Origin of the sequence: Nostoc sp., assembly GCF_036917755.1 — a bacterium.
Classification (GTDB): domain Bacteria; phylum Cyanobacteriota; class Cyanobacteriia; order Cyanobacteriales; family Nostocaceae; genus Nostoc.
On sequence record NZ_JBALFC010000092.1, the window covers coordinates 1 to 89,733 of the forward strand.

Below are 89,733 nucleotides of genomic sequence, written 5' to 3' on the forward strand. Positions count from 1 at the left end.
AAGCAGGGTCTTAACTTACTGCAAGTTATTACTCAGGCGCTACTTGGTAATGTCTGTGTTTTTCTCGCCTCAATTACTACTAGCTAGGCAGTTACGCGCTGCGACCCTAGCTGAATCAGAAAAAATTTGTCTTTTTTGCAACAAACAGATAGCTACTGCTTATGGATTGATGAGCAAAACATCTCTGCCATCAAATGCTGTTAGTTCTCCAGTCATCAACTTGTCCCCTGGAACATTTGTATCCTGGGATGGCAAGGGCTTAAGTATTATTCACGTTGGGGAAACCGAAGTTATCCTACAAGGAGATTCAGAACAGCTAATTCAGCTAAAAAAGACTTTATTTTTAAGCCTGGTTCAGCAAGGAAAAGTAAAAAACCTTCAAGCATTTGAAACACCAGTTATTAAAGCAGAGTCTTGGAAACAATTTTATACAGCAAGTCCAGAAGACCAAGCAGAAGCTCTCCGTCGCTACAAAGTTATTGAGCCATATTTAAACGGATATCCACCTGAAAAAGAAACAGTTTCAGAAAGAACCATTCGGCATTGGAAAGCTAAGTATTTAGCTGCACAACAACAGTGCGGCTGTGGCTACATAGGACTTCTCTCGCATCGTGGTGATAAAGGTAATCGTAACCGGAAGCTACCTGAAGACACCTTGGCTATACAGGAGAGATTTATCCTGGAGGATTATGAAACACTTAAACAAAAGAAAATGTGGGAGGTTTATGGCGCTCTAATTCGGATTTGCGAACAACAAGGTGTTATCGCCCCAAGCTACAAAACATTTACAAAAGAAGTTAAAAAACGTTCGAGTTACGAACAAATCAAAAAACGCCAAGGTCGTCGGGCTGCATACAAGCAAGAAACTTTTTATTGGGAACTAAACAGGACAACACCTAGACATGGCGATCGCCCATTTGAAATTGCTCATATTGACCATACAGAATTAGATGTTGAATTAGTGTGTTCCCGTACTGGTCGTTCATTGGGTAGACCTTGGGCAACTTTCTTGATAGATGCTTATTCCAGAAGATTCTTAGCTGTTTATTTGACTTTTGACTCGCCTTCCTATCGCTCTTGCTTGATGGTGTTACGATTGTGCGTTCAACGCCACAACCGTTTACCACAGATAATTGTGGTAGATAACGGTGCAGAATTTCATAGCGTTTATTTTGAAACGCTTTTAGCCACTTTTGAATGTACGAAAAAAAATCGGCCTCCAGCCAAAGCGCGGTTTGGTTCTGTATGCGAACGTCTATTTGGTACTTCCAACACTCAATTTATCTATAACTTGCTCGGTAATACACAGATAACTCGTAACGTTCGCCAAGTAACCAAGTCAGTTAACCCAAAAAATCAAGCTATCTGGACACTGGGCTTGCTTTACGAATATCTTTGCGCTTGGGCTTACGAAGTTTACGATACAGATGAACATCCTGCTCTTTTCCAGAGTCCGAGGGATGCTTTTGCTGCTGGTATAATGATTAGCGGCAGTCGGCTTCACCGCATGATTCCTTACGATGAAAACTTTCAAATTCTTACCTTACCTACAACCTCAGAAGGAAAGGCGAAAGTTCAATCTGGAAGCGGCATAAAAATTAACTCAATCTACTACTGGTCTAATATTTTTCGTGACCCGCAAATTGAAAATACTTCTGTTCAGGTAAGATACGACCCATTCGATATTGGTATCGCTTACGCCTTTGTTCTAGGACAATGGGTACAGTGCATTTCTCAATATTATGCAGAATTTCAAGGTCGTTCAGAAAAAGAACTGAAGTTAGCTAGTGCCGAGTTACGCAAACGCTCCTCAAATCATGCGCGACAATCAAGAGTTTCAGCCAAGAATCTAGCGGAATTTCTAGCTTCGGTAGAAGCCCAAGAAGCCTTATTAGAGCAGCGTTCTTATGATGCAGAAGCTAAGGAAGTCTTTAGGGTAATTGAGGGCGGGAAAGCTACTTTCAGTCGCAACGAACAACCAAAAGTTATTTAAATTCCTTTTGGCAACATCGACAATCAAGTGACTGAAGTTGAAGCAAACACTCCAGAAACACTTGTAGTTTACGAGGAGTTTTAGTTATGACAATACTTACCGGATTTCCTCTCAAGCTCCTCGAACAATCTGCCACAGAAAGGCTTGCCTATTTTGAGAATTACACGGTAGCACATCCCCGCCTTAAAGAGGTGTATGAAACTCTGATGCGGACAATTGCCGAACCAGCAGGTGCGTCATTTATTTTTGTTTATGGACCTAGCGGTATCGGTAAAACAACTTTACGACTGCGGGTTGAGCAGAAATTAACAGAGTTAGCATTACCTAAGTTGGAAAGCGATCGCGGTTGCGTTCCTGTTGTTGGAGTTGAGGCTGTAGCTCCAGAATCGAGAAACTTTAACTGGAAAGATTACTACACACGCGCCTTAATAGCTTTAGAAGAACCGCTAATCGATCACAAGTTTAATTACGGTGTACGGGGTATCTATCGTGATATTTTCGGAAAAATTAATGTTGAGTCGAAAGTGGTCGCACCTGCTCTACGCAGAGCTTTAGAAAACGCTCTCAGCTATCGCCATCCAGATGTATTTTTCATAGATGAAGCGCAACATTTTGGGAAAATGGCAAGCGGACACAAGCTACAAGATCAGCTAGACTGCCTCAAATCTGTGGCAAATATGACAGGCATCTTACATTGCCTTTTAGGAACATACGAATTACTAACATTCCGTAATTTAAGCGGTCAACTCTCACGCCGTAGCGTCGATATTCATTTCCGCCGTTATTGTGCTGACACCCCAGAAGACGTACAGGCTTTTAAAAGTGTATTGTTGACTTTCCAACAGCAGATGCCACTTGCAGATCCTCCAGATTTAGTTACTCATTGGGAATATTTTTATGAACGTACTTTAGGATGTGTTGGTATATTGAAAAATTGGCTAACACGCGCTCTTAAAGATGCTCTAGATCGAGAAGCGACAACCGTCACTCTAAAAGACTTACAAAAACGTGCTTGGTCGGTTGCTCAGTGTCAGAGAATGTTCAAGGAAATTCAAGAGGGCGAACGACAATTATCTGAAACAGAGACAGACGTGCAACACTTACGCTCTGCTCTAGGGCTTGGAGCAAAGACAATCGCACAGCCAGAAGAAGCTCCAAAAAAGACTCTTCCACAAGGAAAAGTTGGCAAACGCAATCCCAAAAGAGATCCTATTGGAGTGAATCAAGATGTTAGCTAATGGATTAACAACATACGAATGTTGGGATTTAAAAAAGGTTTCTATTCCATCTCGTAGTCGGTTGTATCAATTAGAGCCTGTTGGTATTGGTACTTCATTGGTAGAAAGCTTAACTGGTTATATATCTCGACTAGCAGAAGCTCATTGTGTAACCCCAAAAGTTTTAATATCTAGAGAACTTGTGTCCTTTATACCCAAGACTTACAGAACTACAAATCTTTTTGAAATGCGAAGCTTGACTGGGGCACTCAATGGATTAGGGACGATGGCATTTGATTTAGTCACAGTGCTAGAGTCGATGACTCTACGTAGTGATTTGCGCTTCCTCACTCTACTAACATGGACTAATATCTTTCCCCAGAGGAAGTTACTTCGTTCTAGACGAGCTTGGTGTCCCTATTGTTATGAGGAATGGTATTCCTCGAAAGATCAAGTAATTTACGAACCCTTAATTTGGTTTTTTGAGGCAGTTACAGTTTGTCATTGCCACAATCAGTCTTTATGCCAGAGATGCCTTCACTGCAAACGAGATATTCCTCCACTAGCTTCCTATTCAAGACCAGGTTATTGTCCGTATTGCTTAGAATGGCTTGGTGTTACTGCTGATTACCCGTCTTCTGATAACACCCCACCGAGCAAGGAAGAGATTATTTGGCAAACGTGGGTTATCAAGACTATTGGAGAGTTACTCGCTACTACGCCTCGCTTATCAAAACCTTTGCAAAGGGAAATAGTTGCCCAAGCCTTCTGTAGGTACGTAGAGCAATTTGCTGAAGGAAACACGGCTGCTTTTGCTCGTATGCTTGAAATTCCCAAAAACAAGGTTTGGATGTGGCAGATGGGAAAAGTCTTGCCAGAACTGAATGTGATTTTGAAAATCTGTTTTACTCTTCAGGTATCTGTGCTGGATTTTTTGACTCAAGAGACTCTTAAGGAGAATTCTAGTCAATTTCCTGCTACGCCTCAAAACCAAGCGAGAGATAGCAGTACAAAAAAGCTTGAAGTAAAGTTTGATAGCGATCGCACTCAACAGTTACTCGAAAATGTGCTTCAAGTGAATGAACAACCGCTACCTATGACAGCAGTAGCGAAACGCCTTGGGTATCCTAAGCGAGTTCTTTACAGGCATTTCCCAGAGCTATGCCGAGCGATTTCAGCCGAGTACGTTAAGTATATGAAAGAATCTCGCATCAAACGAATCGAACAGTCTTGCGAGGAAGTAAAACAAGCTGTTAGGCAAGTTCACACTGAAGGTATTTATCCTAGTGAGGCAGCTATTTCAAAGCTATTGGCTAAACCAGGATGTTTTCGTGACAAACAAGTTCGCGCCGCTTTAAGGGCAGCGCGAAGAGAAATTTGTTTGGAACCATAACTTTGCCACCCTTTATTGGAAGCATAAGCTTGCCGTTGCGGCAAAGTTATGGGTAAAGTCACAATAGAAGTCTTTTGGCATTTTAGATTTTTAGTGGGGGTGGAGGGACTTGAACCCACACGACCGTTTAAGATCAACGGATTTTCATTCTCCCGCAGTTTTCACTGCTACCTGATGGCTTTAGCAAGGCCAGGTTTTGAGAATTGGACTCTCCCTTTACCCTCGACTTAACGTTAGGGTAGCTCCCGTCGGGTCTCTGCACCTTCCCGCAATTTTGGATTTTAGATTTTGAATTTTGGATTGAAGACTAATCGTAAATCTAAAATCACAAATCTAAAATTTTTGGGCTTGGCTCAGGATTGCCATGTCTGTTGTCAGATTTAGGTTTCCCTGAGTTTGAGAGCTTCCACTTGAGGGATTTCTCCTTCAAGGCTCAGTTTTCTAAGTCCGTAGCGTCTACCATTCCGCCACACCCCCATTGGTGTTTGGCAACTAGTATAACTAGTTATTTTGTGGAGACAGTAAATACCTCCTCATCTATTCCACCATCAATTGTGTCTTTTGTCCAACTAGATTGAAAATATTTTTTCCAGAGTAGGAAGTCTTCTTAGTTTCCTCCTAATCAATCTGGATGAGTTTTCGATCTCGTCTGACTAGAGCCTTGTTTGCTAGTGCGTTTCCTATTATAGCATGATATCGTCAATTTGGACATAGACAGGGAATTCTGGTGCCGTGATGTTGAAAGCATTTATGACTTACTTCTCTGAGTCTGGCTCTTCAGCCTATGATGGAAAACAGATGCTTAAGACTTGAAAGTTATGATTGTCGCCCTGCTGTATCTGATTTTGGCTGGAGCTTACCTTCTAGTAATCCCGATTGCTATCTTGCTGTACCTGAAGCAGCGTTGGTATGTAGCTACCTCCATTGAGCGTGTCTTTATGTACTTTTTGGTGTTTTTCTTCTTTCCAGGTTTGTTGGTTCTATCGCCGTTTGTAAATTTTCGACCCCAACGGCGACAAATTCAAGTTTAACGAGATTGGTAGGTCATAACTCTCATGCGACGGATTGACGCTATTGGAATTGGCTTGGGTGTTTTTATTGCTGGCGGCTTGGCATATATAGGATTGCAGCTAGTCGGTTTGGATAATCAGCAAGCTGGTATATGGAGCCAAGTCTTACTAGTCAGTGGGTTAATTGGCTGGTTAGCCACCTATTTTTTCCGGGCGGTGGGACAAAAAATGACCTACCATCAGCAGAGGGAACAATATGAGCAAGACTTTCTGCAAAAGCGGCTAGAAGAGCTTACTCCCGAAGAACTAGCACGAATTCAAGCCCAAATAGAACAAGAAGAGCAATCTCAGGTGTAAAGTTATCATTGATGAGTCAAGAGTTCAAAATCTAGATTTGGACTCTTGACTCTTGACATTTGACTCTTGATACTTGACTAAATGACTGCGATTTCTGATTGCTTTGAAACCCTTGGGCGTAATCGTGAGTGCGCTTTGATTCCGTTTATCACTGCTGGCGATCCAGATTTAGAAACAACAGCAAAAGCTTTGCAGGTTCTAGATCGTAGCGGAGCAGACATAATTGAACTAGGTATACCCTATTCCGATCCTCTAGCGGATGGGCCAGTAATTCAAGCTGCTGCTACCCGCGCCCTGCAAAGGGGAACGAAATTGGAGCAGGTGCTAGAAATGCTGCAAGAGATTACTCCCAAATTGCGATCGCCCATTGTCCTATTTACCTACTACAACCCAATTTTGCACCGGGGAATTGACAAATTTCTCCAGGAAATTGCTGCGGCTGGAGTAGCGGGATTGGTAGTACCAGACTTACCTTTAGAAGAAGCTGCAAGCTTGCTGGAACCAGCTAGCGCCATCGGAATTGATCTGACGTTGTTCGTAGCTCCCACCAGTTCAGATGAACGAATAGAAGCGATCGCTCGTTCTTCCCAAGGATTTATTTATTTAATCACTGTGACAGGGGTAACAGGGATGCGATCGCAAGTGGAAAACCGCGTGTCCAATTTACTCAAACAAATTCGTGGTGTTACTGATAAACCCATTGGTGTAGGCTTTGGGATTTCCGAAGCTGCACAAGCCCGTCAGGTAAGGGAATGGGGCGCAGATGCCGTGATCGTGGGCAGCGCTTTTGTGAAACGGTTAGCCGAAGGCACCCCAGAGCAGGGACTAAATGCGATCGCCCAATTTTGCCAAAGTCTTAAAGCAGCCATTAAGACCACCAACACCAGCACAAATACTCCTCTTGATTAGATCGGGAAAGTAGATTAAAAAAGTATAACAGTGTAGTTTTTCTATCCTTGTTTAGTAGACAATTTGACCATTATGGTCTTGAATATTAACATCAGATATGATCATGTAAAAAAACTAGCTGATACAGTCGCTTATAGTTCGAGTATTATGTGAAATCAAGTAGGCATAATTTATGAGTGTGAGAGTGAGTCAGTCACAAATGGTTATAGTTACGTCGCAATTGAGGAGCAAAGGCGATGAGTGAGAGTATGGCGTTTATTGGTGGTGTCGCCGTAGCTGGGCTGGCGGCTCTCGTATTGCTCAAAGGAACAAATACCCCCCTACAACCTAACTTTGCTGTTGCTTCCCAAATGCCAGGGACTGTAGTAGCGCCTCAGGGAATGCAGCCACAAATGTATCCTTACGGGCCTTATGGGCAACCAATGTATCCCAGTCAGGTTCAGCCGTCAGTTGCTCCCAATACTGACCAGCGCCTAGAGGTGGAGAAGCTAAACACGCAGATGCAGTTGGAGCGTTTAAAAAACGACAATGAACAGCTGAAGTTGCAAAATCAACAACTCCAAGGCCAAGTTCAAAATTTTAATACTCAACAGCAGTGGCAATTAGCCCAGCAAAATAACCAACCAAAAGCAGCAGCATTCCAGCCGCAAAATTCTTGGTGGTCTTCACCCGTGCTTTGGGCTGTGGGAGGCGCAACTCTCACTATTGGTGGTGGTGTAGTCGTCGCTGGGGTATTGGCTTTATTCTCACCACGGCAGCGTCCAGCCCGTACTGTACAAGTGATTCACCCCTACCAAGGAAATACACCGCCCTTGATTCCAGTCCGTCGGGCTGAGTTTCTGCCTGCTTCGCGGATGGAAGCAAGACGAGTTGAAGCCCCAGAATACGACGAAATGCACGGATGATTTGACAGCTGACAGCCGTTCTTGCTTAGATGGCATCTGTGGTAGGCGTACAGCAATGCTCATTAGTGTCAATTAAGCCCAAACTCCTTTAAAATCTCGTTTCCAGCTTCTTGCTGGAAATGCTGTTTCTGGTGGCTCTGCCGCGAGTTACAGAGGCGGAGTCTCAATGAGGGGCATTCCCAGTCGGAGACTCTTAACGAGATAATGAGATAATCTGCTAAAGGCTGGTTTTCACCTTAAGTTGAGACGCATGAGCTTTTTCGATGCCCCTATTTGGACGCGCGTTAGTTCATAGATGCTTAAACAGCATAGTTAGTCAGTTAGTCAACCTTGATATTACAAACCGCTTTTCGGAGTTTCTGTAGTATTAGGACTATCTGTAGTGGCAGGTTGCTTAGTATCGGGAAGTTTGTGTTGGGTATTTTTCTGACTACCTTGATTTTCGAGTTTAGATAGTGCCTGTTTTGCCAGATTTTCGGCTGCTTGTTTAAATAATGGTTCGATTCTGTTTCGCCAATATTGAGTATTAGGCAACTTTTCTGGATGGTTTCTATAATCTAAAACTTTATCCCATTTCCCATCATCCAGGGCTTTGTTGATCTCATTAGATATCGCCTCCGCTTTCGCCCAATCTAGCTGCCACTGGGCAATTATTTTACCTGTCTGTTGAATACTGGAAGCAGCGTTTGCCGGAACCGATTTCAAAAGTGCGATCGCACCAATTATATCTCCTGATTCATACTTCTGTCTAGCTTGTTCTATAATATTGGCATTGTTATCAGTAGGCTGCGATCGCTCTGATTTGGCAGCATCGTCAGTTGACCGCTCCGACTTTTCTGGTAATGGAGTTGTTAGATTCCTCAATTTTGGTTGTGGCTTGGGAGTTGGTCGAGTCGCAATCAAGGTATCATCATCTACTGTCTTAGTTGCAATGCCCTTTTCGCGCAGGCAAGAACCCCATTCTTGATTATTGGTGATCACATCCGAGGATGCCCAAGCCAAACGACCAGATTTAAGTTTAACTTCTATCCAACCTCGTTTTGTCCGCTTGCCTGTTACCTCGAAACTGGTATTATCAGTAACAGTTTGCAAAATATTATCAGAATTAATCGAACTAGGTTCAGAACGAATATTAGAATTTCCGACGACAACAGCCGAGCATTTGTTTATTAAGGTGGTATCTTTACCTGTAAGATTAGCAGCTAAATTTTTTACATTTGGATATACATTTGTTACCAAGGCAGCCGCACCACCTGCCAATAATATGCCAATTAATATCGGCCATGGGTCGGATTTACTAGAGTCTTTAGGGGCAGATTTGACAGGATTTGCTGGTGCAACTGCAACCGTTTGCAGCCGAGATACTTGAGGCTGGGATTTGGCGGATTCTTGAGGTGTGGAAAGTGCAGGTACTGGATTAATCGCATCTTTACATGCTTGCAGTGCTTCCGTGGCGTTTTGGTAGCGGTCTTTGAAGTGATAATGTACCATCTTGGACAACACTGCCGCCAGTCGATGGTTTACGATTGCTGAATGCCGCCAGATGATTTCCCCTGTTGCCGGGTCTTCTTGCAATTCCGTTACTTGTAATCCTGTTAATGCTTGAATGGCGATGATGCCGAGAGAATAAATATCACTGTTAGGGCGGGGTTTACCTTGCCCTTGTTCTGTGGGCATATAGCCAGGAGTGCCAATAACTACAGTAGCAGAGGGTTGTCCGCCCACTGTTACTAGCTGTGTACGCAGTTGCTTCACTGCTCCAAAGTCTACTAAAACTAACTTATGATCTGAGGCGCGACGAATAATATTATCCGGTTTGATGTCGCGGTGAATCACGCCTTGGCGATGGACAAATTCGAGAATTTCCAGAACTTCTTGCAATAGTTGAATTACTTGGCTTTCACTCCAGCGCTTACGAGGTATAAGTTCCTCAGCTAGGGTATGTCCTTCAATATATTCTTGTACTAAATAAAATTCTTGGTTTTCGTCAAAGTATGCTAGCAGTCTGGGTATTTGGTCATGGTTGCCCAGTTTTTCTAAGGTTTCGGCTTCGCTGTTAAATAGGCGTTTAGCAGTATCAAAAACTCTGGGGTCAGTTCCGGGTTTGAGGTGCTTGACAACGCAAATAGGATTGCCGGGACGCCTAGTATCTTGGGCAATATAGGTTTGACCAAATCCTCCCATTGCGAGGACTCGAATTACTTGGTAACGATGGTCTAGTAGTTTGCCGATCATATTCCCTCACCAGAGTTATTACCTAATTTTCTAGCTGGTAATAAATATCTCCAAATTTTCTTCAATGAAATCCGCTATCTTGAGAAAAGATTTAGATTAAAAACACAGCTTTTTAATAAAAACAGACTGTTTATTTTTCTTTTAGTGTCCCTGTTTAGTACCAATGCCACCTAAAATAACAAACTCAGTTGCATGGCAGCAGGCTGAAATCCTCATGCAACCTGCTTTCATTCGCGTTATCGATAATCTTCGCAAGCTGCTTGATGAATCTTCCTGGACGGGAACTTACCACGATGTCCTGATTTGGCCGGCTAGCACCACTGATGAAATCAAAGCATTGGTGACTGAACTGTTGCAAGCAATGGAAACTGCAACGCCCCAAGAAGCAGATGAAATCAGAGAAACTCTGGCTCGTCTGCCGATGCCCCATCCAGGATATCATCTACGTTTGCAGCGTCAACAGCAACAAGCGAGTATCGATTTGTGGGAACTGTGTTATCAGGTGTGTTTTCTTGAATACAGCCCACAGGAGGAAGCTGCTGATATTGATACTAGTTTAATTGATGAATTGGGTGAAGTCGATTGGTTGCGTTTGGATGCTAAGGCAAAGGAGTTAGTTGAACAGGCGTTTGCTAAATTGCCTGAAGGGTAACAAATAAAATGCCCTCAGAATAGAATTCTGGGGCTATACAAACGAAACCCACCTGCGTGGGTTAATGAAGTCAGGCGATCGCGTTTTCTTCAAGCAGCAAAATCTTCACTCATGCGGCTGTAGTCAATTGAGTTAGTAGGTTTTGACTGTGTTTTCAATTTGTCCATAAATTCTTCCATCCCTGGTATTTCTAATTGATGGAATGTGATTTGATTGTCTGGACTCTTAGCCGAAATATCTGTAATAGCTTGTAGAGTCATCTTGGTTGTTTCTGAGACAGTTTTCTTTTGGACAAGAAATGGCTCCATTCCTGGTATTTCTAATTGAACAAATCTAGAATCATTTTCCATTGGTTCACTCAAACACTGCTGTGTATATCATGCTCATTACGCAGATACGCAAAGCAATGGACACCCATAAAGCAAATGTGAATACGCGCAATACGCAAACTACGCAGATTAAGGGAAATGCGGTATTCTAAAAAATATGAATAGTCCGCAGTTTAATGAAGCTCTGGAAAAGCTAAGGAAAGCACCTCGTAAGGTAGAGGTGTTGAAGTTATTGCTGGCTGGACAGACTAATGATCAGATTGCTCAATTGAGGGGACGTGCGAAAGGAACTGTACGCAAGCAAATCTCAGAATTATATAAGGATTTTGGTATTAAAAGCGAATTTCCAGGCGATCGCGTTTTAAGAGACAAGTTAAAGGATTTATTTCTCAAGTACAAACCTGAGTGGGTAAGTAATTGTTCTCCTGCTGTTACTAATGAAGCTAGGAACCAATCAGAAAAGAGAAACTATGACGGCGTGCCTTATTTAGTTTCATCAGGTGAGGAAATTTTTGAAGAACCTGGGGAAGAATTGATATTTTTGGCTATCAATATACTTGACGAGATTGGTTTTGAGCAAAAGTTTAAGATGAGCCAGGCATCGCAATATATAGGGTATAGACTTAAAAATCCTGGAAAAAGAGATAAACGATATCAAATATTTTTCTACCAAAGTATATGCGGTTTAAGTGTTTCTATTAATAAACTGATTTTAGATCGATATTTGCTAAATTTACACTACTGGGTATATATTCTGGAATCTGGAGTTTTCTCGGATAAGATAGCAGGGAGATTTTTAGTATTACCAGGTAAAGAAAATTTATTTTTAGATTCACTTAATCCTAAATATTGGAACATCTTAGAAATTGAAAGAAAAACAGTCGGTGATTTTTATCTTAATAGTCAACAGAATCCAGAGTTTTATGATCCTAATACAAACGAATTAACTACAATATGTTTGGATGGATTTCGGGAATACGATTTGAGTGACGGTGAAAGTTATCTGTGTATTTCGGAAGATAAAGAATTCGATTATACATGGGAAGCTTTTATATATTCGAGAGAGGTATTACAAGAATTTATTATATACTTTGGAAAAATTTTACTAGATAGAAACTGGTACGACATATCTGATAATATTGATATACCTTTTTAAGGAAGTCAATAAATATAAACTTGATAGTTTATCTAGAGCACAGTAGGGAAAGACAAATTATTTCTGGCCGTCTAGCTACTCGCACAGAAAGAAAGTTATATGAACAAGCCTGAAGAAGAACTAGAATTACACTTAAGACCCCGTGCGACAGAGACAGTATCAATAAAGATACCAACAGATACATTGCGATCGCTCAAAAAAGTTGCAGCTAATCGAGATATGACACTTGATGCATTACTCAAATTTTACATTGGGCAGAGTTTGCGCCAAGATAAGGAGGACTAAGGGTAGGCTGTTGACTTTGTACCTTTTTAGGGGGTCAAAATTCATGCAAAATATGTGGTGTCTATTTGGGCAAAAGCTTATTTAACATAGACTTTGCGCTCACAGGGACACAAAAGTTGCATGAACCAAAAATGGAGAAATTCCATCAAAGTCAACACCCTAGACTATGCACCTTAACCAAATCGGATTCGGCTAACTTGCTAAAATTTGCGTAGGCGTAGCCCGGCGTAGGCATCGCCCGGTTTTTTCGATGCTTTCTACGTTCAGAACTTACGCATTGATAAATTAGAGAATAAGTGCATTCATAAAAGTAAGAAAAGAATATGCGGAGGAGCTTTGTTTTTGGCTGCGGTATATCCCCGTATTTTTACTATTACTCTACACAGTAATTAATTACCAGAATAGAAACTATACAAATCATAAAAATACTCAAATAGATGGGATCGCTAACAAGGCAAGAGCAAGTAAGTCAAACTCAAGAAATTTTATTACATCGCATTGCGAGTCGTATCCGGCAATCTTTAGAACTGCAAGAAATTTTGTCGGCGACAGTTGCAGAAGTACGCTCGTTTCTAGACACTGATCGCGTCAAAATTTATCAGTTTCAACCCGATGGTCATGGATTAGTCATTGCTGAATCGATTCAGTCAGGTCGGTTGCCGCCTCTTGTAGGGTTACATTTCCCCACAGATGACATCCCACCCTATGCCCGTGAACTGTTTGTCCGAGCCCGCCAGCGAAGTATCGTTAATTTGACAACACACGAAATTGGGATCAGTCCTCTCTATTGCTCAGAAACAGGCAACCTCTTAGACCAGCAAGATATTCGCTATCGTCCCGTCGATCCTTGTTATGTAGAATATTTGACGGCAATGGGCGTAAAGTCTTCAGTAGTAGTACCGATTGTTTTAAAAAGCAAGGAAACAGGGAAAGATTTATTACCTTCTCTGGAGCAATCATCTCAATTATGGGGACTATTGGTATCTCACCATTCAGAAGCGCGAGTGGTGACAGAACAGGAATTATTATTAATTCAGTCGGTGGTCGATCAGCTGGCGATCGCCATATCGCAATCGATTTTACTCAGCCAAGTGCGAGAGCAAGCCCGTCAAGAAGCAATTATTAATCAAGTTACCGAGCAACTGCATACTAAGCCTACTGTCCAACTGCAAGCTGCCCTTGAAGAAACAGTCGCTGCCTTTCAAGGCTCTGGAGGACGAGTCTACTTGCTGCCAGATGGCGAACTAACAACAGAAATCTACACTTGTGGGATACAGCCTAGTCAACTCGATATCGGACAAGATAGACCGATTGAGGAGCATCGATTGTGGCAGAAATATCTCTATTCCACCACTGTCTCATCCCCCGATAATTCAGAAAAGCAAAAGAACAAAACATGGTCAGTGAATTGGATGAGAGCAGTTTACGCTTTGGCTCCTCCACCTAACGAACTCAGTTGTGACTCAAATTTGTGGGCGATCGGCGATCTTTATAAAGAACCCTTATTGCGATCGCTCGCCCCCAGCTTCCAAGCAACGCAAATTCGGGCTTTGTTGATTATCCCTCTACAGCATGGTGCCACCGTCGTTGGCTGTTTAACCATCTTCCGAGATCAGGTAGATACTGAAACTATTTGGGCAGGCTGTGTTGATACCGATTCTCGCCAACTGATGCCGCGTCAGTCATTTGCAGCATGGCGCGAACTGAAAACCGGGCAAGCCCAGCAGTGGACAGAATCAGAAGTTAAGCTGGCGCAAGCATTAGGCGAACGCTTTGCAACGGCAGTAAAGCAGTATCGACTTTACGAACAAGTGCAGGCCCTGAATACAAACCTAGAGCAACAAGTGCGCGATCGCACCGCCGAACTGCAACAGACTAATACCGATTTGCAATGCTCGACTATTGAGCTACAGCGCTCGATGGAACGGCAGCAAGCTCTGGCTCGGATCATTGCTAAGATGCGACAGTCGCTGGACGTTAGTACTATTTTCCGAACCACGACTAAGGAAGTTTGCCAATTACTTAAGAGCGATCGCTTAAGTGTCTATCGTTTTAATGCCGACTGGGGAGGTGAATTTGTCAGTGATTATGAATCTGCAAATCCCCAATGGCAGAGAAATGGTAAGCTGGCAGTAGGTACGGTGTGGGACGACACATACTTACAGGAAACCCAAGGCGGACGCTACCGCAATAATGAAACTTCTGTAGTTGATGATATCTATAGCGTCGGATTTACCCAGTGCCACTTTGAGATACTTGAACAATTTGATGTCAAAGCCTTCATGATTGCGCCGATTTTTGTAGGGCAAGAACTATGGGGTTTATTGGCAGCCTATCAACATTCAAGCCCTCGGCATTGGGAAGCTTTAGAAGTTGAGTTTTTCACCCAAATAGCAACTCAGCTGGGAGTGGCGTTGCAACAAGCCGAGTATTTAGAACAAGTGCGATCGCAAACCAGACAATTGGCGCTTGTGGCAGAGCAACAGCAAACTTTAGCCAGTGTAATTACCAAAGTTCGGGAACCACTGGACTTGAACGCGATTTTTGAAACCACAACCCAAGAACTCCGCCGAGTACTCAATGCCGATCGTGTTGTGGTCTTTCGCTTCTATTCTGAATCTAACCATAACGGCGGCGAAATCATTGCAGAAGATGTTGCATCGCGTTTCCCATCGACCTTAACGGCAAAGGTGTACGATCACTGCTTAGGTGAGAAGTATACTAAGAAATTCTCCCAAGGCTACATTCATGCAGTCACTGATATTTATAACAGCGAGTTAGACGATTGTTATATTTCGATGCTGTCTCGCTTCCAAGTCAGGGCAAACTTAGTAATTCCCATGATCAAGCAAGGGCAGCTATGGGGTTTACTGTGTATTCATCAATGCCAAAAATCCCGTGAGTGGCAAGAGTCTGAAATTGAATTTGTGAGCCAAATTGCCTCTCAATTAGGAGTTGCTTTACAACACGCGGTACTGCTCAACCACACACAGCAGCAAGCCAGCCAACTTTCCGAAGCACTTGAACATTTGCAGCAAACTCAAGCTCATCTACTTCAGACTGAAAAGATGTCGAGTCTGGGATTACTAGTAGCAGGGGTTGCCCATGAAATTAATAATCCAGTCACCTTTATCTCCGGCAATCTCATTCATCTTCATGAATATACGCAAAACTTGATTGAGATGCTTAATGTCTATCAACAGGTATATCCTGAACCTAATCTGGAAATTCAACGACAAGCAAAATTAGCAGATTTAGAATTCATCGCTGAAGATTTGCCTAAACTATTTTCTTCGCTGACATTAGGTGCTGAACGAATTAGTGAAATTGTTCTTTCCTTGCGAAATTTTTCTCGTCTCGATCAAGCCGAGGTAAAACCTGTTGATATTCATGAGGGACTCGATAGCACTCTATTAATATTGCAGCATCGTCTTAAGGGTAATTCATTGCATTCAGGCGTTAAGATTGTCAAACACTACGGCGAGTTACCGCTTGTAGAGTGTTTTGCTGGACAACTTAATCAAGTGTTTATGAACCTGTTAGCAAATGCAATCGATGCGCTGGAGGATTTATGCGGTCAGTCTGCGAAATCAGGTGCAAATAAACATCATCCTCTGATCACTATGAAAACACAGCTTATAGCAAATGATTGGGTGCAAATCTCCATTAAGGATAATGGAGTTGGCATTACAAAAGAGTTACAGGCTAGACTATTCGATCCATTTTTCACAACAAAGCCTGTGGGTAAAGGTACAGGTTTGGGACTCTCAATTAGTTACCAAATTGTAGAAAAGCACGGAGGCAAATTACAGTGTCTATCCCAACCTGGTGAGGGGGCTGAATTTGTGATTGAAATTCCAATTAAACAATCTGAGGTGAAAGTAGTAAACCTCGGAGGCGATACAGAAGGAATCTACAAAGCTGATTGGTACGTCCGTTCTCATTAAATATATCGGAATTGAGTGAACTACCCACACTCACCTGACGGTACAGTGTAGACTTCCAACTTCACCGAGGAATGCCGCATCTTAGGCTTACGCCCGCGAATTGGTCTTATTTCCTCTCCATTGGCGTTAGCCTCCCCTGTCCCAGAGGAGGACAGTCTTTATTGTTCGGCACTTTCTGTTGATTTGATTATACCTAGAAGAAAACCAGAGGTGCATTGAAGCCGCAAACGCTTATTTGCTAAGATTTTCAGTGCGACAACATTGAAACAGGGCAACTTTTCATCACCATGTCAACATCTAGAATTGACGATAAAGACGCAGCAGCTATCCAAGCCGCAAAAGAAGGGGTTGCTATATGCGATCGCACCGCCTGGGGACGCATCAAAGTGTCTGGCGACGATCGCCTCAATTTTTTGCACAACCAAAGTACTAACAATTTCCAAATACTCAAGCCAGGACAAGGTTGTGATACGGTTTTCGTCACCTCCACAGCTAGGACAATTGATTTAGCAACCGCCTACGTTAGAGAAGATGCGGTAATCCTGCTGGTTTCACCCAACCGCCGCCAATACCTCATGGAATGGCTGGATAAATATATTTTCTATGCCGACAAGGTGGAATTATCTGATATCACAAAATACACCAACACCTTCAGCCTCATTGGCCCAGGAAGCGACGCTGTTTTAGAAAAGTTAGGTATTGGCGAACTCATCGGCCAACCTTACGGTAGTCATAAAGTATACACAATTGCTCCCGCCGAAGGAGTGCGGATTGCTGTGGGTAGTGGGTTAGCGGCTCCCGGATACACTTTGACTTTCCCCTATACTGACAAAGAAACGGTGTGGAACAAATTATTAGAAGCTGGGGCAGTAGAAATGAGCGATCGCGCTTGGGATACCTTGCGAATCTTACAAGGCCGCCCCGCCCCAGATTCCGAACTTACAGATGATTACAATCCTCTGGAAGTTGGTTTGTGGCAAACAATTTCTTTTAATAAAGGTTGTTATATTGGGCAAGAAACCATTGCTCGGTTAAATACATATAAAGGTGTAAAACAACACCTATTTGGTGTACGTCTCAGTGCCCCTGCGGAAATTGGAAGTGCGATCGCAGTTGGAGATGAAAAGGTCGGCAAACTTACCAGTTACACCCAAACTGCTGATGGTTACTTTGGGCTAGCTTACATTCGCACCAAAGCTGGTGGCGTAGGCTTGAAAGTCCAAGTAGGAGAAACTGAGGGGGAAGTAGTAGAAATTCCGTTTGTTTCTCACGAATATCCGTAATTCGTAATACTTCGGCTCCTTTCGACTTCGCTCAAGGCTAGTCGCTCAGTACAAGTTCGTAATTAAGAAAGAGTAGAGACGCGAAATTATACTTTGTACAGCTTTGCTAACGCGTCTCTAGTAGTAATCGTTTTTTGGCGCTCCATCTATTGTTATCGTTCTTCAAATAAAAATATCTTCCTCTCGCTCCCATTTAGTGCCATGACAAAATTCATCTACCCAAGAAGCTAGACTACGGGCATTAGTGGTTGGTAAATTTACTTTGCTTTTAACGTGTTCTAGTTGGATATTCGGATGTTTGCCGTTGTTCTTAAGCTCGGTAGTAATTGCTAGCGATCGCACTGGTTTGCCGTTGCTGTTAATCTCGGTAGTAATTGCCAACGATGCGCCTAAAGGGAATCGCCCAGATAGCGATCGCACTGTTTTATCATTGCTCTTAACCTCGGTAGCTAATGCCACAGATGGCATAGTTTTGGCTTTGCTATTAACCTCAGCGATCGTTGTCAGCGATGTTCCTAAAGGGAGGCGTTCAAGGAGCGATGTCTGACGAGAAGCTGCAAACGAGCTACGTACTGGTTTATCTTCGCTTAATAAACCGGAGGATAGCTTGGCTGAGTGTGAAGTTTTTACGGGAGTATCTGGAGCAATTTTAGTGCCAAATACACCAAACAACTCAGGTTTGTGTGTGTGAGCTACCTCAGTAGTAGCTGTAAATAATGGCACTGATTGGTCGGCGCGTGGCAACTTCGAGTGTAAAGTCTTGGCAAGAGAATGAGGCGCAATTTTGCTGGCATTTACAACCGATGACATAAGTTTATCCTCAAAATGCTTCTCATCTGGCGACTCGCTTTCAACTTGGCTTGTAGCCATAAAATGTTCTGATTTTATTAAACGTAACTCTTCATCAGGATTGAAGTTAAGACCTAAAGCGGCGACTATTTTATCTGGATCGTTATTCAGATCCAGCATAAAAGAAAGTATTTCATCAAACTGGGGTTCCAAAACAGACAGTGTTGCCAAAATAAAACCGGACAAAGGACGCCGCAGACCTTCATAAGTGCCCCAAATTCGTATTTTTACCAGCCAGGGAATATTTTGCTCGTAGTAAATCAGCCACTTTTGTTTTAAGGATTGACGCAGCTGCTGGATATTCATTGGATGCCTCGCTTCAGTCAACAAGATTGCAGACATTGATATCGTTAATTAGTTTGATTTCTGGGGATGAAACCGATAATAGAGCATCTGTTTGACTATTTGACCACCTAGTAAATGATCTTCTACCAGTAGAGATACTTCATCGGGTTGAACTGCGCTATACCAGACTATATCGGGTAATATCAGCACCATCGGCCCATTGCCACATTGTCCCAAACAGCTGCTAGCCGTTACCGTTACACCAGGGATTGGCAAAGCTGCAAAAGCTTCTAATACCTTGAGGGCACCTTGCTTTTTACAAGTGCGATTTTGACAAACTCGCACACATCTAGGAGAAGACGGTTGGTCTATTATCGGGAAGTTTGATGGTTGAGTTATGTTGATCATTTTTTAATAAATCACAGAGGCGCAGAGGAGATAGGGGAGAGGGGAGTAGGGAAAAAGCAGGGGAGCAAGGGAGAAATAACCAATGCCCAATGCCCAATGCCCAATGCCCAATGCCCAATGCCCAATGCCCCATAACTAATCTATTGAAAGTCCTTTTGAGGCTAGCCATTCCGGGTTGAATATCCGCGACTGATACCGGGAACCACTATCACATAAGATGGTGACAATAGTATGTCCTGCTCCCAACTGCTTCGCTAGGGCAACAGCTGCGCCAACATTGATACCCGTTGAACCGCCCATTAACAGCCCATCTTTCCTCAGCAGTTGGTAAACTACCCGTAAAGCTTCTTTATCATCGATTTGGATAGCATCATCAGCAGGTGCGTCTTCCATATTGGCTGTAACACGACCGTTACCGATGCCTTCGGTGATGGAACTGCCTTCTATTGTGATTTCGCCAGTTTTGACATAGCTATAAAGTCCACTACCTAGCGGATCGGCAACAACGCATTTAATCGCCGGATTTTGTTCTTTCAAGTACAACGCCACACCAGCAAAAGTACCACCAGTACCAGTTGCAGCTATCCAGGCATCTATTTTACCATCTGTCTGTGTCCAAATTTCCGGCCCTGTGGTTTCGTAGTGGGCGCGGCGGTTGGCTAAGTTATCAAACTGATTCGCCCAAATCGCATTTTCTAACTCAGCAGCGACTCTCCCAGATAGCTTGACGTAGTTGTTCGGGTCTTTGTAGGGTACAGCAGGGACGGGACGGACTTCTGCTCCCAGCGCTGTTAGTGCATCTATCTTTTCTTGTGACTGAGTATCAGGAATGATAATTAGGCATTTGTAGCCTTTGGCGTTGCAAATATGTGCTAGTCCAATGCCAGTATTACCAGCAGTTCCTTCTACAACGGTGCCACCAGGTTTGAGTAGACCTTTCTCTTCGGCGTCTTCGATGATGTAAAGTGCGGCGCGGTCTTTGACGGAACCACCAGGATTGAGGAATTCTGCTTTACCAAGGATTTCACACCCTGTTTCTTCACTAAAGCTGTTTAGGCGAATTAGGGGTGTGTTACCAACAGTGCCGACGAAGCCATTTTTAATATCCATTTTGACTGTACCTGTGTGAGTATCTATAAAAATTTTGGCTTATAGACTGCCTACTCCTAACAAAGCACCGGAAATGTTGGATTTCGTTACTCAAACGCCACTTGCTTCTCCCAAGGGGAGACGCTACGCGAACAAGTCGGCGGAGCCGCCCAAGGCAGTGGCTCCCCAACCTACGCAGTTTCAGGTTTTTGGCGCTAACCCAAGCGTATTGTGCCGACTCCCACCTAATACGGCGGATAAGCAAAATCATCTTCATCAGCATAAACGTAAGAGTTGGAAACTCCTGCCATTGCCAATTTAGGCGTTTCAGCTTTTAAAGGTTCCTTCCCAAAATCTTTGTATTCTTCAAAAGTCTTGCAAATCATTGCAGACTCAAGAGAATCTGAAGCAATTAAATATTCTGTTAAAGTCCCTACCGTGGGATGTTTGTAGTCTACAGTTGAAGCTACCAGAACTGTCTTTGGTTCAATACCTCTTTCTTCAGACTCAATTATCGGGCAAAAAATCCCGTGAGCATGAAACAAAGGGCCTTTTGGTGTCAAAGGTTGCTTGCGGTAAACAGCATAAGCTTTTTCTAGTTCAGCGACGAATCCACTAACTACTTTGCCTTGTTGATATTCGCAATAGGTTTTGCTGAAACTCGCTCCGGCGGCACCATTAAGAGTTAGTTGTAGTGGTGATTCATGTAAAAACTTTTTATTCTCTCCCACTATAAAAATTAGATAGCGAGTAAAGGTTTTAAATTTAAGTTTGTCGGCTAAAAAAGCATCGTAATTCTCTTTGAGCGTACCCAGTTTTAGACCACTTTCTCGGTCTTTGACAGACAATGGCCCCCGACGCACTATAACCAAGTGTGGAGTACTGCTAATAAAGACCGTTTCGACTCCAGAGCTAAATTCATGCTCCACTTGCTGCCAATTCTCATCTGGTACAAAGCCGACAGCATTGGCATTATCTAGCCTAAGCGCCAAACCGTGGGATTGCATACCATCTGTGCCAAACCGAGGATTAATCATCTGACACCAGGGGATGACTTGAGAAGGCGGTGCATTGAATTTATCGTCTTCAAAGTCGAAATTAGCAGATGCTTTCATCGTTTTAGGCTATCAAAGTGTTTTGTTAAACAAGTTTATCGGCAGAAGGGCGAATGTGCCGTTAAACTGGCGTAGTAGTTTTTCCAGATTAAAGCAGAATCAATCTATGTTGCAATCCCTGTTTCGTTTTTTGACATACTCCCCGGCGTGAACGCACGGGGATTCTAATTCATGGTTCGCAGAAAACCGAAGAGCTATATCAAGTTGCCCATCAATAGTAGAGACGATTTTCTCCCCATGCTTTCCCGCTTGCGAGGCAGATTCCCAATGCCCTTGGGTACTGTTGTTTTGCCATTCCATGCCCAATTCCTTCATGCCTTTCTTTAAGATGTTAATCGCCGCATTGGTATCGCGGCATATTTCCACCTTGCAGTTAGAACATGAATGAGTCCTGGTGCTGAGTGACTTTTTCACTTGATGACCGCAATTAAAGCAATCTTGACTTGTGTAAGCGGGCGATACTGCGATCACTACCTTGTCCCAGACTTTGCCGTAGTAGTCCAACCATTGAGTAAACTGATACCAGCTAGCGTCGGAAATTGACTTAGCCAAGTGATGATTCTTAACCATGTTTGCAATCTTCAAATCTTCATAGACAATCACATCGTTAGAGTGAACTACGCATCGGGCAAGCTTTATAGCCCAATCTTTACGCTGTCGTTGGATTTTTAGATGAACTCTACCTAATCGTTTCCGCGCCTTGTGATAATTGATTGACTGAGGTTTTTTACCTTTAACAAACTTTTTACTCAACCGCTTCTGAGCTTTTTTTAGCCTGCGTTCTGACTTTCTCAAGAATTGGGGATAAATTACAGCATTATCATTTTGGTCTTTGGTGAAATATTTTAACCCCAGATCCAACCCAACAACATTGCCTGTATATACCCCCTCTTCCTTGCGTTCGGCATCAAAGCAGAATTGGGCATAGTAGCCATCTGCTTTCCTTACCACTCGCACACGGTTAATTTTGAGTCTGTGAAGGTCTTCCCGCGTTTCGTTATTGCAGAATAAAGACAAAGATCCAACTTGAAATCCATCTGTAAAATTAATGCTCATGCAATCTCCAGATAGTTTCCACCCTGATACCTTGTACTCTACAGAGCGACAATGCTTTTTAAACTTGGGATAACCTTTCTTTTTCTCCTGTTTTTTGCAACGCTTATAGAAACTTGAGATAGTAGCCCAAGCTCTTTCGGCACTGGCTTGCCTTGCTGCGGAGTTTAACTTTAAAGCGAAGTCGAATTCGGCTGCTAAGTCTTTGCACAGCTTGTATAAGTCAGCTTTACCAACTCCTTGATTATCCATCCAATAACGAACTGCTTTATTTCTAATAAACTGGGCAGTGCGAATGGCATCATCAAGAGCTTGGTATTGTTCCTTACTTCCGTTTAGTAGCTTGGCTTCTCTGACTATCATCTCTATATTTTATCATAGAATATTGCAGATAAAAGAATAGAATACAATATAAAGCCGTGTTAGAAGCACGGGGCTTTAGACCCAAATTTTCGGTAACAATAAATTCTCATCGAAACAGTGTTAGGCACTCAGCATTTACTGCTCAGTATTGTTTCGGTGAACTCAAAGCAGCGAGAGTCTTTAAATCAGGTACTTCTAAGTCAGGTTGACTGATTGCTGATCTTGTGGAATTAGCTCCTTTTTGATCTGCTCGGCGGTTTACCCAGACTGTTGATAGTCCCAGAGATTTGGCTGTAACGATATCGTGATATACACTAGCAGCAACGTGTAATATCTGCTCTAACGGCAAATCAATTCTCTCGATCGCTACTCTGAAGTTGTTTAAGGAGGGTTTGTAGCTTTTTGCCTGTTCTGCTGTAATTATCTGATCAAATTCCACCTGCAAGTGCTTTGCCGAGAAAGCAAAGAGATCGTCATCTACATTTGAGATAATTACTAGCTTAAAGTTTTGCTTCAAAGCTCTAAGTGCCTCAATTGTATCGGGGAAAGGCAGCCAATGCTGCATTGAATCAGCAAGTGAATTTAGTTCGTCAGCAGTTGGCTCAAAGCCAAATTGTTCACCAAATTTCTGGACTACTCTCTTCAAAACTTCTCGATATTTGATATATTCTCCTTTTTCCAGTTCTGCTTCCAATTCCGCAAAAAGCTCCAGAATTTGATCGTCATCCAAATTAGTGTTATGTGCCAGCAGAAGTGGCTTTAGCACCCCTAAGATGCCGTTTTCCCAATCAATCAGGGTTCCGTAACAATCGAAAGTTAAAGCCTTGTACTGATGGAAGTCAATCACCTTTTTATACTCCAGAGCTTGATTAATAGTGTTCAGTTTTCATAAACTAAAATATGGGTCAACCCATCTGCGTTGGCGCAGCCCGCCGCAGGCATCGCCACATCCACTGTCCTTGATGTCTCTGAACATTTCTTCTATATCAGGGAAACGCGGAACTTCTCAGCTGCTAAAAGATTGGCAAGGTGAACCGCGAGAGCCATCCCTAACTTTTTCGGTAGCAGAGGCAGTAGTAAAAATAATACCTCCAATTCAACTAAATTCTCATGCTTATATCTTGAGAATCAACCAGGGTGGAATAGTTCGCAAATCTACTTTTCTTTCCTCAATGGCAAGGCTCGAATGAGTTCTCGAATCACATCCGTTGCTGGTCTGCCTGTCTGTTCACAATAATTTTCAAGGTTCTTGGCTTCATTTGATGCCAGGTTTATCGTGATTCGCTTGACTGCCCATTTTTTGTTCATGTTGAAATAGATAAATCGTGTAATTATAGCTTCAAATTCTGATTTTATCTTCCTTCCCAACTGGAAAGTAACCTAAATTTGGGATGTGTGAAGATACCTGATTGAAATCAATTTAGAATTCACAATGTTAACTCATCCCCCGGCTTGAAGCCGGGGGCAAATCGAAGTCATTAGTCATTAGTCATTAGTCATTAGTACCAATGACTAATGACTAATGACTAAATCGGCGGGCGGCTATCCCTCCCACCCCTCTTGTTGGGATGGGATTCCCGCCGATTTTCGTTGAAGAAAGCCTTAACCTAAATTTGTACTAACTTTAACTCAACCTTTGCTTACGCTGTATGCCTTAGTAAGAAGATTGTGTAGTAACTCTAGTAAAATACAGTATCCCCATCGGTTTTTAGGAGTATTACTGCCATTCACTCAGAGTCAGAAGTCAAATTGGAGGTTCTTAGGAGTTGCTGTTGACTGCATTCAGGATTGGAGATTCATGAAACTGCAACTGACCCAATTACATATACTCTGAGCCAAATTAACTGGAGCGTAGACCCATGAGACGCATTGGTGCTGCTTGCATAGCGGAAAACCAGGTGTCTACGCCGACAGTATGACATTTGCATATTTTCTGTGGAGTTTTCTTAACTTACTTGAGGAGTACAAATGCTTGAGGCTATAGCTGTTGTTTGGTTATTACTGTTTTTCGGCGATTTTCTATCTACATTCATTTACCACGTACCCGAACACGTTTTTGGTAGCCTTCATTTAAAAACGCACCACTCCTGGAAGAAGGACTTCCGCCACTACGCAATTTTGACTTTTAATCCCCAGGTTCTTTTAGATGGTATCTTGGGAGCTTTGCCTTATGTACTTATAGCAGTAGTCTTGTGGCCTTTCTCTCCCATTGGCGTGATCTCTGGATTACTGCTTGGTCAGTTTCATGTGTGGTGGAGACATATAAGTGTACTGGGTTGGCAAACTCCAAAGCCTGTAAATATTTTGTGCCAAATTCTATTTATTACGACTCCTGAGAGACACTGGTTACACCATCACAAAACTAATTTGGGTTTCGGTGATATTTTCACCTTCTTTGAACAACCTGCACAAATATGGTTACGCTGGCTTCGGTTACTCAGACTTCGTTTTCGCTACTCTCGGATCTAACTGAAGCTACCGCTTACCTAAATACTTTTTAAAAGTAGGAAAATCAGCTGCGTTAGCGAAGCTTACCGAAGGTATCGCAGCTGATTTTCCTACTTTATTCTTTGTTTCGCCTTCGGCTTTAACTTGACACCAATGGCGAGACGCCCACCCCACAAGAAGTAGTTGAGTATTTTTTTATTTGTCAGTGACTTACACAGACGGAAGGACGCCTCTGGTACGGCGTTTAAAGGTATTTGCTACCGATCAACTTCGCTGTTATATCGCCAATGTTTTTGGGAAAACTAATCTTAATTAGTAAATTATTATATTACTAGATTTTTATGACAATTCCTTTCTTTTCTGGAGATGCTGGACGTAGCTTAGTTATCCGAAGGGGTACGGATAGCTACGGTGACGAAGGCAGAAGGTTGCAATACAGTGTAGGCAACTCTTGGAGACGCTACGCGATCGCGCAACTGGTAGAAAGTGAGAAAATGTCTGTCTTGGGAAACTTAGCGGCAGAGGTGGCAGCTAAAATTACAGCAGTTTTCATTTATTTGAACCATATATATTGTCGGGGCACAGCATTGCTGTGCCCCGACGGCGTGGTGTATTTACCTGGAAATAGCTGTAATAATCCAGTTGGCTTGATTGTCGTAAATTTGCAACCTGCTCTAGATGAGGTGTTTCATGCCCGCAGTTAGCCTCAGAAAGATTCTCAACAAAAAAGAGCTGCCATCTATCCTTCATAACTTAGTCTATCAGCTCAACATGGCGATTGATGTTGAACTGGTAGACGGCACAAAACTAATTAGCATTGGGGAGCAAACTGGGGAAAACCGATATCCAATCGAGGTGTTAGGAGAAATCATCGGTTGGGTTGTTGGGGGAGAACAGGCAACTCTAGTTGCGACTTTGCTCTCGTTTGCAGCAAAACAGGAAACTGAGAAGAAAGAACTCGCTATAGAATTGCTGGAGCGATATCAGGAAATTGATTTGTTTGAGGATATCTCGACTCAACTGGCAACAAGTTTAGATACGCGACAGATTGCCCAACTTGTGCTTCAGGAATTGAGTCAATTAATTGAATCGTCTGCGGGGATGATTCTGCTTCTGAGTCCAGATGCAACTGCATTTGAAATCATTGCCGAATTTGGAGTATTTTTTGACCACAGTCAGGCGGAACCAGATAAGGGAATTATTGGCAACATTGTCCAATCCAACCGGGCAGAACTCGTCAATGATGTGCAAGCCGATCCTCGATTACAGGGGCAAGAAAACGTTAACGCCATGATTTGTGTACCGTTGCGAGCCAAAGGGCGGGTACTGGGAGCGATCGCCATTGGAACGCCCAAAACTGACTCATACCAGGCTAAACACCTGAAACTTGTCAGTATCTTTGCCTCTCAAACTGCGATCGCTATTGACAAAGCTGTAATTTATGAACATAGCACTCAAACAGCTGTCCAGGCAAAAGCCCAGACACAGAAGCTTCTGCAAGCTCTCCATGAATTGCAATTAGCCCAAACTCAGTTGATCCAAAGCGAAAAAATGTCCAGTCTAGGGCAACTCATTGCCGGAGTTGCCCACGAAATCAACAACCCGCTTAACTTTATTTGCGGCAATTTAAAATATGTTGCCGAGTACGCCAATGACTTGTTGCATCTGGTGCAAGAGTATCAGAAATTTCTACCTGTTGCTCCTCCAGAGTTGGAATCAGAGCTAGACAAAATCGATCTGGAATTTATCCTGGAGGATCTCCCCAAACTGCTGAATTCGATGGAGGTGGGCACTGATCGCATTGTGGAAATTGTGCAATCTCTGAAAAACTTCTCCCGCCATGACGAAGCCGAAATGAAAGCCGTCAACATCCACGATGGCATCGACGGAACGCTGATGATTCTTCAACATCGCCTGAAAGCAGATGGTTGTCGCCCGGCAATTGAAATTATTAAAGACTATGGCAAATTTCCCCTGATTGAATGCTACCCCGGACAGTTGAATCAGGTATTTATGAACATCCTGGCAAATGCCATTGATGCTGTAGAGGAGGAAATGGGCGACACTTCTCTACGAGAGGCTGCGCCAACGGCTACCCTCAGTAACCATGAAAAAATATCTCCCCAAATCACCATTCGTACTGAAGTCCTCGACAACCAGTTTGTGGTCATTCGCATTGGCGATAACGGCTCAGGGATGAAGGAGGATGTGATCCGACGCATTTACGATCCGTTCTTTACCACGAAAGAAGTTGGTAAGGGAACCGGATTGGGTATGGCAATCAGTTACCAAATTATTGTGAACAGACACCGGGGATTTCTCAAGTGCCGTTCTGCGTTAGGTGAAGGAACAGAATTCTGGATTCAGATTCCAGTGAATTGTGCAGTGGTGGACGCTGTTGAAAATCACAATTTCACAATCTCTGACGCGAAGATGGCTTACACCTCTTTCCCAACCGAATCATCCCCCAGTCCCGATGCAGACGGCTTCATTCCCTCACCAACTCCAAAGCTCAAACCAACTGATCTACTAATCCGCCATAATCAACTGATTCAACGACTTTCACAGCAGAGTCCAAACCTGGGCGCGGCATCACCAGAGCAAATTTACCAGATATTCCAACGCCACCCAATTTCGTTAAAGCTTTACGCTACCTTGTTGTCCTGGTTCTCTTGTCCTAACCCAACCGACATCGATCACTCTGACTTTTCACGTCATGTGGAAAAGCCCACGAAAGACCTAACCCCCTAGCGCCCTTCCCGACACGGGAAGGGGGAAAATTCAAAATTGTTTGACTCCTACAGGATTATTTCATGCTCAGAAACTTTGAATTCTTAAAAATCGGTCATCAAGGAATCCTCAAACAATTCTTGATCACTTTTTTACCACTGTCCATCCTGGTTGGGGGCGTGCTGCTGATCATTCACCAGGCAGAGAGTAAAGCTGAACGGGGCGAAATTTCCATCAACGAAACCCGGAACGTTGACCTGGAAGCCAAAATAGCTGCTAATGACTTCAATTTAATTAAATCTGACTTGATGTTTTTGGCTACCCAAAACGAGCTACAGTCCATGCTCAACAGACCTGGGGGTACAACTGAAACACTGGAGTTGAGACAGGCGATCGCTAAAGAGTATTTTTCCATATCTCAGCAGAAGCAATTCTATGACCAGATTCGCTTTCTTGACACAACTGGTAAAGAAATTGTCAGGGTCAACTTTAATAAAGGTCAGCCCAGCGTTGTCCCTGACGAAAAACTGCAAGTCAAAGCAAAGCGTTACTGGTTTAAAGACACCTTGTCCTTGCAATCAGGCGAGGTGTTTATATCGCCACTGGATCTAAATATTGAGCAGGACAAGATTGAACAACCGCTCAAACCAATGATCCGTTTTGGCACTCCTGTATTTGATTCCCAGGGGCAAAAACGCGGCATCGTTGTGCTGAACTATCTAGGTGAGAAATTTATCCAGAATCTGCAAAAAGAAAACTCGACAACTTTAGGCGAAATGCTGCTACTCAATGCTGATGGTTACTGGCTTAAGGGACCAAAACCAGAGAATGAGTGGGGCTTTATGTACGAAAACCGCAAAGACCAAACCTTGGCAAAAGCCTTCCCGAAAGTCTGGCAGCAGATGGCCACAACGGAGTCGGGACAGTTTCAAACGGCTGAGGGATTATTCACCTTCAAAACCCTGTATCCGCTGCTGGCAGTTCAAAAAGCTCAATCCAGTACGGGGGCGACCCGTGCCTTCGATTCCAGTCAAGGGAAGGTGGATGCCAAGTCTTACCGTTGGAAAATCTTGACTCATGTTCCTCCTGCGATCTTAAATGCGCGATCGCAAAGTTCTTTTAAGCGACTCCTGCTGTTTTATCTGGTTATGACTGGGTTGATTGGGGTGGTTTCTTGGCTATTAGCCCTATCCCACTTACGACGACAACAGGCAGAGACAGAACTGCAAGCAACATTCGCTCACCTGACTGCAATTATTGACAATTTAGCAGATGGGTTATTGGTAACTAACACCAGCGGCCAAATTACCCGCTTTAACCCGGCGCTGCTCAAAATGTTCCACCTTGGCGACATTGACCTCAAAGGAAAAGACTGCGGAGAAATTTCTCAAGCTGAAATCGCTGATTTGGTAAAGCAGACCCACAAACAATCGCGAGAGATATTCACGGCTGAGATATATCTAGCAAAAAGCCGGGTTGGTCAAGCTTTAGCAACCAACATCTTCAAAGAAGCCTCTAAGGATGGGGCGGCGAAGTGGCTAGGTTCAGTGATCTTGATTCGGGATATTACGGCTGAGAAAGAGATCGATCAGATGAAAACCGATTTCATCTCTACGGTTTCCCACGAGTTGCGGACGCCACTAACTTCTGTCCTCGGTTTTGCGTCGATCATTAAAGAAAAGCTGGAAACCGATGTTTTCCCCCTACTTTCTACCGAAGATCGTAAGCTTCAGAAAACCATTAAGCGGGTGGGTGACAATCTCAATATTATTGTGTCGGAAGCAGAACGGCTGACGTATTTGATTAACGATGTCTTAGATATTGCCAAGATGGAAGCAGGTAAGGTGGAATGGCAGATGCAGCCCATTGATCCCAGTGAATTACTCAATTTAGCAAGCAATTCCACCGCCGGGTTGTTTCAAACCAATGGCTTGGAGTTGGTGTGTGAGATTGAACCTGGACTGCCTCAGATAGTAGGCGATCGCAACCGTCTACTGCAAGTTTTAATCAATCTGATTTCCAATGCCGTTAAGTTTAGCGAATCAGGTTCTGTAATCTGCCGCGTCAAACGAGAAAACAACGGTGTTTGCATCAGTGTCATCGACACAGGCGTTGGCATTGCACCTGAAGACCAGCCGAAAGTCTTCGAGAAATTCCGCCAAGTTGGGGACACCCTCACCGACAAACCCAAAGGTACAGGGTTAGGACTGCCCATTTGTAAAGAAATCGTCGATCATCACGGTGGTAGAATCTGGGTTGAGAGTGAACCAGGCAACGGCAGCACATTCTCGTTCATCATTCCCACCACTGAGAGCGATCAAAAAACTACTGCTAATCTGAATCTGGATGCGCTAGTCAAACAACTCAAAGAACACGTTATCACCACAAACACTGTGCTGAACCAAAACCACAAAACGATTTTGGTTGTAGATGATGACGCTAACATTCGAGAATTGCTCCGTCAACAACTGGAAAACCAAGGCTACAACGTTCGGGAAGCGAAAGACGGTGTGGATGCGATTCATCAAATCAAAACAGCCCGTCCCGATCTGATTCTCTTGGATGTAATGATGCCCCAAATCAACGGCTTCGACGTGGCAGCCCTTCTTAAAAATAATCCCCAAACCGCAAATATTCCGATTATCATTCTGTCAATTATTGAAAACAGAGAACGGGGCTATCAAATTGGCATTGATCGCTATCTCACCAAGCCCATTAATACAGAGAAACTCCTCAACGAAGTTAGCTCAATGCTTTCCCAGGGCACTTCTAGTAAAAAGGTATTGGTTGTAGATAAAAATGCATCCACTTTAAAAACCCTATCGGATGTACTGCAAGCTCAGGGATACAGCGTGATTGAAGCCTCCGATCCCCAAGAATGCATCAATAAAGCTCGGTCAGCCAAACCTGACATAATCATCATCGATTCTATCTTCTCTGAAGAAAGCGATTTGGTGGAAACCCTACAGTTTGAGAAGGAGTTAGAAAATGTATTTTTTGTTATGCTATCGGATCAGTAATCGCTGCTACTAGTACCGCTTGGCGTAATTCGTAATTCGTAATTCCCTTTTAGCAAGGGTTTCAGACATTACAAATGGGTGGCTTATTTACGCCGTACTGTACTAGGGAATTCCTACTCCCCACTCCCCAATTCCTATGACCCAGAAAATTCTGATTGTTGACGATGAACCGAACATCTTAATTTTGATGGAACAAGCCCTAGAAGCATTAGAAGACGAGGGTGTTGAACTTCTAACTGCCAGAAATGGAGAAGAAGCTCTCGAAATTATTAAAACTGAAAAACCAAATCTAGTTTTTCTCGATGTGATGATGCCTAAAATGAATGGTCTGAAAGTCTGCCAAATTGTTAAACACGACCTGCAAATGAATGATGTCTACATTGTGATCTTGACAGCTAAGGGACAGGAGTTTGATAAACAAAAAGGAATTGAGGTTGGTGCAGATTTATATCTAACTAAACCATTTCGCCCCAAAGAAGTACTTGAAAAATCAAAGCAGGTGTTGGGTTTTTCAGGAACGTCGTGAATGGGTTTCAGGTGCGATCGGAACAATCGGCACAAATCTGGTTACATTTCGTTGATAGATCAACGGTTAACAGTACTCATCAGGACTTACGCAACTGGCACAGCGCGATAGCTTCGCTCGCCGCAGGCATCGCATTTAGATAGTATTTATGTACTATACAGGAAAGTGGCGTACCTAGAGGGCATTGCTGAAATTAGTAACAGTAATCGGGTGTGTTAAGTATTCTTCAAATCATGAGAAAATTAGTTGAGGATGCATGAAATAAAACAATAGTAGTTTATGAGATTTACTAAACTTAACTATTGCCAGTACTTGTTAAGTAGTCAGATTAATTATACTCTGACAAATTTGGCAAAGCAGAAGCGAGCAGATCAGTCATGATAAAATCAACCGTTATTTAAAAAATGAAAAATTAACACCTCGGATTCTTTGGGATAACGTGACAATTAAATTTTTCACATTATCCCAAAGTAGACGAGGAGTTAGCTTTTCATTTTTTAAATAATAATTAATTTTATCATGACTAATATTTTCTAAGTGTTCTGCTAAATTAATAAGAGTGTAGTTGATTTGACTACTAAGTAAATATTGACAATAATCGAGTTTTGTAAATTTCATATTAAATCATCAATCAACACTTAAAAGATATTTATTATTTTTCCGCTCCAGGGGGGAGCATAAATATCTTATTACTTATGATGTTTGTAATTAATAGGACTTACGCATTGAGAGGAAATGGACTATGTGCATTGCCTTAAAGGGAAGTGAAGCGGCATGAATTAGCATAGGTCAAAGCCTCATGCTGGGGAGCCTACTCCCAGTATACTTTGCCTAAAAGAAGACATTCTCGGCAAAGTTAAGCATCTAAAAATCCTTGAGTGAAACACTTGTCTAGTTATGTTTGAATGTCTAGATTGCAATAGGTGACAGCTTCCCTAGCATTACGCCAAGATACAAGCGAGAACTAACTAACTTAACACCAATCTCATTCTTTAGTTAGATGTTAGGTTTAGTTGAAAGCTTTAAGGTTCAGATGTTGATTTGTAGTAGTTAATTTTTTTAGTAGTCTAGAAGGCTGATACGAAGGGTAAATTTTTTCAAGAGACTTCTACATGCCTCTCGCTAATAAGCTTTTATTCTACACTGTTCTCCGCTCCTGGTATTAGGGTTTGGACAAACAAATTTGTCCAAACTGCGATAAACAAAGCACCATACAGCAAGCACGGGAGACAATAGACATGAGCCAACCAATTAAAGTTGAAAAGACGGTAACGATTAACAAACCAGCAGAGGAACTCTACCGCTTTTGGCATAACTTTGGGAACTTGCCGCGCTTCATGAAGCATCTCAAAGACGTAAAAGTACACAATAATAAGCGATCGCACTGGACGACCAGTGGGGTGTTAGGTGGAAGTGTTGAATGGGATGCAGACATCATTGAAGATCGGGAAAACGAATTGATTGCTTGGGCTTCGGTTGAAGGTGCAGATGTTGATAACTCTGGTTCTGTCCGCTTCCAGCCAGCACCCGCCAATCGCGGTACAGAGGTAAAGGTCGTCACGGAATATAACCCGCCTGGTGGTGCGATTGCATCTGTGTTTGCCAAACTCTTCGGCGAAGAACCAGAACAGCAGATTGGAGATGATTTACGCCGCTTCAAAATGCTGATGGAAGCAGGCGAGATTGCAACAACAGAAGGTCAACCAAAGGGAGGTTAAAGATTATGAAAGCAGTTTGCTGGCACGGCGCTAACGATGTACGAGTTGAAACAGTACCCGATCCAAAAATCATCAATCCGCGTGATGCAATTGTTAAAATCACGTCAACAGCGATTTGCGGTTCTGATTTACATCTTTATGACGGTTACATCCCCACGATGGAAAAGGGCGACATCCTTGGTCATGAATTTATGGGGGAGGTCGTCGAGCTAGGCAGTGCCGTCAAGAATGTGAAGATAGGCGATCGCGTTGTCGTCCCCTTTACCATTTCCTGCGGCTCCTGTTTCTTTTGTCAAAAAGATTTGTGGTCGCTGTGCGATAACTCCAACCCCAACGCCTGGATACCGGAAAAACTCATGGGTTATTCTCCATCTGGTCTTTTCGGCTACTCCCATATGATGGGTGGCTATGCTGGAGGTCAAGCTGAATATGCCCGCGTTCCCTTTGCCGATGTCGGTTTATTCAAGATTCCTGATGGACTAACAGACGAACAAGTCCTGTTTCTGACGGATATCTTCCCCACTGGCTACATGGCAGCGGAAAACTGCGATATCCAGCCAGGAGATACTGTAGCGATCTGGGGCTGCGGTCCAGTCGGACAGTTTGCCATTAGAAGTGCATATATGCTAGGTGCCGAGCGCGTCATTGCTATTGATCGAGTTCCCGAACGCCTACAGATGGCGAAAGACGGCAAGGCAGAAGTCCTTAACTATGAGGAAGTTGATGTTGGTGAAGCCCTCAAAGATATGACCGGTGGGCGCGGTCCAGATGCTTGCATGGATGCTGTGGGAATGGAAGCCCACGGTACGGGTCCTGATGGGTTTTACGACCAGGTAAAGCAAGCCGTGCGTATGGAAACCGACCGACCCACTGCCCTAAGGCAAGTGATTGTTGCCTGTCGCAAAGGTGGCACTGTTTCAATTCCTGGTGTTTACGGCGGCTTTGTAGACAAGATACCGATGGGTGCTGCCATGAACAAAGCCTTAACATTTAAAACGGGACAAACGCACGTTCATAGGTACTTGCGCCCGTTACTCGATCGCGTCCAAAATGGCGATATCGACCCATCTTTTGTAATCACCCATCGTCTGCCGCTAGAACAAGCACCGCACGGCTACGAAATTTTCAAGCACAAGAAGGACAACTGTATCAAGATCGTGCTCAAGCCAGGTCAGGCTGCCTAAAACCCCACAAGAACACGAAAAAACCAAGTCTAGCCAACACTTTAGGAGGTAGAGATGACAGAAGAACTCACAAATAAGAAAGTTGCCATTCTGGTTACAGATGGCTTTGAGCAAGTTGAAATGGCTCAACCCAAGCAAGCCCTTGAGTCAGCAGGTGCTCAAACCCACATCATTTCACCTAAGAGCGATCGCGTTCAGGGCTGGAACCATTATGACAAAGGGGATTTTTTCCCGGTAGATGTCCCCCTCGATCAAGTAAATCCAGCCGACTATGATGCCCTCCTGCTTCCCGGTGGTGTTGCCAATCCAGATCAACTTCGGACTAAAGCTAAGGCGATCGAGTTTATAAAGTCCTTCTTCGATACTGACAAGCCGGTAGCGGTGATCTGCCACGGACCTTGGACTCTGATCGAGGCAGATGTGGTGCGCGGACGGCGGCTCACCTCGTGGCCGTCGCTCAAGACCGATCTCCAGAACGCAGGTGCCCAGTGGGTAGATCAGGAAGTTGTAGTTGATAGCAACCTCGTGTCGAGCCGCAAGCCAGACGACATCCCAGCCTTCAACCGGGAAATGATCGAGCTGTTCAGCCATGCAGAGCAGGTACGGCAGATGGTGTGAGGACTCGGAGCGTTAATCAGGAGGACAGGTATGGAACAGCATCGATTTGGTTCCACGCAGCGCGAGGTGGCAGCGATCGGTCAAGGAACCTGGTACATCGACAACGGTGACCGCGCCTCTGCGATCGCCGCTTTGCGCCAAGGACTCGATCTCGGCATGACCCACATCGACACGGCACAGATGTACGGCAGCCCCGAGGAGGTGGTCGCAGAGGCGATCGCTGGACGACGCGATCGGGTTTTCCTGGTTTCCAAGGTTCTTCCTGGAAATGCTTCTCGGAGAGGGACGATCATAGCCTGCGAGAAATCCCTCGCTCGACTTCATACCGATCGGCTGGACTCTTATCTGTTGTACTGGCGCGGTCAACACCCACTGGAGGAGACGATCACTGCCTTCGAGCAGCTTCAGCACGAGGGGAAGATTCTCTGCTGGGGCGTGAGCAACTTCGATGTGCCTGACCTTGAAGCAGTCCAGAAGATCGCCTTAGAGGGTTCTCTCGTCTGCAATCAAGTCCTTTACCATTTGAGAGAGAGAGCGATCGAACACGCTGTGATCCCCTGGTGTGAGAAGCATGGGGTCGCCGTAGTCGCATACAGCCCGTTCGGTCATGGGGATTTTCCCAGATCGCGCACAACCGCAGGTCGCGTACTACAGGAAATCGCCGCCGCCCATAACGCCACCCCTCGCCAAGTCGCGCTCCGATTTCTGGTGCGGCATTCCTCGCTCTTCGCAATCCCCAAAGCATCCAATCCCGAACACGCCGCTGAAAACGCGGGAGCCGGGGAACTCAATCTGACCCAAACCGAACTCGATCGAATCGACGCAGCCTTCCCGACCGGATCTCGTCCCCGCGTGCTTCCCATGCTGTAAGCCTGATTGGCTCGCCTGCAGGCTGCCTGCCCATAAATTGAAGGCACCGCGCGAGAAGACTTCCGAGCTTTTTGCCTAGCCGCCCACCATTGAGGAGGTTGACATCGTTAGCTAGTCAAGCTTCCTTGATGGGGGAAAGTAGCGAAGATACCGTTGGCGAAATATTTCTTAACGCTGAAAATCCTTGTGCTGTCGTGGAAACCCGTCAAAGAAAGTTACCGAAAATCACCCCTCCAATGAATTCGCCAACGGTATCAGCGAAGCTGTCACCAGCCGCCACGCAATGGCTGAAACCGTTTCTCCAACAACTTCAGACAATTAGTTATGAGAACAGTGATAATTGCTCCATCTTAGTATTACTTTCAGTTGAAGTTGCTGTAACAGGGTGTTTGTTGTTATTTGAAGACTTCTTACCCCATCCCTCTTTCGCCGCGTGTTTGACTACACGAGAACGAATATCAGCAGCCAGGGTTTCATAATCAGAGCGGATTTTGTCATACAAAACCGGAGTTGTACCAATCTTCTCCCAAAGGTTTTCATAGTTGAAATTCTTGAAAGGTCTGTGCCTGACGAGGGCATCATAACTTGCCCAGAGGTAAACATCTGTCCATTCGGATGATAGCGGCACTTCAAAAGCAATTGGCATCATCAGTGTAACAACTTCGCTACTAGAGGCGAGTTTACCTACTTCTCCCTTGTCTATCTCTTGTAAAGCTGCATCTAATCTATCAACTGCGTTCGCGTAGCGTGCCGGAGGCATTCGCTTTTCCTACCCAAGTGGGAATTGACTGTTGCCAGCCGTTCTGCTGAGTGACAATTGGCCCAGCGATGTATTGAACAATTTCACGACTTGCTCCTGCTAGATCGAGTAGGCTGGCTGTTACAGCTTTGTTAATCCCTTGGCTGGTTAGCCCTGTTTTGTCACTCTGGGAAAATAAAAATCAAAGCCAAATTTTGAACTGTAGATAGAACGGGCATTTGAGCTGGTATTTTTGTACAGTATCTTTGCTATTGCATGAGAATGTTCTATTATCTGTTGTTCTTCTTCGGGAGTCATGGATGCACCTAGTATCGATGAATTTATCAAGAAAGGCAGAGGGCAGAGGGCAGAGGGCAGAAGGCAGAAGGGATTTATCCCTTCACGGAAATGCCCGAACCGTCTGCGCAACGGTCGGTTACAAGGGTTTAAGACCCCCACCAAATTAAAAATTTGGTGGCTCTCGTTCAGGTGGGGTTTGAATCCCCATCTGAACGAAACCTTCTGCCCTCTGCCTCCTGCCTCCTGCCTCCTGCCTTCTTCAATATCCCTTTCTTGTGTCCCACTACTTCTGGACTTCAAATTTCTATCACAATCCTTTGCTCTTATTTATTCTTGCTGAGAGAATAAAAAGTTGGATGCACCCATACCAAAACTTATGGATTAAGAGAACATCTTGACCCGATTAAGCCAAAGCTCTCCGATGTCATTCATTCCTGTGCGATAGATGCACTCCAATATACACCAGAGAAACGCGTACACAGATTTTTTCCTTTGGAAAAAGATGATTTTTTCTATCCACAGGGTCGAACCGAGCGTTATTTAAAGGCACTCCTTTCAACCGAGAAAGATAGACGTGTAAAGGTGCTTGGGCTGTGAAATCAAGCTTATTGTAGGTGCGGCGTACTTGTCCCCACTCGCAAGCGCGATAAAGGGTGTTTTGTCCATCTTTGTGCGTCAGATTACTAAATGTACATAGCAAAGTAATCATTGTAGATTTCGGTATTAGTCATAACTGTGAGTTCTATTTGTTTTTGTTCTGCATCTGTAGCCGGACTTGTGGCGGAATCTAAGCTTTCTTGAGGAATAAAATCACCACAGTATTCATTTGCAGGTAGTGCAGCATTCATCTTTTGGGGATAACTCAATTTGAGATTATTCATGATAGTAATGAATTGACTGCGGCTGCGATAGCGAAGCGCTCCGTAGGAATCGCTAAATCTGGGATTAAGGCGTTTTTCTTCGCCAATGGTAGAAACTGTACGTCCTTTGTAGTCATGAGCCGGATACACCAAAGTCTCATCTGGCAAAGTAAATAAGTGTTGCGTCACTGCATCATATAGAGTTCCTGCATCGCCTCCTTGAAAATCTGTGCGTCCACAACCACGAATCAATAAAGCATCACCAGTTAATAAGCAGGTATTATCCACTAAATATGCGATGTGGCTAGCAGTATGGCCTGGTGTGGAAATTGCTTCGATGCTTACCGAGCCGACTTCGAGGATTTCGCCACCAACAAGAGAGCGATCGGCTTTTGTTACAGCAGGATTTTGTGGCACAATCACCTGGCAACCTGTTTTGCGTCTGAGTTGGCCTGCGCCTGTGATGTGATCTGCATGGAGGTGCGTTTCAAGACAGTAGCGTAGTTTTAATCCTAGTTCATCTAATGCTTGCAAATCGCGATCGACTTGCTCTAATACAGGATCGACTAAAACAGCATCTCCAGTTTGCCGATCGGCAATTAAATATGTATAGCTACTGCTTTCTGGGTCAAAAAATTGCCGAAATAGTAAGGTTGAGTGGGAAATTTCCCAGTTGCGAGTGCTTGCGTCACTATCTAACAAAGGTATCACCGGAATAGAACTTACACGCACTGGCAATGACTGCAACAACGTCTGAGATAATTTTTGTGCTTGTACGCGTAATTCTGGAACAGCGATAGTTTCCCACAAGTCGCCCTTGCGAAGAGTTCCCAAGGTATAAAGCAAAGTTGAAACTTGATCGTCTGCTGTATATAAAGCACCGTGAATATCTGCATCTAATCCTAAACCAATGGCATTAGGACGGATTAATCGCTGCGATCGCAAATTAGCAATTAGCGGATGAGGCGATCGGCGATAATCTGCGGCTACCCCTGTACAATTCACTACTCGCTGAACTTGTAAGACAGTATTTGTCTGGGTTTTGCGCCCAGATATAGTCACTGCTACGCCATCTGACAAGGGTTGATATGCTTGAATTCGCCCTGGGGAAATAGTCAGTTGACCAGAGTCCAGCATTTCTTGCACCACATCTGCTACTTTTTGAGCAATACGGTGTCGATGAATATCCCAATAGGATGTTAGATGACGCAAAAAACGCTGCTTTTCTACAGTTGGTAGTTTTTGCCACATTTTTTGAGTAATTGGGCGTAACGAATCAATCACGGCTCGCCAATCGTAACCTTGAACATTCGCAACTTTTACTTCGTCACGCAACCGACTTAACCAACCGCGCGATGTGTTGGGTGAAGTTTCCAGAGAGACGAAAGTAGGATAAGGCTGAGATGCTTGATGTTTTAGCGGAAACAACCCTCTTCGAGACACTGCATAAATTTTGCCCCGATGTTGGCGATCGTGAAGAGATAAAACCATATCCACCATCGTCAGTCCTGTACCAATGAGCAATACCGAAGCATCAGGATCAATCTCTGCTAGGGCATCGGCTGACCAAGCATTCCGCCGATAACTTTCATTGTTAGTATCTGCACGATCAATTGCGGGAGGTGCAAAGGGCGAGTTTCCTAATGCCAACACAACTCTGTCTGCGTTAAAACAACGACCACTACGCAAAGAGATGATTGCACCGTTTTCTGCTGGCTCTATTCCTACTGCTTCATCGTTCAATCTTTCTAGTCGGACATCAGTAGGTGCTGTAGCTTCGGCTTCTGCCAAAATCGACTGAATGTATAAACCATAAACTTTACGTGGTATGAAGCTACTAGCATTAACTTCTTGAGAAAAAAATGTAGCTAACTCGTTATGGTTGTACTGAAGCCACCGCATTAGATGTCCCGGATCGTGAGCAAATGCACTCATGTTACCTGCTGAGACATTTAGCAAGTGACAGTTAGTATCTGTGCTGTAGGCAATGCCTTTACCAATTTGAGGACTACGCTCAATCAGTTTAATAATGAGGGGTTGGCTGGCTGTTTTTAATAGGTGTGTAGCGACTAGAGAACCACTAAAGCCTCCGCCAACAATAACTATCGTGATTGGAGTATGAGTAGTGAAAGAATTAGCCTTCATAGTAGTCTCGTATCAAGAGTTACAGAGAATTTATCAAGTCTGTTTACTAGGAATAAATTTATTTCCAATCCAGCCAATAGAATTTAGATTTAATATCATTTAAATTTTTATAATACTCTGATTTACCACATAAAGTACACCTAATCGCTAGAAAAACCGTATTTTTGATTAGATAGCTGTATCATTAGAGTCACTCCCGATTCCACAGTTTTTGCCACAACAACCCAACGGTAAAGATAACAGCGAGAACAAACACCAAAATCTGAGATTCTTCAAGAAAAGCTTGACTTGCTTTATCTAGCCTTGTAAAGTGTTTCCTAGTTTATAATTTAACATCTTTAAGTCTATCGACTTATCGTAGTTTATGAAACTAGTTTAAGTTTGCCAGTTTTTTTTAATGTCTATTTAATAAATAAAAATAGTATGCGTGAAAAGCATGATTTTGTTTATGAACATAAAAAATGGATATTTGGCTCTAAAATTTGTAGTCTTTTGAGAGTTTTTTAATTAGGATTAAGCAGCGATCGCAGATGTTTTGAATAACTGATTGTAACTGGTAGTTCTCATTGAAATTGGAGCAAAGCGACCATGACTGAACCACGCTATGGAATTTGGATTCCGGTCTATGGAAACTGGGGGCCGCTAAATCAACCCGAAGATCCATTTGATGCCAGTTATGCCAGGGCGCGATCGCTCTTGATTCAAGCGGAACGAGTAGGTTTTTCATCTACTCTTCTCGCACAACACATCATCAATTGTTACGACCAAGATTTCGATCAACTAGAAACCTGGACAGCAGCAGCGGCCCTCGCCGAAGCCACTGAAAAAATTGAGATTATTGCAGCAATTAAGCCCTTATTATTTCATCCTGCTGTCTTAGCAAAGATGGCACTGGGTATTGATGCTATTAGTAATGGCAGATTTTCCATTAACTTGGTTAGTGGCTGGTTTCGCACAGAAATGGAAAAGGCTGGTATTCCCTTTCCTCAATATGATGAACGTTACGGTTACTCTGAAGATTGGATTAAAGTTGTCAAGGCTCTGTGGAGTGGGGAAAGAGCAATTCAACCATCATCGCCACTGGCGCAACGCTCGCACTCATACTTTACACGATCCCGTGCGCTGGAAGTATATCAACGTGGGTAACTATTACCTCAATGGCGTTAATCCTCCTCGTCATGGTGCATTTTAATTCGTGGGTATGGGCAATTCACAAATCAGAAAAACTACTACAAACTCACTGACTTACCGTATTTAGAAGCTATATCTAATTTATTCTAGAAAACTCAAAATTCATCAATAAGGATACTGAATATGGTTGTAGCAGCATCGAGAGAATCAAAAGAATATATCAAAGAACGGGGCGAAGTTGCCGTTACCGTTGCCACAGCGAAAGTATTCAGCACACGAGTTGCCCTAGAGACAACTAGCAAGATTTTTGAAGTGACAGGCACTCGTACTGCTGCCAAAAAATATGGCTTTGATCGCTTCTGGCGCAACGTCCGTACTCATACCCTACACGATCCAGTAGTTTACAAAGTCCACGAAGTTGGCAACTGGGTACTTAACGAACAAATCCCAGTTTTCACTTTGTATACGTGAAAAAGGCAAAAGACATGAGATTGCATAGCTGCCTTTCAAGCTAAAGCTTGAATTTTAAGTAAAAAATACTACTATCTATTCCCAATCCCCAATCCCCAATCCCTAATGACAAAACAACTGCATCTAGCCGGATTTCTGATTGCCTCTCACCTAACTCATAGTCATCCTGCATGGCGACATCCTCTCAATGACTTGAACTTTTTGCGACCGGAGTTTTACCAAAATCTAGGTCGAATTCTCGAACGAGGCAAGTTTGATTTTGTGTTCTTTGCAGATGGATTGATGATTCCCAGCCGTTACGGTGCAGGTATCACAGACACTCTGCGCTATGGCTCTCAAGGTGCTGCTTTTCTTGACCCCGCTTTTGTTGTGGCCACGATGGCAGTTGCAACCAAATACATCGGATTGGGCATTACCCGTTCCACCACCTACTCGGCTCCTTTTGATTTGGCTCGTGCCTTTGCATCATTAGATCATCTCTCACGGGGGCGTATTGCTTGGAATGTGGTGACATCCCACAATACAGCTGAGGCGAAAAACTTTGGTTTTGAAGAACATTTAGAACATGAAACTCGTTATGACAAAGCAGACGAGTTTATCGAAGTCGCTTATAAACTCTGGGATAGTTGGCAAGAAGACGCATTAGTTTTAGATAAAGAAACAGGCTTCTTTGCAGACCCCACCAAAGTTAGACACATTAACCATGAAGGGCGATGGTTCAAGTCACAGGGGCCATTGACAGTGCCGCGATCGCCTCAAGCTCGTCCAGCAATCATGCAAGCTGGCTCGTCTGACCGAGGTAAGGAATTTGCCGCTCGTTGGGCAGAAATTATCTTTGAAATTGACCCGACACCAGAAGGTCGCAAAGCCTACTATGATGATGTCAAGTCACGGGCTGTGAAATATGGGCGAAATCCTGATGATATCAAGATATTTCCGGCAGTGATTCCCTTTGTTGGCGAAACAGAAGCGATCGCAAAAGAGAAACAAGCCTTTCATAATCAACTAGTTGATCCCATTGCAGGACTGGTTACTCTCTCCAGCCATATGGACTATGACTTTTCCCAACTTCCCTTGGATGAACCAGTCAAAGATGTGCAAGTTGGTGGGATCAGAGGACTTTTTGAACTGGCTCTGAGACTAAGCAAGAAAGAGGGTTTGACCCTCAGAGATATTGGTAAGCTTTACGCTGAAGGCATATTGCTCCCTCATTTGGCGGGAACACCCACTCAAATTGCCGATCAGCTAGAAGAAAGTTTTAAAAATGGCGAAGCGGATGGCTTTATTATTTCAGCAGCTTATCTTCCTGGTGCATTTGAAGAGTTTGTCGAATTTGTCGTGCCTGAGTTGCAGCGCCGGGGTTTGTTCCGCAAAGAGTATACAGGCAAGACCCTGCGCGACCATCTCTTACTGGGCAAAGCTAGCTTAACACCTCCTGTCAGGCAACCTGAACCAGTGGGTATTTGAAAGAGGTTTCGGAATTTGTCTTAAGTTTGATCCTCTATCACGCCAAACAGTTACGGCAATTGCAAGCTGCTCATGACCAACGTACTTGGCGAAAAAGCTGGTTAGTACTGCCAGAGTTGGCAAATTCAACTGTATTAATTCTTGGTACTGGAAATATAGGCCAAGCGATCGCAGCTCGTATTAAACCATTTGGAGCGAGAGTTTGGGGTGGTCGTCGTCGTCCTGAACCTCTAACAAATTTTGATAAAACTGCAACTCCCAACAACCAAGCCGATTTGGTCAAATCGTATACCAGCCAAGGAATAGTTAACTGCTGGGTCATAAATGTTCCAGACATTGATAGTAACTGTCCGCCAAAAAACAGGCGAAAATTACGCCAGCGCAAGGCGGGTAAATAGTGGTAAGTGATATTACTGATGCTTTCCCCGAGTTGTCTATTCCAAATTTTCATGAGGAAAATTTTATTATGGTTTACTAATAATTAGATTAACTAATAATTATCAAATAATCGCGTAGTTTACTACCCAGGCATCGCTGATCTTTCTGAGCTAAGGCTTTTGCACATTGACATCGGATCGCTATAGAAGATGATTGGTCTGCAAAAACGTAGGAAGTTACTATTTAGCAACTGTATACTACGTTAAATCTATCGGAATACTGTATAACAATCTCAGTTATGCTCCCAGGATGGGAATGTTGCTATCAGATATTGGATATCGGCAAAATTCCCAAGGAAATAGGCGAGTGTGAACACCTCCTGATAGATCAAACTCTGGAGAATCCTAATGGGCTACAAACATATAGAAGTTAAACAGGTAGCTGGTTTCATCGGTGCAGAAATCGGCGGCGTAGACCTTTCCCGCTCTCTTTCTGAGGATCAAGTCCAAGAAATTCGCAAAGCGCTATTAAAGTGGAAAGTCTTGTTCTTCCGTGGCCAGAACATCGATCATGCTGCCCAGGTGGAGTTCACATCTCGTTTTGGCGAAGTGACTTTTGCCCATCCCTTGGGAGAGCCTGAACCAGTTCTGGGATTTCCCCAGATCAAACCCGTAGACCGTAAGCTTTATGAGCAGCAGTATGGTTTTCGCACTGGCGGTCCTTGGCACACAGATGTAACGGCAGCGATTAACCCACCAGCAGCGTCAATTTTACGCGCAGTTAATGTCCCTAGTTTCGGTGGTGACACCCAGTGGAGTAATCTCGTTGCCGCTTATGAGGGACTCTCAACACCCCTGCGATCGCTAGCTGATACATTAAAAGCGGAACATCGCTTCAATGGAGGCGGTTATCAACCCCGCAATAACAAATTCGACGATCGCATTGCTGTCAATCCACTGGTTTCTATTCACCCAGTCGTCAGAGTTCATCCTGAGACTCGTGAGCGTGCCTTGTTCGTAAACCCTGGCTTCGTCTCCCGCATTGTTGATGTGTCACCAGAAGAGAGCAGACTGTTGCTAGAGTTATTCTTTAACCAAGTCACCAAACCTGCCTATACCACCCGCTTCCGTTGGAACAACGGTGATATCGCCTTCTGGGACAACCGCGCTACCGTGCATTTAGCTCCTCAAGATTTGGATCATTTGGATGTTGAACGTCTCCTTTATCGCACCACCATCACAGGCGATGTTCCAGTAGGGGTTGATGCTTCCCGTTCAGAAGTGGTTCAAGGTGAAGCTTTCAGCGCTGAAGTACCAAGCGTCTTCAAGCAGAAAGCTGAGTTTAAGGAAGCACAACCAGTCCTTTCCTAAAGCTGAGTTATAAGTCATGAGTGCTGAGTAAATTAAAAAGTACTCAGTACTTATGAACGCAGACATTAACCCTTGTTGCTCTACAAGGGTAACTTTTGCATGACCAGTTGCTGGTATAGCCCTAAATCTAAGGAGACCTGATTATGACATTCACGGCAAGCCGGATTGAGATTACACCCACCGAAGCGGCTCTTGGTGCAGTGATTACCGGATTTGATGTTAATTCTGTGGAACCAGAGGTAATTCTACAGCTAAAACAGGCATGGCGCGATCGCCATCTTCTCATCTTCAAAAACCAAATATTAACTGACGATCAGTTGTTAGCCTTTGCCAATTACTTTGGCGATATTCTTCAACAACCTGCTTATATTCGCAAAGGAGAAACAGAAGAATACCTGCCGCCCCTAGTTCTCACTCTCGCAAATGCTGCTCCTGAAGAAAGTTCAGTCAATATTCGACCGAACTATCAGGAACTTTTACCCCACATCGATCACTACTGGCTTCCTGTGCCATCTAGCGGTTCTTTCTTATATGCAGTAGAAGTACCTGAGAATGGCCCCAATACCTATTGGGTGAATTTGGCTCAGGCTTACGACGAGCGAGACGATGCCACCAAAGAGCAAATTTCTGGCTTACAAGTTCGTTACTTCAATTCCTATGGCAGTAAGGATCGGGATGAGTATGGTCAGCCTAAATATGCAGCTGGTCGCGCTCCAGAACCAGGCGAACGAGTAGCAATTCATCCTCTGGTTCGCACACATCCAGATACAGGTAAAAAGATCCTCTTTTTCAATGCAGCTAGCGATGTAGACATCGTGGATTATGACCATGTAGAAGGAGCAAAACTAGTTGCAAAGTTGCAAGAGCATATCAAACAACCCCGATTTGCCTATCGTCACCAATGGAGCAAGGGCGACCTACTTTATTGGGATAACCAAGCAACGGCTCACTATCGCCCTGAATTTGATGCCAATGCCACTCGTATTCTCAAACGGGTTAGCCTTCGGGGTAGTCGTGCTTTCTAAAGGTTTAACAATTTAAGAATATAGAACGAAATGAGGTCGTTGACCGTTGACTGTTAATTGTCAACGGTCAACAGGAGCCATTGCGTTGGGCGGCTATGCCGACTTGTAGCAAATGGCGTTCAACAGTCAGCACCACGGGATTGAGAGCCATGATTAAACCTTATGTCAGGAAACGATTAATTTCCAGGCGAGATTTGCTTTATACTTTGTATGGGTTCGCCTCTTTCGCTACATTGGTAGGCTGTGGAGCAAATGCTGGTAGTGGAAACAAGAATACGATAAGTAACAATAACAACACTATTGGCAGTAATAGCGGTAGCAATAATAGCAAGTCTAAACTTATTCGGCTTGGCTTCACATCATTTGGCGATCTAACAAGAGAAAAAGGTGTAATCGAAAAGCGTTTAGCTCCTTTGGGAGTAGATGTTAGCTGGTCAAAATTTATCTCCGGGCCACCCCTGCTGGAAGCCTTAAGTGTGGGTAGCCTTGATGGGGGACAAGTCGGGGAAACGCCGCCTATCTTTGCTCAGGCTGCTGGTAACAATTTGGTTTACCTAGTGAATATCCCGGCGGGTACGGGGGAAAGTTATGGGATTATTGTGCCAAAGGATTCTTCCATTAAAACGGTGGCGGATCTTAAAGGCAAAAAGGTTGCCTATGCTAGAGGAACTGCTCTGACCTATTTTTTGGCGAAAGCGTTGGAAGAAGTTGGGCTGAAGTTTAACGATGTTCAAGGTGTGAATTTAACTGTTGCTGATGGACAAGCAGCATTTTTAAACAAAACTGTTGATGCCTATGTAGCGATCGACCCTACACTGATCAAGCTTCAACAAGAGGGAACGATCCGAGTGTTGCGGGATGCTCAGGGAATTAAAACACCAGGATCTTTTTACTTAGCTGCCAGGGAGTTTGCGAGTAATAACCTTGAACTCTTCAAAGCAATTCTAGAAGAGTACTACCAAGTTGGAGAGTGGGCAAATCAAAATAGGCAAGCAGCCGCCCAAATCCTTGCTCCGAAGTTAAAGGTTGATGTGCCAACGATGGAAACAATGTTGTCTCGACGAAAGTACGATATGCAACCTATTAATGAGCAAGTGCTGCGAGATCAACAGCAGGTTGCCGATCTTTTGTACCAATTAAAAATCGTGCCAAAACAAGTCGATGTCCGGGAAGCAACTCTGACTTCTGAGCAGTATGCGGCAATTATACCGGATAGTATCAGAAATAAGGCATGATTTAGCGATCGCAACTAGCTAAACGAAAATAAAGAGGCTGTGTCAGAAGATGCAAGACTGGGTGAAAAAGAGGATAACTAATGCTGAATAGCTAATATGTCCTTTTCCTGACAGCTATTGCCTTTTTTCCACATCTATGGGATTTTTATTTTAAGGAAGTACGGTTTGGCGACCAAATTATCGTAGTTTAAATCGGGAAAATCGTCAGAAACACGCTACAGTATTTGGTTGCTTGTTAGCGGTAAATTTGACCCTTTAGCTTAAATCCCTAGAAACAATCCAAATGTGCATATTCAATAAATTCAGTAGGGGTCAGATTTTTGCTCAGTCGTTGCTGGGCATTTTGTTGTTAACTGCTTGTTCTTCCCCAAATTCTCAGTCTTCAACCACCTCTACTCCCAGCGCGTCTAATCCAACAGCAGCGAGCAATACTTTAAAGCTTCTCTATTGGCAAGCACCAACTATTCTTAATCCCCATCTAGCTCAAGGTAGCAAAGACTTTGAAGCTAGTCGAATTACTTATGAACCTCTAGCCAGCTTCGATAAAGATGGTAAATTAGTCCCTTTTCTCGCAGCAGAAATCCCCTCTTTAGAGAACGGTGGAGTAGCTAAAGATGGTAAATCAGTAACTTGGAAACTCAAAAAAGAAGTTAAATGGTCTGATGGTAAACCTTTTACGGCTGCGGATGTGGTGTTTACCTACCAATTTGTGAGTAATTCAGCTGTCGGTGCAACCACTGCTGCTAATTATCAAGCTGTCAAAAGCGTTGAAGCCGTGGATGACTATACTGTTAAAATCAATTTTCAGGAGCCTAACCCAGCTTGGTCATTACCGTTTGTTGGTTCCAACGGGTCAATCATCCCCCGTCATATATTTGAGAAATACAACGGTAGCAACGCCAGAGAAGCACCAGCTAATTTACTTCCTGTAGCAACTGGCCCCTATAAAGTGGTGGAATTTAAGCCTGGTGACATTGTTATTTATGAAGCAAATTCCTTTTTCCGCGAAGCAAATAAACCTTTCTTTAAACGAGTAGAACTGAAAGGTGGTGGGGATGCAGCCTCAGCTGCTAGAGCAGTATTGCAGACTGGAGATGTAGATTTTGCCTGGAACCTTCAAGTAGAAGCCCCAATCCTGAAGCAGCTGGAGGCAGCCGGAAAAGGTAGATTAGATATCAGCTTTGGATCTTTTTTGGAGCGGATTGCGATTAATCAGACTGACCCTAATAAACAGACCAAAGACGGTGAACGTTCCAGCATAGAGTTCCCCCATCCCTTTTTTAAAGACCTGAAAGTTCGTCAAGCTTTTAACTATGCGATTGACCGTGACACTATTAATCAACAGTTATATGGTAAAACTGGTCGTGCTGTTACAAATATTCTAGTAGCGCCAGATATTTATAACTCGCCCAATACGAAATATGAGTTTGACTTGAAAAAAGCTGCTACTTTGTTAGATGAAGCTGGATGGAAAGATACCAACGGTAACGGCATTCGGGATAAAAATGGTGCAGAACTCAAGGTTTTGTTTCAAACTTCAGTTAACCCAGTCCGCCAGAAAACTCAGGAGATTATTAAACAATCATTAACTTCTATTGGCGTGGGGGTAGAACTCAAGAGTATCGATTCAAGTATTTTCTTTTCTAGTGACCCTGCTAACCCAGACACTCTTGCTCACTTTAACGCTGACTTACAAATGTTTAGTGGTGGCAATAGTAACCCAGACCCAGGTAGTTATCTGAAGGCGTGGACTTGTAATGAGATTCCCCAAAAGAAAAATAATTGGTCGAAACCGAATAGTTCTCGTTACTGCAACCCTGAATATGACAAGCTTTGGCAACAATCTAATACAGAATTAGATCCACAAAAACGCCGACAATTAATTATACAGATGAACGATTTGTTAATTAAAGAACAAGCTGTAATTCCTCTAATTTCTCGCGCCAATGTTAATGGAGTTAGTAACAGAATCACTGGTATAGATGTAACTCCTTGGGATGATCGTACTTGGAATATTAAAGATTGGCGACTGAAGTAATACCAATTCGCAATTACGTATGTGAAGAAATATAAATTTTCTGTAGGGTGTGTTATGCCGTAGGCTAAGGCACCTTATACCAATTCAAAATTAATAAATAAAGTCACAAGCTAACGCACCTTTAATTGTTGATAGTGCGGCGCTTGACGACAACACACCCTATATTTCATAAATTCCGATGGATTGATTTAAGAGAGCCTGGGATCTAGTGCATCTCGTAAAGCATCACCTATATAGTTAATGCTTAACACCGTGAGAAATATGGCTGTACCAGGGAAAATAACTATGTGGGGAGCATATTCTAGAAAGTTTTGCCCTTCGTTCAGCATTCGCCCCCAAGTTGGGACATCAGATGGAAAACCTAAACCAAAAAAGCTCAGGGTTGATTCGGTAAGAATCGCAGTACTAACCGAAAGAGTAGCAGCAACTAGTACAGGACTAATGACATTGGGCAAAATATGAACCCAAATCAACCGTGCAGGGGAAGCACCAAGGGCGCGTGCTGCTGTGACAAATTCTAACTCCCGCACTGTCAAAAAACCGGCTCGCACTAATCTAGCCACAGACATCCAGTTGAGTCCACCAATCACCAGTACTATCAACACAAATATACCTATTTCTGGCCCAGCGATCGCCTTGAGTGCATCCCGAAACAAAAATATCACCAGTAATAATAATGGCAGTCGTGGTAAAGCTAGACACAAATCTGTGAAACGCATTAAAACAATATCCAGCCAGCCGCCATAAAATCCAGCAAGTGCGCCGATGAGTGTACCGAGAGTTATGGCTACTAACATCGAAAAAAATCCTACTGCGATCGATATTCTCCCACCATGCAAAACTCTGGCTAATATATCTTGACCTAAATCATTAGTACCAAATGGATGCGCCCAACTGGGGCCAAGAGTAGATTTGGCAAAGTCAATTTTGTTGAAGGGAATTTGATAAATAAAAGGCCCAAAAATGACACTTAACACTATGATGAGCAAGATTACCATCCCAAACATAGCTTGACGATTACGCCGAAACTTGCGCCATGCTTCTTGAGTAAGTGTTTCTGGCTGAGAAACAAAATTGGTGGATGGTGGAGAAACTGAACCCTTGGATGCTTCGGAAGTTTGATTAAGCGATCGCTTCAACATAAAAGATGTTATAAATTTAATTTGTATACTGCCGGGTAGAAAGTTAAAACCACTTTTGAATAGACTTTTTATAACCTTTAGGCATTTTCAAAATATTGACTTGTTCAAGGGTAAAAAGCCCTACGTCTTTTTTATTCATTTTTAATTATTTAGCTACTTCGTATACTTGACGCGAGGATCTAGTAAACCATAAAGAATATCGGCAACGAGATTAAAAATAACAATCAAAATTGCATATATAAATGTAACTGCCATGACTACTGGTGTATCATTCTTATAGATAGAATCAATTAATAAAGCACCAATACCTGGAACACGAAAAACCTTTTCTGTTACTAGAGCGCCTGTAAACACGCTAGGAATATCCAAGGCCACCAATGTAACTACAGGAATTAATGCATTCCGCAAAACATGACGATTGATCACCAAAAATCTGGGTAATCCTTTAGCATAAGCAGTACGCACATAGTCTTGATGGATATTTTCTAAAATTTCTGAACGCACAAAGCGCATGAGCATCGCTGTCTGCCAGATTCCTAATACAGATATAGGCATAATAGATTGTTTAACTTGAGCGATCAAACTCTGCAAATCTGTTACCTGTAAGGTACTGTTATAGATGAAAGGAAACCATTTTAACTGGATACTGAAGATAATAATAAATAGTAAACCAGTAAAAAATGTTGGTAAAGAAAACCCAAAGAAGACTAAAGTCGTCAAAACTGTATCAACAATGGTATTACGTTTGAGAGCCGAAATTACTCCCAAAGGAATAGCTAATAATACACCAACTAGGTAAGCAGAACCCACTACCCACAAGGTTGTTGGTATGCGTTGGAGAATTAAACCAATTACGGGACTACGGCTAGTAAAAGAATAGCCCATATCTCCAGTGATAAAAGCGGTAAACCACTTGACATAGCGGATGTGAATTGGTTGATCTAAACCTAAAGATTTTCGGATATTTTCTCGCACTTCAGCTGTGATGGAAGGATTCATGGCAAATTCTCCCATTGGATCGCCTGGTGCTAATGCCAGAATAGCAAATATCACAATACTGATGGCAATTAAAGTCGGAATAGCAATTAGTAATCGATTGATTAAATATTTACTCATTAGTCATTACAAAATCAGCTTGACCGATAGGATGCATCTGGCGATTCAGGGGTATCATCTCTCAACTGCACGATTTTATAGGTTTACAACGCAATCCCAATATTAGTAGGTAGACGTGCAATATTGGTAAGATTACCCTTATCACCGAAGTTTTCACTGTAAGTAAGATTAGCGGCCAGAACTTCTTCTACAATTTGGCTCATTTTTAGTATGTGTAGGCAAGCAGTTGATTAGCAAACCAAAAGCTAAATTTATATCTATTTACTCTAGTTTCGATAAAACTATGAGTATATACTACAGTAAATCGATAGGATTTTGCTGTTTTATCAAGAGTAATTTGCCACAAATTAATACAAAAGGCAAGTTACAGAAAGTTGGCGCTTGATTGCCCATGTCCCATTTCCAATGCCCAAAAACTTCACGCATAAGGGGATGGTGTTTTTCATTGTTCCCTATTCCCCACCCTGAAGGGGTTTCTAATACATCAGGTGTGCTTTACCACTTTTGCTCAGGAACCCAGTTGTAGTTTTTATCTTTAACATCAATTTTCTTGGGAATAACCTTGAGTTCGTAGAAGCTGTCTGCCATTTTTTGTAACCCTGTGAGAACTTCATCAGTCACAGGTAATACTTTGCAATCGCCTCCGCGTTCCTCTACAATTTCCATTGTGGCTAAATCAACTTTGTAGAGTTTGGAAAGTAGTTTTGCTGAGTCTTTGTTGTTGTTTTTAGCCCAGCTACCTGCTTTTTCCAGTTCTTGCAAAATTATTTTCAAAATATCTGGATAATCGCGGACAAAATCTGGTGCAGCATAATAAAATCCAGGGCTTTCTACAGAAGCTTTATCACCAAATACCGTAGTATTATCTGCCAACAGACAAGTACGCAGCTTACGTTCAGCTTCCGCAGTATAAGGGTCTCAAATTACCCATGCGTCAAAATCATTGCGCTCAAATGCTGGTAAAGCTTCGGCTGGAGTTAGATAGACAGGTTGAATATCTGTATATTTCAAACCTACTTTTTCTAAAGCACGTACAATTATATATTGTGAACTTGAGCCTTTAGCAAAAGCGACTTTCTTACCTTTTAAGTCAGCAAGAGTTTTGATAGGTGAATTTTCTTTCACCAAGATTGCTGAACTCCTGGTACTACTCGTACTCGCAGCCACTCGCAGGAAAGGTTTGTCACTGGATTGAGCAAAAACACTACCTGTACCGCCGCCACCACCAAAAATAATCGCACCTACACCCATTCCCTCAAGTAAAGGTGCAGTCGAGGAAAATTCATTCTAGGTTACAGAAATACCTTGAGGTTGTAAGCGCTTCTCTAGACTACCTTGAGCTTTGAGGATATTCAGCAGCGCCATCTCTTTTTGATGCCCCATTTTCAACACAGTTAACTTGCTAGCTTGGGGTTTTTCTGTTGGTGCATTCGCTGAATTACTGGGAGCGCAAGATGCGATCGCTAAACTCAAGCCTAAACCCATGACAAATAGTAATGCAAACGAGCGAATTCCAGGTTGCTTAAAAAACTTAAACAAACCTCTCTTATTGAGCCAATCTAAACACTGATTTAGCTGTTTATTGAACATATTTATTCCTTTGCATTCTGGCACTAAATTTATATTGAATTATATTTTTTATGCATATTAAAACTTTTATTTTAATTTTAATAAATTAAAAGTTAAGCATTAAGTATAGGGTGTGTTGTGCCGTAGGTTAACGCACTGTAAAATGTTTGTTGATAATGAGTCGGTACGGCGCTTGGTGCAACACCAATACCTTCTACTATTGCAGCAAGTTGAGCTTCCCGACGACGTGCCACTTGTGTTGCGATTTGGTGTTCATAACCTTGGGTTGATGGTTGGTAAAACAATTGACCTTGCAAGCTGGTGGGTAAATATTGCTGTTCTACCCAATGATCTCGATAAGCGTGAGGATAGAGATAACCCGCTCCATGCCCAAAACCTTTTTTATCCCGATTGGCATCTTTAAGATGAGTGGGACTTCTGCAACATTTTCAATTTCTACTGCGGCTAAAGCATCAAAAAAACCCATCAGGCTATTGGACTTTGGTGCAGTTGCTAAATAAAGTACTGCCTGCGCCAAATGATAACGTCCTTCCGGCATTCCCACGCGATCAAAGGCTTCGGCACAAGCATTTATAACGACAACTGCTTGTGGGTCAGCTAATCCGACATCTTCGCTTGCAAGAATTAACATCCGACGGAAAATGAAACGTGGGTCTTCACCGGCATAAACCATTTTGGCTAGCCAGTAGAGTGCTGCATCTGGGTCAGAACCTCGTAAGCTCTTGATAAAAGCACTGATAGTATCAAAATGGGCATCCCCTTCTTTGTCGTATAAAACAGCACGTTGTTGAATTGATTCTTCTGCTACTGCTAGAGGAATATGAATAACACCTGTAGCATCGGGGGGTGTAGTCTCTACAGCTAGTTGCAAAGCATTCAATAATGAACGAGCATCACCATTGGCAACATTAACTAGATGAGCTAAAGCATCTGTGTCAATTTGTACTGTTAACTTGCCATAACCGCGTTCCGAATCAGCTAGTGTTTGCTCAACAATTTTGTATAAATCTTTATCAGTTAATTGCTGAAGTTGAAAAATCCGCGAACGGCTGACAAGTGCCTTATTGACCTCAAAAAAAGGATTTTCGGTGGTAGCACCAATGAGAATGATTGTACCATTCTCTACCCAAGGCAATAGAGCATCCTGCTGAGACTTATTAAAACGATGGACTTCATCGACAAAAAGAATAGTTCGTTGATTATGGAACTTGCGCTGTTGTTGAGCTATTTCAATTGCCGCTCGAATTTCTTTAACTCCCGAAAGTACGGCATTGATAGCGATGAAGTGAGCGCGGGTGCTGTTGGCAATAACCCGTGCTAAAGTAGTCTTGCCAGTTCCTGGTGGCCCAGAAAAGATTAATGAAGACAGTTGATCCAAACTAATAGCACGCCGCAGTAGCCTTCCTTGCCCGATAATATGATCTTGACCAACAAATTCATCAAGTGTCCGTGGACGCATCCGAGCCGTTAGGGGTGCTTCTTCTTCAGTTATTTTTGCAAGATGCTGGTCAAATAAATCCATTATTTAATACGTCTTTGGAGGTGGGGTTTTTCAAGCCATAGAAGATGTATGCTTTTTTCAAGGTAAAAAACTATAATGACAATTAACATCTAAAAAGAAATTACTTTACGATCTCGCAAAAATTTACCGTTTATATTGCGTGGAGCATCAGTAGCGAGCCAAATTGCAGTGTCGGCTCCAAGTTCTGGCGTGCGCGGTGCTGATGACCCACCCATATCTGTTTTAACCCACCCCGGACAAATGGAATTGACAACAATTCCAAAAGATTGTAAAGCTTGTGCCAGCATAATTGTTGCACCATTTAATGCCAGCTTTGATAAGCAGTAACTTGGGACATCGTAAGACAAGCCTTCTAATGCTCCATACCCACTTGAAACGTTAATAACTCTGGCATCGGGGGATTTTTCCAACAAGGGTAAAAATGCCTGCACCATCCGAATTGCGCCAAAGGTGTTGGAATTCATTGTGGAATCAAGTAAGTCACGGTCAATGGTAAGAATATTTACATCTTTGTCTGGATACACACCAGCATTATTGATCAAAACATCTAACCGAGCAATTTTCTGGTGCAGGGTTTTTACTGCTTGATTGATAGAGGGATCATCAGTGACATCCAATTCGAGGGGAATAACCTTTGGTTGAAGTTTCTGGGCCGCAAGTTTTGCATTATCAAGTGAGCGTGAAGTGATAATTATCGAGTAACCTTTTGCCAGTAGACCTTGAGCGATGGCAAACCCAATCCCTCGGTTCCCACCTGTGACTAATGCCCATTTGTCTTGTGTGGATTCCATCTGATGTTCTACCTTGTGTTAAGAATGGTTGCTTTTGTTGAATCAGCAAATAGCAAGTCGTTGGTTTGTGTACCGTGATTAATTGAAATTTCTCTAAAATCGATTTTGGTAGTGGGGTGACAAAAGTTTAGCGATATCCTCATCGTCGTTCCATTGTCCTGGCATAGACCAGTTGTGAGAGTGCTGTAGTTGCTTTACTGCAAAAACGAAAAAGTTGGCTCTGCTGACGACCTTTTGGTTGATGATGATGGGCACATTCGTTATCTGGTGATAAACACAGGCATCTGGATTTTTAGCAAAAAAATTCTGCTGCCAATCCGATGTTCCCAGGTAGACTATGATACCCACCGGGTCTATGCAGTCAACCTGACTAAAGCCCAGGTAGAAGCGCTACCTGAGTTTACGGATGGTATGACTGTTGATTTTGATTATGAACATCCAGCACTGCTGTTGACCACTGCGATTCCTACACATATCAACAAGATCCCTGCTTATATTTTATAGGACTTACGCAAAGGTAACGGAAAACGAACCACAGAGGACGCAGAGGTCACGGAGGAATGAGAGTTTGAGAGGGTTTTTGCGTAAGTCCTATATTATATGAACGAGCAAAATCATCAACGGCTGAAACTGTATGAAAAACGGCTAGTGGCAAACAGAAAACAGCATAAGGAGTCTGTTAATTCTGATGTGACTTGAAAATTTTAAAAGTCATTATCCGTAAAGGGAACTATGGATGGTGAAAACCGTTTTAGCGATGGGTAAAATTCCAACCTTGCTGTATAATCATCTGTTCGAGATACTGATAGTTCAATTTTTTGCTGATTTTTTTCATCAAAAAGCAATTGGATTTGATAATCTGTCCAGAATTGCTCACCTAGTTCATCTTCTAAATCAAAAAGCTGTTGTTCATCTCCCCATATATTTGACCAAAGGACTATCTTATTAGCCCGAAAATGATTTTGACCTGTTGTATCTGTAATGACAAAATATGCTTCGACATTTAAATCAAATCCCAAGTCATCAACCTCTACCTCTGCTATTTGACAGTTAACCACTATCAAGGTATCGGGGTTAACGTTTACTACCTGCTGTTGGCGCTTGAATAATTCTTGAAACACGAAATCAGGCAACAACTGGGAACTCTCCTCAAGTAATTGTTTTTGAGTTCCTGGGGAGTAACGAGTTTTTAATTCTTGGGTGATTAAAGTTAAAATATCTTCAGTAGCTAAATTGACAACTATCTTTTTATCTGCGGGATTAAGGAAACTTCCAAGATTCAGATTAATGTGTTTTTTAATTGGCATAGTTCTGTAAAATTATTTTAAGTTGAGCAGAGCATTCACAAATAAAGCGAAAACTTTTTCCGAAAAAACTACTATCTCATTAATTCTGACAACATCTGCTCAAGAATATCTGACATAATTTCGTCGTCTAAGGAGCGTAGAGTTGGTGGGCCACCAAGAAATTCTTTGATAGTGATCTTCTGTTCTCTAAAGTCCTTGACAAAATCCCGAATTTGAGAAACAACATTTATTTGATTGTCTATCGTTTCTACCATCAAAGCCATAACATCAATGCCTTTCTTAGCAGCTTTGCGAGAATCAGAAACCATCGTTCCAACGTGAGTATTTTTTGCCAAACGTAGTTCCCGTTTCAAGTTTTCATATTGAGTCAGGAGAATTTGATTTTGCTGTTCTATAGTTCCACATTTTCGAGTTAAATCATCTTCGCTATTAAGATCAATAATTTCTCCCACTTGGTGAAGTCGCTCAATTTCTAGAAGTCTTGCCAAATCAGCCTCTTGGTAGGCTTGATTAATTGATTTCATAATTTCTGTATTATATGTCTGTGTCTCGCTGTCTTTTACCTTGTCAGGGTGGAAGATTTCAGCTAACCTCAGAAATGTTTCACGAATTTTTCTCTTATCTTCTGTTCTAGCTTCACCATGAGATTCTTCTACAGATTCTTGTGTTTGCCAATGTTGATAGCGACCTTTAGCAGTTTCCCTACAAAAATCTGATTCTGGTTCGGGGTTGTCAAACAATTCGTCTAGCTCTGTTGAAAATTGTTTGCCATTGGTTTTTTGACTAATGATTCCTGTCAACTGGAGTTGAAGGTAAACTGCTTCTATATTTTTGAAGGTTTGTTTACCAAACTTTCTAGTAGTGAAAATTTCCTCAAAAAGAGTATGAATATCCTGGTCTAACTCAGCCATTTTTTGGAAGCTAGGACTGGCTTTATGAAAGATTTCTGTGGTGAAAATTCGCATCTGTTCAACAAAGTTATTCAGCTCTGTCCGTTTTCTCTTAATCTGCTTGAGTAGCGATTGGTGTGATTTTTCTAGAAACTGTAAGCGTATATGTAATTGAGAGAGAGCCAGTGGAGTTGTAACAGTCGAGTGGGATAAAGGTGGGGTTTTTCGAGGCATAGAAGATTTATGCTTTTTCAAGGGAAAAAAACTCTAACGACAATTGACACCTCAATGATGATACACGAATGTCTACTGAGATTAATTTTCTAGAGACAGTTGTGCCTGTAAGGGACTTGCGAAAAAATAAAGTACCAGCCATTCTAGAATATTTAGGAAGCGCGGATCTATCAGCCCCCACTAAATCTGTAGAATGGAAATCCCTCAAGTTATGCTGACCGACACTATCAAATCTACCTTTAAAGATGCAGCCAAAAAACTAACTGGCAGTCGCAAAAGAGACTTCATGGCAAAAGTCACCGAAGATTACTTCGATAGTTTAGCCCGCAAAGCAGAAACAGTGTTGGGGTGGAATCGCTCCTGTGTACAACTTGGCTTGGATGAACGGCGGACGGGGATAGTGTGTGTAGATAACTATCAGGCAAGAGGAAGACACAAAAGTGTTGAGATTCTACCCAATTTAGAATCGGATATTCGTTCATTGGTAGATGCTCAAGCTCAAGCCGACCCAAAATTTCAATCAACCTTTCTGTATGCGCGCATTAGTGCCAGAGCAGTAAGAGAGGCATTGTTGAGTGAAAAGGGATACGACCAGAGCGAATTACCCTCTCGCCAAACCCTGGGGACGATTCTTAATGGCTTAGGGTATCGCCTAAAAAAACACAAAAAACCAAGCCCTTGAAAAAGATTCCCCAAACAGATGCCATATTTGAGAATGTGTTCCGGGAGAATCAGGCATCAGATGAGAATTCCAAATCGTTGAGAGTGTCTATTAATACTAAAGCCAAAGTGAAGATTGGGAACCTTTCTAGAGGCGGTAAAGCCCGGACACTGGAGGCAAAAGCGGCGGATGATCATGATACTCAGTGGCAAGAAGTCTTAGTTCCCTTTGGTATTCTCAACACACACAGCCAGCAGCTATCAATTTACTTCGGTCAGTCGGCTGAAACTAGTGATTTTATTGTCGATTGTTTAACCGCTTGGTGGCGTGAGAATCAACACAATTACCTTGAACTCGATGAATGGGTGATTGATCTCGATGGCGGTGCGGCGACTCGCAGTGACCGCACACAATTTATCAAACGCATGGTTGAGTTATCTCAAGCAATTAATCTCAAAATCCGACTGATTTATTACCCTCCATACCATAGCAAGTACAATCCCATAGAGCGGTGTTGGGCTGATGAAAGAAAACTATTGGAATGGCGCGATTTTAGATTCTGTTCAAACCGCACTACATTGGGCTTCTAATATGACTTGGAAAGGTATTGCACCCATTGTACATCTGGTTGAAACCACTTATGAAAAAGGAATTAAGGTTCTTTCACAAGAGTTAGAACAGTATCAACCCCAATGGCAACGTTCTGAAACATTACCCAAATGGGATATTACTATCGTCCCTGTTTAGCTGGTACTTTATTTTCCTGCTAGTCCCTAACGGCAATCAAAACATGAATGCAACAGTTGCAAACTGCAAAAGCTGGAGCAGTGTAAATCAGAAGTCAGGATTCAGAATGCAGAATAATTCTGATTTCTGACTCCTGACTCCTGAATTCTCAACACCAGAGGAATTAAACCATGAAAGTCATCGTCACAGTAGTAGATAAAATCACCAGCGAAGCGCACCTAAATCATTCCTGATGGACTCTCCGAGTCGGCAATCAAGCAGCATATTACAGACTTATACAACAGTGGTGAAATGCTGATTGATTTGAGCCTCGCCGGAAAACGCCTTGCATCGAAAGACGAGCGTAACCTCTTCGGGGAATTCAAAAGAATCCTTCGCTGTGTTCGACCGCACTGGGCGATTGTGGAAAACGTTCCCGGACTGCTCACTGCTGAGGGAAGTGAATTTTTCCGTTCCATACTCTGGCAGTTTACCTCGTTGGGGTTCGATGTCGAATGAGGAATTGTTTCGGCAAGCCAAGTGGGAGCCGTCCACTTGCGAGAACGAGTTTGGATTATTGCTACCAACTCCCAAAGCCCAAGACGGGGAACATCCTGGTACAAGTACACACAAACCGGGGCAAACGCTGCATCTGTCGGCGGCGGTAATCATTGCAACTTCTAGAGATCATCACAAAGTCACAACTCAGTTGAATACGGAGCCAGAGCGATCGCTCAACGTACATCTAGTAGCGGCGATGATGGGTTTTCCCCAAGGTTGGACAGATGTCTCCTTACCCACGCAGGACTTACAGATTGGCTATGTGCATCCACAGTCCCCAGCTTCAGTCGGCTCAGTCGTAGAGAAATTGCAGCGCTTACGCTCTATTGCCAACAAGAATATCGCCAACTCTGGGCAGAATACCAAGCCATCAGAAGACAACACAAACAACAGTTGATCGCTCTGGGCAATGCCATTGTCCCCCAATTCCCCACCTTGGGGACAAACAATTTCACCTGTTGCAGTTAATTTACTGGAGAGGGTTTTCCTGCGAACCACAAGAACATTCGGTTATTGCTGCGGTATGCAATGGAAACACGAATGTTGGATTTATTCAATTGATTGCCGTAATGAAATACTTCACGCTACACAAAACCAAATCATCGGGACTGGAGAATTAGAAGTCATCACTGTACAAAAACCTGCTTTTGTTTTGGGCGAAAGAGTAATCCTCTGTTCTCACGACAAGGGAACAAAGCAACGGCTGATTTTGGGGATTGCGCTGGTGCATAATTCTTGGTTTTACGTTGTTGAATTGATGTCGCCAACCTTAACTAAATCACCGACTAATGAGAGTCGTTTCTCACTGGTCGGTGAAAAAAGTTTGATGCGGGTGAAAGTCTAAAGTTTTGAAATTCAGTTAGGAGTCAACATGAGTTTACCTTTAAATCAAAGTGTTTTAGTCGAGTCTCCATCACTAAGAACCTCTGCACTTTCTAACCTAGATGATTCACGCGCCCAAGAAGTTTTAAACAAAGCAAAGGCAATAGTGTTCGCTCTTTGGAATGGGGAGGGATGGGCCACAGTTGAACAGTTAGCCCAGTACTTTCAATCTTCTATACCAGCTATTAAGCATATATACGAGATAAACAGTAAGGAGTTTCAGGCTAACGAAACCAAAAAATTAACTGGTAAAGACTTATCTGATGGTCGCTCCACATTGGGTCTACCATCCCGAACATCACAAGCCAGGGTATTTTCACCTTCTGGAACACTCCGCATCGCAATGTTGCTCACTGAATCGGAAATAGCTGCAATCGTGCGTACCATCATCTTAGAGCTAATTGCAGGAGTACCTAATATTACACCAAAAGTTGACATTCTCACTGCGCCTGCCCTCCCACCGGTTGAGCAGCGCCTACAAACTTTGGTAGAGGCGATGAAGACTTTAGCTGAACTCACGGGGGGCAGACTCAACCCATACATGGAGCAGCATTTTCAAGATTTCGCCGCTAATCTCTTAGCCCAACACAATCAACAAGTCGTAATCGGTAGCAAAGAAAAATGGATGGGCGTGGTCAATTTTGCTGAAAGCGAACTGGGAAAGAAAGTCCCCTTAAGCGGTTCGCATTATCGCGGTCATCTCGGTACTTGGGTTAGCACATTTTACCCGCAACTGGGAGAGCGTCAGGAGATGCGGCTAGTCAACGGTACTCAGCAGTCAGTCTATGTTTACGCTTGCCATGACCCAATTGTTGCAGATGGGCTGACCAAGGCGATTGAAGAATTTTTCGCTCACCCAAACCCGACTGCTGCACTAAAAATTGCGGGGGCTTTCGCTACTAAGAAGCCACGGGTAATCGTGAAAAGTTAAAGCGAACGTACACCAGTTTTTTCATTCATCAAAAATAACAACTTTCCTATCATGCAACAACTTAATTTATTCAATGAATCAGCACCAGTTTTACCAGTCACTTACTACCCTGATTTCTTAAGTCTTGAACAAGCAAACTCACTCTACCAACACTGCTTGAAATTGGAGTGGCAGCAAAATCAAATCAGGATGTTGGGTAAAACTCTACCCGTCCCCCGCCTGGAATGCCTGTACGGTGACAAAGGCTGTGACTATATTTACTCCAATAGCGTGTTTTTGAAACCCCTGACCGAACAATTCGCAATTCGCAATTTGCAGTTCGCAATTATGGAGGAATTTGTAAATTTATTCATTTGGGATACAGAGCAAATAATTTCAATTATGAAAAAAATAAACACGTATTATCAATATTCAGAGCAAGCGCATTTATGGGTACGGTAATAATTGCGAATTGCGAATTGCGAATTGGTCGTTGAGGTATGACGTGCCGATGCCAGAACATATTACCGTTACCGAAGATGGTGAAGCTTTAGGGTTTTGGGCTTGGCTAATGGCTCACCCGAAATCCCGGTATGCCTTACGGAGGGAGAAAAGAAGGCTGCTTGTCTCCTAACTTTAGGGTATGTAGCGATCGCACTCCCTGGAATCTGGAACGGTCGGGTTGGCAAGGAAGACTTGGAATACCTGCACCCCGATTTAGTCCCAATGGCTCAACCCAAGCGGAAATTCGTTATTCTCTTCGACTACGAAACCAAACCCAAAACCAAACAGCAGGTTTTTAGTGCTACTCGTCGTACCTGTCAAGTGATTCTCCAACTTGCTGGAGAGTGTGAAGTAGCGCTGCTGCCTGGCCCCGAAAAAGGAATTGACGATTGGGTTGTGGCACTGGGGAAAAAAGCTGATAAAGCAGTCAGCACGATGATTGCTGATGCCTTGAGAGTCAGCGAGTTAAACCAAAGATTTTTCATTGATCGCGCCAGGGGGCTTCGCAAATTCAAACCCAATGTAATAGTCAATACCCGCTATCTTTCCACGGTCATCCGCTCCTTGCCTCAATCTGGGTTAGTTGGTTTGGCTTCTGACATGGGGACTGGCAAGACCGTGATGGTCAGCGACAGCAAGCGGTTTATCAAGAAGTTGGAACGCGCTTTGAATGACGGGACATCGATAGATGATACCGACGAAACACCGGAATCAGCCGAAGACCGCAAGTTAAGGGTGTGGGCTATTCATTCCGAGAACAGTGGCAGTGAAGAAAATGTGATTTTCATCAGGGAGATTAACATTGCTATTCTTGATATCGATGCTTTTTTAATTACTCCCAGTCTCAGTACAGGGGTTGACATTTCCAGCTATCATTTTGATGCCGTGTTTGGTGTATTTCATGATGTCTCGCAATCGGCTACAGAATGCGCTCAACAGTTATGGCGGTATCGTCCTGATGTCCTTAACCCAGACAAATTTGCTCAACTGGTGGCAGATGCGCCCGATTGGGTGGAGTGGATAGGCTGAGAAAGTGGGGCTTACTATTAACCACTTTACTTATTAGGTTCAAAATACTACTTGGTTTCACGGAAGCTCGCACCGTACTGGTTGGCAAGACAATTGGTACTGCCTCATAGCGGGACTTAAACATTTTTTCGGGATAAACAAGCCTCAAACCCATGCAGGGTAAGGGAAATACACCAAATGCTCAAAAACGGCTCAAACCCAGATATATCAATCAACCAAGCAAAACGATGTCAAAGTCTCTCTGTATATAGATTTGAGGCTTTTTTATGGGTGTTTTTTGTCTAAGTCCCAATAGGTGAGGCGTTTTGTCCAAAAGAGGCTTAACCGAGCAGTATTGGGTTGGTATGATGCTGGAGTTTGAGGATGCTAGCCCAGACAACTTTGCTCAATTGGTGACAGATGCTCCACAGTGGACTGAATGGATGGCTTGATTTGCCATTCGATATAGACCAGTTGACTGTTAATTCCTCAAGCATCATTTGAGTGCAGATGACATAGAACAGTCGTGCAATATCCTTTTCTTCATTAATTGGCTTATTTTTGAAGCCCAGCTAATTCTGAAACTTCAGAATCCGGCGAAATTTCTAATACTTCGGCGTTGTTAACCTTTACAGCGCTTCCGGCTATTATGCAATATAGTTTTCTCCTTGTCCCTCTCCTATCATCGCTTTCAGCTTTTAGGATGTACCTCATAGCTGCCGGAAGTGCTGTAAAGAACGCAGTAATTCCCGAATTAAGCTGTTGTACTTTTAATTTGCATAAAATGGAAATTGGATAAGTATTGCATTTACTGCCATGCCAGCTAGAGGTTTTCTCACACAGGGTCAACAAGAAAGTTTGCAACAAGCCGTCAGAGAAAGTGCGGACAAGCATCTACGAGAACAAGCATTAATGCTGTTGTTGATGAATGATGGACTTTATGCACGAATATTGTTGCCTGGAACCCTTATAAATTCGTTGTCAGAATTTCATCTTATCTGCAAACCCACATCTAATTAAGTCGGCTGCTTTTTCACCAATCATGATTGTAGATGCGTTCGTATTTCCAGATGGAATAGTTGGCATTACAGAGGCATCGACAACGCGCAATCCTTCAATTCCGTGAACTCGGAGTTGAGCATCAACCACCGCCAGTACATCGTTGCCCATTTTACACGTACCCACAGGATGCCAATAGGTATTAGCCGTTTGTCGAATGTAAGCAGCGATTGCTTCATCACTGGTTATATCTTTACCGGGAGCCACTTCCTCTCCCAATACTTTATCAAAGGCAGCAGAATGAGCAAGTTGACGGGCGATTTTAATGGCTTCTACCAGCACTTGTAAATCAGTCTCACACTGAAGATAGTTCGCTTGAATAACAGCTGGATCAAGCGGATTTGTTGAGCGCAACGTCACAGTACCATGACTTTGAGGTTTGATCAGGCAAGCAACCAATGTGGCTCCCGAAACTTCATGGGTAAGGGTTGGAGACAACAGAGCTGGGCTAAAGAGAAACTGTAAGTCTGGTGCAACTTCGTTACTTTTACCGCTATGCAGAAATAGCCCAGCTTCGACTATATTACTGGTAGGTGCGATCGCGGGTAGCGCTTGGGTAGACTTGTAGCCAACAGCAACCAATGGGTGATCGTGCAAGTTCTCACCTACACCGGGTAAATCAGCAACCACAGGAATGTTGAGCGGGAGCAGATGCTCTGCATTCCCAATTCCAGAAAGCATCAGCAGTTTAGGAGAATCGAATACACCCGCCGACAAAATCACTTCCTGATTGACATAAACTTGTTGCAGCGTTCCTTGGTGCAGATATTCTACCCCAATTGTGGAAGTTCCTTTAAACAAAATTCGAGTAACTAATGCACCAGTTTGAACCGTTAAATTAGGACGATTAAAAATTGGTAGTAGAAATGCGGCGGCGGCACTGTGCCGCTTCCCGTCTTTAATAGTTAATTGATATAGTCCCACACCTTCTTGTTGTGTGCCATTGAAATCGGGATTGCGATCGTAGCCGAGTTGCTCTGCTGCTTCGATAAATTGCTTTGACATGACAGCAGGCGCGATCGGATCGGTGACGCTCAAAGCTCCATCAACACCGTGAAATTCGGACGCGCCTCGCTGCTGGTTTTCTGATTTTTTGAAGTAAGGCAATACCTTTTCGTAACTCCAGTCGGAATTGCCGAGTTCTTGCCAACGGTCAAAATCGTGGCGATTGCCTCGAATGTATATCATGGCGTTGAGTGAACTAGAGCCGCCAGTGACTTTGCCACGCGAACACAAAATTTTCCGCCCATTGAGGTGTTGTTCTGGTTCACTCCAGTAAGCCCAATCAACCTCCGTTCCTAGCAAGCTTGGCCAAGCTACAGGAATTTGAATCTCAGGTTTATTTACTGGATTCCCTGCTTCGAGCAACAACACGGTTGTTTCACCATTTTCTGTCAAACGATTGGCAACGACACAGCCTGCTGAACCAGCACCAATCACCACATAATCGTATTGAGCCATGATATCCTTGCTTGTGTATTCAACTACTTCAATAACTGCAACTAAGACTTTTATTCAACGCTATATTTTTGATTGGCTCCACAAAGTGAGCAGATTTGTAATCAAGCCAAGCAGCAACACTCATTCTCTCTATTCGTGCAACAACGCCACTACAAATAGCAAATAGCTCGTTGCTAAAAAGCCGATAAAAATTGTCGTGGACAATGATTCTTTCAACTTCATGTGTGCAGAAATGCAAGATCATTGCTCATGGAAAAACAATCTTAGGAGTAGCTGCATATCCTAGATAAAGATAGGCGGCAGATCGCAGCACAATTTCGGAGTAGAGAATCTTTTGGATATCTAAAGAAGGCGCACGTTTTGCCGCGAAATTGTAAGCCGCGATTTCCCCTTCCAGGCTGAAGTTGCTATTCGTCAAGTAATGGTCGTAATCGTGCATTCCCTGAAAAATAAACCCATAGATCGGATTCGGATACACGCTAGAATCATAACTATTGGCGGATACCCAAAGCTGCTGAAGTTCAATATCAGCAAACATTTCTTGGGCATTGTTGTAACGCATATAATCTGAAAATTGCAGATTTAAGGGCAATTGGTGGAACTCACCCATGAGCCAGTCACAAAGTTGAGTGATGGTTTCGTCAGAAATCTCGGCTGGTTTGCCTTCCAGGTAGAGTTTAGCAAGAGTTTCCACAAGGGATATATTTGTGTTTACTTTTGTAAGAGCCATATTGCTATCCTCATAGCCTTAAACTACCTTTACTCTGATAATTTTTCTCAATAAATTCTTTGAGATAGCTCATAGTTGGAAGAGAAAAAGTCAGAGCTAACTTGATCGGGGTTTCAATGAAGAGGCAGGGGCAGGAAACAGAGGGAAATGACCCCATCAAGAACTACTGTGGAATAAAGGGGGAAATATGAGTTTGAGTCACCCAAGGAAGCAGCGCTTACTTCCCCATCAACGTTTTGTACAAGCCTGCCGCATTAAGAGATGATTCTTTTCATACACCTCTAAAGTTCCAGACTGTTGGCTATCTAGTGTACCGTCCCATACCCAGTATTTATAATTGCCACTTTGAAACTTATACACTCGAACGCCTTCTGTCGCTTTGCTAGTTCCTTTGTTTAAACTCAAATCACCGTGCGAACTTGTAGAACGGTAGAGAAGTTCACCCGAAGAATACCTTTTCCAAACATTGATATTGTATCCACCCTGGCATTTCATACTGAGGATTAAGCCAGCAGTAGAATCAGCAGAAGCTCTTAAGGAGTAATTAGCCCAAACACAGGTTGTTAGAGCAAGAAATAGCGTGGATCTTTTCAGTAGTGTTTTCATAGTTTTCCCTATGGTTTAGTTGTTCAAAAATCAAATAGGAACTCTATAGAATCAATCCTGTTGCTCGATGCTAGTCGCCACCAGTTCAAAAACTGTATGGGGACTTTTGAAAGTTTGCCGTGCTTCTGGTAGCTGGAGCGCCTGCATTGTTTTGACGTGTTCGCATTCGTCATCCCGAATATTCACGAATACGTCGTAGAGATTATCCACTTTCGGGCGGCGAAATTTATGATCTGATGTAAACTGGGTTTCTTCAAACATATATAAATCGCCATCACGGTAGTAGTTAATTGCGACTTTGGGCGCTGTTTGAGCTTTCAGTTCTGTTTCATGGGCTTTCAAGTAGTCGTCATAGGTATGGTAAGCATGATTTTCAATAAGTTCCATTAGGTAGTAGGCATACTTGGGAAACAGCATATAGATTAGGACAACCACCCAGTAGTACGCCACTGCAATGTGTTGAGCGACGAAGCGATCGCTACTGGATCGATCGCCACCCATTGATTCCATAATTAACAGATGATGTAATTCGTTCCAGGTTTCGGCGAAATGAACTTTCAACAAGTCAGCTTTGCGCCAGTAACCCAGCGTCTCGTAAAGATGTAGCACCGAGAGATAGGAAAAATAAGGAACGCGAGCGATGGTTTCCAGCACATAAAACCGAGGGTAAGAACGATTACCGTAGACGAAATCGACAATAAATACAAAAAAACTGACGATCGCTTGAATCAAAACTTTCATGGTGAATTCCTCTAGAATCAGAACAAATTCCTGATTTGACGATTTCGAGATATTACTTCCGCCAGTAGTTATTAGCAGCTGCGATCGTGGCAAACTCTGTTGCAACCGTCTGTCCAACTGCAATCAGCATCATGGCATCATTGCCATATACATCTCGCAGTTGGTTACGTTTTTCTTCATCCGGCTGAGTCAATTTAATAATTAACCGTGACATTTTGACTGCTAGTTGTAATCTTGGTGCATACAGACAATAGCAACCATTGGTGCGCCAAAAAATTCGTAATTATGCAGAACGGCTAACTGTCTGTTCGCTTTATCGTCACGAGTAATCCCCATCGCTCCGTAGACTTGCGCTCCCAGTTCCTGGCGGTAATGCTGGAAGGCAGAAGGCAGAGGAGAGACGTTGGGCTGCTGCTTGGCAAGGTTTAGCAAAGCCTCTTGCAAGCGATCGCGGCATCCACCTTGGGCAAACACCAACCGCCACGGCTGGATGTTTGAATTCGACGGTGCTAGCTGCGCTAGAGTCAGGGCTTCATCGAGCAAAGCCCGTGGCACTGGTTGGGATAAGAATTTGCGTGTTGAGTGTCGGTCTTTAATAGTTTGGTCAAGATCAAACATATTTTATCAACCTCTATCAGAAATAAATGCAGCTCAACTGGGGTTAAAATGATCGAAATAATTCATATAACCTTTTTTGGTTCCTGAATAGTTTTCAATGCCCAGATGCCAATCCAAGAGCCGAATCCATCCACAATTAATGTCAGAATGGCTGTGATTTGGAATAGCAATCCCCAACCTGCAAAGGAAACTTGAGACACATGATCCGAACTAATTACGATCAAATGATTGTAGATTCCAAAAAGGACTGATGCTGCCATTGAAAAGAGCAAGAGCCAGCTACCAATGCGGTAAAACTGTGTCCAAAGTAAAACGACTGCAATGATGGGAATCGCATAAATCACAATACCCACAAATAAACTCTGAAGTATTGAGAGGGGAACTGGAATTTCCACATGCGCTAAACCGTGTAGTCCGTGTACGATCGCATGGATGACTACGATCGCTGTTCCATATTGAGCAATCTTCATCTTTCTTCTCCCTTCAATTCTTAACTGGCATGAGCCACGGTGCTGTTAACCATCCATTCCAAGGGTCGAGGCTGAAAATTTAATTCGCGTTTTGCCAAAGCATTCGATGCGCCTCGCATCTGAGTACCATAATAGACAGCATCCGCACCACTAATTCGCAGAGCATCCTCAACCGATACCTGGGGAAGTGGTGGAGCCTTGAGCCATTGGGCATAAGCAGAAAGCCACTGGCGAACCGCTAATGTCTTGAAGGAATCGATTGATATCAAGCTGTATCTCATTGGCATACTCTAGAAGATGTCCATTGTTAAGAGCATATTGATTCTTAAATAAGAGATTATGCATCTGCCAAAACTTATTTTGCGCGGCGGCGGCTTCTGCCGCTTCTGCTGCTTTTTGTGCTTGAAAATGAATGTGTATGCGCGGGAAATAGCGGAATACAAAGCATAATTGGATCTGTTGCTGAATCTCTTGAATCATCCTATGAACCTCACCACAGGAAAGACATTGATAGTCACCGTATTTAACTAAAATGGTTTGTGCATCTATTGTTCCTTGGATGTTATCGTGTTTTGAAATCGGTATGAGCAGCCCGTCACCATCGCTTGTCTGACTCATCGTTTTTTCATGCGGCCTATAGATAGTATCGTTGCGATGAAAACGCTTAAAATAAGAGTAGTAAATTGAATGTTGTTTCTCTATTCTCAAAATATGTGAATTTCTCCCCATTTGTCGCATCCCCTGCGAGGAGTCTTTGCACTACCCCTAATAATAGCGATTGACTTACTTTTAGGGCTAGGAGCAACCTATCCTAAAGAGCAGGTGATATCATGTCTGGTAAAAGAGTTATCATTAAGACCGCAGGGGGTAGGGGGCAGGGGGAAAGAGAGTTTTAAGGTTTTTGCATAGATGCCCGGAATAATCACTAATTAAGCGGACATGATCTGATACTCTCAACAGACGAATCTGTTGCTTTAGCTAAATTCTTAAAGCGTGATAATACCGCGCTTTAGAGCAACAATCATTGCTTGAGTGCGATCGCCCACTCCCAACTTACTCAGAATATTTTTGACATGGAATTTGACTGTTCCCTCAGCAATTGATAAAGCAGTGCTTATCTCTAAGTTACTCTTGCCCCTTGCCATCAAACGTAGCACCTCCAATTCCCGCTCGCTCAGTTCTGGGTTATTTATCCGTTCTGCCAATTTTGCGCCCACGGCAGGAGGAATGTACTTTTGACCGTTATGAACTGCCCGAATTGCTGTCAGTAGTTCATCAGGTTCTGCATCCTTTAAGACATAGCCCTTTGCACCCGATCGCAATCCCCGATAGATGTCTTCGTCTCCGTCGTAGGTCGTCAGGACAACGATCCGAGCGTCGGCAAACTCAGCGCAAATGATAGCGATCGCTTCAACCCCACTTAGTTCAGGCATCCGCAAATCCATCAGCGTTACATCGGGTTGATGCTGGCGGAACAATTCTACTGCTTCGCGCCCGTTGCAGGCTTGTCCAACCACGGTCATATCTGGTTTATAATCAATTACGGCTGCTAAACCTTCTCGCATAAACGGATGATCGTCGCTAATCAAGACGCGGATAACAGAGGAGCCTGGTGTAGAGAATGAGAGGTGCGGGTGCGTCATGGCATTTGTAAACTCACTACGATTTCTGTGCCTTGTCCAAGCTGGCTGTAAATCGTCAATCCCGCCCTAATCCGTTCAGCGCGTTCGGTGATTCCAAGTAACCCAAAGCCCCGACCGACCGACAAACTACTGCTTTCAAAACCTTGCCCGTTGTCTTTTATTTGCAAGATCAACTGCGATGGCTCATAGCGCAACTCAACGCAGATTTCGCTTGCATTTGCGTACTTAAATGCATTGGTCAACGCTTCTTGTCCGATGCGAAGCAGATTCATTTCCACCTCTTTCGGCAAAGTATATGGTTCACCAATCACTTCGCAGCCAATCTGCACTGAGGTATGAGAAAACATCTGAGCCGCGAGGCGATTGAGTGCGCTATGCAAATCGCCTTCTTCTAATATTTGCGGGCGGAGTGCTTCCACCGAGCGACGGGCATCTGCCAGCCCGGAACGCGCCAAAACACGCCCCGTTTTTAGGTGTGACTGGGCAGCATCTGGATCGAGCGTGATTCTCTGGGAGGCGGCATCTAAGTGAACGATGATACTAGTAAAAGCTTGCGCTAGTGTATCATGTATTTCTCGTGCCATACGGTTGCGTTCTTCTAAAATAGATGCTTCTTCGGCGCGTTTGCGTTCAAGCAGTGCAGCGTTTCGCTGTTCGCTAATATCTGTAATCAGACCATAATATCCTCTCACCTGAGCATTGAGATCGAAATCGGGGATGGAGGTGACAGCAATATACTTTTTGCCCAACGGAAAAGAGACTTCTGCCTCATAGGTTATAATCTCCCCTGCTAGCGCTCGATTCATGTACGGTTCAATAATTTGATAACTTGCCTCGCTCATGACTTCACGAACCTGCTTACCCACAATTTCATCTCGACTACGCCTAAACCATTCCTCATAAGTTCGGTTGGCAAATCGATAGCACCGATCTGTATCTATATAACAGATACAAGCGGGGAGAGCGTCGGTAATCAATCTTAGTTCCTGTTCTCGCTCGCGCAGTTCTGCCTCGCTTTTCTGTAAAGCGGCTGTTCGTTCTGCTACTTGTTGCTCTAGGGTAAGATTATAATTTGCTAGCAATTGCTCTGCTTGTTTGCGTTCGGTGATGTCTTGAAAAGCCGAGATCGCATAAATCACATTGCCCTGTTCGTCAAATACTGGAGTTCCCCACCCTTCAACGGGAACGATCGCATTGTTTTGGCGAATTTCTAAATCGTCAATTCTCGTGCGATCGCCTTTCAACGCCCGCATCACTGGCAAGTTCTCAATGGGATATGGTTGCTCTGTTCCCGCTAGATAAAGTTGATAAATTTCTGCAAGTTGCTCTGGTGTCGCACCAGGAATAATCCCTTTGCCTAATAGTTGAATTGCCTGTTGATTGGCGTAGCAAGGGCGACCGAGTGTATCTACGACTCCAATTGCTACCGGCACTGCTTCCAGGAATTGAGCCATTTGACTTTCGCTCTTCCGTAGTTTAGAGTAGAGTTTGGCATTTTCAATTGCAATGGCTGCTTGGGTTGATAACAGATGCAAAACTTGCGTTCGCTCCGGTGTAAATACCCCAGCTGCTAATTGATTTTCCAAATACAACACTCCGACGAGCTTACTTTGATTCAGCAGTGGTAAACACAGAAGTGATTGAGTTTGGTTATGTTGAATGTATAGCTCATTAATAAAATTACCCTCACGAGTTGCATCATTTAAGATCACAGGTTCATGAGTCCGAATTACGTAATTAATAATTGATTCAGGCAGGTAATTTGCCGTTGAGATAGATTGCAATACTTCTGTAAAATAAATATTTTTGCCAGCCACATCATTTAGTTGACCAGAAGCTTCAATTACCCATTCTCCTGAGTTTTCCAAAAGTAAAAATCCGGTTTGTGCGCCAGCATTCTCGATTAATATCTTCATCAAGGAACTAAGCAACTGCTCCAGTTCAATTTCACTAGAAATAGCAAGGGAAGCTTTCATCACTGCCGCTAAATCGAAAGCGATATCTGAGCTATTGGAGGTGGCGATAGAAGTTTTTGGTATTCGCGTATGAGCCATGCTCGATGATGGAGAAAATAGCTGCGGATACCGAGTTTCTAAATCCTTGACCTTCGCCGTCGCTCCCCAACGTTCATAGCAGTAATGAGCTTCTTTCATATAGGTTCGGGCAATCTTTTCTCTCCCACGAGATAAGTAGAATTTTGCTGCTAATTCATAAGCTAATGCTTCTTCTTGTACATATTCATTTTCTTTAGCCCCTTCAATGGCTTGCTCGTAGAACTCTTCTGCTTCAAGCAACTGACCCAAAACTCGTGCTTTCTCTGCCTCGACTAAGTGATATTTATGCAAATGATTCATGGGCGCATAATGTGCCCATAGCTGCATTGTCTCCTGGTTAACTGCAACTTCTTTAAGAATTTCTAACTGCGCTTGAGTGTTGCTTTCAAGATAGGTTGCGAGTCTTGCCAGAGAGCTATAGAAATAATACAGAGGAACAGGAGGTGACGATGCTACGTAGCTCACATACTCTGCCGCTATAATTGAGTTTTCGACTGCTTGGAAATACTCATAAAATAAATAGCACAGGAAAAGTTGGTAGAAATGTACGAAAAAGATTGAGGTTCCATTATTTTCTGTTTCATTTTGTCGCAGTCTATTCTCCTCATTGTAGGCTTCACCAACTAGACAGATAGGATTGACCGAGCGTTCCATCAAATTTAAGACAACCTGATGATGCATCTGAGTCCAAGTCAGTGCTGCTTGCTGTTTGAGTTGACGGATTATTTGGCTGTACATTCTTATCTCGCGTTCAAGCTCCACGAGTTCCTTACCTACAAAGACACATTGCAAGCAGTAAACTTCAGCACAGTAAGCAGCAAACTCTGAATCTCCTGTTTCCAATCCACTTTGATAGCCTTCTAGTAATGGCTGCAATGTTTCTCTAAAATGCTTTTTCCAATGAATGATAAAAATATTCACGCTCAACAATGTTTTGGCTTTGAGTGCTTGGGTATCAGGTCGTGACAACTGCCTTAAAGCTAACTGCCCAAACTCGTAGCCAGACTCTATGTCTCCCACCGTCCTACAAAGAATGAATCCATACAAGGCATACGCAAAGGGAGATACCAACGCATTGCTATATTGGATTGACAAACTGACCTGTTTAGATGCAAACAATGGCAGCATATCCGGGGCAGCAAGATGGGCAGCAATCATGATACTTGATAAGATTCGCATCGCCGCCAACTTGTCTGGTTCAGCTATTTTTGGCGAATGAACCAAATCCTCGCTCCGCTTTTCCTTAAGGAGTGATGTGATTGTGTCAAGTTCAAGCTGAATATCTGACTGCTTATGCGTTTTGGGAAAACTGATCCCCAGTTGCAGTAAGACTTGCAATCCAGTATTGATCGCTTTCAATAACTGCTCCTGCGCGATATAGGTCTGAATTTTGACTTCGTAAACCTTTACGCTGTCAATAACCGTTTTAGATGATTGTAAAACGATTGCCATCCAGGATTCTACATCTGCAAAATCGCCACATAGGAATGAAACTTCTGTAGTTTCTGAATGTAGTTCTAAAGTAAAATCATAGTTTGTTTGCCAGCTTGAAGCTGCCAGCCATGCTCGCCCTATCGCTAAATATTTTTTTGCTACACTATAAGCGATCGCACCTTTTGCTTTCTGACCTGCGATTAAATTTAATCGAGCAATTTCATTTCTTTCTGGTTGATCTGTGACAAGCTCAATTCCATGATTCAAATGATCGACAATTTCAAACAGCCGCTCTGATAGCCGTTCTGGCAAAGTTTTTTCTAGTAAATTGCGACCGATTTGGAGATGAACAACTTGTTTGTGCGACTCATCAATTAAAGCGTAAGCTGCTTGCTGCACGCGATCGTGCAAAAACTTATACTCTTGAATTAGCAAGTTCTCATTTAATTCAGAGAGGGGTTGAATTAATCCAACTTGCATTACTGCTTGTAAATCTTGGAAAACCGTTTCAGCTGGTTTCTCACAAATAATCGACAACGTATCTAAATTAAATTCAGCACCAATGCAAGCAGCTAACTGAATAATTTGCTGTGTGACTTCTGGCAGTTTATTCAACTTGTGAAGCATCAACTCCACAACATTATCAGTAATATCTTGGGCTAGAATCTGAGCAATGTTCCACTGCCAGCTTAAGTGTTGTGCATCAAAGCTCAATAAATTTTCGCTAGACAGCATTTTTAAAAATTCGTTGACAAAAAAGGGATTACCCTCAGTTTTACGCAATACTAACTCAGCCAAGGGACGAACAATGTCTGCATTTCGATGTAGCGTCTCGGCAATCAACTGACTCAACGGTTCAAGGGTTAATGGTGTCAGGATCATCTCCTGAAGCACTGCCCCTTTTTTTCGTAGTCTTTCTAGCATTAATGCTAATGGATGTGTTGGATTTACTTCATTATCTCGATAGGCTCCAATTAAAAATAGGGATTGGGTTTGCTCATCCAACAGCAACAGTTCGATTAACTTAATCGTTGCCGAATCTATCCACTGCAAATCATCTAAGAAAATAGCAAGGGGATGTGACTCTGAACAAAACACCCGTACAAACTGCTGAAAAATTCGATGAAAGCGATTTTGAGCTTCAGTTGCTCCAACTTCTGGTAAAGGTGGCTGCTTGCCGATAATTAATTCAACTTCCGGGATGATATCAATGATAATTTGTCCATTGGTTCCTAAAGCTGTTAACAGTTGCGATCGCCACTGTTGCACCTGCTTATCTGGCTCACTGAGCAATTGCTGTACCAATTTTTGCAGGGCATTTGCGATCGCGCTGTAGGGAATATTGCGCCCGAATTGATCGAATTTACCAGAGACAAAATAACCGCGCTTTGCAGTAATGGATTTGTAGAGTTCCTGCACTAATGCTGATTTGCCAACCCCAGCGTAACCTGATACCAACATCATCTCGACTTTGAATTGAGAATTTTCTTGATTCTTCAGTCTTAATTGTTCATTCCCCGTTCCTGCTACTCTATCAAACGCCGCTAATAATGCTTCAATCTCTGCTTCGCGCCCATACAATTTTTGGGGAATTTGAAACCGATCCGAAACATCTTGAAGACCCAGTTGAATACCATCGATTTTATCGGTTTGTGTAAACTGGTGAAGACCAATTTCTAAATCTGCTTTGATGCCCCAAGTACTCTGATAACGATCCTCTGCATTTTTCGCCATCAGTTTGAGAATGATATCTGAAACGGCTTTAGGGATCGCTGCATTCAGTTCGTGAGGTGGAACAGGCTGTTTAGCAATATGACAATGGACTAGTTCCAGAATATCCGTTGTTGAAAACGGCAGGTGTCCGGTTAGAAGTTCGTAGAATGTCACACCAAGGGAGTAAAAATCGGTGCGGTAATCGAGCAAACGGTTCATGCGTCCTGTTTGCTCTGGAGATAAATATGCGAGTGTTCCTTCTAAAACATGAGGACTTTTGAAAGTCGGATTCGTGCGGTTAAATTGGGTGGCAATCCCAAAATCAATAATTTTGACAACGCCAGTATCCAGATTGAGGACGATGTTTCCAGGGTTAATATCTTTATGAATGACATTGGCTGCATGGATTTTGCCTAGAATATCGCTTATAGCGATCGCAAGGCCAAGAAAAGTCGATAAAGGCATGGGGCAGAAGATGTTTGGGCGCTTGTGCATCCATTGCTCTAAGGACTCTCCCCCAAAGTCTTCTAAGATAATCACCAGAGTGCGTTGATAGTCTTGTTGGCTGTATGCCTTGACAACTCCTTCCACTGTGAGGGAGCGGATAATTTTATATTCCTGTCTATAGCGGGTTAGTTCTTGAGGAGAAGGATAATCAAGCTTTAGCATTTTTACGATGAGCGCTACTCCATCCTCTCTGATGCCCCGGTATACTAGAGAATTATAACTTTCGTATATTTTGTTTTGGATAGCAATACCAGGCAGAGCGATCATAGAGCAACTCTTAAGACTATAATCTGGCATAACCCAAACTATACAGCAATCCAGCTATCTACATCTTTCATCTTCTGAGGTTTTATTTGGTTTTGTTCATTTCTAGCCAGTTGTAGAGTAGGAACTGAACTCTGTTGAGCGCTGTATCAATTATGTAGAGCGATTCTACAGCCCTTGCTTGACAACTGGCGTAGCACGGGACACCAGAAGCGGAAAGTTTTGCCCTATCCCTCGTACAACTTCTTGACTGTCCCGTTGTGTTGATATCTCCATTGAAACTGCCACCCAAAGACGTTGGATGCCAAATTGCCAAAATTATTCATGGTATTCTCCCATACTCCGACTCCAGAAGCGTCAACAATTTCTCTTCCACAGCAGTAAGATAGGGTCGATTCAGCTTCCCCAACGACTGCAACAGACTTTTGACTGTCTCCTCCAGTGAATCGGAATACACTCGACTGATGCGATCGCAAATCACCTGCATCTGCTCACATTCGGCAGGCAGGTAGTTGTAAGATTTGAGGTGCTGCAAGGCAACGGTATACTCCCCATCCCAGCTTTTGACAGTGCAACTAAAATCATTCACTCTTACAACTATTCCCCAACAGCCACCTTTGCCCCTGAGTTCTGGGTTGTCCTTTGCAAGGATTTGGCAGACTTCGCCGGTTTGGTAGGTGTTTGATACTTTCGTTCGCTCCATTATGCGCTGCACCACATCTTTGACAATTCTGGCTGGCGGCACTTTACCGCCAGCAAGTTCTACTGCTGTTTGCCACACCTCCCACTGTTCTTGAGGTTCTAGCTTTGTAATGGGTCGGACTTGCCCTTCACTAGTGGGCAAAATTTGTGATCCATTTGTTGTCAAATCTTCAGGCGGCAAATTTTGACAACAAATTGTTGTCAAATTCTCGTAGACATCAGCTGCTGCAATCAGATAATTTGACTTTTGGCGACTATGACCAAAGCGATGGCTGCGCCAACGCCAAGGGCGAACGCGGCAATAATCTTCAAACGTGCGGTGACTTGGTTTGAGTCGATGGGAGCTATTACGCTCCGCACCTCTCAGTTAGATCAGAACGTGAGACTTTCACCTCATTCGGCTCCCGATATCCTTGAGGGTTAATTCTATAGACTTGCTCTGTCCTTCCCAGAAAGTGAAAGTCACTTTCTTAACTGGTTAACGGGTTTTCGCGCAGGATAGAATAAATCTACTTTATTTCCCTTTTGCCCATGTGGATATAATCGTGACAACTTTCATGTAGAACCGTTAGATTTTTATCCTTCCAGTTTTCGTGATTACCGTCTATGTGGTGTAAATGTACCCTCTCTTCAGAGGTTAGCTTATAACCACATTTTCCACACGTATGGTTTTGCTTTCTTAATAGCTTTGAGGTTATGCCGTCGTATAATTTACTGTTCCTTTCAGTCCAGTAGATTAAGTCTCCATCAAAAGGTGATTTATTCCCTTTGACTTTGATGTGGGCAAATTCGGAGTAAGGAACTTTAGGGAATGCTTTTTCTATTAGTTTCCTACTAGAGTGATTATCCTGTTTTGTTTCCTTGTTGAATACCATAAAGGCTCTGTGGTTGAGATTCCATAGTGAGAATCGAGAGCCATCCATCTTACAGAACTTGTGGTAGTTCCTCCATCCTCTGACTATTGGTGCTAGCTTTTCAGCCTTCACCTTAGCTCCATAATTCGAGTTGTTGACGATGTGTTTTACTTTCTTACGGAAGGCTTTGAAATTCTCCTCTGAGGGAATACATCTGAACTTTCCGTTTTGCTGGACTTTGAAGTTCCAGCCGAGGAAATCAAACCCATCTGTCGAAGCGGTTAGCTTGGTCTTTTTCTCGCTTACCTTTAATCCTCTTTCTGCTAGGAATTGGCTGATTTTGTCAAGTATTTCTTTCTCATCGTCTTCCGGTCTTAGGAAGAACACCATGTCATCGGCATATCTGACACAGGCTTTCCTTATGTCTTTTACTGTCGTTCTGGGTGTTATTTTTCTTCCTTTATCCTTGTGGTATTGGTGAATGTTCTCAATACCGTTTAGGGCGATGTTGGCTAGTAGTAGACATCTCCAAAATAGTAACATTCTGTGGTAAAAGAACATTAAAGAGCTTTTTTGATACAGAAACATGAGCGACATACTGAATCATATTGAAGAGAATCCTAAAAGAACAAAGCGGTTAATTGGTCTGGAGTATGAACAGTTACAACAATTAATTCAAAATGCAGAGCGATTACACCATGACAAACAAGAGTTATTAGAATCAAAAAAAGTGAGAATTATTGCTGGTGGTGGAGGTCGTAAACCAAAATTATCGCTCAAAGAACAAATAATTTTAACGTTGGTTTATCTCAGGCATCTGACTACATTTGAGCTTCTTGGTATCCAGTTTAATGTGAGTGAGTCCACCGCAAATGATACATTTAACTATTGGTTGCCAATACTCAGAGAATTGCTACCATCCAGTTTAATTGAACAAGTAAAAAAAAACGAATCTGACTTGATGGTAGTCAAAGAAATACTTACAGATTATGAATTAATTGTAGATAGCTATGAACAAGTAAGGGAAAGACCTGTGGATAATAAAGAACAAGAAAAATATTACTCTGGCAAGGCATGTAAACATACATTTAAAAGTCAGATAATTATTTTACCAGGTGCCAAGGATATCGTTGATATTGTAGCTGGCGAACCTGGACCAAAAAGCGATATAACTTTGTTTCGAGAAAACCGCGATAACTTTGACCCAAAACAAAAATTTAAGGGAGATTTAGGATATCTTGGAGAAGATTTAATTGACACACTTTCTTAAACGCCAAGAAATGGAAAGTTAACAAGTGAACAGAAAAAAGAGAACAAGGAGTTTTCATCCAACCGAGTATTTGTTGAACACCGAATTCGTTCTGTAAAAATCTTTCGAGTTGTTCAAGAAAGATTTCGGTTAAATCCTAAAAAGTATGCTGAGGTAATTTTGACAATTTGTGGAGTAGTAAGATTCCGAATTGGGGCACTTGTATTACCAGCAGAAATATACGCGTTTACCTGAGAGAAAATGAATGCACATAGCCACGTTTTTTTGTCTGATTATTAACAACAAACATCTCAAACTCCTATTCTCTCGTCGAAACTAGCTGATTGCTCTCACTGGCGATCGCACCCTATAAGTTAGTCACAGAGATACTTGGGCAGTTTTCGGAGATGTCTAGTGGACTTACTACTCCGCCTTGTGGTGTTCCTTGCTCTGGGAATTCTGGGTTTATTCCTGCCTTTAATGCTCGGAATATCCCGGTTTTCAATGCTCTGGGAGCAATCAAGTTAACCATTATGGCTGAGTGGTTTATCCTATCGAAGCATTTCTCAATGTCAAGCTCAAGGATTCTTTTTGTGATGCCGTTGGCTGATGAACTTAGGTTTGAGAATACCTGCTGTTGGGCATCGTGGGTACTTCTACCCGTTCTGAATCCATAGCTGTGTTCATGGAAAATTGCAACGCGCAAGCTGGTTCTAATGCGTATTTTGCGATTGCTTGCCAGGCTCTATCCGCAATAGTGGGTACTTTAAGGTATCTGATGGAACCGTCTTTCTTGGGAATTGGTATCTGTCTGAGTTTGTTGTGATACCAGTCTTGCTGTCTTAGTAGCAATTCGAGGGTGAATCTCTCCTCATGAGTTAAGGCGATTTTACCATCGATTCCCGCAGTCTTTTTCCCAGCATTTAGCTGTGTTACTTGACGAATTGCCAGAAACCTAGCCGCTTTGGATTTCAGAATCAGCTTTTGTAAAGACTTAGCTTTGTGCTTGTCTCCCACTCGAACAGCTTTAAACACTCTCCTTTGCAAGCGGAAAAGGTTCGCCCGAAATTTCTTCCAGGGTAATGATTTCCAAGATTCACTAGCAGTTTTGCTGTGCCTAATCATACTTTGCTCCAAATCGCGTTTTCTGAATACCTCAGAGCAGTTATGCTCTGTCCTACCCGATATAAGAGGATTCTGTATCTCGTCTTACTTACCAGGGTTTTCGACCTTTTCCCTAGACTCTTATATCGTTTCTTTTCGTTCCGTTCTTTCGATTGCTTTTGATAGTTTAGGGCAGTCCACTTTGCCTATCCTTTCCTCAGAGATTGCAGCTATTACCGCTATAAATGCTGCGAGGTTACAGAGGATGAAGTTCACATTTTGTTTCCAGGTTGTGACTTGACTGTGAGACACTTTTCCAGGACTTGTTTACCCATGCTATCTTCCCATTAACGCCAGTGTGCCTTACCTGCTTAGGCTCTGATTGCGTCCTGGGAGTGTTTTTGAATCATCAGAAGCAGCAGAGGTGGATTTTTTGCTCTTACGGGTTGATTTGTCCATAAACCCACCTCTAGGTTGATATTTAAGCTACTTGTTGCCGATGCTCTACTAAATCAAGTAAAGGAGGGAATATTCGGGATTTATCGGTAGAAACCAATACAAAAACTGCATTTGTCGAGAAAGGTTTTTGAATATAGTTGTAAAGAATCACAAATGCTCTGGTAGTCAGATAATGAGCATTTCTCAGTAAAATCACAACTTTGCTATTTTCTGACTCTGCGACCGAAATTTTTACCTGTTCTATCAGCTTTTCAATATCTTCAGCTTCATAAGCATTCTTCGCTTCAAAATCTATAATTCGATCACATATAAAAGATGTCATTGTTTTGCCTCCCTATCTTTAACTTTCTCAAAAGTGCCATCTGCGCGTCGCCGCCAACCATCCACAATTACGTCATCTTCAGGTCACGATAAAGGAACAAAGCAACGGCTGATTTTGGGGATTGCGCTGGTGCATAAATCTTGGTTTTACCTTATTGAATTGATGTCACCAACGTTAATTAAGACACCAATTATATCGAATCGTTTCTCATTAGTTGGTGAAAAAAGTTTAGTGCGAGTAAATACCTGAATCAATTATTTGTTCAATAGCCAGGGAATGAATCATGTTGACACATTTTTGGCACGACTCAGAAATTAACCAAATGCCCCAAGATGGGGAAATAGGTAAATATCTTGTACCCAAGGGCTACGTGAATGCAAGTCAGATGTGCAAAGCTAACGGGAAATTCTTAGCTGACTACACGAAGCTCAAGTCTACAAAGCAGTATTTGCAAGCACTTTCTAACGATATGAAGATCCTCATATCGTTATTGGTGATGGATATCCAGGGATATGGAAGCGAACAAAGCACTTGGATTCACCCAGAAATCGCCATTGATTTAGCTCGATGGGTGTCTGTCGAGTTCCGCATCTGGGCCAACAGAACTTTAATGAAAGTGATGCTCTCAAATCAAGTAGAGCCGATACAACAGCAAGAACCAACACATTCATTAGCCCCCTCCCACGAAGCCGCACAGCTAGCGATGATGTTGGGAGAATTTGCTGGACTAGACAAATCCCTCACCGCGCAGTTAGCAGTTAATGCCGCCACCAAAGTTAACCCCGCACTTAAGCCAGCTGCCGATGAATTAAAAACTGCGATCGCTTCCACTAATACCGCAGAGGATGCATTTCTCAACCCAACACAAATCGGTGAGGTAGTGGGAATGCCAAACCAATTCGCAGTTCGCAATTATGGAGGAATTTGGAAATTTATTCATTTGGGATACAGAGCAAATAATTTCAATTATGGAAAAAATAAACACGTATTATCAATATTCAGAGCAAGCGCATTTATGGGTAGGGTAATAATTGCGAATTGCGAATTGCGAATTGCGAATTGGTTTGACTGGCTATAAGTTCCGCATCGTCATCGGCAACCAGTACCGCAGTGGACAAGATTCAATCGGATGGCACGCTGATACTGATTCTTCAATGGGACTATCGCCAGCGATCGCATCCGTAAGCCTGGGGTCATGTCGCAAATTCCAAATTAAACCGAGAAATGGCAAACCTACTGATTTTTGGCTCGAACACGGGAGCTTGCTTGTGATGCACCCAGGCTGTCAATCAACTCACCTTCACCAAGTTCCGAAAACAAACAAAGTGGTTAGCTCGCGTTTCAATCTTACTTTCCGTCCACATACAGGCGGTAAATAATTCTGATTCTCCAGATCGTGTATAATTCCCTCGCTAGTTCTTATGTACTATTTAAAATCAATCAGTTTTAGAGCCGCTACATACGAAATATCACTCCTCTAGAGATTTGTTTACTGTTCAAAAATAAAGAAACCTCCTGTTGGTTTTCCTTATTTGATAACAACCCCTTAGCTTTTCATCAATCCGAAGACTATCAATAGCGGCATTTCCCAAATGCCGCTCCATTTTCTTGCGTCATACATTGGAGGAGACATGAGTGCAATCACAATACCAGATAATGATTTTCACCAAAAACATCAACAAGAATGGTTAAATAGTGGCGTTGACGAAGAAATAATTGCCCTGAATGTGCGATCGCTCCACGGCACAACACCCTACGAATATCTGCTCTACAGTCCCAAAATCTCCCGTCGCAACGATGGACGATTGCGCGATCGCGATTTGAAGAAATACCAGCACATTGAACTAGGCGGCTGGTGGTGCAATGGTGTTGACCCACTCAACAACTACGTCCTGATGATGTGGGGCTGTTTCAAACCAGACCAACCCCGACGCGACCGCCAAAAAATCCACAAATTCATCAAGTACGAACACCCATACAGAGAAGAAACACGCGCTTTCTTCCTCTTAGTACCGAATCGCATTTGGGTGAAAGTCTCCAATCGTAGCGGTATCCCCATCACCGAAGAAGACTTGCAACACCCTGGCGGTTTCTGGCATTGGGTTTGGCGGCACAATGTTCCGGTGACGATTGTCGAAGGGGTCAAAAAAGCGGGAGCGTTACTGACTGCTGGTTATGCTGCGATCGCAATTCCTGGTGTTAACGCTGGATACCGCACACCCCATGATGAGTAAGGTACTGCCATCGGTAAACCATCTCTGATTCCCGACTTGAAACATTTCGCAACACAGGGAAGACAGGTCAACATCTGCTTTGACCAAAACAACAAACCTGAGACTGTCCAACGGGTGAGAACTGCTATCAGTCGCATGGGACGGCTGCTGGTAAATGAGGGTTGTTCCCTGCGGGTGATTGATTTACCGCTAGGGGCAGAGAAAGGGGTTGATGATTTTATCGTCGCCAAGGGTCAACCAGCATTTGACGCGCTCTACAATACAGCCGTTGCACTGGAGTTGTGGGAAATCAAGCTGTTTACTTTGCTGACTTATCGAATGAAGCTACACTCTCCTCTGCACCTCTGCCCCCTTGCCCCTCTGCCAGCCACCATGCAGAATCGTCTTGGCAACCTCGCTTTCTGTTGTGCTGCTCTGCTCAGAAAGCCAAGTCAAAATGGGGGACGCAAGCATTGGAAGAACGTTTTCCCCGCAAATTCCCTCATTTACGAATACTGAGAATTGACAGCGAATCTGTTGCTGACCCATCACATCCAGCTATGGGGTGTATCGCTCACCTCAATGAGATTTTGACCCAGTATGATTTGGTTATCGCTTCTCCAAGTTTAGAAACTGGGGTATCTATCGACATTCAAGGACATTTTGATGCTGTTTGGGGGATTTTTCAGGGAGTGCAGCCGGTTAACTCTGTGCGGCAAATGTTAGCAAGGCTTAGGGAGACAGTTGACCGTCACATTTGGGTGAGAGAGTGGGGTATGGGTGTTGTGGGCAATGGTTCTACTTCCATAGGCGGATTGTTGCGGAGCCAACACGTTGCAACGAGGGCTAACATTGCGCTGTTGTCGGCGGCGGATAATGACGATTACAGCTATGTTGATCAGAATTTTCAGCCAGAATCGTTACAAACTTGGGGCAAGCGTGGTTCTGTGATTAATGTAGAGATGCGGCGTTATCGGGAGTCTGTGCTTGCAGGGTTGGTTGAGGATGGGTACATTATTATAGATGCCAACGATGCATCGGATGATGAGAGTGGAGCAATAATCGAGTCGGTTAAAGCCGCGTCTGTTGAATTGTATGCTGCTGAATGTGAAGCGATCGCTAATTCTCCTACCATTTCTGATGCTGAACTCAAGAAGTTGCAAGACACAAGGGCGAAAACCAAAACCGAACGACATCAGCAGCACTTTGCCGAATTATCCCGTCGCTATGAAATTGAAGTTACGCCTGATTTGGTTGAGAAGGATGATAACGGCTGGTATCCTCAACTGCGGATGCACTACTATTTGACGCTGGGGCGGGAATTTCTGACCACCCGTGATGCGAAACGGGCTAAGGCGCAGTTGGAAGCTGGGGAAAATTCCATTTGGAAGCCGGATTTTAACAAGGGGTAGCTATTAGCTGCTGTGCTGTTACTGGAAAATCTGAATCTGTTGCAGTTTCTTAAACCTGGGGAACACTTACGAGGGTCTGACGAGGCGATGCAGGAGTTGAAGAAGGCGGCGATGGAGAATCGGTATCTCATCAAGACTTGTTTGAACGTCACCATTTCGGAAAAATTTACTCCCATAGCGATCGCACAGAAATTACTTGCCAAGATTGATTTGAAGTTGAATTATGTTGGTCGGTTGGGTAAGCGTGAAAACCGGGAGTGTGTGTATAAGTTTGTCCCGCCTGATGATAGGCGTGGTGTGATTTTCGATTCTTGGTTAAATCGGGAGTTGGTGTCAGTCAACAATAATAAAGAGTTACCAACACAAATTACTGACACAATCCCACTATCCATCTCCGCTAAAATAGATTCTGTGTCAGTCAACAATAATATAGAGTTATCAACACAAGTTGCTGACAGACACCATACTCTCCAAACATTGAATGATGCTGTTGGAGGCTGGAAAGGGCTGAAGATGAAAATGCGGGAAGGACTCGACAGTGCTGGTCGATTTTACACTGAGCTAGTCTCCCAAGTTGGCTCGGCTGTTGGTGTTGCTGATGGTGAGCCTTACTGGAACGGATACCTGGGGCAGTGGCAAGTTTGGGTTAACTTTGAGAGCGACTGTAGGTCTGTGGTGTGCGATTGGCTCTTTGCTGTGTAGGTGATCTTAGAACCAGCCCTCAATCACGTTTTTTTGGAATTACCGCATAAGCATCAATTTCAAACAACATACCGTCAAGTGCAAGTCTGGAATCAGAGTAGCTGGTGAGTGTTTAGCACTAACCACTTAGTGGGGGATTCCAACTATTGACGCGTCTCTACAAGCTATCAGACAATTGCTTCACAAAATTCTGATGCTCAAGTGTTGTTAATCCCTGCTGCACTATCTCAATTACTTTCGCTAAATTTCCGGCGAACAAGGCTTCTTTATCCAACCATAATCCTGGGAAAACTTCACTTCTGATGATTCCTTCCGAATTGGAGTCAAGCAGAATATACTTACCTTCTATTAGTCGAAACCAATCCAGTTCTCTGTCTTGAAAGCGCCAAACTATATATTCTTGTACTTGATTACGGCGATAAACCTTAAGTTTATCATGTATATCAATTGAAACAGTACTGGCAGCCACTTCCGCAATTAATTCTGGCGCACCTTCCACGTAACCATCTTCACTAATATTGGATTGTCCCCCGACTTCAATTCTCAGCAGTGCATCTGGTTGAGGTTCATTATCTGCATCAAGGCGTACAGTACAATTATCTCCTAATTGAACTCTAGATGTTAAGGCTTTGTAAACACCAAGCCAAGTCATAATTGCAGCATGGGGTTCACCATGTTGGGTAATTCGTAGTGGGGATGCCATGTAAACAATTCCTTCGATTAATTCTGCTTTTTTTAGGTCTGGCATAGCATGATAACGCCGTTCAAACTCGCTTTGAGTCAGTCTGTCACCGTTTTCTAGAGCAGGAATTGTGTTTTTTGGCGCGATGTCTTCGACATAGCTAAAGTACGCACTTGAAGTCATAGCTGGAATATTAAGAGGAGGAACTGTAGGGAAAATATTTTGCTTCTATCCAGATTCTAAAACATTACTATGCTGATATCGCAATCCCAAATCATTTGTCACAAACAAGATCCCCGACTTCCCGACGTTTACCGGGAGCATTTAATCTAGGGGAAAAACTCAGTCAGTGCCGCAGCTACGCCCGTCGTAGACATCGCCTTTCCCAGATAGGGAGCAACGCGATTTTGTGAGGTGGGGTAAAAAAACTGCGATGCCTTCTCTGCGAGACGCTACGCGAACGGCGGGCGCAGCCATCGCTAACCTATCCCTCGCCACCAATTACAGCGATAGCCCTACACACCGTCACAGCGATCGCTGACTAAAGCCACCTCGCCACGTTACAAGACCTCGCTAATTTATGAGCTTGCCACCACGCCCAACTCACCAACTGAATTAATAATTTTAAATGTATTAAATAATGTATAGTACAGCAATTAACAGCACTTAGTAGAGTATTAATAAGTTTAAAAGCATTGCTTAGACTGCTTTAACAATTGCAAACTACTGCAATTGTAAATCGCTTCTCAAAAATTAAGGAGCATAGATATGAGTAACATATTGTCTGATTTATCTAATCTTAAAGAACTCGAATTGCAAGAACTGTCTGAGGAAGAATCTCAACTTGTAGTTGGAGGTAATTTATTTGGAAGTATTGTTGGTGCTGTTGCTGGTAGTTATATCGGCTCTAAAGCAGGACTAGCTGGTATTATTGCAGGAGGATTAGTTGGAGGTGCAGTAGGGTCTGTAGCGGAAGACTTCATTAACGATCTATCCCGCCGGAAGCAAGTCCTAGTCCCAGTAACTGTATATAATGGGGAGACAACAACAACAACACTGTCAACACTGTCAACATAAATACAACGAATGGCAGGGCAAGCCTTTCAGACGAAGATGTTGAAAAAACCAACATTGAGAGATTAATCAGAGATTAATGAGATATTAAGTTGAAAAACGGTTCTTAAGATAGAAACTTATGACATCGCCATTAAACCAATTCGCAATTCGCAATTACGTTTTGTGACGGGGATTTAGACCCCGACACAAAACGCACTGCTTAAGAAGCAGGAAGGTGGGCGAACAAACCTTTGAACACCTTTACTGAAGCTTTAGAAGCCTTTAGAACAGCTATGTCTTTTCGTTTTTTTGACTGGTTGACCCATAATCGGGACGTGTTCGCCGCTTATAAAGCGAGTTTAGGCTTCATTTGGGCTTAATTTTTGTTTAAGTCCCACTAACCAGTTGCACCGTCAAGTGAACTACCAAAAGGGACGCGATTTCCGTAAGAAGCCTTATAGCCTCTTCCGCATTCGCATTAATGCTCAACCTGTCCTCCTGCGATAAATTCTTCGATGCAGGTGATTGTTGCAAAAGGAAATACACAATAGCATTGAATATCAAAGATTTACAGATTCATAGCCCTGCATTTACTTCTTTAGAACATATCCCGAAACAGTATACCAGCGATGGTGAAAACATCTCACCTCCTTTAGGATGGAGTGGGTTGCCAGCCGGAACCCAGCAATTAGCACTCATCTGCCACGACCCGGATGCACCCCTGCCACAGGGGTTTACTCACTGGCTAATCTATGGCATTGGGCCAACAATTAACCAGATTGCGTCAGGGGGTGATAGTAAATTTACTGAAGGCGTGAATAGTACCAATCAGCCAGGATATACAGACCAAACAAAGCCTGTGTGCATCCTGAATACTTGTACGCATCGACCTGTGAGATCCCATTGTTTAACAGTTTGGTCATCACTGCCACTAAATAAGGTTTGTCCGTCAGCACTAAATACAATAGAACGCACCCAACCTGTGTGTGCTTCCCAGGTTAAGGATTGCTGTCCATCTGTTGTTTGCCATAGGGAAATTTGACCAAGGGTATCCCCGATTGCCAGAAGATTGCCATTTGGACTAACTGCTAGTGTAAAGGTATAGCTGAGATTTGCCGTAAAAGTAGATTTCGTTAAATCTGAATAGGCGAAATTGGTTTGGTGTAAATTCACACCTTTTAAATCAGCTTGCCAAATCGTCAAACTAGAATCAGTGCATAATCCTTGAAATTATTCTAAACTATGACTACTACCTTACAAAGACGCTCTAGCGCCAATGTCTGGGAGCGTTTCTGTGAGTGGATCACCAGCACTGAGAATCGTCTATACATCGGTTGGTTCGGTGTCCTGATGATTCCCACTCTGCTAACAGCTACCACTTGCTTCATCATCGCCTTTATTGCTGCGCCCCCCGTAGATATCAATGGTATCCGTGAGCCTGTTGCTGGTTCTTTGATTTATGGCAACAATATTATCTCTGGTGCAGTTGTTCCTTCTTCAAATGCGATCGGCTTACACTTCTACCCCATTTGGGAAGCTGCCTCCCTCGATGAGTGGCTTTACAACGGTGGGTCCTACCAGCTAGTAATCTTCCACTTCTTAATTGGTTGCGCTTGCTACATGGGACGGCAATGGGAGTTGAGCTACCGCTTGGGAATGCGTCCCTGGATCTGTGTAGCTTATAGCGCTCCCTTGGCTTCTGCTACTGCTGTCTTCTTAATTTACCCCATTGGTCAAGGCTCTTTCTCTGATGGTATGCCTTTGGGTATTTCTGGAACCTTCAACTTTATGTTAGTGTTCCAAGCTGAACACAATATCCTGATGCATCCATTCCATCAGTTAGGTGTAATTGGTGTGTTTGGTGGTGCTTTAATTTCTGCAATGCACGGTTCTTTGGTGACTTCTACCTTAGTTCGTGAAACTAGCGAAACCGAATCTGCAAACTACGGCTATAAGTTCGGTCAAGAACAAGAAACCTACAACATCGTTGCGGCTCATGGCTATCTCGGACGCCTATTTTGGCAATATGTCAGCTTTCAAAACTCCCGATGGCTGCACTTTGTCTTAGCAGCTTTACCTGTGATTGGTATCTGGTTTACTGCTTTGGGTATCAGCACGATGGCATTTAACTTGAACGGATTCAACTTCAACCAGTCTGTCATCGACTCGCAAGGGTGCGTAATTAACACTTGGGCAGATGTGATTAACCGTGCCAATTTGGGTATGGAAGTAATGCATGAGCGTAATGCTCACAACTTCCCTCTAGATTTGGCTGCGGGTGAAGCAGCACCAGTAGCTTTCAATGCCCCTGCTATCCACGGGTAAGGTTTAACTGTCATTTTTTATAAGTGCTTGCCCCGGCTTACTTTGTTGAAGCCGGGTTTTTTAACGTCTCCCTATCTGGGAAAGAAACTTTGAAATTATCTCCCCTTCTCCATCAGTGAGAGGTTAAGATAATTGCACATTTCCAACTCGGAGTGATGGCAAGCTATCCTTTAGCACCCATACAGAGAAGAGACACGCGCTTTCTTCCTCCTAGTACCGAATCGCATCTGGGTGAAAGTTTCCCTACGTTGCGGTATCCCGATTACTGAAGAGGACTTACAACATCCCGGCGGTTTCTGGCACTGGGTTGGGTTGAGTCGATGGCGGGTATTATCCCGCGCACCTCTCAGTTAGATCCGTGCGTACCCGTTTCCGTGTACACGGCTCCCGATGTTCTTAGCTT

82 protein-coding genes and 10 pseudogenes are annotated in these 89,733 nt (G+C 43.3%); 53 read left to right on the forward strand and 39 right to left on the reverse strand.

Features of this window, described 5'->3' with window-relative positions:
• The 7 genes from V7L05_RS19700 to V7L05_RS19730 all read left to right on the forward strand — a co-directional run.
• The coding region (locus V7L05_RS19700; RefSeq protein WP_335166444.1) for a Mu transposase C-terminal domain-containing protein at window positions 1-1,993 on the forward strand (1,993 nt) is incomplete at its 5' end.
• Between the two features lie 86 nt (window positions 1,994-2,079).
• Window positions 2,080-3,231 carry an AAA family ATPase gene (locus V7L05_RS19705; RefSeq protein WP_335166445.1) on the forward strand — a complete coding sequence of 384 codons (1,152 nt, stop codon included), beginning with the start codon at window positions 2,080-2,082 and terminating at the stop codon, window positions 3,229-3,231.
• The gene (locus V7L05_RS19710) at window positions 3,221-4,603 is read left to right on the forward strand and encodes a TniQ family protein (RefSeq protein ID WP_335166446.1); all 1,383 of its coding nucleotides are present in this window, start codon (window positions 3,221-3,223) and stop codon (window positions 4,601-4,603) included. Before V7L05_RS19705 ends, V7L05_RS19710 begins: the two co-directional genes overlap by 11 nt.
• 818 nt (window positions 4,604-5,421) lie before the next feature.
• The gene (gene ndhL, locus V7L05_RS19715; RefSeq protein ID WP_334953003.1) at window positions 5,422-5,634 is read left to right on the forward strand and encodes an NAD(P)H-quinone oxidoreductase subunit L; all 213 of its coding nucleotides are present in this window, start codon (window positions 5,422-5,424) and stop codon (window positions 5,632-5,634) included.
• Window positions 5,635-5,658: 24 nt separating this feature from the next.
• Window positions 5,659-5,970: a DUF3007 family protein gene (locus V7L05_RS19720; RefSeq protein ID WP_335166448.1), complete on the forward strand. Its 312-nt coding sequence runs from the start codon at window positions 5,659-5,661 to the stop codon at window positions 5,968-5,970.
• An 81-nt stretch (window positions 5,971-6,051) separates the two neighbouring features.
• Window positions 6,052-6,879: a tryptophan synthase subunit alpha gene (trpA, locus tag V7L05_RS19725; protein WP_335166450.1), complete on the forward strand. Its 828-nt coding sequence runs from the start codon at window positions 6,052-6,054 to the stop codon at window positions 6,877-6,879.
• Between the two features lie 236 nt (window positions 6,880-7,115).
• Complete coding sequence (locus V7L05_RS19730) at window positions 7,116-7,784, forward strand: heterocyst differentiation related protein (protein WP_335166452.1); 669 nt, start codon at window positions 7,116-7,118, stop codon at window positions 7,782-7,784.
• A 336-nt stretch (window positions 7,785-8,120) separates the two neighbouring features.
• Here V7L05_RS19730 and V7L05_RS19735 read toward each other — a convergent pair whose 3' ends face one another.
• Window positions 8,121-10,019, reverse strand: coding sequence for a serine/threonine protein kinase (locus tag V7L05_RS19735; protein WP_335166453.1), 1,899 nt, complete (start codon window positions 10,017-10,019; stop codon window positions 8,121-8,123).
• A gap of 163 nt (window positions 10,020-10,182) precedes the next feature.
• On the opposite strand from V7L05_RS19735, the gene V7L05_RS19740 reads away from it, so the two are divergent.
• The gene (locus tag V7L05_RS19740; RefSeq protein WP_335166455.1) at window positions 10,183-10,671 is read left to right on the forward strand and encodes a hypothetical protein; all 489 of its coding nucleotides are present in this window, start codon (window positions 10,183-10,185) and stop codon (window positions 10,669-10,671) included.
• A gap of 89 nt (window positions 10,672-10,760) precedes the next feature.
• Here V7L05_RS19740 and V7L05_RS19745 read toward each other — a convergent pair whose 3' ends face one another.
• On the reverse strand, window positions 10,761-11,021 hold the full coding sequence (locus V7L05_RS19745) for a hypothetical protein (RefSeq protein ID WP_335166457.1): 261 nt from the start codon (window positions 11,019-11,021) through the stop codon (window positions 10,761-10,763).
• Between the two features lie 136 nt (window positions 11,022-11,157).
• On the opposite strand from V7L05_RS19745, the gene V7L05_RS19750 reads away from it, so the two are divergent.
• From V7L05_RS19750 to ygfZ, 4 genes are all read left to right on the forward strand, one after another.
• Complete coding sequence (locus V7L05_RS19750; protein WP_335166458.1) at window positions 11,158-12,156, forward strand: hypothetical protein; 999 nt, start codon at window positions 11,158-11,160, stop codon at window positions 12,154-12,156.
• A 99-nt stretch (window positions 12,157-12,255) separates the two neighbouring features.
• A complete protein-coding gene (locus V7L05_RS19755) occupies window positions 12,256-12,441 on the forward strand; it encodes a hypothetical protein (RefSeq protein ID WP_335166459.1) in 186 nt (61 codons plus the stop codon).
• Between the two features lie 437 nt (window positions 12,442-12,878).
• On the forward strand, window positions 12,879-16,388 hold the full coding sequence (locus tag V7L05_RS19760) for a GAF domain-containing protein (protein WP_335166461.1): 3,510 nt from the start codon (window positions 12,879-12,881) through the stop codon (window positions 16,386-16,388).
• Window positions 16,389-16,675: 287 nt separating this feature from the next.
• Window positions 16,676-17,671 (forward strand): CAF17-like 4Fe-4S cluster assembly/insertion protein YgfZ, encoded by a 996-nt coding sequence (ygfZ, locus tag V7L05_RS19765; protein WP_335166463.1) that lies wholly within the window; start codon window positions 16,676-16,678, stop codon window positions 17,669-17,671.
• Between the two features lie 162 nt (window positions 17,672-17,833).
• Here the strand turns inward: ygfZ and V7L05_RS19770 are convergent, their stop codons facing one another.
• Window positions 17,834-18,826: a DUF5331 domain-containing protein gene (locus V7L05_RS19770; protein ID WP_335166465.1), complete on the reverse strand. Its 993-nt coding sequence runs from the start codon at window positions 18,824-18,826 to the stop codon at window positions 17,834-17,836.
• 48 nt (window positions 18,827-18,874) lie between these two features.
• Entirely contained in the window at window positions 18,875-19,213 is a 339-nt protein-coding gene (locus V7L05_RS19775; RefSeq protein WP_335166467.1) for a (2Fe-2S) ferredoxin domain-containing protein, read from the reverse strand.
• Between V7L05_RS19775 and V7L05_RS19780 the strand changes: the two genes are divergently transcribed.
• Complete coding sequence (locus V7L05_RS19780) at window positions 19,196-19,348, forward strand: hypothetical protein (RefSeq protein ID WP_335166469.1); 153 nt, start codon at window positions 19,196-19,198, stop codon at window positions 19,346-19,348. The genes V7L05_RS19775 and V7L05_RS19780 overlap by 18 nt on opposite strands.
• Here V7L05_RS19780 and V7L05_RS19785 read toward each other — a convergent pair whose 3' ends face one another.
• From V7L05_RS19785 to V7L05_RS19805, 5 genes are all read right to left on the reverse strand, one after another.
• Window positions 19,349-20,323, reverse strand: a complete 975-nt coding sequence (locus tag V7L05_RS19785) for a cysteine synthase A (RefSeq protein ID WP_335166471.1) — start codon at window positions 20,321-20,323, stop codon at window positions 19,349-19,351. It abuts the gene before it with no gap.
• A 224-nt stretch (window positions 20,324-20,547) separates the two neighbouring features.
• Window positions 20,548-21,417: a DUF5895 domain-containing protein gene (locus tag V7L05_RS19790; protein WP_335166472.1), complete on the reverse strand. Its 870-nt coding sequence runs from the start codon at window positions 21,415-21,417 to the stop codon at window positions 20,548-20,550.
• 99 nt (window positions 21,418-21,516) lie between these two features.
• Complete coding sequence (locus V7L05_RS19795; RefSeq protein WP_335166474.1) at window positions 21,517-22,833, reverse strand: RNA-guided endonuclease InsQ/TnpB family protein; 1,317 nt, start codon at window positions 22,831-22,833, stop codon at window positions 21,517-21,519.
• Window positions 22,834-22,975: 142 nt separating this feature from the next.
• A complete protein-coding gene (locus V7L05_RS19800; RefSeq protein WP_335166476.1) occupies window positions 22,976-23,680 on the reverse strand; it encodes a haloacid dehalogenase type II in 705 nt (234 codons plus the stop codon).
• 308 nt (window positions 23,681-23,988) lie between these two features.
• Window positions 23,989-24,141 (reverse strand): CopG family transcriptional regulator, encoded by a 153-nt coding sequence (locus V7L05_RS19805; protein WP_335166477.1) that lies wholly within the window; start codon window positions 24,139-24,141, stop codon window positions 23,989-23,991.
• 660 nt (window positions 24,142-24,801) lie between these two features.
• On the opposite strand from V7L05_RS19805, the gene V7L05_RS19810 reads away from it, so the two are divergent.
• The 6 genes and pseudogenes from V7L05_RS19810 to V7L05_RS19835 form a co-directional block, all read left to right on the forward strand.
• Window positions 24,802-25,302: a fatty acid hydroxylase gene (locus V7L05_RS19810; protein WP_335166478.1), complete on the forward strand. Its 501-nt coding sequence runs from the start codon at window positions 24,802-24,804 to the stop codon at window positions 25,300-25,302.
• A gap of 320 nt (window positions 25,303-25,622) precedes the next feature.
• Window positions 25,623-25,985, forward strand: coding sequence for a hypothetical protein (locus V7L05_RS19815; RefSeq protein WP_335166480.1), 363 nt, complete (start codon window positions 25,623-25,625; stop codon window positions 25,983-25,985).
• Window positions 25,972-28,032: a GAF domain-containing sensor histidine kinase gene (locus tag V7L05_RS19820; RefSeq protein WP_335166482.1), complete on the forward strand. Its 2,061-nt coding sequence runs from the start codon at window positions 25,972-25,974 to the stop codon at window positions 28,030-28,032. The genes V7L05_RS19815 and V7L05_RS19820 overlap by 14 nt, the downstream gene beginning before the upstream one ends.
• A 62-nt stretch (window positions 28,033-28,094) precedes the next feature.
• The gene (locus V7L05_RS19825) at window positions 28,095-31,031 is read left to right on the forward strand and encodes a response regulator (protein WP_335166484.1); all 2,937 of its coding nucleotides are present in this window, start codon (window positions 28,095-28,097) and stop codon (window positions 31,029-31,031) included.
• Between the two features lie 136 nt (window positions 31,032-31,167).
• Window positions 31,168-31,557: a response regulator transcription factor gene (locus tag V7L05_RS19830; RefSeq protein WP_335166487.1), complete on the forward strand. Its 390-nt coding sequence runs from the start codon at window positions 31,168-31,170 to the stop codon at window positions 31,555-31,557.
• A gap of 279 nt (window positions 31,558-31,836) precedes the next feature.
• A pseudogene (locus V7L05_RS19835) lies at window positions 31,837-31,999 on the forward strand (IS701 family transposase); the annotation flags it as partial.
• Between the two features lie 11 nt (window positions 32,000-32,010).
• On the opposite strand, the pseudogene V7L05_RS34795 reads toward V7L05_RS19835, so the two are convergent.
• Window positions 32,011-32,175, reverse strand: a pseudogene (locus V7L05_RS34795) (IS701 family transposase); the annotation flags it as partial.
• 581 nt (window positions 32,176-32,756) lie between these two features.
• On the opposite strand from V7L05_RS34795, the pseudogene V7L05_RS19840 reads away from it, so the two are divergent.
• The 4 genes and pseudogenes from V7L05_RS19840 to V7L05_RS19855 form a co-directional block, all read left to right on the forward strand.
• Window positions 32,757-33,275: pseudogene (locus tag V7L05_RS19840) on the forward strand (SRPBCC family protein); the annotation flags it as partial.
• A gap of 5 nt (window positions 33,276-33,280) precedes the next feature.
• Window positions 33,281-34,459, forward strand: a complete 1,179-nt coding sequence (locus V7L05_RS19845; RefSeq protein ID WP_335166488.1) for a zinc-dependent alcohol dehydrogenase — start codon at window positions 33,281-33,283, stop codon at window positions 34,457-34,459.
• Window positions 34,460-34,513: 54 nt separating this feature from the next.
• Window positions 34,514-35,077: a type 1 glutamine amidotransferase domain-containing protein gene (locus V7L05_RS19850; RefSeq protein WP_335166490.1), complete on the forward strand. Its 564-nt coding sequence runs from the start codon at window positions 34,514-34,516 to the stop codon at window positions 35,075-35,077.
• Window positions 35,078-35,107: 30 nt separating this feature from the next.
• Window positions 35,108-35,947, forward strand: coding sequence for an aldo/keto reductase (locus V7L05_RS19855; RefSeq protein ID WP_335166492.1), 840 nt, complete (start codon window positions 35,108-35,110; stop codon window positions 35,945-35,947).
• 322 nt (window positions 35,948-36,269) lie between these two features.
• On the opposite strand, the gene V7L05_RS19860 is transcribed toward V7L05_RS19855, so the two are convergent.
• The 3 genes from V7L05_RS19860 to V7L05_RS19870 all read right to left on the reverse strand — a co-directional run bounded on the left by V7L05_RS19860 (window position 36,270) and on the right by V7L05_RS19870 (window position 39,991).
• Entirely contained in the window at window positions 36,270-36,707 is a 438-nt protein-coding gene (locus tag V7L05_RS19860) for a hypothetical protein (protein WP_335166493.1), read from the reverse strand.
• Between the two features lie 703 nt (window positions 36,708-37,410).
• Window positions 37,411-37,695, reverse strand: a complete 285-nt coding sequence (locus tag V7L05_RS19865) for a hypothetical protein (RefSeq protein ID WP_335166495.1) — start codon at window positions 37,693-37,695, stop codon at window positions 37,411-37,413.
• Window positions 37,670-39,991, reverse strand: coding sequence for an FAD/NAD(P)-binding protein (locus V7L05_RS19870; RefSeq protein WP_335166497.1), 2,322 nt, complete (start codon window positions 39,989-39,991; stop codon window positions 37,670-37,672). Before V7L05_RS19870 ends, V7L05_RS19865 begins: the two co-directional genes overlap by 26 nt.
• 588 nt (window positions 39,992-40,579) lie before the next feature.
• On the opposite strand from V7L05_RS19870, the gene V7L05_RS19875 reads away from it, so the two are divergent.
• The 8 genes from V7L05_RS19875 (at window position 40,580) to V7L05_RS19915 (ending at window position 49,106) form a co-directional block, all read left to right on the forward strand.
• A complete protein-coding gene (locus V7L05_RS19875; protein ID WP_335166499.1) occupies window positions 40,580-41,137 on the forward strand; it encodes an LLM class flavin-dependent oxidoreductase in 558 nt (185 codons plus the stop codon).
• Between the two features lie 168 nt (window positions 41,138-41,305).
• Window positions 41,306-41,593, forward strand: a complete 288-nt coding sequence (locus V7L05_RS19880) for an acyl-CoA dehydrogenase family protein (protein WP_335166501.1) — start codon at window positions 41,306-41,308, stop codon at window positions 41,591-41,593.
• 105 nt (window positions 41,594-41,698) lie between these two features.
• A complete protein-coding gene (locus V7L05_RS19885) occupies window positions 41,699-43,060 on the forward strand; it encodes an LLM class flavin-dependent oxidoreductase (RefSeq protein WP_335166503.1) in 1,362 nt (453 codons plus the stop codon).
• Window positions 43,057-43,458: an NAD(P)-dependent oxidoreductase gene (locus V7L05_RS34800; protein ID WP_442937875.1), complete on the forward strand. Its 402-nt coding sequence runs from the start codon at window positions 43,057-43,059 to the stop codon at window positions 43,456-43,458. Before V7L05_RS19885 ends, V7L05_RS34800 begins: the two co-directional genes overlap by 4 nt.
• 387 nt (window positions 43,459-43,845) lie before the next feature.
• Window positions 43,846-44,808 (forward strand): TauD/TfdA dioxygenase family protein, encoded by a 963-nt coding sequence (locus tag V7L05_RS19900; protein ID WP_335166505.1) that lies wholly within the window; start codon window positions 43,846-43,848, stop codon window positions 44,806-44,808.
• A gap of 143 nt (window positions 44,809-44,951) precedes the next feature.
• Window positions 44,952-45,833, forward strand: a complete 882-nt coding sequence (locus V7L05_RS19905) for a TauD/TfdA dioxygenase family protein (RefSeq protein WP_335166508.1) — start codon at window positions 44,952-44,954, stop codon at window positions 45,831-45,833.
• Window positions 45,834-45,982: 149 nt separating this feature from the next.
• Complete coding sequence (locus V7L05_RS19910) at window positions 45,983-47,068, forward strand: aliphatic sulfonate ABC transporter substrate-binding protein (RefSeq protein ID WP_335166510.1); 1,086 nt, start codon at window positions 45,983-45,985, stop codon at window positions 47,066-47,068.
• Window positions 47,069-47,351: 283 nt separating this feature from the next.
• Complete coding sequence (locus V7L05_RS19915; protein ID WP_335166512.1) at window positions 47,352-49,106, forward strand: peptide ABC transporter substrate-binding protein; 1,755 nt, start codon at window positions 47,352-47,354, stop codon at window positions 49,104-49,106.
• A gap of 188 nt (window positions 49,107-49,294) precedes the next feature.
• Here V7L05_RS19915 and V7L05_RS19920 read toward each other — a convergent pair whose 3' ends face one another.
• The 8 genes and pseudogenes from V7L05_RS19920 to V7L05_RS19960 form a co-directional block, all read right to left on the reverse strand.
• Window positions 49,295-50,248, reverse strand: a complete 954-nt coding sequence (locus tag V7L05_RS19920; RefSeq protein ID WP_335166514.1) for an ABC transporter permease — start codon at window positions 50,246-50,248, stop codon at window positions 49,295-49,297.
• 153 nt (window positions 50,249-50,401) lie between these two features.
• Complete coding sequence (locus V7L05_RS19925) at window positions 50,402-51,364, reverse strand: ABC transporter permease (protein WP_335166516.1); 963 nt, start codon at window positions 51,362-51,364, stop codon at window positions 50,402-50,404.
• A 495-nt stretch (window positions 51,365-51,859) separates the two neighbouring features.
• Window positions 51,860-52,237, reverse strand: a complete 378-nt coding sequence (locus tag V7L05_RS19930) for a hypothetical protein (protein WP_335166518.1) — start codon at window positions 52,235-52,237, stop codon at window positions 51,860-51,862.
• A gap of 45 nt (window positions 52,238-52,282) precedes the next feature.
• Complete coding sequence (locus V7L05_RS19935; RefSeq protein WP_335166519.1) at window positions 52,283-52,615, reverse strand: ABC transporter substrate-binding protein; 333 nt, start codon at window positions 52,613-52,615, stop codon at window positions 52,283-52,285.
• A gap of 36 nt (window positions 52,616-52,651) precedes the next feature.
• A complete protein-coding gene (locus tag V7L05_RS19940; RefSeq protein ID WP_335166521.1) occupies window positions 52,652-52,954 on the reverse strand; it encodes a hypothetical protein in 303 nt (100 codons plus the stop codon).
• Window positions 52,955-53,046: 92 nt separating this feature from the next.
• A complete protein-coding gene (locus V7L05_RS19945; RefSeq protein ID WP_335166522.1) occupies window positions 53,047-53,238 on the reverse strand; it encodes a hypothetical protein in 192 nt (63 codons plus the stop codon).
• Window positions 53,239-54,476: pseudogene (locus V7L05_RS19955) on the reverse strand (AAA family ATPase); the annotation flags it as partial.
• Between the two features lie 89 nt (window positions 54,477-54,565).
• Window positions 54,566-55,267 (reverse strand): SDR family NAD(P)-dependent oxidoreductase, encoded by a 702-nt coding sequence (locus tag V7L05_RS19960; RefSeq protein ID WP_335166524.1) that lies wholly within the window; start codon window positions 55,265-55,267, stop codon window positions 54,566-54,568.
• A gap of 189 nt (window positions 55,268-55,456) precedes the next feature.
• Here V7L05_RS19960 and V7L05_RS19965 point away from each other — a divergent pair, with 189 nt between their 5' ends.
• The gene (locus V7L05_RS19965) at window positions 55,457-55,771 is read left to right on the forward strand and encodes a PRC-barrel domain-containing protein (protein ID WP_335166525.1); all 315 of its coding nucleotides are present in this window, start codon (window positions 55,457-55,459) and stop codon (window positions 55,769-55,771) included.
• Window positions 55,772-55,971: 200 nt separating this feature from the next.
• Here the strand turns inward: V7L05_RS19965 and V7L05_RS19970 are convergent, their stop codons facing one another.
• Together V7L05_RS19970 and V7L05_RS19975 are read right to left on the reverse strand one after the other, a co-directional pair.
• Window positions 55,972-56,574, reverse strand: a complete 603-nt coding sequence (locus tag V7L05_RS19970; RefSeq protein WP_335166526.1) for a hypothetical protein — start codon at window positions 56,572-56,574, stop codon at window positions 55,972-55,974.
• Between the two features lie 71 nt (window positions 56,575-56,645).
• Window positions 56,646-57,698, reverse strand: a complete 1,053-nt coding sequence (locus V7L05_RS19975) for a J domain-containing protein (RefSeq protein WP_335166528.1) — start codon at window positions 57,696-57,698, stop codon at window positions 56,646-56,648.
• 211 nt (window positions 57,699-57,909) lie between these two features.
• Between V7L05_RS19975 and V7L05_RS19980 the strand changes: the two genes are divergently transcribed.
• From V7L05_RS19980 to V7L05_RS20015, 9 genes are all read left to right on the forward strand, one after another.
• Window positions 57,910-58,380 (forward strand): hypothetical protein, encoded by a 471-nt coding sequence (locus tag V7L05_RS19980; RefSeq protein WP_335166529.1) that lies wholly within the window; start codon window positions 57,910-57,912, stop codon window positions 58,378-58,380.
• Entirely contained in the window at window positions 58,377-58,949 is a 573-nt protein-coding gene (locus V7L05_RS19985; RefSeq protein ID WP_335166531.1) for an ISAzo13-like element transposase-related protein, read from the forward strand. The genes V7L05_RS19980 and V7L05_RS19985 overlap by 4 nt, the downstream gene beginning before the upstream one ends.
• Window position 58,950: 1 nt before the next feature.
• The gene (locus V7L05_RS19990; RefSeq protein ID WP_335166532.1) at window positions 58,951-59,106 is read left to right on the forward strand and encodes a hypothetical protein; all 156 of its coding nucleotides are present in this window, start codon (window positions 58,951-58,953) and stop codon (window positions 59,104-59,106) included.
• 291 nt (window positions 59,107-59,397) lie between these two features.
• Window positions 59,398-59,604 (forward strand): DNA cytosine methyltransferase, encoded by a 207-nt coding sequence (locus V7L05_RS34805; protein WP_442937876.1) that lies wholly within the window; start codon window positions 59,398-59,400, stop codon window positions 59,602-59,604.
• On the forward strand, window positions 59,546-60,043 hold the full coding sequence (locus V7L05_RS19995) for a hypothetical protein (protein ID WP_335166534.1): 498 nt from the start codon (window positions 59,546-59,548) through the stop codon (window positions 60,041-60,043). The genes V7L05_RS34805 and V7L05_RS19995 overlap by 59 nt, the downstream gene beginning before the upstream one ends.
• 18 nt (window positions 60,044-60,061) lie before the next feature.
• A complete protein-coding gene (locus V7L05_RS20000; RefSeq protein WP_335166536.1) occupies window positions 60,062-60,490 on the forward strand; it encodes a DUF1392 family protein in 429 nt (142 codons plus the stop codon).
• A gap of 27 nt (window positions 60,491-60,517) precedes the next feature.
• Window positions 60,518-61,459 (forward strand): hypothetical protein, encoded by a 942-nt coding sequence (locus V7L05_RS20005; RefSeq protein WP_335166537.1) that lies wholly within the window; start codon window positions 60,518-60,520, stop codon window positions 61,457-61,459.
• A gap of 543 nt (window positions 61,460-62,002) precedes the next feature.
• A complete protein-coding gene (locus tag V7L05_RS20010) occupies window positions 62,003-62,971 on the forward strand; it encodes a DUF3854 domain-containing protein (RefSeq protein WP_335166538.1) in 969 nt (322 codons plus the stop codon).
• A gap of 305 nt (window positions 62,972-63,276) precedes the next feature.
• Complete coding sequence (locus tag V7L05_RS20015; protein WP_335166540.1) at window positions 63,277-63,402, forward strand: hypothetical protein; 126 nt, start codon at window positions 63,277-63,279, stop codon at window positions 63,400-63,402.
• 529 nt (window positions 63,403-63,931) lie between these two features.
• Here the strand turns inward: V7L05_RS20015 and V7L05_RS20020 are convergent.
• The 11 genes from V7L05_RS20020 to V7L05_RS20070 form a co-directional block, all read right to left on the reverse strand.
• Complete coding sequence (locus tag V7L05_RS20020; protein WP_335166542.1) at window positions 63,932-65,470, reverse strand: GMC family oxidoreductase; 1,539 nt, start codon at window positions 65,468-65,470, stop codon at window positions 63,932-63,934.
• 247 nt (window positions 65,471-65,717) lie between these two features.
• Window positions 65,718-66,200 (reverse strand): hypothetical protein, encoded by a 483-nt coding sequence (locus V7L05_RS20025; protein ID WP_335166544.1) that lies wholly within the window; start codon window positions 66,198-66,200, stop codon window positions 65,718-65,720.
• 228 nt (window positions 66,201-66,428) lie between these two features.
• On the reverse strand, window positions 66,429-66,806 hold the full coding sequence (locus tag V7L05_RS20030; protein WP_335166546.1) for a hypothetical protein: 378 nt from the start codon (window positions 66,804-66,806) through the stop codon (window positions 66,429-66,431).
• A gap of 51 nt (window positions 66,807-66,857) precedes the next feature.
• A complete protein-coding gene (locus tag V7L05_RS20035; RefSeq protein WP_335166548.1) occupies window positions 66,858-67,547 on the reverse strand; it encodes an alternative oxidase in 690 nt (229 codons plus the stop codon).
• 52 nt (window positions 67,548-67,599) lie between these two features.
• On the reverse strand, window positions 67,600-67,761 hold the full coding sequence (locus V7L05_RS20040) for a hexameric tyrosine-coordinated heme protein (RefSeq protein WP_335166550.1): 162 nt from the start codon (window positions 67,759-67,761) through the stop codon (window positions 67,600-67,602).
• An 8-nt stretch (window positions 67,762-67,769) separates the two neighbouring features.
• Window positions 67,770-68,165 carry a nitroreductase family protein gene (locus tag V7L05_RS20045; protein WP_335166551.1) on the reverse strand — a complete coding sequence of 132 codons (396 nt, stop codon included), beginning with the start codon at window positions 68,163-68,165 and terminating at the stop codon, window positions 67,770-67,772.
• Between the two features lie 62 nt (window positions 68,166-68,227).
• Entirely contained in the window at window positions 68,228-68,635 is a 408-nt protein-coding gene (locus V7L05_RS20050) for a hypothetical protein (protein WP_335166553.1), read from the reverse strand.
• A gap of 168 nt (window positions 68,636-68,803) precedes the next feature.
• The gene (locus tag V7L05_RS20055; protein WP_335166555.1) at window positions 68,804-69,253 is read right to left on the reverse strand and encodes a DsbA family protein; all 450 of its coding nucleotides are present in this window, start codon (window positions 69,251-69,253) and stop codon (window positions 68,804-68,806) included.
• 368 nt (window positions 69,254-69,621) lie between these two features.
• Window positions 69,622-70,278 carry a response regulator transcription factor gene (locus tag V7L05_RS20060; protein ID WP_335166557.1) on the reverse strand — a complete coding sequence of 219 codons (657 nt, stop codon included), beginning with the start codon at window positions 70,276-70,278 and terminating at the stop codon, window positions 69,622-69,624.
• Window positions 70,275-76,253: an AAA family ATPase gene (locus tag V7L05_RS20065; protein WP_335166558.1), complete on the reverse strand. Its 5,979-nt coding sequence runs from the start codon at window positions 76,251-76,253 to the stop codon at window positions 70,275-70,277. The genes V7L05_RS20060 and V7L05_RS20065 overlap by 4 nt, the downstream gene beginning before the upstream one ends.
• Before the next feature lie 319 nt (window positions 76,254-76,572).
• Window positions 76,573-77,094 (reverse strand): hypothetical protein, encoded by a 522-nt coding sequence (locus V7L05_RS20070; protein WP_335166560.1) that lies wholly within the window; start codon window positions 77,092-77,094, stop codon window positions 76,573-76,575.
• 5 nt (window positions 77,095-77,099) lie between these two features.
• Between V7L05_RS20070 and V7L05_RS20075 the strand changes: the two genes are divergently transcribed.
• Complete coding sequence (locus V7L05_RS20075; RefSeq protein ID WP_335166562.1) at window positions 77,100-77,285, forward strand: hypothetical protein; 186 nt, start codon at window positions 77,100-77,102, stop codon at window positions 77,283-77,285.
• 176 nt (window positions 77,286-77,461) lie between these two features.
• On the opposite strand, the pseudogene V7L05_RS20080 reads toward V7L05_RS20075, so the two are convergent.
• Window positions 77,462-78,325 (reverse strand): annotated as a pseudogene (locus V7L05_RS20080) (group II intron reverse transcriptase); the annotation flags it as partial.
• A 67-nt stretch (window positions 78,326-78,392) separates the two neighbouring features.
• Between V7L05_RS20080 and V7L05_RS20085 the strand changes: the two are divergent.
• A pseudogene (locus tag V7L05_RS20085) lies at window positions 78,393-79,310 on the forward strand (transposase family protein).
• 157 nt (window positions 79,311-79,467) lie between these two features.
• On the opposite strand, the pseudogene V7L05_RS20090 reads toward V7L05_RS20085, so the two are convergent.
• A pseudogene (locus tag V7L05_RS20090) lies at window positions 79,468-80,180 on the reverse strand (reverse transcriptase N-terminal domain-containing protein); the annotation flags it as partial.
• 460 nt (window positions 80,181-80,640) lie between these two features.
• Window positions 80,641-80,940, reverse strand: a complete 300-nt coding sequence (locus V7L05_RS20095) for a hypothetical protein (RefSeq protein WP_335166564.1) — start codon at window positions 80,938-80,940, stop codon at window positions 80,641-80,643.
• 33 nt (window positions 80,941-80,973) lie between these two features.
• On the opposite strand from V7L05_RS20095, the gene V7L05_RS20100 reads away from it, so the two are divergent.
• From V7L05_RS20100 to V7L05_RS20125, 6 genes and pseudogenes are all read left to right on the forward strand, one after another.
• Window positions 80,974-81,189, forward strand: a complete 216-nt coding sequence (locus V7L05_RS20100; protein ID WP_335166565.1) for a DUF1392 family protein — start codon at window positions 80,974-80,976, stop codon at window positions 81,187-81,189.
• Between the two features lie 34 nt (window positions 81,190-81,223).
• A complete protein-coding gene (locus tag V7L05_RS20105) occupies window positions 81,224-82,018 on the forward strand; it encodes a KilA-N domain-containing protein (protein WP_335166566.1) in 795 nt (264 codons plus the stop codon).
• Window positions 81,993-82,319: an alpha-ketoglutarate-dependent dioxygenase AlkB family protein gene (locus V7L05_RS20110; RefSeq protein ID WP_335166567.1), complete on the forward strand. Its 327-nt coding sequence runs from the start codon at window positions 81,993-81,995 to the stop codon at window positions 82,317-82,319. Before V7L05_RS20105 ends, V7L05_RS20110 begins: the two co-directional genes overlap by 26 nt.
• Window positions 82,320-82,571: 252 nt before the next feature.
• Window positions 82,572-83,672, forward strand: a pseudogene (locus tag V7L05_RS20115) (DUF3854 domain-containing protein).
• A complete protein-coding gene (locus tag V7L05_RS20120) occupies window positions 83,627-84,565 on the forward strand; it encodes a plasmid replication protein, CyRepA1 family (protein ID WP_335166569.1) in 939 nt (312 codons plus the stop codon). The pseudogene V7L05_RS20115 and the gene V7L05_RS20120 overlap by 46 nt, the downstream one beginning before the upstream one ends.
• Window positions 84,566-84,577: 12 nt before the next feature.
• Window positions 84,578-85,267: a hypothetical protein gene (locus tag V7L05_RS20125; protein WP_335166571.1), complete on the forward strand. Its 690-nt coding sequence runs from the start codon at window positions 84,578-84,580 to the stop codon at window positions 85,265-85,267.
• 157 nt (window positions 85,268-85,424) lie between these two features.
• Here the strand turns inward: V7L05_RS20125 and V7L05_RS20130 are convergent, their stop codons facing one another.
• A complete protein-coding gene (locus V7L05_RS20130) occupies window positions 85,425-86,132 on the reverse strand; it encodes a Uma2 family endonuclease (protein ID WP_335166573.1) in 708 nt (235 codons plus the stop codon).
• A gap of 585 nt (window positions 86,133-86,717) precedes the next feature.
• Between V7L05_RS20130 and V7L05_RS20135 the strand changes: the two genes are divergently transcribed.
• The 3 genes and pseudogenes from V7L05_RS20135 to V7L05_RS20145 all read left to right on the forward strand — a co-directional run.
• On the forward strand, window positions 86,718-87,026 hold the full coding sequence (locus V7L05_RS20135) for a hypothetical protein (RefSeq protein ID WP_335166575.1): 309 nt from the start codon (window positions 86,718-86,720) through the stop codon (window positions 87,024-87,026).
• 212 nt (window positions 87,027-87,238) lie between these two features.
• A pseudogene (locus V7L05_RS20140) lies at window positions 87,239-87,385 on the forward strand (IS701 family transposase); the annotation flags it as partial.
• A 101-nt stretch (window positions 87,386-87,486) separates the two neighbouring features.
• Window positions 87,487-87,789, forward strand: a pseudogene (locus V7L05_RS20145) (YbhB/YbcL family Raf kinase inhibitor-like protein); the annotation flags it as partial.
• Between the two features lie 44 nt (window positions 87,790-87,833).
• Here V7L05_RS20145 and V7L05_RS20150 read toward each other — a convergent pair.
• Window positions 87,834-88,208 carry a pentapeptide repeat-containing protein gene (locus V7L05_RS20150; RefSeq protein WP_335166577.1) on the reverse strand — a complete coding sequence of 125 codons (375 nt, stop codon included), beginning with the start codon at window positions 88,206-88,208 and terminating at the stop codon, window positions 87,834-87,836.
• A gap of 39 nt (window positions 88,209-88,247) precedes the next feature.
• Here V7L05_RS20150 and psbA point away from each other — a divergent pair, with 39 nt between their 5' ends.
• Window positions 88,248-89,330 (forward strand): photosystem II q(b) protein, encoded by a 1,083-nt coding sequence (gene psbA / locus V7L05_RS20155; RefSeq protein ID WP_335166579.1) that lies wholly within the window; start codon window positions 88,248-88,250, stop codon window positions 89,328-89,330.
• The last annotated feature ends 403 nt before the right edge of the window (window positions 89,331-89,733 follow it).

Bases quoted from the DNA above. Each gene is read 5' to 3' on its own strand.
- V7L05_RS19760 (WP_335166461.1), top strand. From the start codon at position 12,879: ATGGGATCGCTAACAAGGCAAGAGCAAGTAAGTCAAACTCAAGAAATT.
- V7L05_RS19875 (WP_335166499.1), top strand. From the start codon at position 40,580: ATGACTGAACCACGCTATGGAATTTGGATTCCGGTCTATGGAAACTGG.
- V7L05_RS20050 (WP_335166553.1), bottom strand. From the start codon at position 68,635: ATGAAGATTGCTCAATATGGAACAGCGATCGTAGTCATCCATGCGATC.
- V7L05_RS19735 (WP_335166453.1), bottom strand. From the start codon at position 10,019: ATGATCGGCAAACTACTAGACCATCGTTACCAAGTAATTCGAGTCCTC.
- V7L05_RS20135 (WP_335166575.1), top strand. From the start codon at position 86,718: ATGAGTAACATATTGTCTGATTTATCTAATCTTAAAGAACTCGAATTG.
- V7L05_RS20005 (WP_335166537.1), top strand. From the start codon at position 60,518: ATGAGTTTACCTTTAAATCAAAGTGTTTTAGTCGAGTCTCCATCACTA.
- V7L05_RS19960 (WP_335166524.1), bottom strand. From the start codon at position 55,267: ATGGAATCCACACAAGACAAATGGGCATTAGTCACAGGTGGGAACCGA.
- V7L05_RS19775 (WP_335166467.1), bottom strand. From the start codon at position 19,213: ATGATCAACATAACTCAACCATCAAACTTCCCGATAATAGACCAACCG.
- V7L05_RS19915 (WP_335166512.1), top strand. From the start codon at position 47,352: ATGTGCATATTCAATAAATTCAGTAGGGGTCAGATTTTTGCTCAGTCG.
- psbA (WP_335166579.1), top strand. From the start codon at position 88,248: ATGACTACTACCTTACAAAGACGCTCTAGCGCCAATGTCTGGGAGCGT.
- V7L05_RS19750 (WP_335166458.1), top strand. From the start codon at position 11,158: ATGAATAGTCCGCAGTTTAATGAAGCTCTGGAAAAGCTAAGGAAAGCA.
- V7L05_RS20055 (WP_335166555.1), bottom strand. From the start codon at position 69,253: ATGAGTCAGACAAGCGATGGTGACGGGCTGCTCATACCGATTTCAAAA.
- V7L05_RS19785 (WP_335166471.1), bottom strand. From the start codon at position 20,323: ATGGATATTAAAAATGGCTTCGTCGGCACTGTTGGTAACACACCCCTA.
- V7L05_RS20105 (WP_335166566.1), top strand. From the start codon at position 81,224: ATGTTGACACATTTTTGGCACGACTCAGAAATTAACCAAATGCCCCAA.
- V7L05_RS19925 (WP_335166516.1), bottom strand. From the start codon at position 51,364: ATGAGTAAATATTTAATCAATCGATTACTAATTGCTATTCCGACTTTA.
- V7L05_RS19790 (WP_335166472.1), bottom strand. From the start codon at position 21,417: ATGAAAGCATCTGCTAATTTCGACTTTGAAGACGATAAATTCAATGCA.
- ndhL (WP_334953003.1), top strand. From the start codon at position 5,422: ATGATTGTCGCCCTGCTGTATCTGATTTTGGCTGGAGCTTACCTTCTA.
- V7L05_RS19970 (WP_335166526.1), bottom strand. From the start codon at position 56,574: ATGCCAATTAAAAAACACATTAATCTGAATCTTGGAAGTTTCCTTAAT.
- V7L05_RS19990 (WP_335166532.1), top strand. From the start codon at position 58,951: ATGACTTGGAAAGGTATTGCACCCATTGTACATCTGGTTGAAACCACT.
- V7L05_RS19885 (WP_335166503.1), top strand. From the start codon at position 41,699: ATGACAAAACAACTGCATCTAGCCGGATTTCTGATTGCCTCTCACCTA.
- V7L05_RS19860 (WP_335166493.1), bottom strand. From the start codon at position 36,707: ATGCCTCCGGCACGCTACGCGAACGCAGTTGATAGATTAGATGCAGCT.
- V7L05_RS20130 (WP_335166573.1), bottom strand. From the start codon at position 86,132: ATGACTTCAAGTGCGTACTTTAGCTATGTCGAAGACATCGCGCCAAAA.
- V7L05_RS20025 (WP_335166544.1), bottom strand. From the start codon at position 66,200: ATGGCTCTTACAAAAGTAAACACAAATATATCCCTTGTGGAAACTCTT.
- V7L05_RS34805 (WP_442937876.1), top strand. From the start codon at position 59,398: ATGCTGATTGATTTGAGCCTCGCCGGAAAACGCCTTGCATCGAAAGAC.
- trpA (WP_335166450.1), top strand. From the start codon at position 6,052: ATGACTGCGATTTCTGATTGCTTTGAAACCCTTGGGCGTAATCGTGAG.
- V7L05_RS19900 (WP_335166505.1), top strand. From the start codon at position 43,846: ATGGGCTACAAACATATAGAAGTTAAACAGGTAGCTGGTTTCATCGGT.
- V7L05_RS19855 (WP_335166492.1), top strand. From the start codon at position 35,108: ATGGAACAGCATCGATTTGGTTCCACGCAGCGCGAGGTGGCAGCGATC.
- V7L05_RS19705 (WP_335166445.1), top strand. From the start codon at position 2,080: ATGACAATACTTACCGGATTTCCTCTCAAGCTCCTCGAACAATCTGCC.
- V7L05_RS19820 (WP_335166482.1), top strand. From the start codon at position 25,972: ATGCCCGCAGTTAGCCTCAGAAAGATTCTCAACAAAAAAGAGCTGCCA.
- V7L05_RS19805 (WP_335166477.1), bottom strand. From the start codon at position 24,141: ATGAACAAAAAATGGGCAGTCAAGCGAATCACGATAAACCTGGCATCA.
- V7L05_RS19850 (WP_335166490.1), top strand. From the start codon at position 34,514: ATGACAGAAGAACTCACAAATAAGAAAGTTGCCATTCTGGTTACAGAT.
- V7L05_RS20060 (WP_335166557.1), bottom strand. From the start codon at position 70,278: ATGACGCACCCGCACCTCTCATTCTCTACACCAGGCTCCTCTGTTATC.
- V7L05_RS20035 (WP_335166548.1), bottom strand. From the start codon at position 67,547: ATGAAAGTTTTGATTCAAGCGATCGTCAGTTTTTTTGTATTTATTGTC.
- V7L05_RS19730 (WP_335166452.1), top strand. From the start codon at position 7,116: ATGAGTGAGAGTATGGCGTTTATTGGTGGTGTCGCCGTAGCTGGGCTG.
- V7L05_RS19815 (WP_335166480.1), top strand. From the start codon at position 25,623: ATGACAATTCCTTTCTTTTCTGGAGATGCTGGACGTAGCTTAGTTATC.
- V7L05_RS19770 (WP_335166465.1), bottom strand. From the start codon at position 18,826: ATGAATATCCAGCAGCTGCGTCAATCCTTAAAACAAAAGTGGCTGATT.
- V7L05_RS20040 (WP_335166550.1), bottom strand. From the start codon at position 67,761: ATGTCACGGTTAATTATTAAATTGACTCAGCCGGATGAAGAAAAACGT.
- V7L05_RS20020 (WP_335166542.1), bottom strand. From the start codon at position 65,470: ATGGCTCAATACGATTATGTGGTGATTGGTGCTGGTTCAGCAGGCTGT.
- V7L05_RS19980 (WP_335166529.1), top strand. From the start codon at position 57,910: ATGCTGACCGACACTATCAAATCTACCTTTAAAGATGCAGCCAAAAAA.
- V7L05_RS19710 (WP_335166446.1), top strand. From the start codon at position 3,221: ATGTTAGCTAATGGATTAACAACATACGAATGTTGGGATTTAAAAAAG.
- V7L05_RS20045 (WP_335166551.1), bottom strand. From the start codon at position 68,165: ATGTTTGATCTTGACCAAACTATTAAAGACCGACACTCAACACGCAAA.
- V7L05_RS20030 (WP_335166546.1), bottom strand. From the start codon at position 66,806: ATGAAAACACTACTGAAAAGATCCACGCTATTTCTTGCTCTAACAACC.
- V7L05_RS19870 (WP_335166497.1), bottom strand. From the start codon at position 39,991: ATGAAGGCTAATTCTTTCACTACTCATACTCCAATCACGATAGTTATT.
- V7L05_RS19910 (WP_335166510.1), top strand. From the start codon at position 45,983: ATGATTAAACCTTATGTCAGGAAACGATTAATTTCCAGGCGAGATTTG.
- V7L05_RS19865 (WP_335166495.1), bottom strand. From the start codon at position 37,695: ATGATTACTTTGCTATGTACATTTAGTAATCTGACGCACAAAGATGGA.
- V7L05_RS19825 (WP_335166484.1), top strand. From the start codon at position 28,095: ATGCTCAGAAACTTTGAATTCTTAAAAATCGGTCATCAAGGAATCCTC.
- V7L05_RS19795 (WP_335166474.1), bottom strand. From the start codon at position 22,833: ATGATAGTCAGAGAAGCCAAGCTACTAAACGGAAGTAAGGAACAATAC.
- V7L05_RS19720 (WP_335166448.1), top strand. From the start codon at position 5,659: ATGCGACGGATTGACGCTATTGGAATTGGCTTGGGTGTTTTTATTGCT.
- V7L05_RS19935 (WP_335166519.1), bottom strand. From the start codon at position 52,615: ATGGGTGTAGGTGCGATTATTTTTGGTGGTGGCGGCGGTACAGGTAGT.
- ygfZ (WP_335166463.1), top strand. From the start codon at position 16,676: ATGTCAACATCTAGAATTGACGATAAAGACGCAGCAGCTATCCAAGCC.
- V7L05_RS20065 (WP_335166558.1), bottom strand. From the start codon at position 76,253: ATGATCGCTCTGCCTGGTATTGCTATCCAAAACAAAATATACGAAAGT.
- V7L05_RS19740 (WP_335166455.1), top strand. From the start codon at position 10,183: ATGCCACCTAAAATAACAAACTCAGTTGCATGGCAGCAGGCTGAAATC.
- V7L05_RS19940 (WP_335166521.1), bottom strand. From the start codon at position 52,954: ATGTTCAATAAACAGCTAAATCAGTGTTTAGATTGGCTCAATAAGAGA.
- V7L05_RS19905 (WP_335166508.1), top strand. From the start codon at position 44,952: ATGACATTCACGGCAAGCCGGATTGAGATTACACCCACCGAAGCGGCT.
- V7L05_RS19810 (WP_335166478.1), top strand. From the start codon at position 24,802: ATGCTTGAGGCTATAGCTGTTGTTTGGTTATTACTGTTTTTCGGCGAT.
- V7L05_RS19920 (WP_335166514.1), bottom strand. From the start codon at position 50,248: ATGTTGAAGCGATCGCTTAATCAAACTTCCGAAGCATCCAAGGGTTCA.
- V7L05_RS19975 (WP_335166528.1), bottom strand. From the start codon at position 57,698: ATGCCTCGAAAAACCCCACCTTTATCCCACTCGACTGTTACAACTCCA.
- V7L05_RS20095 (WP_335166564.1), bottom strand. From the start codon at position 80,940: ATGACATCTTTTATATGTGATCGAATTATAGATTTTGAAGCGAAGAAT.
- V7L05_RS19755 (WP_335166459.1), top strand. From the start codon at position 12,256: ATGAACAAGCCTGAAGAAGAACTAGAATTACACTTAAGACCCCGTGCG.
- V7L05_RS19880 (WP_335166501.1), top strand. From the start codon at position 41,306: ATGGTTGTAGCAGCATCGAGAGAATCAAAAGAATATATCAAAGAACGG.
- V7L05_RS19745 (WP_335166457.1), bottom strand. From the start codon at position 11,021: ATGGAAAATGATTCTAGATTTGTTCAATTAGAAATACCAGGAATGGAG.
- V7L05_RS19845 (WP_335166488.1), top strand. From the start codon at position 33,281: ATGAAAGCAGTTTGCTGGCACGGCGCTAACGATGTACGAGTTGAAACA.
- V7L05_RS19830 (WP_335166487.1), top strand. From the start codon at position 31,168: ATGACCCAGAAAATTCTGATTGTTGACGATGAACCGAACATCTTAATT.